Source organism: Micromonospora sp. LOL_024 (genome assembly GCF_048060415.1).
In the GTDB taxonomy this organism is placed as follows: Bacteria; Actinomycetota; Actinomycetes; order Mycobacteriales; family Micromonosporaceae; genus Micromonospora.
Window position 1 is genome coordinate 167,121 of the sequence record NZ_JBHMIS010000004.1, and the last position, 106,254, is coordinate 273,374.

90 protein-coding genes, 7 pseudogenes and 2 riboswitches are annotated in these 106,254 nt (G+C 70.9%); of the genes and pseudogenes, 35 read left to right on the forward strand and 62 right to left on the reverse strand.

Annotation, left to right across the window (positions count from 1 at the left end):
- Positions 1 to 55 precede the first annotated feature (55 nt).
- From ACFHWY_RS07930 to ACFHWY_RS07965, 8 genes and pseudogenes are all read right to left on the reverse strand, one after another.
- A complete protein-coding gene (locus tag ACFHWY_RS07930) occupies positions 56 to 1,579 on the reverse strand; it encodes an MFS transporter (RefSeq protein WP_416579453.1) in 1,524 nt (507 codons plus the stop codon).
- Between the two features lie 49 nt (positions 1,580 to 1,628).
- Complete coding sequence (locus ACFHWY_RS07935) at positions 1,629 to 2,276, reverse strand: TetR/AcrR family transcriptional regulator (RefSeq protein ID WP_416579454.1); 648 nt, start codon at positions 2,274 to 2,276, stop codon at positions 1,629 to 1,631.
- 205 nt (positions 2,277 to 2,481) lie between these two features.
- Positions 2,482 to 3,756 (reverse strand): ABC transporter substrate-binding protein, encoded by a 1,275-nt coding sequence (locus tag ACFHWY_RS07940; RefSeq protein ID WP_416579455.1) that lies wholly within the window; start codon positions 3,754 to 3,756, stop codon positions 2,482 to 2,484.
- A 65-nt stretch (positions 3,757 to 3,821) separates the two neighbouring features.
- Complete coding sequence (locus ACFHWY_RS07945) at positions 3,822 to 4,928, reverse strand: branched-chain amino acid ABC transporter permease (protein WP_416579456.1); 1,107 nt, start codon at positions 4,926 to 4,928, stop codon at positions 3,822 to 3,824.
- A complete protein-coding gene (locus ACFHWY_RS07950; RefSeq protein WP_416579457.1) occupies positions 4,925 to 5,803 on the reverse strand; it encodes a branched-chain amino acid ABC transporter permease in 879 nt (292 codons plus the stop codon). The genes ACFHWY_RS07945 and ACFHWY_RS07950 overlap by 4 nt, the downstream gene beginning before the upstream one ends.
- A gap of 15 nt (positions 5,804 to 5,818) precedes the next feature.
- The gene (locus ACFHWY_RS07955; RefSeq protein WP_416579458.1) at positions 5,819 to 6,538 is read right to left on the reverse strand and encodes an ABC transporter ATP-binding protein; all 720 of its coding nucleotides are present in this window, start codon (positions 6,536 to 6,538) and stop codon (positions 5,819 to 5,821) included.
- Positions 6,528 to 7,322 (reverse strand): ABC transporter ATP-binding protein, encoded by a 795-nt coding sequence (locus ACFHWY_RS07960; protein ID WP_416579459.1) that lies wholly within the window; start codon positions 7,320 to 7,322, stop codon positions 6,528 to 6,530. Before ACFHWY_RS07960 ends, ACFHWY_RS07955 begins: the two co-directional genes overlap by 11 nt.
- 229 nt (positions 7,323 to 7,551) lie before the next feature.
- A pseudogene (locus ACFHWY_RS07965) lies at positions 7,552 to 9,325 on the reverse strand (cellulose binding domain-containing protein).
- A 480-nt stretch (positions 9,326 to 9,805) separates the two neighbouring features.
- On the opposite strand from ACFHWY_RS07965, the pseudogene ACFHWY_RS07970 reads away from it, so the two are divergent.
- Together ACFHWY_RS07970 and ACFHWY_RS07975 are read left to right on the forward strand one after the other, a co-directional pair.
- Positions 9,806 to 10,534 (forward strand): annotated as a pseudogene (locus ACFHWY_RS07970) (glycoside hydrolase family 19 protein); the annotation flags it as partial.
- Positions 10,535 to 10,665: 131 nt separating this feature from the next.
- The gene (locus ACFHWY_RS07975; protein WP_416579549.1) at positions 10,666 to 10,743 is read left to right on the forward strand and encodes a hypothetical protein; all 78 of its coding nucleotides are present in this window, start codon (positions 10,666 to 10,668) and stop codon (positions 10,741 to 10,743) included.
- Positions 10,744 to 10,785: 42 nt separating this feature from the next.
- Here the strand turns inward: ACFHWY_RS07975 and ACFHWY_RS07980 are convergent, their stop codons facing one another.
- From ACFHWY_RS07980 to chvE, 17 genes are all read right to left on the reverse strand, one after another.
- The gene (locus tag ACFHWY_RS07980; protein WP_416579460.1) at positions 10,786 to 12,414 is read right to left on the reverse strand and encodes an acyl-CoA dehydrogenase family protein; all 1,629 of its coding nucleotides are present in this window, start codon (positions 12,412 to 12,414) and stop codon (positions 10,786 to 10,788) included.
- Positions 12,411 to 12,875, reverse strand: a complete 465-nt coding sequence (locus tag ACFHWY_RS07985) for a TetR family transcriptional regulator (RefSeq protein ID WP_416579461.1) — start codon at positions 12,873 to 12,875, stop codon at positions 12,411 to 12,413. Before ACFHWY_RS07985 ends, ACFHWY_RS07980 begins: the two co-directional genes overlap by 4 nt.
- A gap of 100 nt (positions 12,876 to 12,975) precedes the next feature.
- Positions 12,976 to 13,224: a hypothetical protein gene (locus ACFHWY_RS07990; RefSeq protein ID WP_416579462.1), complete on the reverse strand. Its 249-nt coding sequence runs from the start codon at positions 13,222 to 13,224 to the stop codon at positions 12,976 to 12,978.
- Between the two features lie 59 nt (positions 13,225 to 13,283).
- Positions 13,284 to 14,165, reverse strand: coding sequence for a bifunctional helix-turn-helix transcriptional regulator/GNAT family N-acetyltransferase (locus tag ACFHWY_RS07995; protein WP_416579463.1), 882 nt, complete (start codon positions 14,163 to 14,165; stop codon positions 13,284 to 13,286).
- Positions 14,166 to 14,180: 15 nt separating this feature from the next.
- On the reverse strand, positions 14,181 to 15,449 hold the full coding sequence (locus ACFHWY_RS08000) for an MFS transporter (RefSeq protein WP_416579464.1): 1,269 nt from the start codon (positions 15,447 to 15,449) through the stop codon (positions 14,181 to 14,183).
- Between the two features lie 179 nt (positions 15,450 to 15,628).
- Entirely contained in the window at positions 15,629 to 16,618 is a 990-nt protein-coding gene (locus ACFHWY_RS08005) for a LacI family DNA-binding transcriptional regulator (protein WP_416579550.1), read from the reverse strand.
- 396 nt (positions 16,619 to 17,014) lie between these two features.
- Positions 17,015 to 18,517 (reverse strand): L-arabinose isomerase, encoded by a 1,503-nt coding sequence (gene araA / locus ACFHWY_RS08010; RefSeq protein ID WP_416579465.1) that lies wholly within the window; start codon positions 18,515 to 18,517, stop codon positions 17,015 to 17,017.
- Positions 18,518 to 18,544: 27 nt separating this feature from the next.
- On the reverse strand, positions 18,545 to 19,534 hold the full coding sequence (gene yjfF / locus ACFHWY_RS08015) for a galactofuranose ABC transporter, permease protein YjfF (RefSeq protein WP_416579466.1): 990 nt from the start codon (positions 19,532 to 19,534) through the stop codon (positions 18,545 to 18,547).
- Complete coding sequence (locus ACFHWY_RS08020; RefSeq protein ID WP_416579467.1) at positions 19,531 to 20,607, reverse strand: ABC transporter permease; 1,077 nt, start codon at positions 20,605 to 20,607, stop codon at positions 19,531 to 19,533. Before ACFHWY_RS08020 ends, yjfF begins: the two co-directional genes overlap by 4 nt.
- A gap of 55 nt (positions 20,608 to 20,662) precedes the next feature.
- Positions 20,663 to 22,204 (reverse strand): sugar ABC transporter ATP-binding protein, encoded by a 1,542-nt coding sequence (locus tag ACFHWY_RS08025; protein ID WP_416579468.1) that lies wholly within the window; start codon positions 22,202 to 22,204, stop codon positions 20,663 to 20,665.
- 177 nt (positions 22,205 to 22,381) lie between these two features.
- The gene (locus ACFHWY_RS08030) at positions 22,382 to 23,383 is read right to left on the reverse strand and encodes an ABC transporter substrate-binding protein (RefSeq protein ID WP_416579469.1); all 1,002 of its coding nucleotides are present in this window, start codon (positions 23,381 to 23,383) and stop codon (positions 22,382 to 22,384) included.
- Positions 23,384 to 23,495: 112 nt separating this feature from the next.
- Complete coding sequence (locus tag ACFHWY_RS08035) at positions 23,496 to 24,188, reverse strand: L-ribulose-5-phosphate 4-epimerase (protein ID WP_416579470.1); 693 nt, start codon at positions 24,186 to 24,188, stop codon at positions 23,496 to 23,498.
- Positions 24,185 to 25,858, reverse strand: coding sequence for a ribulokinase (gene araB / locus ACFHWY_RS08040; protein WP_416579471.1), 1,674 nt, complete (start codon positions 25,856 to 25,858; stop codon positions 24,185 to 24,187). Before araB ends, ACFHWY_RS08035 begins: the two co-directional genes overlap by 4 nt.
- 240 nt (positions 25,859 to 26,098) lie before the next feature.
- Positions 26,099 to 27,334 (reverse strand): ROK family transcriptional regulator, encoded by a 1,236-nt coding sequence (locus tag ACFHWY_RS08045; protein WP_416579472.1) that lies wholly within the window; start codon positions 27,332 to 27,334, stop codon positions 26,099 to 26,101.
- A gap of 112 nt (positions 27,335 to 27,446) precedes the next feature.
- Positions 27,447 to 28,694 carry a multiple monosaccharide ABC transporter permease gene (gene mmsB, locus ACFHWY_RS08050; RefSeq protein WP_416579473.1) on the reverse strand — a complete coding sequence of 416 codons (1,248 nt, stop codon included), beginning with the start codon at positions 28,692 to 28,694 and terminating at the stop codon, positions 27,447 to 27,449.
- Positions 28,691 to 30,229, reverse strand: a complete 1,539-nt coding sequence (gene mmsA, locus ACFHWY_RS08055; protein WP_416579474.1) for a multiple monosaccharide ABC transporter ATP-binding protein — start codon at positions 30,227 to 30,229, stop codon at positions 28,691 to 28,693. Before mmsA ends, mmsB begins: the two co-directional genes overlap by 4 nt.
- Positions 30,230 to 30,317: 88 nt before the next feature.
- Positions 30,318 to 31,451: a multiple monosaccharide ABC transporter substrate-binding protein gene (gene chvE, locus ACFHWY_RS08060; RefSeq protein WP_416579475.1), complete on the reverse strand. Its 1,134-nt coding sequence runs from the start codon at positions 31,449 to 31,451 to the stop codon at positions 30,318 to 30,320.
- Between the two features lie 336 nt (positions 31,452 to 31,787).
- Between chvE and ACFHWY_RS08065 the strand changes: the two genes are divergently transcribed.
- Positions 31,788 to 32,270: a substrate-binding domain-containing protein gene (locus ACFHWY_RS08065; RefSeq protein ID WP_416579476.1), complete on the forward strand. Its 483-nt coding sequence runs from the start codon at positions 31,788 to 31,790 to the stop codon at positions 32,268 to 32,270.
- Between the two features lie 49 nt (positions 32,271 to 32,319).
- On the opposite strand, the gene ACFHWY_RS08070 is transcribed toward ACFHWY_RS08065, so the two are convergent.
- Genes ACFHWY_RS08070 through ACFHWY_RS08090 form a run of 5 tightly spaced genes read right to left on the reverse strand, consistent with a single transcriptional unit; the run spans position 32,320 to position 37,710 of the window.
- Entirely contained in the window at positions 32,320 to 33,321 is a 1,002-nt protein-coding gene (locus ACFHWY_RS08070) for an ABC transporter ATP-binding protein (protein ID WP_416579477.1), read from the reverse strand.
- A complete protein-coding gene (locus tag ACFHWY_RS08075) occupies positions 33,318 to 34,322 on the reverse strand; it encodes an ABC transporter ATP-binding protein (protein WP_416579478.1) in 1,005 nt (334 codons plus the stop codon). The genes ACFHWY_RS08070 and ACFHWY_RS08075 overlap by 4 nt, the downstream gene beginning before the upstream one ends.
- The gene (locus ACFHWY_RS08080; protein WP_416579479.1) at positions 34,319 to 35,212 is read right to left on the reverse strand and encodes an ABC transporter permease; all 894 of its coding nucleotides are present in this window, start codon (positions 35,210 to 35,212) and stop codon (positions 34,319 to 34,321) included. The genes ACFHWY_RS08075 and ACFHWY_RS08080 overlap by 4 nt, the downstream gene beginning before the upstream one ends.
- On the reverse strand, positions 35,209 to 36,153 hold the full coding sequence (locus ACFHWY_RS08085; protein WP_416579480.1) for an ABC transporter permease: 945 nt from the start codon (positions 36,151 to 36,153) through the stop codon (positions 35,209 to 35,211). The genes ACFHWY_RS08080 and ACFHWY_RS08085 overlap by 4 nt, the downstream gene beginning before the upstream one ends.
- Before the next feature lie 18 nt (positions 36,154 to 36,171).
- On the reverse strand, positions 36,172 to 37,710 hold the full coding sequence (locus tag ACFHWY_RS08090; RefSeq protein WP_416579481.1) for an ABC transporter substrate-binding protein: 1,539 nt from the start codon (positions 37,708 to 37,710) through the stop codon (positions 36,172 to 36,174).
- 351 nt (positions 37,711 to 38,061) lie between these two features.
- Here ACFHWY_RS08090 and ACFHWY_RS08095 point away from each other — a divergent pair.
- Positions 38,062 to 38,184: pseudogene (locus tag ACFHWY_RS08095) on the forward strand (DNA-binding response regulator); the annotation flags it as partial.
- Positions 38,185 to 38,196: 12 nt separating this feature from the next.
- On the opposite strand, the gene ACFHWY_RS08100 reads toward ACFHWY_RS08095, so the two are convergent.
- Together ACFHWY_RS08100 and ACFHWY_RS08105 are read right to left on the reverse strand one after the other, a co-directional pair.
- Positions 38,197 to 38,676: a M23 family metallopeptidase gene (locus tag ACFHWY_RS08100; protein ID WP_416579482.1), complete on the reverse strand. Its 480-nt coding sequence runs from the start codon at positions 38,674 to 38,676 to the stop codon at positions 38,197 to 38,199.
- Positions 38,677 to 39,081: 405 nt separating this feature from the next.
- Positions 39,082 to 39,588, reverse strand: a complete 507-nt coding sequence (locus ACFHWY_RS08105) for a hypothetical protein (protein ID WP_416579483.1) — start codon at positions 39,586 to 39,588, stop codon at positions 39,082 to 39,084.
- A 198-nt stretch (positions 39,589 to 39,786) separates the two neighbouring features.
- Here ACFHWY_RS08105 and ACFHWY_RS08110 point away from each other — a divergent pair, with 198 nt between their 5' ends.
- Positions 39,787 to 40,353, forward strand: coding sequence for a hypothetical protein (locus tag ACFHWY_RS08110; protein WP_416579484.1), 567 nt, complete (start codon positions 39,787 to 39,789; stop codon positions 40,351 to 40,353).
- Between the two features lie 116 nt (positions 40,354 to 40,469).
- On the opposite strand, the gene ACFHWY_RS08115 is transcribed toward ACFHWY_RS08110, so the two are convergent.
- The 9 genes from ACFHWY_RS08115 to ACFHWY_RS08155 all read right to left on the reverse strand — a co-directional run bounded on the left by ACFHWY_RS08115 (position 40,470) and on the right by ACFHWY_RS08155 (position 48,272).
- Entirely contained in the window at positions 40,470 to 41,456 is a 987-nt protein-coding gene (locus tag ACFHWY_RS08115) for a zinc-dependent alcohol dehydrogenase family protein (RefSeq protein WP_416579485.1), read from the reverse strand.
- Positions 41,453 to 42,295, reverse strand: a complete 843-nt coding sequence (locus ACFHWY_RS08120) for a carbohydrate ABC transporter permease (RefSeq protein WP_416579486.1) — start codon at positions 42,293 to 42,295, stop codon at positions 41,453 to 41,455. Before ACFHWY_RS08120 ends, ACFHWY_RS08115 begins: the two co-directional genes overlap by 4 nt.
- Complete coding sequence (locus tag ACFHWY_RS08125; RefSeq protein ID WP_416579487.1) at positions 42,292 to 43,224, reverse strand: carbohydrate ABC transporter permease; 933 nt, start codon at positions 43,222 to 43,224, stop codon at positions 42,292 to 42,294. Before ACFHWY_RS08125 ends, ACFHWY_RS08120 begins: the two co-directional genes overlap by 4 nt.
- A gap of 55 nt (positions 43,225 to 43,279) precedes the next feature.
- Entirely contained in the window at positions 43,280 to 44,641 is a 1,362-nt protein-coding gene (locus ACFHWY_RS08130; RefSeq protein ID WP_416579488.1) for an ABC transporter substrate-binding protein, read from the reverse strand.
- A 49-nt stretch (positions 44,642 to 44,690) separates the two neighbouring features.
- Positions 44,691 to 45,452, reverse strand: a complete 762-nt coding sequence (locus ACFHWY_RS08135) for a DeoR/GlpR family DNA-binding transcription regulator (protein ID WP_416579489.1) — start codon at positions 45,450 to 45,452, stop codon at positions 44,691 to 44,693.
- Positions 45,453 to 45,675: 223 nt separating this feature from the next.
- On the reverse strand, positions 45,676 to 46,407 hold the full coding sequence (locus ACFHWY_RS08140) for an RICIN domain-containing protein (RefSeq protein WP_416579490.1): 732 nt from the start codon (positions 46,405 to 46,407) through the stop codon (positions 45,676 to 45,678).
- The gene (locus ACFHWY_RS08145; RefSeq protein WP_416579491.1) at positions 46,397 to 46,915 is read right to left on the reverse strand and encodes an RNA polymerase sigma factor; all 519 of its coding nucleotides are present in this window, start codon (positions 46,913 to 46,915) and stop codon (positions 46,397 to 46,399) included. The genes ACFHWY_RS08140 and ACFHWY_RS08145 overlap by 11 nt, the downstream gene beginning before the upstream one ends.
- Positions 46,916 to 47,007: 92 nt before the next feature.
- On the reverse strand, positions 47,008 to 47,688 hold the full coding sequence (locus ACFHWY_RS08150; RefSeq protein ID WP_416579492.1) for a hypothetical protein: 681 nt from the start codon (positions 47,686 to 47,688) through the stop codon (positions 47,008 to 47,010).
- Positions 47,689 to 47,858: 170 nt separating this feature from the next.
- Positions 47,859 to 48,272: a hypothetical protein gene (locus ACFHWY_RS08155; protein ID WP_416579493.1), complete on the reverse strand. Its 414-nt coding sequence runs from the start codon at positions 48,270 to 48,272 to the stop codon at positions 47,859 to 47,861.
- A 390-nt stretch (positions 48,273 to 48,662) separates the two neighbouring features.
- On the opposite strand from ACFHWY_RS08155, the gene ACFHWY_RS08160 reads away from it, so the two are divergent.
- The 4 genes from ACFHWY_RS08160 to ACFHWY_RS08175 all read left to right on the forward strand — a co-directional run bounded on the left by ACFHWY_RS08160 (position 48,663) and on the right by ACFHWY_RS08175 (position 53,421).
- Positions 48,663 to 49,016 (forward strand): DUF4212 domain-containing protein, encoded by a 354-nt coding sequence (locus ACFHWY_RS08160; RefSeq protein WP_416579494.1) that lies wholly within the window; start codon positions 48,663 to 48,665, stop codon positions 49,014 to 49,016.
- A complete protein-coding gene (locus ACFHWY_RS08165) occupies positions 49,013 to 50,692 on the forward strand; it encodes a sodium:solute symporter family protein (protein ID WP_416579495.1) in 1,680 nt (559 codons plus the stop codon). Before ACFHWY_RS08160 ends, ACFHWY_RS08165 begins: the two co-directional genes overlap by 4 nt.
- A 316-nt stretch (positions 50,693 to 51,008) precedes the next feature.
- Positions 51,009 to 52,232: a multidrug effflux MFS transporter gene (locus tag ACFHWY_RS08170; protein ID WP_416579551.1), complete on the forward strand. Its 1,224-nt coding sequence runs from the start codon at positions 51,009 to 51,011 to the stop codon at positions 52,230 to 52,232.
- A 145-nt stretch (positions 52,233 to 52,377) separates the two neighbouring features.
- A complete protein-coding gene (locus ACFHWY_RS08175; protein WP_416579496.1) occupies positions 52,378 to 53,421 on the forward strand; it encodes a hypothetical protein in 1,044 nt (347 codons plus the stop codon).
- A 94-nt stretch (positions 53,422 to 53,515) separates the two neighbouring features.
- Here the strand turns inward: ACFHWY_RS08175 and ACFHWY_RS08180 are convergent, their stop codons facing one another.
- From ACFHWY_RS08180 to ACFHWY_RS08190, 3 genes are all read right to left on the reverse strand, one after another.
- Positions 53,516 to 55,777 (reverse strand): catalase, encoded by a 2,262-nt coding sequence (locus ACFHWY_RS08180; protein WP_416579497.1) that lies wholly within the window; start codon positions 55,775 to 55,777, stop codon positions 53,516 to 53,518.
- A 102-nt stretch (positions 55,778 to 55,879) separates the two neighbouring features.
- A complete protein-coding gene (locus ACFHWY_RS08185) occupies positions 55,880 to 56,377 on the reverse strand; it encodes an SRPBCC family protein (protein ID WP_416579498.1) in 498 nt (165 codons plus the stop codon).
- A complete protein-coding gene (locus ACFHWY_RS08190) occupies positions 56,374 to 56,736 on the reverse strand; it encodes a metalloregulator ArsR/SmtB family transcription factor (protein ID WP_416579499.1) in 363 nt (120 codons plus the stop codon). The genes ACFHWY_RS08185 and ACFHWY_RS08190 overlap by 4 nt, the downstream gene beginning before the upstream one ends.
- Positions 56,737 to 56,944: 208 nt before the next feature.
- Here ACFHWY_RS08190 and ACFHWY_RS08195 point away from each other — a divergent pair.
- Together ACFHWY_RS08195 and ACFHWY_RS08200 are read left to right on the forward strand one after the other, a co-directional pair.
- Positions 56,945 to 57,154, forward strand: a pseudogene (locus ACFHWY_RS08195) (SCO5389 family protein); the annotation flags it as partial.
- Complete coding sequence (locus ACFHWY_RS08200) at positions 57,153 to 58,271, forward strand: LLM class flavin-dependent oxidoreductase (protein WP_416579500.1); 1,119 nt, start codon at positions 57,153 to 57,155, stop codon at positions 58,269 to 58,271. The pseudogene ACFHWY_RS08195 and the gene ACFHWY_RS08200, both read left to right, overlap by 2 nt.
- Here the strand turns inward: ACFHWY_RS08200 and ACFHWY_RS08205 are convergent.
- Positions 58,243 to 58,389 (reverse strand): hypothetical protein, encoded by a 147-nt coding sequence (locus ACFHWY_RS08205; protein ID WP_416579501.1) that lies wholly within the window; start codon positions 58,387 to 58,389, stop codon positions 58,243 to 58,245. The genes ACFHWY_RS08200 and ACFHWY_RS08205 overlap by 29 nt on opposite strands.
- Positions 58,390 to 58,441: 52 nt before the next feature.
- Positions 58,442 to 59,008, reverse strand: a complete 567-nt coding sequence (locus ACFHWY_RS08210; protein ID WP_416579502.1) for a hypothetical protein — start codon at positions 59,006 to 59,008, stop codon at positions 58,442 to 58,444.
- A 121-nt stretch (positions 59,009 to 59,129) separates the two neighbouring features.
- Here ACFHWY_RS08210 and sthA point away from each other — a divergent pair, with 121 nt between their 5' ends.
- Positions 59,130 to 60,533, forward strand: a complete 1,404-nt coding sequence (sthA, locus tag ACFHWY_RS08215; protein ID WP_416579503.1) for a Si-specific NAD(P)(+) transhydrogenase — start codon at positions 59,130 to 59,132, stop codon at positions 60,531 to 60,533.
- Positions 60,534 to 60,615: 82 nt separating this feature from the next.
- Here sthA and aceB read toward each other — a convergent pair whose 3' ends face one another.
- Entirely contained in the window at positions 60,616 to 62,226 is a 1,611-nt protein-coding gene (gene aceB / locus ACFHWY_RS08220) for a malate synthase A (RefSeq protein WP_416579504.1), read from the reverse strand.
- Positions 62,223 to 63,494, reverse strand: a complete 1,272-nt coding sequence (gene aceA, locus ACFHWY_RS08225; RefSeq protein WP_416579505.1) for an isocitrate lyase — start codon at positions 63,492 to 63,494, stop codon at positions 62,223 to 62,225. Before aceA ends, aceB begins: the two co-directional genes overlap by 4 nt.
- A 224-nt stretch (positions 63,495 to 63,718) precedes the next feature.
- Between aceA and ACFHWY_RS08230 the strand changes: the two genes are divergently transcribed.
- Positions 63,719 to 65,113 carry a short-chain fatty acyl-CoA regulator family protein gene (locus tag ACFHWY_RS08230; RefSeq protein WP_416579506.1) on the forward strand — a complete coding sequence of 465 codons (1,395 nt, stop codon included), beginning with the start codon at positions 63,719 to 63,721 and terminating at the stop codon, positions 65,111 to 65,113.
- A gap of 63 nt (positions 65,114 to 65,176) precedes the next feature.
- Positions 65,177 to 66,028: an endonuclease/exonuclease/phosphatase family protein gene (locus ACFHWY_RS08235; RefSeq protein ID WP_416579507.1), complete on the forward strand. Its 852-nt coding sequence runs from the start codon at positions 65,177 to 65,179 to the stop codon at positions 66,026 to 66,028.
- 9 nt (positions 66,029 to 66,037) lie between these two features.
- Here ACFHWY_RS08235 and ACFHWY_RS08240 read toward each other — a convergent pair whose 3' ends face one another.
- From ACFHWY_RS08240 to ACFHWY_RS08250, 3 genes are all read right to left on the reverse strand, one after another.
- Entirely contained in the window at positions 66,038 to 66,895 is an 858-nt protein-coding gene (locus tag ACFHWY_RS08240; RefSeq protein ID WP_416579508.1) for a DUF4253 domain-containing protein, read from the reverse strand.
- Positions 66,896 to 67,015: 120 nt separating this feature from the next.
- Positions 67,016 to 67,513, reverse strand: a complete 498-nt coding sequence (locus tag ACFHWY_RS08245) for a DinB family protein (RefSeq protein WP_416579509.1) — start codon at positions 67,511 to 67,513, stop codon at positions 67,016 to 67,018.
- 82 nt (positions 67,514 to 67,595) lie between these two features.
- Complete coding sequence (locus tag ACFHWY_RS08250; protein WP_416579510.1) at positions 67,596 to 68,618, reverse strand: LacI family DNA-binding transcriptional regulator; 1,023 nt, start codon at positions 68,616 to 68,618, stop codon at positions 67,596 to 67,598.
- A gap of 222 nt (positions 68,619 to 68,840) precedes the next feature.
- Between ACFHWY_RS08250 and ACFHWY_RS08255 the strand changes: the two genes are divergently transcribed.
- The 5 genes from ACFHWY_RS08255 to ACFHWY_RS08275 are packed head-to-tail and all read left to right on the forward strand — an operon-like array spanning position 68,841 to position 76,155.
- The gene (locus tag ACFHWY_RS08255) at positions 68,841 to 70,862 is read left to right on the forward strand and encodes a beta-galactosidase (protein WP_416579511.1); all 2,022 of its coding nucleotides are present in this window, start codon (positions 68,841 to 68,843) and stop codon (positions 70,860 to 70,862) included.
- Entirely contained in the window at positions 70,859 to 71,788 is a 930-nt protein-coding gene (locus tag ACFHWY_RS08260) for a carbohydrate ABC transporter permease (RefSeq protein ID WP_416579512.1), read from the forward strand. The genes ACFHWY_RS08255 and ACFHWY_RS08260 overlap by 4 nt, the downstream gene beginning before the upstream one ends.
- On the forward strand, positions 71,785 to 72,678 hold the full coding sequence (locus tag ACFHWY_RS08265; protein ID WP_416579513.1) for a carbohydrate ABC transporter permease: 894 nt from the start codon (positions 71,785 to 71,787) through the stop codon (positions 72,676 to 72,678). The genes ACFHWY_RS08260 and ACFHWY_RS08265 overlap by 4 nt, the downstream gene beginning before the upstream one ends.
- A gap of 43 nt (positions 72,679 to 72,721) precedes the next feature.
- Positions 72,722 to 74,056 carry an ABC transporter substrate-binding protein gene (locus ACFHWY_RS08270; RefSeq protein ID WP_416579514.1) on the forward strand — a complete coding sequence of 445 codons (1,335 nt, stop codon included), beginning with the start codon at positions 72,722 to 72,724 and terminating at the stop codon, positions 74,054 to 74,056.
- Between the two features lie 5 nt (positions 74,057 to 74,061).
- Entirely contained in the window at positions 74,062 to 76,155 is a 2,094-nt protein-coding gene (locus ACFHWY_RS08275) for an alpha-galactosidase (RefSeq protein ID WP_416579515.1), read from the forward strand.
- A 25-nt stretch (positions 76,156 to 76,180) separates the two neighbouring features.
- On the opposite strand, the gene ACFHWY_RS08280 is transcribed toward ACFHWY_RS08275, so the two are convergent.
- A complete protein-coding gene (locus tag ACFHWY_RS08280) occupies positions 76,181 to 77,293 on the reverse strand; it encodes a sugar kinase (protein WP_416579516.1) in 1,113 nt (370 codons plus the stop codon).
- Entirely contained in the window at positions 77,290 to 77,928 is a 639-nt protein-coding gene (eda, locus tag ACFHWY_RS08285) for a bifunctional 4-hydroxy-2-oxoglutarate aldolase/2-dehydro-3-deoxy-phosphogluconate aldolase (protein WP_416579517.1), read from the reverse strand. Before eda ends, ACFHWY_RS08280 begins: the two co-directional genes overlap by 4 nt.
- 46 nt (positions 77,929 to 77,974) lie before the next feature.
- Between eda and ACFHWY_RS08290 the strand changes: the two genes are divergently transcribed.
- The 6 genes from ACFHWY_RS08290 (at position 77,975) to ACFHWY_RS08315 (ending at position 85,936) form a co-directional block, all read left to right on the forward strand.
- On the forward strand, positions 77,975 to 78,715 hold the full coding sequence (locus ACFHWY_RS08290) for an IclR family transcriptional regulator (RefSeq protein WP_416579518.1): 741 nt from the start codon (positions 77,975 to 77,977) through the stop codon (positions 78,713 to 78,715).
- Entirely contained in the window at positions 78,712 to 80,274 is a 1,563-nt protein-coding gene (locus tag ACFHWY_RS08295; protein ID WP_416579519.1) for a glycoside hydrolase family 43 protein, read from the forward strand. The genes ACFHWY_RS08290 and ACFHWY_RS08295 overlap by 4 nt, the downstream gene beginning before the upstream one ends.
- 708 nt (positions 80,275 to 80,982) lie before the next feature.
- Positions 80,983 to 81,186, forward strand: coding sequence for a cold-shock protein (locus ACFHWY_RS08300; protein ID WP_092376630.1), 204 nt, complete (start codon positions 80,983 to 80,985; stop codon positions 81,184 to 81,186).
- A 124-nt stretch (positions 81,187 to 81,310) separates the two neighbouring features.
- Positions 81,311 to 82,231, forward strand: coding sequence for an NAD(+) diphosphatase (nudC, locus tag ACFHWY_RS08305; RefSeq protein WP_416579520.1), 921 nt, complete (start codon positions 81,311 to 81,313; stop codon positions 82,229 to 82,231).
- A gap of 277 nt (positions 82,232 to 82,508) precedes the next feature.
- Positions 82,509 to 84,188, forward strand: a complete 1,680-nt coding sequence (locus ACFHWY_RS08310; protein ID WP_416579521.1) for an ABC transporter transmembrane domain-containing protein — start codon at positions 82,509 to 82,511, stop codon at positions 84,186 to 84,188.
- Positions 84,185 to 85,936, forward strand: a complete 1,752-nt coding sequence (locus tag ACFHWY_RS08315) for an ABC transporter ATP-binding protein (protein ID WP_416579522.1) — start codon at positions 84,185 to 84,187, stop codon at positions 85,934 to 85,936. The genes ACFHWY_RS08310 and ACFHWY_RS08315 overlap by 4 nt, the downstream gene beginning before the upstream one ends.
- Before the next feature lie 82 nt (positions 85,937 to 86,018).
- On the opposite strand, the gene ACFHWY_RS08320 is transcribed toward ACFHWY_RS08315, so the two are convergent.
- Entirely contained in the window at positions 86,019 to 86,519 is a 501-nt protein-coding gene (locus tag ACFHWY_RS08320; RefSeq protein ID WP_416579523.1) for a winged helix-turn-helix transcriptional regulator, read from the reverse strand.
- An 85-nt stretch (positions 86,520 to 86,604) separates the two neighbouring features.
- On the opposite strand from ACFHWY_RS08320, the gene ACFHWY_RS08325 reads away from it, so the two are divergent.
- Entirely contained in the window at positions 86,605 to 86,928 is a 324-nt protein-coding gene (locus tag ACFHWY_RS08325; protein ID WP_416579524.1) for a YciI family protein, read from the forward strand.
- Positions 86,929 to 87,046: 118 nt separating this feature from the next.
- Here ACFHWY_RS08325 and ACFHWY_RS08330 read toward each other — a convergent pair whose 3' ends face one another.
- On the reverse strand, positions 87,047 to 87,883 hold the full coding sequence (locus ACFHWY_RS08330) for an aldo/keto reductase (RefSeq protein WP_416579525.1): 837 nt from the start codon (positions 87,881 to 87,883) through the stop codon (positions 87,047 to 87,049).
- A 158-nt stretch (positions 87,884 to 88,041) separates the two neighbouring features.
- Here ACFHWY_RS08330 and ACFHWY_RS08335 point away from each other — a divergent pair, with 158 nt between their 5' ends.
- A complete protein-coding gene (locus tag ACFHWY_RS08335) occupies positions 88,042 to 89,922 on the forward strand; it encodes a Xaa-Pro dipeptidyl-peptidase (RefSeq protein WP_416579526.1) in 1,881 nt (626 codons plus the stop codon).
- Between the two features lie 337 nt (positions 89,923 to 90,259).
- On the opposite strand, the gene ACFHWY_RS08340 is transcribed toward ACFHWY_RS08335, so the two are convergent.
- The 3 genes from ACFHWY_RS08340 to ACFHWY_RS08350 all read right to left on the reverse strand — a co-directional run bounded on the left by ACFHWY_RS08340 (position 90,260) and on the right by ACFHWY_RS08350 (position 92,581).
- Positions 90,260 to 91,159 carry a hypothetical protein gene (locus tag ACFHWY_RS08340; protein WP_416579527.1) on the reverse strand — a complete coding sequence of 300 codons (900 nt, stop codon included), beginning with the start codon at positions 91,157 to 91,159 and terminating at the stop codon, positions 90,260 to 90,262.
- A gap of 166 nt (positions 91,160 to 91,325) precedes the next feature.
- Positions 91,326 to 91,532, reverse strand: a complete 207-nt coding sequence (locus ACFHWY_RS08345; RefSeq protein ID WP_416579528.1) for a hypothetical protein — start codon at positions 91,530 to 91,532, stop codon at positions 91,326 to 91,328.
- 401 nt (positions 91,533 to 91,933) lie between these two features.
- Complete coding sequence (locus tag ACFHWY_RS08350) at positions 91,934 to 92,581, reverse strand: L-threonylcarbamoyladenylate synthase (RefSeq protein WP_416579529.1); 648 nt, start codon at positions 92,579 to 92,581, stop codon at positions 91,934 to 91,936.
- A gap of 191 nt (positions 92,582 to 92,772) precedes the next feature.
- Here ACFHWY_RS08350 and ACFHWY_RS08355 point away from each other — a divergent pair, with 191 nt between their 5' ends.
- The 8 genes from ACFHWY_RS08355 (at position 92,773) to ACFHWY_RS08390 (ending at position 100,778) form a co-directional block, all read left to right on the forward strand.
- Entirely contained in the window at positions 92,773 to 93,171 is a 399-nt protein-coding gene (locus ACFHWY_RS08355) for a hypothetical protein (RefSeq protein WP_416579530.1), read from the forward strand.
- A gap of 86 nt (positions 93,172 to 93,257) precedes the next feature.
- Entirely contained in the window at positions 93,258 to 93,548 is a 291-nt protein-coding gene (locus ACFHWY_RS08360; protein WP_416579531.1) for an acyl-CoA dehydrogenase family protein, read from the forward strand.
- Positions 93,549 to 93,796: 248 nt separating this feature from the next.
- Positions 93,797 to 94,375 (forward strand): GNAT family N-acetyltransferase, encoded by a 579-nt coding sequence (locus tag ACFHWY_RS08365; RefSeq protein WP_416579532.1) that lies wholly within the window; start codon positions 93,797 to 93,799, stop codon positions 94,373 to 94,375.
- A gap of 105 nt (positions 94,376 to 94,480) precedes the next feature.
- Complete coding sequence (locus tag ACFHWY_RS08370) at positions 94,481 to 95,194, forward strand: siderophore-interacting protein (protein ID WP_416579533.1); 714 nt, start codon at positions 94,481 to 94,483, stop codon at positions 95,192 to 95,194.
- Positions 95,195 to 95,219: 25 nt separating this feature from the next.
- Entirely contained in the window at positions 95,220 to 96,389 is a 1,170-nt protein-coding gene (locus tag ACFHWY_RS08375; protein ID WP_416579534.1) for an ATP-grasp domain-containing protein, read from the forward strand.
- Positions 96,386 to 98,008, forward strand: a complete 1,623-nt coding sequence (locus ACFHWY_RS08380; protein WP_416579535.1) for an IucA/IucC family protein — start codon at positions 96,386 to 96,388, stop codon at positions 98,006 to 98,008. The genes ACFHWY_RS08375 and ACFHWY_RS08380 overlap by 4 nt, the downstream gene beginning before the upstream one ends.
- Positions 98,005 to 99,654: an IucA/IucC family protein gene (locus ACFHWY_RS08385; RefSeq protein ID WP_416579536.1), complete on the forward strand. Its 1,650-nt coding sequence runs from the start codon at positions 98,005 to 98,007 to the stop codon at positions 99,652 to 99,654. The genes ACFHWY_RS08380 and ACFHWY_RS08385 overlap by 4 nt, the downstream gene beginning before the upstream one ends.
- Positions 99,651 to 100,778: an alanine racemase gene (locus tag ACFHWY_RS08390; protein ID WP_416579537.1), complete on the forward strand. Its 1,128-nt coding sequence runs from the start codon at positions 99,651 to 99,653 to the stop codon at positions 100,776 to 100,778. Before ACFHWY_RS08385 ends, ACFHWY_RS08390 begins: the two co-directional genes overlap by 4 nt.
- Here ACFHWY_RS08390 and ACFHWY_RS08395 read toward each other — a convergent pair.
- The 4 genes and pseudogenes from ACFHWY_RS08395 to metE all read right to left on the reverse strand — a co-directional run.
- Positions 100,770 to 101,033, reverse strand: a pseudogene (locus tag ACFHWY_RS08395) (ECF transporter S component); the annotation flags it as partial. The gene ACFHWY_RS08390 and the pseudogene ACFHWY_RS08395 sit on opposite strands and share 9 nt — an antisense overlap.
- Positions 101,011 to 102,239 (reverse strand): annotated as a pseudogene (locus ACFHWY_RS08400) (ATP-binding cassette domain-containing protein); the annotation flags it as partial. The pseudogenes ACFHWY_RS08395 and ACFHWY_RS08400, both read right to left, overlap by 23 nt.
- A pseudogene (locus tag ACFHWY_RS08405) lies at positions 102,185 to 102,757 on the reverse strand (CbiQ family ECF transporter T component); the annotation flags it as partial. The pseudogenes ACFHWY_RS08405 and ACFHWY_RS08400, both read right to left, overlap by 55 nt.
- A 559-nt stretch (positions 102,758 to 103,316) precedes the next feature.
- A riboswitch (cobalamin riboswitch) is annotated at positions 103,317 to 103,450 on the reverse strand.
- 104 nt (positions 103,451 to 103,554) lie between these two features.
- Entirely contained in the window at positions 103,555 to 105,804 is a 2,250-nt protein-coding gene (gene metE / locus ACFHWY_RS08410; RefSeq protein ID WP_416579538.1) for a 5-methyltetrahydropteroyltriglutamate--homocysteine S-methyltransferase, read from the reverse strand.
- A gap of 116 nt (positions 105,805 to 105,920) precedes the next feature.
- Positions 105,921 to 106,124: riboswitch (cobalamin riboswitch) on the reverse strand.
- Positions 106,125 to 106,254: the final 130 nt, after the last annotated feature.

Consider the following 106,254-nt stretch of genomic DNA (forward strand, 5'->3'; position numbering starts at 1 on the left):
CGCACCGCCGCTGCACTTCCGCCGGTTGCCTGGTTGAACCGATGAAGCGGCGCGGTCAGTTGGCGGCGCCGCGTTCGGCGGCGTCGATGTTGGCGTCGGTGACCTGGAGCATGCCGAACAGCAGGGTGAACGCCAACAGACCCATGATCGCGAAGACCGCGCGGAGGCCGAACAACTCGGCCAGCAGACCGCCGGCGAGCGCGCCCACCGGCATGCTCCCCCAGGCCAGCAGGCGGTAGCTGCTGTTGACCCGGCCGAGCAGGCGGTCCGGGGTGATCCGCTGGCGCAGGGATATCGTGATCACGTTCCAGGCGGCGAGCAGGATCCCGCCGCCGAAGAAGACCGCGCCGATCACGAACGGGTTGGTGCTCAGCGCCGGTACGCCGACGACCGCCGCCATGGCGACCACGGACACGCCGAGCGCGCGGGCCCGGCCGAGCAGCTTCTCGATCCGCCCGGCGACGAGCGAGCCGAGCACGATGCCGGCGGCGACTGTGGTCAGCAGGAGGCCGTACCCGGGCCCGGTGAGCCCGATCGCCGAGTCCGGACCAACCGCGTAGAGCACCAGCACCGCGAAGATCGCGCTGGTGATGAGGTTGCTGCCGCCCACCATCGTCGCCAGCGTGCGCAGCAGCCGGTGGCGCCGCAGGAAGCGCAGCCCTTCGGTTATGTCGGCGCGCAGCGTTGTCGGTGCGTCCCGCTCGATCCGGAACCGGCCGCCGACCAGGAGCAACGCCGCGACCGCGAGCGCCCACAGCCCGGCCGGCCCGGTCAGTGCGAGTGCCGCGCTCCCGGCCACCAGGAAGCCGGCAAGCGGCGGGCCGACGAACTGGTTCGCGGCCAACTCGACGGCGTGCAGCTGCCCGTTGGCGCGGGGCAGCATCTCGCGCGGCACCACCTGCGGCAGGATCGACTGGGCCGAGGTGTCGTAGAGGGTCTCGGCGACGCCGGCACCGAACGCCACCAGGTAGAGCAGCCAGATCGAGCCGGCGTCGAGCGCCACGGCCACCGCCGTCGCACCGAACAGCCCTACCCGCAGGGTGTTCGCGGCGAGCATCACGCGACGTCGGTCGAGCCGGTCGACGAGCGCCCCGGCCGGCAGCGCGAACAGCAGCCACGGCAGGCTGAACGCCGCCGCCACCCCGGCGACCAGCACCGGGGAGGTGGTGAGCCCGACGGCCACCAGCGGCAGCGCGATCTTGACGATCCCGTCGGCGAGGTTCGACACCGCCGACGCCGACCAGAGCCGCCAGAACCTGCCACCCAGCCCGCCCGGCTCGGGGCGGGAGTCCGCCCCCGGATCCGTACGCAATGGTTCCTCGACCCCCGTCACCGGGTCAAGGATGGCAGAAAGCCCCTCGCGGGCCAAGAACGCGTCGGAGAGGCTCTCACTCAGAGCAATTGTGCGCCCGCCAACCTGGCGCTGGGCGTACGCCAGCAGGGCGCTGCGGCCCGTGCCGGGTTCGCCGTGCAGCAGCAGCGCTCCCCCGGCCAGCCCATCGAGCAGTTCCCGGATCTCGCGGCACTCGTGCTCCCGCCCGCGCAGCACGGCTATCTGCACTCTCCATGCATAAACCATGTATCGAGTCTCGCCCATGGGAGACCGCCTGAGAAGAACCGAGAGGCGTTCAGCGGTCGGTCGGGTCCGCGAGCAGGGCGCCGATCGTCCGGGCCATCACCGCGCGGGCGGCGTCGACGCCCAGCCCGAGGCCGTCACGCAGGGTCGACCAGGCCGGCCAGGTGCTCGCCACCACCACCGCGTCGACAACCTGCTGCCGGCCCGGGTCGGCTCGATCGATCTCGCCGGCGAAGAGCTGCTCGACCTCGGCACGCACCCGGGCGATGTGCTTGAGCCGGTTGCGTCGCAGTTGGGCGGAGGACGGCTCGCGCATCTGCGCGGCGCGCGCCGAGGGCGCGATCAGTTGCAGCAGCTTCGCCCGCTGCCGGCAGTACGCGTCGACCCGCTTGGCCAGCGGCAACGTGGGCGAGATCGGCCGCCAGGCGGCATCCTGCTGGCGGAGCAGCTCCGCACCGCTCGCCTCGAACAGGGTCTCCATGTCCTTGAAGTTGGTCCAGAGCGTACGCAGGGAGATGCCGGCCCGGTCGGCGATGCGCTCACCGGTCGGGCGCAGGTCACCCTCGGCGATGAGCGCGAGGTGCGCCTCGACGATGGCCGCCCGGGTGCGTTCGGCCCGGGCGGTCCGCCCGTCGACCCGTCCCGCCGGCTCGCCCCGGCCCGGTGCTTCGGTCCGGCCCGGCGCCTCGGCCCTGCCCATCCGCGCCCGCCCTCTCCGTGTTGGTTATCCATTCGTGCGAGCCGAGTCTAGAGCGCGCCGGCACGGGGGCTTCGGCGCGTCGCCGGTGCAGCTCTCGGCGTTTGGCGCCGCCGGGCCCGGTCGACGGCCGGGCGGACGGCGGGTTCCGTGACGGGGCCGGCGTGGCCCGCACCTGGACGCGGTGCGGGCCACGCGAACACGACGATCAGACGGTCGGTACGCCGTTGCCCGGCGGCGTCACCGGCGGCGCGGTGTACTCGTTGACCGGCCCGTCGGAATCGTCGGTCTCGTACGTCGGGCCGAAGTAGCTCTGCTCTGCGCCGCTGACCCTGCTCAGCCGGCCACCGCCGTACCCGGAATGGTCAGTGCCGGAGAAGCGCAGCGGGGCTACTCCCGGCCCCTGGTAGCCGCCCCTGCCGACGGCCTGCACCAGCGACTCGCGGGTGAGGTCCCGGCCGGCGGCCTGCAACACCTGCACGAACAGGTAGCCCACGGCCATGCCGTAGACGATGTTGCCGTCGAACTCCACGCCGCCGTTGTGTTCGTTGTTCACCTTGGTGAACAGCTGGATCCACGGGTCGGCGGAGTCGCCCTGCATCGGCAGGTAGTTGAGGCCGACGAGCCCCTCCAGCAGACCGGCGGAGTCGCCGAGTTGCCGGGCCAGCGTCGGGTGGTCGGCGCCCACGTTCGACACCAGCCACTGTGGGCTGAAGCCCAGCCGGGCGGCGGTGCCGACGGAAAGTGCGGTGAAGCCGGGCACGGTGGCGAGGATGACGATTTCGCAGCCGGCCGACTTGAACGCGCCGATCTGCGGCGCCACGTTGGTGTTGCTGGTGACGTACGTCTGGCGCGCCACGACGCCGTCGGCGCCGAGCACCTGCTCGACACCTGCCAGGGCGTCCCGGCCGAAGTCGTCGTCCTGCCCGAGGAAGCAGACCTTCCTGCCGGGCAGTTCGGTCTTCACGTGGTTGGCCAGAATCTTGCCCTCGACGGTGTAGTCGGGGTTGAAGCCGAAGGTGCCCGGATAGCGGTCGGGCTGGTCCCAGCTGCGGCTGCCGGAGGCGACGAAGAGGTCGGGCACCCGGTTGGTGTGCAGGAAGTCCAGCACGCCGGTGTGGGTGGGTGTGCCGAGCCCGTTGAGGATGGCGAAGACCTTGTCCTGTAGGACCAGTTGGCGGACGACCTGCTGGGTGGTGGCGGGGTTGTACCCGTCATCCATGATCTTGTAGGTGATCTTGCGGCCGTGCACGCCGCCGTTGGCGTTGACGTAGTCGAAGTACGCCTTCGTCGCCGGGGCGATCTTAGAGTAGCCGGCGGAGGCCGGACCGGTCAGCGGCATGTGGGTGCCGACGACGATCTCCGTGTCGGTGACACCGGGCACCGGCTGACCGGAATTATCATCTGCGCCGCAGGCGGTGGCGGTGAGTAGGAGAGAGAGGGCGCTGGCGAAGGCGAGACCGCGTCGTGCCGTGGATCGCATGGGACACCGACCTTTCATCGGTCCGGTAGCGCGAACTGGGTGAGGGGACGGTGGGGTGGTAGGGACTACGGATGGTGACGGCGCCACCGGACCCGCAGCGTCCCGGTCAGGCGGGACAGCAGACCCTGCACGCCACCGGGCGCGGCGATCATGACGACGATCAACGTGACACCGAAGATCGCCAGTGGCAGGTTGCCCTCCAGTCGTTGTGCCGCCGCTGGCGAGAGGGTGAACAGCTCGGTCAGGGAGTGCGTCAGGTCGGGCAACGCGACCAGCAGGAAGGCGCCCCACACCGCGCCGGCGAGCCGACCGAGGCCGCCGATGACCACCGCCATCAGCAGGAACAGCGACAGCGTCAGGCCGAACGCGCCGGGCGAGACGCTCTGCGCGAGCACCGCCAGCAGCGCGCCGCCCAGGCCGGCGCTGGCCGCGCTGACCACGAACGCGATGACCTGGGTGCGGGCGACGTGGATCCCGGCCAGCCGGGCGGCGACCTCATCGTCGCGTACCGCACGGAAGGCCCGGCCGTACCGGCTGCGAACCAGGTTGGCCAACAGCACCAGGCAGAGCAGCGTCGCCCCGGCGGCTGTCCAGAGCTGCCACCGCTCGTACGGGAAGTAGGGGCCCAACGCCTCAGGAGCGGGTGCCATCGGTACCGAGAGGCCCTGCTCGCCGTTGAAGACTCCGTCGAAGGTGACGGTCAGCGCCGGCACCACCACCGCCACCGCCAGGGTGAGCCCGGCCAGGTACGGGCCGCGCAACCGGGCGGCGGCCACCCCGACGACCGCGCCGACGACGACGGTGGCCAGCACCGCCACGGCCAGCGACAGGATCAGCGACCAGCCGGCGGTGACGTCCCGCTCGGCAAAGGCGTTCTGCACCAGCGCGAGGGTGTACGCGCCGGTGGCCATCAGCGCGCCGTGTCCCAGCGAGAGCTGACCGCAGAGCCCGGTGAGGACGGTCAGCCCGGCGGTCGCGCAAAGGTAGGCGGCCACGGTGGCCAGTTGGAAGTTGCGGAACGAGTCAAGCTGGTAGCTGACCACCAGCAGCGCCAGCGCGGCGCCGGCGGCGAGCGCGAGGTGGCGCAGCAGGGTCGGCACGGTCCGACGGGGGCGGGCCGGATCAGCGGCGGCGGCGCGGGCGGGCGGCGCGAACGCCGGGGTGGCGCTCACACCCGCCTCGCGGTGACCGGGGCGAACAGCCCACCGGGACGCAGCAGCAGCACCGCCAGCAGCAGCGCGAGCACCGCGAGGGGGATCAGGTCTCCGCCGGCGTAGCCGCTGACGTAGGAGAGCAGCAGGCCGACGCCGAGCCCGCCGACGACGGCGCCGGGCGGGCTGTCCAGCCCGCCGACCACCGCGGCGGTGAACGCGGAGACGAAGACCAGATCCATCGCGTGCGGGTGCAGTCCCAGTTCGGTGGGGATGACCAGCATCCCGGCCAGGGCACCGACGCTGGAGGCGAGCGCCCAGCCGAGGGTGAGCATGCCACCCACGTTGACCCCGAGCAGGCGGGATACCTCGGGCGCGAACGCCGCCGCGCGCATCCGCAGCCCGATCGCGGTCCGGGTGAAGATCCAGACCAGTGCCGCGCCGACCACGCCGACGGTGCCGAAGACGAACAGGTCGTACGGGGACAGCACGGCGGTGCCGCCGACCGTCAACGCGGTGCGGCTGAACGGGGTCCGCGCGGGCAGGTACTCGTTGCCGTAGACCATGCCCAGGACGGCCTGGATCAGCAGCACCAGCCCGAGCGCGACGATCACCGGGTTGAGCGGTGACCGGTGGTCCACCAGCCGCATCACCGCGACGTCGACCACCACGCCGAGCAGCAGGCCGGCGAGCAGCGCCGCGACGAAGCCCAGCCAGTACGAGCCGGTCGCGGCGGTGACGCTGTACGCGACGTACGCGGCGGCGACCGCCATCGCCCCCTGCGCGAAGTTGACGATCCGACCGGCGCGCCAGATGAGCACCAGCGCGAGCGCGAACGCGGCCAGGACCGCGCCTCTCGACAGGCCGTCGAGGGTGAGGAAGAGAAAGCGGTCCAATGGTCCTCCTTCCCGTCAGAATCCGAGGTAGGCGTGGCGTAGGTCGGTGTCCTCGCGCAGCCGGGCGGTCGGCGCGGCGAGCACCACCCGGCCGAGCGACATCACGATGCCCTGGTCGGCGACGGCGAACGCGCTACGCACGTTCTGCTCGACGAGCAGCACGGTCAGCCCGGTGTCGTCGCGCAGTTGCCGGAGCAGAGCCATGGTCTGGGCGACCACCTTGGGTGCCAGACCGAGCGACGGCTCGTCGAGCAGCAGCAGGCGCGGCCGGCCGACCAGTGCCCGGCCGAGGGCCAGCATCTGCCGCTCGCCACCGGAGAGCTGGTGGCCGAGGTGACGCCGACGCCGGGCCAGCGGCTCGAACAGCTGGTACGTCTCGCCGAGCGCTCGTGCGGCGTCGGCCCGGTCCCGCCGCCACAGCGCGCCGAGGCGCAGGTTCTCCTCGACGGTGAGTTCGCCGATGACGCCGCGTCCCTCCGGGACGTGTGCCACGCCGCGCCGGACGAGCTGCTCGACGGGGGTGCCGCGCAGGTCCTCCCCGTCGAGCAGGATCCGGCCGGCGCTCGGGCGCAGCATGCCGCAGAGGGTGCGCAGCAGGGTGGTCTTGCCGGCGCCGTTGGCGCCGATGACGGCGGTGATGGTGCCGGGAGGGACGCTCAGGTCCACGCCGTGCAGCACCGGCACCGGTCCGTAGCCGGCGGCGAGCGCGTCGGCGCGCAGCAGGTCATCGCTCATGACCGCGCTCCACTTCGATGCTCGCGCCGAGGTATGCCTCCACCACGGCCGGGTTCTCACGGACCGCCCCGGGCGGCCCGGCAGCGACGACGCGCCCGAAGTCGAGGACCACGATCCGGTCGCAGACCGCCATGACCAGGTCCATGTGGTGTTCGACCAGCAGTACGGCGCAGGGGTCGGCCGCACGGTGCGGCAGGCCCCGGATCAGATCGGCCAGCGCGTCGACGTCCTCGCCACCGAGGCCGCCGGCCGGCTCGTCGAGCAGCAGCAGCCGTGGACGGGCGGCCAGCGCCCGGGCCAGGCCGACCCGCTGGCGTACCGCGAACGGCAGTGTGTCGGGCGCGGCACCGGCGTGCGCCGCGATGCCCAGCTCGTCCAGGACGGTCAGCGCGTGCTCACGCAACCGGCGCTCGTCGCGGTCGCTGCGGGGCAGGCCGAGCAGGGCCGGCAGCAGTCCGGCACGTGCGGTGTGTGAGGCGCCGGCCATCACGTTCTCCAGCACGGTGAGCCCGGCGAACAGGCCGGTGCCCTGCAGCGTCCGGGCGACGCCCAGCCGGGTGAGCCGGTGCGGTCGGGGGCGCAGCGGCCGGCCGTCGAGGCTCAGTGTGCCGGCCAGCGGGGTGACGAAGCCGCAGACGACGTTGAACAGGGTGGTCTTGCCGGCCCCGTTGGGGCCGATCACGCCCACCACCTCGCCCGGGCGGACCCGCAGCGAGACGTCTTCGAGGGCGGTGAGGCCGCCGAAGCGGACACCGATGTGGTGCAGTGCGAGACCGTCCTCCATCGCCTCTCCCTCACCAGCAATCCAGGTTATTACACTGGGAGCGTACGTTTCTGAGTTGTTTCGTCAAGGCCCTCGATGCCCGGCGCGGGCAGGTCGACCAGCCTGCCCAGCGCGGCCCGGTGCCGGCCGGTGTGCTGTTGTGCCGCTCCATCGGCGGCGCATCGGCGAAATCACCAGTCACCGGTACCGCCGTGGAGCGGTTCGGCTCCACGGCGGTACCGGGCCTACCTCACAGCGTGGCGCAGAGCGTGCCGTTGAGCCGGAACGCGGTCGGCGGCACGTTCGGTCCGCTGTACGCTCCGACGAAACCCGCGCTCGTGCTCCCGCCGGCCGGGATCCGGGGGTTGCCCTCGGCGGCAGTGACCCGCACGGCGGTGCCGACCTGCTCCCAGTTCGCGCCCCATCCGCTGCTCACCTGCTGCCAGCCCGTCGGCCAGGTCCAGGTCAGCGTCCAGCCGTCGACCGGGCTGGCCGCGTTGTTGACGATGTCGACGCCGGCCACGTAGCCGTTGCCCCAGTCGGTGGTGCTAATGAAACGGACGGCGCAGGTGCTGGTGGCCGGGCTGCCGGTGGTGAAGGTGAGCGGCGGGGAGGCCCAGGAGACCCGCCCTGCGGTGTCCCGGGCCAGCACGTTGACCGTGTACCTGTTTCCGGGGTTGAGGTTGCCGACGGTGAACGAGGTGCCCGCGGTCTCGCCGAGCTGCTCGCTGACCGTGCCGTACTGCCGGTGCACCTCGTACTTGGCGATCGGGCTGACGCCCTGGGTGGCCGGCGGCCAGGAGATCGTCGCGGCCCGGTCGGTGACGTCGCTGGCGGCCGGTCGGCCGGGTGCGCCGGGTTGGTTGGCGGCGGACTCGGCCGGGGACACCACCAGCGTGGTCAGCGAGTACGGCGGCAGGGTCCGGCTGGTCGCGTTGCCGCTGCGGGCGGTGGTGATGGCGGTGGCGCCGTTGGTGTGGGTGTGCACCGTCGGTGCACCTCCCGACGGGGCGAAGCCGGCGTAGTCGATGGTGACCCGGTGCGCGTTGTCGGGGTCCTTGTTCACCAGCAGCACCGCGACCTCACCGCTGCCCCGGCGGACGGCGTGCGCGGTGACCGATCCGCGCGGCGCCCGGCCCGGCGTACCGGGCGATCTGCTGCCGCAGCAGGTGGACCGCGTCGGTGATGTGGCTGGTCCGGGGCAGCGCCTCGGCCGCACTGCCGCCCGGGTACCAGTGCACGTCGACGAAGTCGATCTTCGGGCCGGCGATCTCGAGCACAGTCTGGTTCCAGGGGCCGGGATCGTCACCGGCGGTCAGGCCGTCGGGCCAGTTCGCCGGCATGGTCAGTACCGCGCCGACCTTGATGGTGGGGTCGACCGCCTTCATCGCGTCGGCGTACTCGGCCACCAGGTTCGCGTAGTGGGTGGCGCTCTTGTCGGGGTGGTGGTCGGCCTCCCAGGCCGATCCGTAGTGGCCGTTGCCGTAGTTCTCGTTGCCGACGGTCCAGTACCGTGCACCGTAGCCCTTGGTCACGTTGGCGTACCGCACCCACTCGGCCGCCTCCTCCGGGGTGCCGGTGCCGTAGTTCGCGATGATCATCGGCTGGGCGCCGGCCCGGCGTACGCCGGCCATGAAGGTGTCGAAGTCGGTGTCCGGGGCTACGTAGCCGCCGGGCGCGGTGTGGTCGCGCCAGTGGTAGATGTCGGCGTAGGAGCCGCCCGGATACCGCATCATCTGGACGCCCGCCGCACGAAGCAGGTCCGACGTCTCGACGGTGCCCAACTGCGAGTCCCAGATGGCGTGGTTGACGCCGAGCGCGGTGTCCGGCACAGTGTCCAGCCCGGCCCGGGTGTTTACCGTCACGGCTACCGGCGCGGTCGCCGCGCCGGCACCTGGTTGGTCGATTCCGAGCAGCGTCGCCGTGGCGAGCAGCAGGCCGGCGGCAAGCGCCGCCCGACCGGGCCGGGAGAGCCGCGACAGCGGAGTGAGGCGTCGAACACCGCACCTGTTCGAGATTGTCATGGTCGTCCTTCGTTGGTCACGGTGAGATCCGCCGGTCCCCGAGCCTGGTCGAACGGGCTCGGGGACCGGCGGACACAGGAGACAGCTCCGGTCACCCACCGTCGTCCCCCGGAACCGTGACGGTCCCGGTTGCCCATCGGGCGACGGCTACTCACGCGCGACAACGCATCGACAATTGACACCATCGACGCATCAGAGTCCCACAGGATCCGGCGCCGCCTCAACGGTCCGTTCACCATTGTGCCGATCGTTAGTAAGGTTTGTGAACAGTAGGTGTTAGTATCGCCGCCATCGATGTGCGAACCGGCCGTCGACATCCGCTCCCCGGGAAGGAGTGATCACTTGTCGAGACTGCGCGCCCTGGCCGCGCTCGCGGCCCTGACGCTCGCCGGCGCGCTGCTGGCGGTCATCCCGTCGACCGCCGCCTCCGCCGCCACCTGCGCCACGCCGTGGCAGTCCGCGGCGGTCTACACCGCAGGCATGCAGGTCTCCCACAACGGCCGCAACTATCAGGCGCAGTGGTGGACCCAGAGCGAGGCCCCGCCCGGCGGTACCGGGGTCTGGCAGAACCTCGGCGCTTGCGGCGCAAGCACGCCCCCGGGCGGCTCCTGCGACCATCCCAACTGGAGCGCCGGCACGTGGTACCCGGCCGGCAGCATCGTGCGGTACACCAATGGCCAGTACTACATCGCCGAGCACGACAATCCCGGCTACGACCCGATCATCAGCACCTGGTATTGGGACCCGCACACCTGCTCGGGCACGCCGCCCTCCAGCAGCCCGCCACCAGCCAACCCGGGCACCTTCGTGGTCAGCGAGACCCAGTTCCACCAGATGTTCCCGAGCCGAAACTACTTCTACACCTACTCCGGGCTGGTCTCGGCGCTCGGCGCCTACCCTGCGTTCGCCCGTACCGGCAGCACCACCGTGCAGCGGCAGGAGGCCGCCGCCTTCCTGGCCAACGTCTATCACGAGACCGGCGGCCTGGTGCACATCGTGGAGCAGAACACGGCGAACCACCCCCACTACTGCGACAACGGCCAGCCGTACGGCTGCCCGGCCGGCCAGGCCGCCTACTACGGGCGCGGGCCGATGCAACTGAGCTGGAACTTCAACTACCACGCGGCCGGCAACGCCCTCGGGCTGCCACTGCTGACCAACCCCTGGTTGGTGCAGAGCGACGCCGCCGTGGCCTGGAAGACGGCGATCTGGTACTGGACGACGCAGAACGGCCCCGGCACGATGACCGCGCACAACGCGATGGTCACCAGCGCCGGATTCGGTCAGACATCCGCAGCATCAACGGCTCGATCGAATGCAACGGCGGCAACCCCGCACAGGTGCAGAGTCGGGTCACCCGGTACCAGCAGTTCGTGGGCATCCTCGGGGTGCCCGCCGGAGCCAACCTCCACTGCTGAGCCCCGGTCCGGCGCCGCCGCAGCCCCGACGGCGCCGGACCGTCAGCCCACCTTCGGGGTCGCCCGGTCGACGATCGCGGCAAAGTCGACCCCGGCCGGCAGCGTCCCGTAGGCGTGCCCCCGGTCGCCGGCCAGCCGGGACGCGCAGAAGGCGTCGGCGACGGCCGGATGGCCGTGGCGGACCAGCAGCGCGCCCTGTAGCACCAGAGCCAACTGCTCGACCACCCGCCGGGCCCGCACCTCCAGATCGCCGGGTTCGGCCAGCGTTGCCCGGACCTGGCGGACAGCGGCGTCGAGCCGGGCATCCGCGCCCGCGGCGGCGTCGACCTCGGCGTGGAACGCCGCCAGAGCCTCGGGCTGACCGGCCAGCGCGCGCAGCACATCCAGCGCCGCCACGTTGCCGGAGCCCTCCCAGATGGAGTTCAGCGGCGACTCACGGAACAGTCGTGGCATGCCGGACTCCTCGACGTAACCGTTGCCGCCCAGACACTCCAGGGCCTCGGCGGCGTGGCCCGGCCAACGCTTGCAGACCCAGTACTTGCCGACGGCGAGGGCGATCCGCTTGAACGCGGTCTCCGCCGCGTGGCCCCGGGCGGACCGGTCCGTCGCCCCGGCCAGGCGCATCATCAGTACGGTCGCGGCCTCGGACTCCACCGTCAGATCGGCCAACACGTTGCGCATCAACGGCTGGTCGGCCAGGTGCCGGCCGAAGGCCCGGCGGTGGACGGCGTGGTGGGCGGCGGTGATCGCGCCCTGACGCATGCCGGCCGCCGCACCGATCACGCAGTCCAGCCGGGTCAGGTTCACCATGTCGATGATGGTGCGGACGCCCCGACCCTCGCCGCCGACCCGCCAGGCGACCGCGTCGTCGTACTCGACCTCCGCGGAGGCGTTGGAGCGGTTGCCGAGCTTGTCCTTCAGTCGCATCAGCCGCATCGGGTTGCCGGTGCCGTCGGGCAGCACCCGAGGGACCAGGAAGCAGGTGAGCCCGCCCGACGACTGGGCGAGGGTCAGGAAGACGTCGCACATCGGCGCGGAGGTGAACCACTTGTGCCCGAGGAGCCGGTAGCTGCCGTCGGGCTGGGCACGCGCGACCGTGGTGTTGGCCCGCACGTCCGAGCCGCCCTGCTTCTCCGTCATCGACATGCCCGCCAGCAGCCCTCGCTTGGTCAGCGGCACCCGCAACCCGAAGTCGTACGTCCGGGCGGTGAGCAGCGGTTCGTAGCGTTCGGCCAACTCGGGAGCGTGCCGCAGCGCCGGTACCGCCGCGTACGTCATCGAGATCGGGCAGCCGTGCCCGGCGTCGGGCCGCCAGGTGTAGAACTTGGCGGCCCGGGCGACGTGTGCGCCGACCCGATCGTCGGCCCAGGGCGCGGCGTGCAGGCCATGACCCACGGCGGTACACATCAACTCGTGCCAGGAGGGGTGGAACTCCACCTCGTCCACCCGGTGGCCGTTGCGGTCGTGGGTACGCAGCACGGGCGGGTGCTCGTTGGCCAGCCGGCCGTGCTGCGCGGCCTGTTCGGTGCCGGCCAGCCGGCCGATCTCGTGCAGCTCCACCATGGCCCAGCCGGCCCCCTCGCGGGCCAGCCCGTCGAGCAGGGCTGCGTCGTCCGCAGTGTCGTGGCCGACCAGCGGTGGAACCTGGTTGAGCACCTGGTGCGTGGTCACGGAGAGACTCCCAGCGCGCGGTGGAGGAAGGTGGTCAGACCGCCGATGGTGTCCGGGCCGGCGACGCCGGCGGCCAGTGGGCCCACCAGCGCCTCGGCCATGGCACCGACCACGGCGGTGCAGGTCAGCTCGGGATCCTGCGGCGGCAGTTCACCGCTGGCCACGCCGTCGGCGATGTAGCCGGCGAGCAGCGCGGCGGCGGTGCCCTCCCGGGCGGCGGCCCGGGCGACCGCGTCCACCTCACGCTGGCTGGCGGTGCGGAACACCTCGGCGAACAGGTCGGACTTGGCGGGAAAGTGGCGGCACACGCTGCCGGTGGCCACCCCGGCACGTGCCGCGACGGCGGCGACCGAGCAGCCGGCGTAGCCGTGTTCGGCCAGGATGCCGATCGCTGCCACCACGATGCGTTCCCGTGAGGCGGTCAGCCGCACCTTCACCCGCTCCGTGCTCCGGTAGGGCACCCACGTATTGGACCATCATTGATTTCTTGCCGGCAAGCGCCGTCCGGCGACAGGCAATCCTCCGCACGGCCCGCGCCGGGCGAGCCTCAGACGGCTACGGTCACAGGTCGTACGCCTGCGCGAGCTGCTTGCGCAGGGCCTCGACGAATGACCGCAGCCCGGCATCGAGAGTGGCCGCTTCGTCCGGGGCCACCACGACCGAGGCGTCCTGGTGGGGCATTCCCGAGATGACCTGGTGCCGCCGTCCCGGCGCCGGATGGCTGGCGAGCAGTGCCGCGTGCGTGCCACCACCTTCCTGCGGCGTCAGGCCACAGCCGCACCAGGGTGGCTGCTCGACGACGGTCCACACCTCGGTGCCGGTGACGCAACCACCGCCGGGCTTCGGCGGGTACGCGCCGGCGACGCCGCTCAGGGCAGCGGCTTCGCGAACCAGTGATGGGCGTACGGATTGTCGTTGTAGCGCGGGATCTCCTGGTAGCCCTCGGCGCGGTAGAGCCGCATCGCCTCGGTCAGGGTGCGATTGGTGTCGAGGCGCACGCTGGCGGCACCGGACACCGCGGCATACCGCTCCAACTCGCCCAACAGGCGACGCCCGACACCGAGGCCGCGCACCGAGGCCGACACCCAGAGACGCTTGATCTCGGCTGGCTCGCCCGGGGGCAACCGCAGCCCACCGCAGCCCACCGTCTCGGTCGAGATGGTGGCGACCAGAAAGAGGCCGGCCGGAGGCACGAACTCCTGCTCGTCGGCGCCACCCAGACCCAACTCGAAGCCAACGTCGAAGCGCTCAGTGAGCTCCCGCGCGTACGCCCGCAGGCAGGCGCGGGCGCGCGGCTCACCGGGATGGCAGGGGCCGATGACGACCAGCGACGCCATCAACAGGCGCTCGACCTCGGCCATGGCACAGGTGAGCCGGGCGCGTTGGCCGTCGGTGAGCGGCGCGAGGACCGACCAGGCCAGCTCGTCGGACCTGCCGTCCAGCAGGTTCCACTCGGCGCGGCCGACGTCGGTGAGGCGCACGCTCCGCACCCGCCCGTCCAGCGCTGCGGGCCCCACCACGACGAGGCCCGCGCCCTCCAGCGCCCGCAGCAGTCGGCTGAGGTAGCCCGCGTCGAGATCCAGCCGGGTGCGCAGCGCCGCGACCTCGGCACCCGTCGGGCCGATCTCCCACAGCAGGCGCGACTGCGCCAACGGCCGGTCACGGGCGAGGTAGCTGTCGTCCAACGCGCCGACCCGCTGGGTCATGGTGCGATTGAAGCGCCGTACCGTCTCGACCAGTCCACGATCCATGATTGCTGACTTTAGTCAGTCAGTCTGGGTTCCGGTAGTCGGCCGGCGCACCAGGGCCGCCGTTCCGGTCACCGCCAGCGCCCCGGCGCATCCGCCGAGGACCGCCGCGGCACCGACGATCCCGGCGAGCCAGCCGAGCGCGTTGACCGTCAGCAGCAGCGCCAGACTCTGCACGAGGACGAGCACGGACTGCACCCGGGCCAGGTGCGTGACCGGCGCGGCGGCCAGGATCAGCGGACCGACGTGGGTGGCGAAGAGTCCGGAGCCAGCACCGACGACCACCCCGGCACCGACCGCCGCCAGCGGCCAGCCGCCGACGACCAGCGCCGTCGAGCCGGACGCAACCAGCAGGGCCACGCCCGCGGCGGCGACCAGCAGACCGGCGGGCGCCGCCCGACCAGGGTGGGACGACGCGCCGCGCACCAGCACGGTCACCGCGACGGTGGCGGTGCCCAACGCCACCGCCGCGACGACGGAGCCGGCGCCCTGCGACGACCACGCACGATCCCGGCCCAGCAGTGGTACGAGCAGCGAGGAGACCGGCAACAGGAAGCCCGCCGCGACCCCGGTGACGACCAGCGCCGGCCGCAGCGTGCGGTGCCGCCAGGCAAGGCGCAGTCCGTCCAGCGCCGCCCGCCAGACCGCTCCGTTCGACTCCGCCCGGTGATCCGCCGGCCGATCCGCCGCCGGTTCGGCGCCGCCCCCGCGCGGGCGCAGGGCCAGCAGGACGCACAGCATCACCAGGAAGGTCGCGGCGTTGGCCACGGCCACCCCGGCGAGCCCGGCGGCGACCAGGATCAGGCTGCCCACCGGCGGGCCGGCGAACAGGGCCAGTTGCCCGGCCAGGTGACGGGCCGACATCGCGCGGGCGAGGGCGACGGGCGACACCAGGAGCCGGGGCACCGAGCCCGTACTCGGCAGGTAGAAGGCATCGACGATCCCGATGGCCATGGCGGTGAGCAGCAGGGGCAGCCGCGGGTCGCTCGACGACCAGACGGCACCGGCCAGCGCCACCATCACCAGGATCATCGCGGCGTCCGAGCCGACCATTACCGGCCAGGCGCCGACCCGGTCGGCAACCGCCCCGCCCACCAGGAGCAGGAGCACCCGGGGCAGTGTTATCGCGGTCAGCACGAGTGCGGCGAAGCTGCCGCCCCGGCCCGCCGCGACCCAGCCCATCGCGAAGGCCATGGCCTGCACTCCGACCAGGCTCGACGCTGTGCCGCCGAGCCAGGCCCAGTATCTGCCCGGCACCGCCGTCGGGCCACCGGCCACCACCACCATGGCTCTCCCCGTCCACCGCGGGCCGGCGGGGGCGCCGGCCGGTGTCGCGTCCGGAGGACGTTGCGGCCTCGACCGGGTCGAGAGTCAAGTGCCGACGTTCCGTCCCGCATCGAACGCCACGACCGACAGTCAGGTCAGCGACGGTGGGGTCAGCGACAGTCAGGTCAGCGACGGTGGGGTCAGCGACGCGGCGGCGGGCCGACGCTCTGGCGGGTAACCAGGGACGGCGCGATGGTCGCGCGCAACGCGCCGCCGCTGGCAGAGCCGATCTGGGCCAGCAGCATCTCCAGGCTTGCCCGGGCCACCGCGCCGAAGTCCGGTCGCACGGTGGTCAGCGGCGGAATGAAATAGGCGGCCTCGGGGACGTCGTCGAAGCCGACCACGCTGATGTCGTCGGGCACCCGGCGGCCGTGCTCGTGCAGCGCCCGCAGCACCCCGAGGGCCAGGTGGTCGTTGGCGGTGAAGACCGCGGTGACGTCGGGCATCCGGGCCAGCATCTGACCACATCGGTAACCTGCCGCCGCGGACCAGTCCGCCGGCACCAGCGGCGGGATCTCCGCTCCGGCCGCGAGCAGCGCCGCCCGCCAGCCCTCGATGCGACCGGCGCTGTCGAACCAGTCGGACGGACCGGACACGTGCCAGACGGTGCGGTGGCCGGCGTCCAACAGGTGCCGGGTGGCGGCCCGGGCGCCAGCGGTCTGGTCGACGGTCACCAGCGGCATCGGCCGCCGGGGATCCCCGTCGACGGTCACCAGCGGGACGTCCTTCGGTAGCCGCTCCAACGCCTCACCGGCCGACTCCACCGGAGCGATCACGACGATGCCGGCCACCCGGTGCGCGAGGTGCCGCTCGACCGAGGCGGAGATCGACCGGTGATCGAGATCGCGCACACTGCCCACGCTGACCGCGAAACCCGACTCGGCGGCGGCCTGCTCCAGCGCGGCCAGCAGCGACGCCGGACCGTAGAGGGTGGTGTTCTGCGCGATCACGCCGATCACCTGCGACCTGCCGGTGACCAACGCGCGGGCCGCCCGGTTCGGCCGGTAGCCCAGCTCGGCGATGGCCGCCCGGACCCGCAACCGCGTCTGCTCACGCACGTTGGGATGACCGTTGAGCACTCGCGAAACCGTCTGGTGTGAGACACCAGCGAGGCGGGCCACGTCCGTCATCGCAGGATCACGTACCGCCATCTCACACTCCCCGGATGCCCGTCGGTCGCCGCTACCCGTCGACGCTGACTGGCACGGCCTACAAGACAACCCCTCGCGCGGCGCCCACACCGCCCCGTGCCGACCAGATGGGGGCGCTAGATCGCGAACAGTCTACGCCAGCGCCGTCTCCGCACGCCGTCAGGCCAAGGGCGGTCGACGGATGGCGTGGACGTCGGAACAAGTTCGTTGGTGCCGGCCGCGACCGGCAGCCGAGCCTGCCATCACCCCTACACCAGGCCACCCGACCCACGTTGATCTAGGGCATATCGTCGTCATTGGATCTTTATGGACGACGATATGCCCTAGATCAACGTGGGTCGGGGTGGGGAGGGGGGCGGGAGGGTGGGGTGGGGGTCAGAAACCGCGGGCTAGGCGGTAGTAGGCCTGGTTCCAGCGGAGCTCGTCGGCGAAGCGGCGGGGCTCGGTGTCGGCGTCGATGACGACGAGTTCGGTGCGGCTCATCTCGGCGAAGTCGTGCAGCTCCTCCACCCCCACCCCCTGTGACAGCACCGTGTGGTGCGGGGCACCGGCGGTGATCCACGCCTCAGCCGAGCCGGCCAGGTGCGGACGTGGCCGCCAGACGGCCCGGGCCACCGGCAACCGCCGCAGCGGGTGCGGCGGGGGCACGACGTCGACCTCGTTGGCCACCAGCCGGAACCGTTCACCCATGTCGGCCAGCCCGAGCACCACCGCCGGGCCCGGCTCCGCGTCGAATATCAGCCGGACCGGGTCCTCCCGACCGCCGATACCAAGTGGGTGAATCTCCACGTTGGGTACGCCGGCGGCGATCGTCGGGCACACCTCCAGCATGTGTGCGCCGAGAATCAGCTCCTCGCCGGGCGTCAGGTCGTAGGTGTAGTCCTCCATGAACGACGTTCCGCCGTCGGTGCCCACCGCCATCGCCTTCAGGGTGTGCACGAGTACCGAAGTCTTCCAGTCCCCTTCACCACCGAAGCCGTAGCCGTCGGCCATCAGCCTCTGCACCGCGATGCCGGGCAGCTGGCGCAGGCCACCGAGATCCTCGAAGTTCGTCGTGAACGCGCGGAAGCCGCCCGCATCCAGGAACGTGCGCAGACCCAACTCCTGCCGGGCGGCATAGCGCAGCGAGTCGTGGCGCTCACCGCCGGGTCGCAGCTCGGCGGCGACCCGGAAGGTGTCGTCGTACTCTTTGACCAGGTCGTCGATCTGGGCATCGGCGATCTCGTCGACCACCCGCACCAGGTCGTTGACGCCGTAGGTGTTCACCGAGACGCCGAAGCGCAGCTCCGCCTCGACCTTGTCGCCCTCGGTCACCGCCACGTCGCGCATGTTGTCGCCGAATCGGGCCAGACGCAACGAACGCATCGCCGACCAGCCGATCGCTGCCCTGGTCCACGCGCCGACCCGGGTCACCACCCGCGGGTCCGAGACGTGCCCGGCGACCGTCTTGCGGGCCACGCCCAGGCGGGTCTGGATGAACCCGAACTCCCGGTCGCCGTGGGCGGCCTGGTTGAGGTTCATGAAATCCATGTCGATCTCGTCCCACGGCAGCCGGACGTTGGCCTGGGTGTGCAGGTGCAGCAACGGCGTGCGCAGCGTGTCCAGGCCGGAGATCCACATTTTCGCCGGCGAGAAGGTGTGCATCCACGCGATGACCCCGACCGCGCCCTGCACCGCGGCATCCCGACAGATCTGCAGGATGTCGGCGCTGGTGGTCAGGACCGGCTTCCAGACCACCCGGGCAGGGATGTGCGGCGAGTCGTCGAGCAGGGCGGCGATCTGACGGGACTGGTCGGCCACCTGTCGGAGGGTGTCCTCGCCGTACATCGCCTGGCTTCCGGTGAGGAACCAGACCTCGGGTGCAGCGTGTGGTGCCATGGGAGTTGCCTTCCGCGAGAGGGGCGGTTACGTGTAGCGGATGCCGATTAGGCGCTGGAGCAGGATGAACGCGAAGAGTAGGCCGCCGATCACAATCTTGGTCCACCACGAGTTCAGGCTGCCATCGAAGGTGATCAGAGTCTGGATCACGCCGAGCACCAGGACTCCGAGCACGGTGCCGAAGACGTACCCCGAGCCACCGATGAGCACGGTGCCACCGATGACCACGGCCGCGATCACGTCGAGCTCCATCCCCACCGCGATCAGCGGCGCGCCGGAGAGCGTGTAGAACGACAGCAGAATCCCGCCGATCGCCGCGCAGAGGCCACTGATGGTGTAGACCGCGATCCGGGTACGCCCCAACGGCAGGCCCATCAGCAGCGCCGACTGCGGGTTGCCGCCGATCGCGTACACGTTGCGACCCAGCCGGGTGTACGCCAGCACGTATGCGGCGACCAGGACCACGACGAACGCGACGATCACGCTGACCGAGACGAAGTCGCCCTGTGGGTCACCGATCCGGTGTTGCGACATGGTGGTCCAGAAGCCGTCGGTGATGGGGATCGACGCGTCGCTGATGAACGTGCACATGCCACGGGCGAAAAACATCCCGGCCAAGGTGACGATGAACGGCTGGATGTCGAAGAAGTGGATCGCGCAGCCCATCAGGAACCCGAGCAGCGGGCCGATGAGCAGGGCGATGACCAGCACCAGCGGGGCCGGCAGGCCGGACTGGAGCAGTGACGCCGACACCATCGCGGTCATCGCGGCGACCGACCCCACCGACAGGTCGATACCACCGGTGAGGATGACGAAGGTCATCCCGACGGCGATGACGAGCAGGAACCCGTTGTCGATGAAGATGTTGAAGATGACCTGGATGTTGGAGAACGCCTGGTACTGGGACACCCCGATGCCGTACATGACCAGCAGCAGGGCGAGGGTGGCCAGCACCGGCATCTGCCGTCGGGGCAGTTTGGCCCAGCTCGGCCTGGTGGTCAGCGAGTTGACGCTCATGCCGGCGCCGCCTCCTCCTTCTGCCGCTGCGGCGACGGTGCCGGCGGGGGCGGGGTGCCCCGTCTCCGCCGGCCGAACTTGGCGCGGAAGGCCGGCGCCTGGATGAGGCAGACGGCGATGACGACGACCGCCTTGAACAGCAACGCGGTCTGTGGGGAGATGTTCATGGCGTACACACTCGTGGTGAGGGTCTGGATGATCAGAGCGCCGAGGATGGTGCCGCTGAGGTGGAACCGGCCACCGGCCAGCGAGGTGCCGCCGATGACGACCGCGAGGATCGCGTCGAGCTCCACCCAGAGGCCGGCGGCGTTGCCGTCGGCGCTGGAGACGTTCGCGGTGATCATGAAGCCGGCGATGGCGGCGCAGGCGGCGCTGACCACGTAGACGAGGAGGACGATCCGTCGCGACCGGATGCCGGCCAGCCGGCTCGCCTCGCGGTTGCCACCGACCGACTCCACGATCATGCCGAGCGCGGTCCGGCGGGTGAACGCGGCAATCAACAGGGCCGCACCCAGCGCGACGAAGATGGCCAGTGGCAAGGTCAGGACGTGCCCCAGGCCGATAGCCCGGTACGGGTCGGAGTTGATGGTGATGATCTGCCCCTCGGTGATCAACTGCGCCAGGCCCCGACCGGCCACCATCAGGATCAGGGTGGCGATGATCGGCTGGATGCCGATGATCGAGACAAGCACGCCGTTCCAGGCGCCGAGCACCAGCGCGACGCCGAGGGCCATCGCGAGTGCGGTGAACACCGTGCCGAGATTGTTCTGATCCGGCGCCTCGCTGATCACAAGGCAGGCGATGGCGCCGCTGATGGCGCAGGTCGAGCCCACCGAGAGGTCGATGCCGCCGGTGGAGATGACCAGGGTCATGCCCAGCGCGACCAGGATCAGTGGCGCACTCAACCGCAGGATGTCGACCGGGGTGCCGTACAGGTGCCCGTTGTTGACCTCGACGGCCAGGAAGCCGGGACGGTAGATCGTGTTGGCCGCCAGCATGGCCACAAGGACGGCGACCGGCCAGAACAGCCGATGACCGAGCAGGGTCCGGAGACGGAGGTTGGCGTCGCTCATGGCAGCACTCCGCTCCGGGTCGCGCTGTCCTGAGGAACCGACGCAGTGGGCGCGCTCATTGGTTCGCCTCCTCCGGGTGGATTCCACTGGCGATCGTCTGCATGACCCGGTCGGCGTCGACCGTGTCGTCGTTGACGAGATGCGCGACCATCTCCCGGTCACGCATCACCGCGATCTTGTGGCTGAGCCGTAGCACCTCCTCCAGCTCGGCGGAGATGAACAACACCGCCATGCCGCCGGCGGAGAGCTGCACCACCAGCTTCTGGATCTCGGCCTTGGCGCCGATGTCGATACCCCGGGTCGGCTCGTCCAGGAGGAGCAGCCGGGGCTCGGTGATCAACCACCGGGCCAACAGGACTTTCTGCTGGTTGCCGCCGGAGAGGTTGCGTACCGGCATGTCGGGGTTCGCGGGGCGGATGCTGAGCGCCTTGACGTACCTGTCGACCAGTTCGTCCTGGCGGCGACGCGGGATGGGGCGCAGCCAGCCACGGGCGGCCTGCATCGCGAGGATCATGTTCTCGCGGACCGTCAGGTCCGGGATGATCCCCTCCGCCCGCCGGTTCTCGGAGCAGAAGCCGATGCCCTGGTTGATGGCCTGCACGGGACTGCGGAGGCTCGCCGGCCTGCCGCCTACGGCGATCTCACCGTGGTCGGCGCGGTCGGCGCCGAAGAACAACCTCGCCACCTCGGTGCGACCGGAGCCCAACAGGCCGGCGAGGCCGACCACCTCACCGGCGTGGATGGTCAGGCTGAACGGAGCGACCGCGCCCCGGCGGCCGAGCTGTGACACCTCCACGAACGGCGTGCCGTCCTCCGGGGACGTCACCTCCGGCCGAGGTTGCTCCTCGATCCGGCCGAGGACGTCGAGCTCCTTGCCGATCATCTTCTCCACCAGCGCGAGCTGGGGAAGCTCGGCGATCGGGTACTCGCCGACCAGAGTTCCGTTGCGCAGCACGGTGATCCGGTCGGCGATGCCGTAGACCTGGTCGAGGAAGTGGGTCACGAAGAGGATGGCAATGCCCTCGTCCCGCAGTTGGCGCATGACGCGGAACAACTGCTCCACCTCACCGGCGTCCAGGCTGGAGGTCGGCTCGTCCAGGATCAGCACCTGGGCCCGCACGTCGATCGCCCGGGCGATCGCGACCATCTGCTGTACGGCCAGCGAGTAACTCGCCACCGGCGCGGTCACGTCGATGTCGAGATCCAGGCGGTTCAGCAACGCTCGGGCACGCCGCCGCACCTCTGCCCAGCGCACGGCACCGAAACGGAGAGGCTCACGACCGATGAAGATGTTCTCCGCCACCGAGAGGTTGGGGCAGAGGTTGACCTCCTGGTAGACGGTGCTGACCCCGGCGCCGACCGCCTGCATCGGCCCACTGAAGGTAACCTGATCACCGCCGAGGGTAACGACACCTCCGTCGATGCCGTAGACGCCGGTCAAAACCTTGATCAGAGTCGACTTGCCGGCGCCGTTCTCGCCCATCAGGGCGTGCACCTCGCCGGGAAAGAGCCGGAGGTCGACGTCGTGGAGTGCGCGCACCCCGGGAAAGGACTTGCTGATCCTGGTCATTGTCAGGACCGGACGGCTATCCGTCATCCCACCAGACCTCTTCTGGGCTCGATCGGCACGAAAGGGCATGGCGCGCCCGCACCGCCCCGGCCGGCCCCCAGGGTCGGCCGGCGGGCGTGACGCGGGTTGTGGGCCAGGCGCCCCGTCCGTCAGGAGTGGGCGACGCGGCGGGGCCGCCACGTCAGCGGCGACCCCTGGCGTCGATCAGTACTTGCGGTCGGGCAGGGCCTCCGTGGCCTGCTCCTGGGTGAAGGTGGTCTCCTCGGTCTCGATCCGAGCAGGCACCTCCTCGCCGGCGTGCACCTTCTTGGCCAGGTCCATCAGCTGCGGGCCGAGCAGCGGGCTGCACTCCGCGATGAAGTTGAACTTGCCGTCGGCCAGGGCCTGCATGCCGTCCTTGACCGCGTCGATGGTGATGATGGTGATGTCCTTGCCGGGTTCCTTGCCCGCAGCGGTGATTGCCTCCAACGCGCCGAGGCCCATGTCGTCGTTGTGCGCGAAGAGCACGTCGATCTTCGGGTGGGCCTTGAGGAACTGCTCCATGACCTGCTTGCCGCCGGCCCGGGTGAAGTCGCCCGACTGGGAGGCGACGACCTTCAGCTTGGGGTCGGCGGCGATCGCCTCGGCGAAGCCCTTCTTACGGTCGTTGGCCGGCGCCGAGCCGGTGGTGCCCTGCAATTCCACGATGTTCACATCGCCGGTCGCGGCCTTGGAGTTCTCCACCAGCCACTCGCCGGAGAGCCGGCCTTCCTTGACGAAGTCCGAGCCGAGGAAGGTCTTGTAGAGCGAGGTGTCCGCCGAGTCCACGGCGCGGTCGGTCAGGATGACCGGAATGCCGGCGTCCTTGGCCTCCTTGAGTACCGTGTCCCAGCCGGACTCCACCACCGGCGAGAAGCCGATCACGTCGACCTTCTGCTGGATGTAGTTGCGGATCGCCTTGATCTGGTTTTCCTGCTTCTGCTGGGCGTCGTCGAACCTCAGCTCGACGCCGGCCTCGGTCGCGGCCTCCTTGATGGAGTTGGTGTTGGCCGTACGCCAGCCACTCTCCGCGCCGACCTGGGAGAAGCCCAGGACGATCCTGCCGTCGTCGGCGGCGTCGCTGCCGGTGTCGCTGTTGCCGCACGCCGCCACCGTGCCGGCTAGCAGGACGGCGGCGATGACCGCGGCGGCGCGCCGAGGCGCCAGGGGTGTGCGCATCTTTCTCATCGGATCTCCTCGGGGTGGGTGCGGGTGTCCACGCCGTCCGTCGACGTACACGAGCGGCGTTCGCTGCGGGTACGGGTCTGGTTCCGGCCCATCCACGGACGGCCGGGACCGGCTAGGAGTTCGCCGGGGGCGCGGATCGTTGGCCGTAGACGTTCTGGTAGCGGTCGTACAGGGCGTCGATGTCGGCTTGCGCCATCGGCACCGGCTGGCCCAGCGCGCGCGCCAGGTGCGCGGTCCGGGCGACGTCCTCGCACATGACCGCGGCCTTGACCGCGGCCCGGGCGTCGCCGCCGATGGTGAAGACGCCGTGGTTGCGCATCAGCACCGCGGGCGAACGGTGACCGGTGAGGGTGCTGACGATCCCCTTGCCGATGTCGTCGCCGCCGATCAGCGCGAACGGGCCGGCCGGGATCTCCCCGCCGAACTCGTCGGCCTGGGCGGTCAGGTGGCAGGGGATCGACTCACCGCGCGCCGCCCAGGCGGTGGCGTACGTGCTGTGGGTGTGCACGACGCCACCGACCTCGGGCATGGCGCGGTAGACGTAGGCGTGCGCCGCGGTGTCACTCGACGGTGACAGCTCACCCGCCACGGGTATGCCGTTGAGGTCGCAGAGCACCATGTTCTGTGCCGAGAGGTCGTCGTAGTCGACGCCGCTGGGCTTGATCACCATGAGGTCCTGACCGGGCACCCGCGCGGAGACGTTGCCGGCCGTCCAGGCGACCAGGTGGTACCGGGTCAGCTCACCGTGCAGGCGGGCGACGGCCGCGCGCAGCTCGTTCACCTGACGGGTCAGTTCGGCGTTCATGCCGAGGCTTCCTTCCGTGCGGCGGCCTGCTCGACGGCCGTGTTCCGGATCGCCCGCAGGCGCAGCATCACGTCGTTGGTGCCCCGACCGAAGTGGTCGTGCAGCGTCCGGTACTCGGCGTAGAGCGCGTCGTACGCGCGAGCCCGGTCCGGGTCCGGCCGGTAGACCGCCTCCCGCACCCGGCCCATCGCCTGCGCGGCCTGCTGGATCGAGGGGTGGGCGCCGGCCGCGACGGCGGCGTGGATCGCCGAGCCGAGCGCCGGTCCCTGCGCGGAGCCGATGATGCCGAGCGGCCGGTTGGTGACGTCGGCGTAGATCTGCATCAGCAGCTCGTTCGAGGTGAGGCCGCCGGCGATCACCAGGTCGTGCACCTCGACCCCGGCCTCGACGAAGGCTTCGATGATCATCCGGGTGCCGTACGCCGTCGCCTCCAGCAGGGCCCGGTAGACGTCCTCCGGCCGGGTCGCCAGGGTCAGGCCGATGATCATTCCGCTGAGGTCGTGGTTAACCAGCAGCGACCGGTTGCCGTTCCACCAGTCCAGCGCGACCAGCCCGTGTGCGCCGACCGGCTGGGTCGCGGCCAGTTCGGTGAGCCGCTCGTGCGAAGCCGCGCCGGCCGGGGCGGCGTGCTTGACGAACCAGCCGAAGATGTCGCCGACACCGCTCTGCCCGGCCTCGTAGCCCCACGCGCCGGCACTGATACCGCCGTCGACCACGCCACACATGCCGGCCACCTCGGCCGGATGGTTGCCGTTGACCACGTGACAGGTGGAGGTGCCCATGATGGCAACCAGCCGTCCGGGTTCGAGCGCCTGCGCGGAGGCCGCGGTGACGTGGGCGTCGACGTTGCCCACGGCGACGGCGATCCCCCCCGGCAGGCCGGTCCAGGCGGCGGCGTGCGGGGCCAACCCGCCCGCCCTAGCGCCCAACGGCGTCAGCGGACCGTCCAGTTTTGCCACGAAGTCGCCGAACCCGGGGTTGAGCGCGGTCAGGTAGTCCGCGGTCGGGTACTCGCCGTCCTGCATGATGCCCTTGTAGCCGGCCGTGCAGACGTTGCGCGTCTCGACGCCACAGAGCTGCCACACGATCCAGTCCGCGGCCTCGATGAAGCGCTCGGCACGCCGGTATACCTCCGGGTCCTCCTCCAGGATCTGCAGGCCCTTCGCGAACTGCCACTCGGCGGAGATCTTGCCGCCGTAGCGGCCGATCCACGGCTCGCGCCGCTCGTGGGCGATCGCGTTGATCCGGTCGGCGTGCGGCTGGGCCGCGTGGTGCTTCCAGAGCTTCACCCAGGAGTGCGGGCGCTGGCGCAGTTCCGGCACCTCGCACAGCGGGGTCCCGTCGGCGAGCGTCGGCAGCACGGTACAGGCGGTGAAGTCGATACCGACACCCACGACGTCGCCCGGGTCGATCCCGGCGGCGGCGACGGCCGCCGGTACGGCGAACCGCAGCACGTCGCGGTAGTCCTGGGGATCCTGCAACGCCCAGTCGGGCGGCAGCGGGGTGCCACCGTCCGGTAGGGCGGAGCTGATGACCGCGTTGCGGTACTCGTGCACCGCCGTCCCCAACTCGGCTCCGTCGCGGACCCGGACAACCAGCGCCCGTCCCGACAGGGTGCCGTAGTCGACGCCGACGACGTACCGATCGTCCGCTTCGTCCACACTGCTCATCTTCACCTCCGGCCGATGACAGCCTCAGTGTTAACGCTCACAAAGTTGTCGTCAAGACACCTGCCGGCAACAGGTACGTAACGGAGCGGACCATGACGCCGACCATCCTTGCCGACCGCCGGGAACACCGCCACCGGCGTCCTCCACAGCGCAAATGTCAGCGATAACATCGCCTACGTCTACACGCCACCTGATCGGGACTGCCACCGCAACAGCACCCAGAGCTTCGCCGCGCCCGACCTATCGACCCGCCGGCGTCGACCTCGATCGGTCAGCGTCGGCGGGTGGGGTCGGGTCGGCAAGCATGCCCAACGGGTCGGCCAGCAGTGGGGCGAAGCCGAGTTCGGCGGCGCCGACCAGAGTGGCATCGTCGCCGAGGGCCGCGGTGCGCAGCCGTACGTGCTCCCGCGCGACCGGCAGCACGTTGCGGGCAATCCGCCCCCGTACCTGCGCGACCGCCCCCGGATACAGGTCGCACAGCATTCCGCCGAAGACCACCATGCCCGGATTGAAGAGATTCATCAGATTCGCCACCCCGATGCCGAGCCAGTCGCCGACACGACGCAGCGACTCCTGGGCCAGCGGATCACCACGGTCGGCGTCGTCGACCACGGACCGGATCGCGTCACGACCGTAGATCTCGGCGGGCCGACCGGCGGCGTCGAGCAGAGCCCGCTCGCCGGCTTCCGCCTCCAGGCAGCCGGACGAGCCGCAGCCGCAGGGCCGGCCGTCGTTGGGGTTCACCACCATGTGCCCCAGCTCGCAGCCGTAGCCGCCATGCCCGCCCAGCAGTCGACCGCCGACGATGATGCCACCGCCCACCCCTACATCGCCGTGCAGGTAGATGAGGTTGTCGAGGCCGACGCCCGCGCCGCGCTGCTGCTCGGCCTGCGCCCCGAGGTGCGCCTCGTTGCCCACCGCGACGGACAGGCCGAGCCCGAGCCGGCGGCCGAGTTCAACGCCGAACGCCTGATCGACCCAACCCAGATCGGGCCCGAAACGCACCATCCCGTCGCCGGGCCGGATCATGCCGCAGTACGAGGCGGCAACCCCCACACAGGTCGCGTCCGGCGGTGCCGCACCGTACAGCTGACGGCCGAAGCGCGCGAGGACCTCGACCACTCGATGTAGATCGGGCCCGGCCCTCGGGCGCACCGCCTCCCGGCGGTCCCGGATGCCTCCACCGAGCCCGACCCGAGCGGCGACCAGTCGGTCCACCGCAACGTCGAAGGCCAACACGTAGCACCGGTCGGATGCCGGCCGGACCAGCAGCGAGGGCCGCCCGGCACGGCCGGTGTCCGTGCGCGACTCCTCGTGAACCAGGCCGGCCCGGGTCAGTTCGGTGGTGAGCGCCATGATTGTGCTGCGGTTCAGGCCCATCCGTTCGGCCAGTTCGGCACGGGATACCGGACCACCGACGTGCACGTGCTGCAGCAACGTGCCGGCGTTGCGTCGGCGAATCGCCTCCTGGACCAACCCGACCTCCGGCGTCAGGCCCGACGGGATCGACGGTGACGTGAAGCAGTGTTCCCACCACCTGACACCGCCGTCAAGCCGGCCCGCACCGGTCGACCCGCATCCGGACCCGTCAGCGGCTCGCGCCGGCACGCCGCTTGTTGTAGACGTCGAAGGCCACGGCGATCAGCAGCACCAGGCCCTTCACCACCGACTGCAACGACTGGTCCACGCCCATCAACTGCATGCCGTTGCTCATCACCGCCATGATCAGGCCACCCACCATAGCGCCCACGACGGTGCCCACCCCACCGGTGACCGCCGCACCGCCGATGAAGGCCGCGGCGATCGCGTCGAGTTCGAACATGTTGCCGGCCGCGGGCTGTGCGCCGTTGGAGCGCGACGAGAAGATGATGCCCGCCACGGCGGACAGGAAGCCCATGTTGACGAAGATCCAGAAGTTGACGGTGCGGACCTTGACGCCCGACAACATCGCCGCGGAGAGATTGCCGCCGATCGCATAGACCTGCCGGCCGAAGACGGTGCGCCGGGTGAGCAGGCCGTAGACCAGCACCAGCGCCGCGAGGATCACCAGCACGATCGGCAGGCCACGCGCGTGCGCCAACTGCCAAGCGAAGTACATGACCACCGCGCCGACCAGCGTCATCCGCGCGACGAACAGCGCGAACGAGTCGACCGGCTGCTGGTAGCGGATGCGCGCCGCCCTGGTGCGGAAGGTGCTCACCACGTAGCCGGCCACCCCGATCGCGCCGACCAGCAGCGTGAAGGCGTCGTAACCGTCGCCGCCGATCAGACCGTTGAGGAAGCCGGCCGCGATCCGGTTGTACTCGGCCGGGAACGGCGAGAGCGAGATGTTGTCGAGCACCCGCAGGGTGAGACCACGGAACAGCAGCATGCCCGCCAGGGTCACGATGAACGCCGGGATGCCGACGTACGCGACCCAGAAGCCGTGCCAGGCGCCGACCGCGACTCCCACGGCCAGGGCGGCCAACACGCCGACCCACCACGGCTGGCCCTGCCTGATGACGACCACGGCGGAGACCGCACCGGTCAGCGCGACAACCGAGCCGACCGACAGGTCGATGTGACCGCCGATGATCACGATGACCATGCCGATCGCCAGCACGAGGATGTAGGAGTACTGCAGAACGATGTTGGTGATGTTGCCCGGGCTCAGCGAGAGACCGTCGGTCAGGAACGCGAAGAGCGCGACGATCACCACAAGGGCGACGAAGATTCCGCTCTGCCGCAGGTTGTTCATGATCAGCGTACGGGGGTCGCTGGTGCCCACGGGCAGCGCGGCGGCAGGTACGTTCCGGGCCGGCTTCTTGCCCGCCGCCGAGGGCTTGGTGCTGGTCATCCGACGGTTTCCTTGTCCTTCGCCATGAGTTCCATGAGCTTTTCCTGGGTCGCCTCAGCGACCGGCAGTGCGCCGGTGATCCGGCCCGCGGACATCGTGTAGATGCGGTCGCAAATGCCGAGCAGCTCGGGCAGTTCCGAGGAGATGATGACGACCGCCTTGCCCTCGGCCACCAACCGGTTGACGATCGTGTAGATCTCGAACTTCGCCCCGACGTCAATGCCCCGGGTCGGCTCGTCCAGGATCAGCACGTCCGGATCGGTGAACAGCCACTTCGACAGGACGACCTTCTGCTGGTTGCCACCGGAGAGCTTGCCCACGAACGACATCACGCTCGGCGCCCTGATGTTCATGTCGCGCCGGCTCGTCTCGGCGACCTTGATCTCCTCGTTGTCGTGCACCCAGCCGAGCCGGGCGAGCCGGCGCAGCCCGGCCGCCGAGATGTTGTGCCGGATGTCGTCGATGAGGTTGAGCCCGAAGCGCTTGCGGTCCTCCGTCGCGTACGCGATGCCGTTGCCGATCGCCTCCGCCACGGAGCGTGCCCGGATCTGTCTTCCGTGCATAAAGAGCCGGCCGGTGATGTCCCGACCGTACGACCGGCCGAACACGCTCATCGCCAGTTCGGTACGCCCCGCGCCCATCAGGCCGGCGATGCCGACCACTTCGCCGGCGCGTACGTCGAGGCCGGCGCCGTCGACGACCAGGCGGTCCTGGCTCGGGTGGCGCACCGACCAGTCCTCGATCCGCAGCACCTCCTCGCCCGGTGAGGAGACCCGCTCGGGGTAGAAGCTCTCCAGGTCCCGGCCGACCATGCCGCGGATGATCCGCTCCTGGGTCACCTCGCCCGAACGCATGTCGAGGCGCTCCACCGTCTGCCCGTCCCGTAGCACCGTGGTCGAGTCGGCGATCGTGGTGATCTCGTTCAGCTTGTGCGAGATCATGATGCAGGTGATGCCTCGGTCGCGGAGCCGGCGCATCAGCTCCAGCAGGTGCGCGGAGTCGACGTCGTTCAGCGCGGCGGTCGGCTCGTCGAGGATGAGCAGTCGGACCTTCTTGGAGATCGCCTTGGCGATCTCCACCAGCTGCTGCTTACCGACACCGAGCTGCACGACGGGCGTGACCGGGCTCTCGGGAAGCCCCACCGAGGCGAGCAATTTGGCCGCCTCGGCGTAGGTGCGGTTCCAGTCGATCAGCCCGGCGGGACCGCGCTGTTCGTTGCCGAGGAAGATGTTCTCGGCGATCGACAGGTACGGCACCAGGGCGAGCTCCTGGTGGATGATGACGACGCCCCGGTTCTCGCTGTCGCGGATGCCCCGGAAGTGCACCGGCTCGCCGTCGAACAGGATGTCGCCGTCGTAGCTGCCGGACGGGTAGACACCCGAGAGCACCTTCATCAGGGTGGACTTGCCGGCGCCGTTCTCGCCGCAGATGGCGTGGATCTCCCCACGACGTACGGCGAGTGAGACGTCCTGGAGCGCCGCCACCCCCGGGAAGGTCTTGGTGATCCGACGCATCTCGAGGATGTTGTCGTCCATGCTCACCGTCCTGGCGGTCTAGATAGTCCTGAGTGGCCGGGTGGTACCGGGTCCGGCGGCGGCGCGCCGCCGGACCCGGTGATTGCCGTCAGCCCTGTGACTGGCCGGCGGCGACCTCGTCCGCGGTGAAGTAGCCGGAGTCGATCAGGACCGGGTTGATGTCGTCGGCGAAGACGGTCTGCACCGGCAGCAGGTACGACGGAACGACCTTGACGCCGTTGTCGTACGTCTCGGTGTCGTTGGCCTGCGGCGTCTTCTCCTCAAGGAACGCCTCACCGGCGATCACGGCCTGCTCGGCCAGCAGGCGGGTGTCCTTGAAGATGGTGGAGCTCTGCACTCCGTCGCTGATCAGCTTGACCGAGGCGATCTCGGCGTCCTGCCCGGTGACGACCGGGAAGTCGGCACCACGGTAGCCGGCGTTCTGCAGCGCCGTGATGATGCCGCGCGAGAGGCCGTCGTAGGGCGACAGCACGCCGTCGACCTTGCTGTTGTCGTTGTAGCTGGAGGTCAGCAGGTCCTCCATCCGCTTCTGCGCGGCCTCCTGCTGCCATCGCAGGATCGCCACCTGCTCGATCTTGTTCTGTCCCGACTTCACCGTCAGCGTGCCGTCGTCGATGAACGGCTTGAGGGTGTCCATGGCGCCGTCGAAGAAGAAGTGGGCGTTGTTGTCGTCGAGCGACCCGGCGAACAGCTCGACGTTGAACGGGCCGGTGGCGGTGCCCTTCGCGCCGTCCTTGCTCTGCACGCCGAGGCCGACCAGCAGCGCGGTGGCCTGCGCGACGCCGACCTTGTAGTTGTCGAAGCTGACGTAGAAGTCGACGTTCGGGCTGTTCCGGATGAGCCGGTCGTAGGCGACCACCGGGATGTCCGCGTCGGCTGCCGCCTGCAGCTGCCCGCTCAGCGCCGTCCCGTCGATCGCCGCGATGATCAGCACGTCTGCGCCGCGCGTGATCATCTGGTCGACCTGCTGCGACTGGGTGGGGATGTCGTCACCGGCGTACTGGAGGTCGACCGTGTAGCCCTTGGCCTCCAGCTTCTCCTTGACCGAGTTGCCGTCGGCGATCCACCGCTCGGAGGTCTGGGTCGGCATCGAGACGCCGATGGTCAGGTCGGCGGGCTGGTCACCGTCGGTTCCGCCACTGCCGGCACCATCACCACTGCAGGCCGCCATACTCAGCGCCAGTACGGCGCTACCGAGAGCGGCCAGGATTTTTCTGTTCACTGGCTTCCCCAATCTGGAACTCGCGCCGTCGGACCGGCTGCGCGGGTCGCACTTGGGGCAAGTGTTAGCGCTCACAATGCCTGGGTCAACACCTCGTCGGGAATACCGCGGTCACGTTCTCGTAACGAACGCCCCACTCCCCCGGTCGGCCATTCGACGCAGGTCAGGCGGGTGACCACCGGGTTCACGGCAGGGTCCGGCGATCGACATCGACGTCAGGAAATACGGAAAGCCAGGACAGTGCACACCCCCGCTCACCGTCCATCCACCCGACCGCAGGTCCCCGAGGCCCTGACACGGCCACCGCCGACGACCGGAATCGTGGTTCGACGCAGAATGGTGGGGCAACCGCGACGTCTGACGTACCGCCGTGATCGGAAGACCCATGGGCCGCGACAGAGCGACACTGGCCGACGTGGCACGACGGGCGGGCCTTTCACCACGGCCGGCGTCTCGCCGCGCGCCGAGGTCTTCTGCCCGGAGTGGCTGGCGGAGCACGGCTACACCGCCATGCGCTCGCTCCTCGACCGGCCGGCCCGCCCCAGCGCGGTGATCTGCATGAACGACCGGCTCGCCTTCGACGCCTACCAGGCACTCGGCGAGGCCGGCCTGAGCATCCCCGGTGACATCTCCGTGCTCTCGTTCGACGACGACCCGATCGCCGCCTGGCTCCGGCCCGGGCTCTCCACCGCCGCGCTGCCGCACGAGCAGATGGGGCGCCGCGCGGTGGAGATCCTGCTCGACGGCGAGCATAGGAGCCGATGGCTGGTGCCGATGCCGCTGCGCCGTCGACGCTCCGTCGCCGCGCCCGTCGACTGAGCCGGGCAGCTCGGGCTCGATCGCCGGTCGCGGTTCCGGTTGACCCGGATCAGGGCGACCGCATCGCCCGGACGGCCTCCCCAGCGAACAGACAGGCCGCGCGGTGGTCGGGATCGACCTCGGCGAGGACCGGGTCGGTTTCCGCGCACTCCGGCCGGGCCTGGGGGCACCGGGTCCGGAACCGGCAGCCGGCGGGCGGGTCGACCGGGCTGGGAATGTCGCCGCTGAGAATGATCCGGCGGCGTTCCCGCTCGATCTGCGGATCGGCCACCGGCACCGCCGACAGCAGGGCAGCGGTGTACGGATGGGCCGGCTCCCGCCAGATCTGCGCCGGTGTGCCGCTCTCCACGATCCGCCCCAGGTACATGACGGCCATCCGGTCGCTCATGTGCTCGACGGCGGCCAGATCGTGGGCGATGAACAGGTAGGTCAGTCCCAGGTCCCGCTGTAGGCGCCGCAGCAGGTTCATGATCTGCGCCTGAACGCTCAGGTCGAGCGAGGCGATGGGTTCGTCGAGCACGATCAGGTCTGGCTCGCCGGCCAACGCGCGGGCGATGCCGACCCGCTGCCGCTGACCGCCGGAGAGTTCGTGCGGGTGCCGGTCGGTGAGGTCCCGGCGCAGCCCGACCATGTCGAGCAGCTCCTCGACCCGCCTGCGGCGGGCGGCCCGGCCGGCGGCGAGGCCGTGGACGACCAGCGGCTCGACGATGCTCGCCCCGATGGTGCGCCTCGGGTCGAGCGACGCCTGGGGGTCCTGGAACACCATGGCGACGCGGCGGCGCAGCGTGCGCAGCCGCCGCCGGGACCACCTGGTGACGTCCTGCCCCGCCACCCGGACGCTGCCGGAGGTGGGGTCGACCAGCCGCAGCAACGCCAGCCCGGCGGTGGACTTGCCGCTGCCCGACTCGCCGACCAGCCCCAGGGTCTCGCCGCGACGCACCTGTAACGACACCCCGTCCACGGCACGGACCACCCCGGCCGGGGTGGGGAACCACACCGTCAGGTCGTCCAGTTCGGCCACGACCTCGGCCGGCTCCCCCGGCGTACTCATCGGGCCTCCTCGTCCGCGGGCCGCGGGTAGAAGGTGCGGACCTGGTGCCCGGCCGAGACCGGGACCAGCGGCGGCAGCTCGTGCTCGCAGCGGTCGTCGCCACGCACCGGGCACCGGGGCCAGAAGGCGCAGCCGGGCGGCAGGTCCAACGGATTGGGCGGCGCGCCGGCGATGGTGACCAATTCGTCGCCGCCGGCCGCCGGGTCCGGGCGGGCCGCCAGCAGAGCCGAGGTGTACGGATGCGACGGCGCACCGAAGACCGCGTCGACCGGCCCCTGTTCGAGGATGCGGCCGGCGTACATGACCGCCACCGTGTCCGCGATACCGGCAACCACACCGAGGTCGTGCGTGATCCAGACGACCGCCGTGCCGAGCCGCCGCCGCAGGTCGGCGACCAGCTCGACGATCTGGGCCTGGGTGGTGACGTCGAGGGCGGTCGTGGGCTCGTCGGCGATCAGCAGATCGGGCTCGCAGATCAGGGCCATCGCGATCACCACGCGTTGACGCATGCCCCCGGAGAACTGGTGCGGGTACGCGTCCACCCGCTGCGCGGCGGACGGGATGCCGACGAGGTCGAGCAGTTCCACCGCGCGGGACCGGGCGGCCCGCCGGGTCAGGCCGAGGTGTTCCTCGCCCGCCTCGGCGACCTGCCGGCCCACGGTCAGCACCGGATTGAGCGAGGTCATCGGATCCTGGAAGACGAAGCCGACGTGCCGTCCGCGCAGCCGCCGCCGACGTGCCTCGGGCAGCTCGGTGAGTTCCGTACCGAGCAGCCGGACCCGCCCGGTCACCCGCGCGGATCGCGGCGCGAGACCGGTGGCGGCGAGCACGCTCATGCTCTTGCCACTGCCCGACTCGCCGACCAGCGCCAAGGTCTCCCCCGGGCGCACCGACCAACCGACCCCGGCTACCGCCCGAGCCGGCCCGCGCCGCGTACCGATGGTGACGGTGAGGTCCTCGATCGCCAGCACCGGCCCGTCGCCACGCTCACGATCGCTCATGCGGTGCTCCTCCTCGCTTCGCTGACGGTGAGCTGACGGGGATCGAGCACGTCCCGAAGCGCGTCACCGACCAGGTTGAACGCCAGCACGGTCAGGAAGATCGCCGCGCCGGGGAAGAAGCCCAGCCACCACGCCTCGGTGACGAACCCGCGCCCGTCGTACAGCATCCGGCCCCAGGCCGGGTCGGGTGGTTGCACGCCGAGACCGAGGAAGGACAGCGCCGCCTCGGAGAGGATGGCGAAGGCCAGCGACAACGACGTCTGCACGATCAGCGGCGCCGCGATGTTGGGCAACACGTGCCGCCGCATGATGCGAAGGTCGGACGCGCCGATGGAGACCGCCGCCCGGACGAAGACCTGTTCCCGGACGGAGAGCACACCGGCGCGGGTGACCCGGGCGAAGATCGGGGTGTAGACCACCCCGATCGCGACCATCGCGGTGACAAGTCCCGGCCCCAGCACCGCGACGATGGCCACCGCGAGCAGCAGGACCGGGAACGCGAAGAGGACGTCCATGCAGCGCATCAGGACGTTGTCGAGCCAGCCACGGTAGTAGCCGGCGAACAGTCCGAGGCTCACCCCCACCACCAGCGCGATGCCGACGCTGACCAGGCCGACCTGAAGGGAGACCCGGGCCGCGACCATGACCCGGCTGAGCACGTCCCGACCCAACTCGTCGGTACCGAACGGGTGCGACCAACTCGGTGGCTGGAGCATCCGGTCGACGTCCACCTCGTTGATCCCCGACGGCGCCAGCCAGGCCCCGGCCACGCCCACCACGACCAGCAGGGTGAGCACCACGCTGCCGGTCAACGCCAGCGGATCGTGCCGCAGCGCCGACAACGCCCGGCGCAGCTGCCCCTCGCTCGTACGCTCACTGTGTTCGCTCATCGGACGCTGATCCGGGGGTCGAGGCGGGCGTAGAGGATGTCGACCAGGAGGTTGATCAGGAGGAACAGCGCCGCCACCAGCAGCACGGCACCCTGTAGCACGGGGTAGTCACGGGCCTGGACCGCGTCGTAGGTGAGCCGTCCGATGCCGGGCCAGGCGAAGAGCACCTCGATCACGATCACCCCGCCGAGCAGGCTGGCCAGTTGCACCGCCACCACGGTGACCACGGGGATGAGCGCGTTGCGCAGCACGTGCCGCAGCACCACCACCCGGGTACGCAGCCCCTTCGCCTCTGCGGTGCGCACATAGTCCTCGGAGAGCACCTCCAGCATCGCCGACCGGATGAACCGGGTGAGGATGGAGGCGGTGACCAGGCCGACCGTGGCCGCCGGCAACGCCACGTGGGAGACCCATCCGGCCGGGTCCTCGGTGAGCGCGACGTAGCCCGACGGTGGCAGCCAGCCGAGCACCCCGGCGAAGAGCAGGATGCCCATGATGCCCATCCAGAAGTCGGGCACCGAGACGCCGATCTGGCTGAACACCCGGGCCGCGTGGTCGACCAGCGAGCCACTGCGGATGGCCGACACGATTCCCAGCGGGAAGGCGATCAACACTGCGAAGAGCACCGCGGTGACCGCCAGTGACAGCGTCGCCGGCAGTCGCTCCAGCACGATCGTGGTGACCGGACGTCCACTGCGGAAGCTGACACCGAGGTCGCCGGTCAGCGCCCGACCGAGGTAGTTGAAGTACTGCGCCACCAGGGGCTGGTCCAGCCCTGCCCGGGCCCGCAGCGCCTCGTACGTCTGCGGGTCGAAGCGGGTGCCCAGCGCCACCCGGACGGGGTCACCCGGCACCATCTGGAGCAGCAGGAACACGACGACGGTCACGCCGAGCAGCACGACGGCCGACTGCAACAGCCGACGGATGACGAAGCGGACCACCGGTGATTTCCCGCCGGCTCACTTGGCCAGTGCCACGTCGCGGAACCGGATCGCCCTGTCGGTGCGTACCTCGTAGCCGGAGACCTGCGTGGACCAGCCCTGGGCCACATCGGGGTTGTAGAGGTAGATGTAGCTGGCGTCGTCCACGATCTGCTTGGCCACCTGGTCGTACTGCTGCTTGCGGGCGGTCTGGTCGACCTCGGTCCGGGCCTGGTCGAGCAGCCGGTCAACCGCCGGGTTGTTGTACTTGTGGAAGTTGAACGTCCCGCCACTGTGGTGCTGGGCGTAGTAGAACTCGTCGGGGTCGATGTTGCCCAGCCAGCCGAGCATGAACGAGTCGAAGTTGCCGGCGCTCTGCTGGTCGAGCCACTGGGCGAAGTCCAGCGTTCGGATCTCGACGGTGATGCCGACGCCTTCCAGCTGCGACGCGATGACCTGCGCGGCGGTGACCGTCTCCGGGTACTCGTTGGTGACCATCAGGTCCATGGTCAGCCCGCTGACGCCGGCCTGGTCGAGCAGTTGCCGCGCCTGGTTCACGTCGTGCGAGTACGGCGCGTACTCGTAGTGGAAGGCGCTGTTCTGTGGGATGGCCGCCTGGTTGACCGTGGCCAGGCCGAACTTGGCGGCCTTGGTGATCGCCTCCCGGTCCAGCGCGAAGGCGACCGCCCGGCGCACGTTGACGTCGTCGTACGGCTTGCGGGCCTGGTTGAGCGCGAGGTACCAGTAGTCGGTCGACGGTACCGATCGGACCGTGGGGTCGTCGCCGTCCAGCAGTGCCGCGACCTGCTGCGGCGGCAGGTTGTCGGTCCACTGGACCTCACCGCCGCGCAGGTTCTGCAGGGCAACGGTGGGGTCGCTGACGAAGGTGAACGTGACCCCGTCGAGCTTGGGCTTCTCGCCCCAATAGTTGTCGTTGCGGACCAGTTTGATGCTGTCGCCGGAGGTGTAGCCGCCGATGGCGAAGGGGCCGCTGCCGACCGGCTTGGTCGTGACCTCGCCGGACTCCACGTTGGACTTCTGGACGATCGCCACGCCCTTGAATCCGCCAAGGTTGGCGAGCAGGTTCGGGGTGGGCGCGTCGAGGGTGACCACGACGGTGCTCGGGTCGGGCGCGGCCACCGACGCGACGGTGCCGAACTTGTATGCCGTGTTCAGCTTCTCGTCGATGATCCGGTTGTAGGAGTAGACGACGTCCTCGGCGGTGAGCGGTGAGCCGTCGGAGAACTTGACTCCCTCTCGGAGGGTGAACGTCCAGGTCAGCTGGTCGTCGCTGGTGGTCCATTCGGTGGCCAGGGCCGGCTTCATCTCCAGGTTCGCGTCCGGCTCCACGAGCGTGTCGTAGACGTTCTCCAGCACCTGGAAGCTGTAGTAGGCGGAGGTCTTGTGCGGGTCGAGCTGGTCGGGCTCGCCACCGATGGCGGCATTGAGGACGCCGCCGGCGGATGCCCCGTCGGCCCCGTCGACCTCGACGCCGTCGCCCGCGCCGCAGCCTGCCGCAGCGGCGGCGAGCATCAGTACGAAGGTGGCGCCGGCCATCCGGAATCTGGTGCTGGACATGGTCCTCCCCCTGGATTCTTCCCCGGCATCTGAAAGATTTTTGCGAGTCTGGCCGCCAGGTCGGCGAATGTCAACACAAACTGTGGCAAATTGCCCGTCCCACCGGGCTCTGGCCTGCCTCACCGCCCCACGCTAACCGCAAACACGCCGGCCGTCAGACCACGGACCTGGCGGGCAGCCACGATCGCCGCCGTTCTGTGACCTCCCGTCCGGCGATGCGGGCGCCGTGACGAACACCAATTGGCAGTACCCGGATCACGGTGCGGATCCTGCTGCCGATCTCGGTGCTCGGGGCGGTCGCGCTGATGCTCGGGGCGTGGCGCAGAACCTCTCCGCCGGCACGGAGATCACCAGCGGCAACTGCTGCACGACCTGTGGGGCCCCGGGTACCAGACCGAGACCAACCACCTGCGGCAGTACCGGCCAGGCCACCTGATCACCGAACCCGGCATGGGCTACCGCTACCAGCCGTGACCCACGCCGCGCCTACGGGCAGTTGTTGCTGGTCAGCCGCGCCGTGTACTCCACCTCGTCGGTGGTGATGCCCGACGGGGCACCGTCGAACCAGGTCTCGACCTTCTGCCAGCCCTGGCGCTGTTCGTAGTGCAGGTGCGGGGCGCCCGAGTTGCCGGTGCTGCCGATCCGCCCGATCTGTTCGCCCCGGGCGACCCGCTGGCCCTCCGCCACCAGGGGCGGTTCCAGCAGGTGCAGGTACTGGGTCTCCCACCGGCCGCCGTGGTCGATCTTCACCCAGTAGCCGCCGCCCCGGCCCCGGGGGCCGTCAGGGTTCTCCGGGGTGCGCCCACCCAGCGACCCGTTGATCCCGGCGACGGTGACCGTACCGTCGTAGGAGGCGAGCACCGGCTGCCCCCACGGCTCGCCGGAGAGCGGGAAGAAGTCCACGTCGAACTCGCCGTGACCAGGGTAGGTGCCGATCTGCCACGTCTCACCGCAGGCGACGGGCATCTGGAACAACGGTCGGGGACCGGGCGGGCGGAGCACTAACACGGCCGCCACCGCCAGGGCGATCACGACACCCAGGGACAGCAGTGCCCACCGGGCCCTTCGGCGGGCGCGGCGGTGGGGGCGGCGGTGGGAACGGGGGTGGCCGGACGTCACCGTCCAGAGCATGGCAGACGACCGCCACTCCCCGATCTCTGGGCACCAGTGAGGATCAGCCGGGCAGCACCGGCACAGCAGCCTCGGCCGGCACCGGGATCGTCGCGACCGGTCAGGTCGCCCGCGTACGCATACCTCGCTGTCGGAGCCGAGCGTGGTGTGCCGCAGTCGGCCGTGGCCCTGTCTGCCGAGCACAGCGGGTCGGCGCTGCGGGCGGTGGCGGAAAGCGCGGTGTCGGGCGGCGGGTGGGCGTCAGCGGATGATCGGGGTGGTCTTGACGAAAATGGGTGGTGGCTCCGGCGGCCAGGGCGGTAGCGCGATGCCGACCGGCAGCGTCTGACCGTCCCACAGCAGCAGGATCTCGTTGGTCCGCGAACCGGTGCTGATCCACTCGTTCAGGATCACCACGAAGGAAGCGCCCGGCAGTACCCCGCCCTCGTCGAGCCCCTCGATTCGGCTGATCTTGAAGCCTCGGGACATCACCGTGACACCGGTCGCCGGTTCGCTGCCGACGTTACGGATCACGTACGGCGTCCCGATCTCCACCCGGCGGGTGCGAGGAAGCTCGGCCTGCCAGGACACCGGCGGCGGGGCCGGCGGCACGGCCAACTCGGCGGCGACCGCCTGCCGCTCGGCGGCGTCGGCAGCGCGCCGGGCGTGCCGCAGCGACCGTACCGACACCGCCAGGGCGGTCGTGGAGAAGATGACCGAGGATACGACGCCGGCCCAGGCCGCCGCGTCGCCGTAGCTCACCGCCATGACCGGAAGCGTAGTCCCGCCCGGCATCTGGTCCGCCCACTGTCGAGGGAGCCGGCCCGGCCAATGTCCGCACTCGCCGCTACCGGCCGCGTGAGGGATCACTCTACGACGTCGTCGGTGTACCGTCCGAAGTGGCGGCTCTGAGGTGGAGTCTGCCGATCCTCGCGCTCGGGAGTATCGCCATGGCAGCCATCGCTGATGGCCGGGCGGGAGGCGGGCAGGGCGACGCTGGCCGCCGCGTACCGGATCGGGACGCCCGACCTCGACGTGGCGCGGATGTCGCTCTGCGGGACGTTGCTCGTGCAGGCGGCGCTCGCGGCGGCCCGGCACGGCGACGAGCGGGCCGCTGCCGCCCGCGTCGACGAGGCCGCCGATCTGGCCGCCGAGGTCGGCGACGGCAAAGATCATCATCACACCGGCTTCGGCCCGACCGCGGCGGCGCTCGCCCAGGTCGTGGTCGCGATCGAGTTGGGTACGACGGATGAGGCGATCGCCCGGCACGAGGCGGCTGTCGGGCGTGACGGCTGGCGGTGGCTGCCGCCCGAGCATCGCGCCGCGCACCTCATCGACGCCGGCCGTGCGTACCTTCGGGTTGCCGACCCGGTCAACGCGGCCCGGGTGCTGCTGGAGGCAGGCCGGACCGCGCCCGCCGAGGTACGCCACCGGCCCGCAGCCCGGAACGTGCTCGCCGCCACGGTCCGCCATCCCGGCGCCCCCGCCACGATCGTCGCGTTGGCCGCCACCCTCGGGGTGACCCGCGCATGACCGCCCCACTCCTCAGCCTCGCGCAGATCCTCGACCGGCTCACCCTGACCGCCCGCCGGACGCTCCTGACCACCAGCCCGGCCCCGACGGCCGCTGCCCAAAGGAAGAGTGGGCGGTCAGGTGATGAGGAGTTTGCGGCCTATGCCGGAGCGGAACTGGGACATGGCGTCGGGGTAGGCGGTCAGGGGGAAGCGGTGGCTGATGAAAACCGAGGGGTCCAGGACGCCGGCGGCGAAGAGTTCGGCGGCGCGGTCGAAGCTGTGCAGGACGGCCATCGAGCCGGTGACGGTGATCTCCTTGTTGTAGATGCGGTAGGGCTCGACCGGTACCCGGGTGGCGTACTCGGAGACGCCGAACTGGAGAAAGGTGCCGGCGGGCGCGACCCGGGTCAGGCCGTCGGCGATGGCGGCCTCGACACCGGTGCAGTCGATCACCACGTCCCAGCCGCGTGGGCGGTCCAGCTCGTCGGCGCTGGCGGCGCTCGCCGAGCAGCCGAGTCGGACAGCGGTGGCGAGGCGGTCGGGGTTCAGGTCAACCACGCTGACCGTGGCGGCGCCGCAGCGTTTGGCCAGTTCAAGCATCATCAGGCCCATGGTGCCGGCGCCGTAGATGAGGTAGTGGTCGGCCAGGCGGCGAGGCAGCACGTCGAAGCCACGCACGGCGCAGGAAAGCGGTTCGATCAGCGCGGCGTCGGCCGGGGCCACACCGGAAGGCAGGACCACGCAGTTGCGTACCGGGGCGAGGGCGAACTCGGCCGCCCCGCCGGGCACGGTGACCCCGATGGCGTTCCACCGCTCGCAGAGGTTTCCCCGGGCACGCCGGCACTGGTAGCACTCCCCGCAGTGCAGCGACGGATCCACGGCGACCGGGTCACCGACCCGCACCTCGGTGACGTCGCGCCCGGCGGCGACCACCGTGCCGGCAAACTCGTGGCCCGGCACGATTGGGTACGCGGGCGCGAACTCGCCGTCCATGATGTGCAGGTCGGTGCCGCAGATCCCACAGCCGGCGACCTCGACGACCACGTCCCGAGGTCCGGGCGTCGGGTCCGGCACGGACTCGACGCTGATCTGGCCCGGCGTGACGATGACTGCTGCCTTCACTTGACCGCCCCCATGGAGAGTCCTCGGACGAGTTGCTTCTGGGCGATCCAGCCGGCCAGCACAACCGGCAGCGACACGATCGTCGCCGCCGCGCAGAGCCGGGCCAGGAACAGCCCTTCGGAGGTGATGAAACCGACCAGGAAGATCGGCGAGGTGCCCGCCCGGGTGGCCGTCAGGTTGACCGCGAAGAAGAACTCGTTCCAGCTGAAGATGAAGCAGATCAGCGCCGTGGCGGCCAGGCCGGGCGCCACGATCGGCAGCAGGATCCGCCGGATGGTGACCAGCAGGCTCGCGCCGTCCATCGCCGCCGCCTCGATCAACGCGGCCGGCACCTCCAGCAGGAACGAACGCATCATCCACACCGCGAGCGGCAGGTTCATCGCCGTGTACAGCACCACCAGCGTCCAGACGTTGTCCAGCATGCCGAGGTCCTGCACCAGCAGGTAGATCGGCAGCAGCGCGGCGACCACCGGCAGCATCTTCGTGCTGATGAAGAAGAACAGCACGTCACGCCACCTGGCGACCGGGCGGATCGACAGCGCGTACGCCGCCGGGGTGGCCAGCAGCAGCACCAGCAGCGTCGACATCACGCTGGCCATCACCGAATTGAGCAGGTAGGGGGTGATCTCCCGGTCGAAGACCTGCCGGTAGCCGTCGAGCACCGGGGTGAACAACCAGGACGGCGGGTTGCTGGCGGCGTCGACCTCCCGCTTGAATCCGGTGAGCACCATCCACGCCACCGGCAGGAAGAACAACAGACCGGCCAGCCAGGCCAGCACGGTCCAGACCGCCCCGGTGCGGCCCGCGCTGCGCCGGGCCGGGTTCGCGGTACCCGTCATCTCGCGTCCTCCATCCGGAACAGGCTGGAGATGACCCGCAGTGCGAAGGTGGCGACGACGATGGTGCCGACCACCACCACGACCCCGGCCGCAGCGGCCTCCCCGTACTCGAACTTGCGGAAGGTGGTCAGGTAGATCTCGTACGGCAGGTTGGTGGTGGCCCGACCGGGGCCGCCCTGAGTGATGGTGAAGACCGCGTCGAAGGTCTGTACCAGGTAGATGCCGCCGAGCAGGGCGCCAAGCTCCAGGTAGGGCCGCAGGTAGGGCAGGGTGACCCGGGTGAACGTCTGCCAGGGTCCGGCACCGTCGACCCGGGCCGCCTCCAGTGTCTCCAGGGACTGGCCCTGAAGGCCGGCAAGGATGATCAGCATCATGAACGGGGTCCACTGCCAGACCAGCGCGGCGACCACGGAGACCATCGGGTACTGCGAGACCCAGTCGGTGCTGCCACCGAGAATGCCGTTGATCAGGCCGTACGACGGGTTGTAGATGGCGTGCTTCCACAGCAACGCCGCCGCCATGGGCATCACCAGGAACGGAGTGATGAGCATGGTACGCACGATGCCCCGGCCAGGGAACTTACGGTCGAGCAGCAGGGCCAGACCGAGCCCGAGCAGCACCGACACGATCACCGACGACGCGGTGAGCACCACCGTGTTGACCAGGGCGGAACGCAGCCGGTCGTCGGTGAGCACGGTGCCGTAGTTGGCCAGCCCGGCGAACTCCCGGCTGCCGGGCCGCAGCGCGTTCCAGCTCTGGGTGGACAGGTAGAGGGTGAACAGGAACGGCAGCTGGGTCACCACGATGGCGAAGACCAGGGCGGGCAGCAGCGGTGCGCGCCGGGCCCAGCGTTGTTTGCGGTCCGGGCGGACGGGACGGACGGTGGGACGCGGTGCCGCGCCCGCACCGGCGGTGATGGTCGTGGTCATCGATTCACCTCGGGGCAGGGCCGGGGCCGGCCGGTCGGCCGGCCCCGGCGCGCGGCTACCGGTGCTTGCTGGCGGCTTCCTCGGCCAGCCGCTGGCCGTCGGCGAGCGCCTTCTCGACAGTGGTCTGGCCGGCGATCGCGGCCGACACCTCCTGCGACACCTTCGTGCCGAGGTCGGCGAACTCGGGGATGCCGACGAACTGCACACCCAGGGCGGGTCGCGGCTGCACGCCCGGGCTGACCGGATCCGCCTCCTGGATGGACTTCAGCGTGATGTCCGCGAAGGCCGTCGCGGAGTCGCGGTACTCGGCGATCTCGTAGGTCGACTGGCGCTTGCCGGCCGGCACCCGGGGCCAGCCCAGCGACGAGCCGACCAGCTGCTCGTACTCCTTACCGGTCGCCCAGGAGATGAACTTCCAGGCCGCGTCGGCGTTCTGGGTGGTCTTCGGCATCGCCAGCGCCCAGGCCCAGAGCCAGCCCGACGATTCGGTCTTGTTCACCGGCGCGTACGCGTAGCCGACCTTGCCGGCGACCGTGCTGGAGTTGGGATCCTCCAAGGTGCCCGCGGCGGACGTGGCGTCGTACCACATGGCGGCCTTGCCCTGGCCGAAGGTGTTCAGGCACTCGGTGAAGCCGGACTGCGGCGCACCCGGTTGGCCGTGCTCCCGCAGCAGGTCGACGTAGAACTTCGTGGCCTCGGCGAACTCCGGAGCGTTGACCTTCGGCGTCCAGTCCTGCTCGAACCAGGTGCCGCCGAAGGTGTTGACCACCGTGGTCAGCGGCGCGAACAGCTCACCCCAGCCGGGCAGGCCGCGCAGGCAGATCCCGGAGACACCGGCGCTGTCGTCGTCGAGCTGCGCGGCGAACTGGGCCACCTGCTGCCAGGTCGGCCGCTCCGGCATGCTCAGGCCCTCGGCCGCGAAGAGCTCCTTGTTGTACATCAGGAACGACGACTCGCCGTAGAACGGTGCGGCGTAGAGCTTTCCGTCGGCGCCGGAGAGCGAGGCGACCATCGGTTCGAGCAGGTCACCCTTGTCGTACCCGGTGTCCCCGTCGGCGTACGAGCTGAGTTCGTGCAGCCAGTCGTTCTCCGCCCAGATCGGCGCCTCGTACGCGCCGATGGTCGCCACGTCGTACTGGCCGCCCTGGGTGGCGACGTCCTGGGTGACCCTGTCGCGCAGCTCGTTCTCCGGCAGGATGGTGAACCGCACCTCGATCCCGGTGTCCTTGGTGAAGTTGTCGGCGGTGACCTTGGCCAGGTCTTCCATCTGCGGGTTGCCGACCATCAGCACGGTGATGGCCGTGCCGTCGTCGGACGAGCCGCCGCCGGCTCCGGAGCAGGCGGTCGAGACCAGACCGACAGCGAGGGCGACGGCGAGCGTGCCGCGCCATCGGTGCGGAGTTCGTGTTCTGGGCACAGCGAACCTCCAGTGGTGGTGAGGGTGATGGGAAACCGGCCGGTGGCGCTCAGACGCGCAGCACCACCGGGCCGAGCAGTGAGTAGCGGTGCGCCTCGGATACCGGCAGCCCGGTGTCGGTGACGATGGTGTCGACATCCGCGACGTCGGCGAACCGGCAGAAGCTGTGCCCGCCGAACTTGGTGTGCACCCCGGCGAACACCACCCGCCGGGACACCGCGATCACCTGCGCCTTGACGGCCGCCACGGCGGGGTCGGGCGTGGTGAGCCCGTGCTTGCGGGAGATGCCGTTGGCGCCGACGTAGGCAAGGTCGATGACGAAGCCGGCGAGCATCCGGGTGGCCCAGTGGTCCACGGTGGCCAGCGTGCGTCCCCGCACGCGGCCACCGAGCAGCAGCACGGTGAGGCTGGGGTACGCGGCGAGGGCCGCCGCGGTGTGCAGTGAGGCGGTCACCACGGTCATGGGCCGGTGGGTGGGCAGCGCCTCGGCGATCAGTTGTGGGGTGTAGCCCTCGTCGACGAAGACCGACTCGGCGTCGCCGAGGTGCTGCACGGCGGCGGCGGCGATCCGTCGCTTCTCCACGACCAGCCGGGTCGCCCGGGTTTCCAGGGTCGTCTCGAAGCGGGCGGTCTCCACCGGGTAGGCACCGCCGTGGGTGCGGCGCACCAGGCCCTGCTGGGCCAGCAGGCTCAGGTCGCGCCGGACGGTCTCCGGCGCGACGCCCAGATCGGCGGCGAGCCTGCGCACGTCGACGTCACCCTGACGGCGAGCCAACGTCAGGATGTGGTGCCGCCGTCGCGTTGCGTCCACTGTGCACCTCCCGTCGGCTCGTGTGTCTTTTTGTAACACCGTTAACGGCGGGTGACCGCGGTCACCTGCCCGTCAATCGGGTGGGTTTGCTGCCCGAAGACGACCGCCGAACGGGCAGGGCAAACCGGGAACAAGCGAAGTACCTCCCCAGAATGCCTGCCCGATTGGCCACAGCACTCGCCCGAAACCCACCCGAGCCGCCCACTCGGGCAGCCCGGAACCGTCACCCCGGTGCGGCCCCGTTGTCGACGAGCCGGAAGTGGGTGGTCAGGTTCGCGTCGCCGAGCTCTTCGAGGATCAGGCCCCGGGTCGGGGAGTCCTGCAGGTACGCCGAGTAGTTGCTGATCGCGTAGGTCGGCTCGCCGTCCCGCTGCCCGTCGCGCACCACCGAGAACTGCTGCCTCGGCTCGTCCGGCAGGCAGGCCGCAGCGGCGACCCGCAGCGGATCGCTGCCCGCCGACCGCACCTCCCAACAGGCGTCGGTCAGGCCCTGCGCGACGGCACGGATCAGATAGGTGCCGGCCGCCTGCGGCACGAAGACGAACAACTGGCGGCCCTCGTCCCCATCCACCTCGGTGAGGCGGCCGTCGTCGAGCAGAGACAGCCCACCGGCCTGCTCGGCTGCCCGCACAACGGTGACCTGACGCTGCCCGGACAACACCGGATCACTGATCGGCGGGCCGGCAGTCGTCCCGCTCGGGCCGGGTGACGCGGCGGCCGGACCCGGTGTCAGGCCGACCGGCCCACCGTCCGACGCGCCGGACAGACGGACCAGAACGGCACCCGCGCCGAGCACTCCGACGAGCAGGGCGCCGAGCCCGGCGCAGACGGCTTGCCGACGGCGCCGACGGCTGTCGCCACGACGGCGGATGTCGGCGGCGGGCGGGACTCTGCCCTGCACACCGTGCCGGGCAACCGTCCGCAGCGACTCGTCGAGATGCGGCTCAGGCCACATCGCTGCTCCCCCTGCCCGTGGTCTGGTAGGCGTCGTCATCGGTCAGATGGGTGGCGAGCGCTCGGCGTCCCCGGGCCAGCCAGGTCTTGACGGTGTTCACGTTGGCGTCGACCTCCACCGCGATCTCGGGCACGCTGAGACCGACCAGGTGGTACAACACCACGACCCGGCGCTGGTCGGCGGAAATCCGGCGCAACGCCGCCACGACCGCCACGTGGTCGACCCCGCTGGCCTCGGCCTGCTGGCCGACGACGTCCCGGCGGTGGGCGCGGAGCCGGTTCACCGCCTTACGCCACGCGCTCACCGCGAGGCGGTACGCCACCCGGCGGACCCACGCCTCCGGGCTCTCACACTCCCGTACCGTCGCCCAGCGGTCCCAGGCCCGGGCGTACGCCTCCGCCACCACGTCCTCGGCCTCGGCCCGGCTGCCGGTCATCGCGGACAGATGTCCCAGGACACGCTGTGCCGACCCCGCGTAGAAGGCGTCGAACTCGTCAGCGTCGCGCATCGCTCACGTTCCCACTCGGTCCTGGTCGCTGCAGATCGGAGGCCCGGATGCGGCGGACGGCCCCACCCGGGCCGGATGCGGCCGTCGGCACCCTACCCTCGGGGCGCCGGCCCGGTGTCGTTGAACCGGAAGCTGCTCGCCGGCGGCACGTCACCCAACTCCTCCAGGATCAGACCCGATCGCGCGGAGTCCCGCAGGTACGCCCACCGGTTGCTGATCACGAATTCCCGGGGGCCGCCACCGGTCGCGGCGGCGATGACGAAACGCTGAGCTGCGTCCTTCGCGCGGCACGGCGCACCCCGCACGAACAGCGGCCGGGAGTTGTTCGGATTGTGCACCTGCCAGCAGACCGGCTTCCCGGTGCCGCCGCCGAGGTAGGACTTGATCAGGAATTCCGCACCGCCCAACGGAGTCGGCACGAACACCTGCCGACCTTGGTCGTCATCCACCTCGGCCAGCCGTCCGCGATCGAGCAGCGACAGCCCCGCCTCGAACGCGCCGACCCGGACGATCGTCACCCGCCGGGTACCGGAGAGCACCAGCGGCGTCGCGCTCGGCGTCGCCGCCGGTGCACCCGCCGGAGCCTCGGCGGCCGGTGCGGACGCCGCCGGGACCTCGGCGGCCGGTGCGGACGCCGCCGGCGCCTCGGCCGGGTCATCGGCCGCCGGGACCACCACCACCGGAGCCGACCCGGCGGACCTGCCGCCGGAAACCGTCGCGGGCGCCACCTGACACGCCCCCGACGCGAGTCCGGCCAACACCAGCAGGCTCACGCCGACGGACCTTCTGCCAACCAACACCGTTACCTCCCCAGCTGCCTGCGGCCGCCGTGTCCACGCCGGCCCCGTACCGGTCACTCGCGTCCGGTACAGCCTCATGACGTCTGGGCGTGGGGGATGGTTTCACCGGTTCGCCCAGGAGTTCCGGGCGAGCTGGCACGTTGCTACCGCAGCGACACCAGGCGCATGCCGGTGCGGATCAGCACCACCGCGCCGCCCGCGGCCATGACCAGGCCGACGCCGGGCATCAGTTGGCCCCAGCTACCGGTGCTGGCACTGAGACTGATCAGACGGGCCACCTGCCAACCGACGATGGCGGCGACGACCAGCCCGGGGATCAGGCTGTGCGCGATGGCGACCTTTCGGTACGGCAGGAGGGCGCCGGCGATGGCCAGGAACGCCACGCTCAGCGTCCACAGGCCGGGCCCGGCCACGCCGGACAGCGAACCGAACGGCGTGATGACCCAGGGCAGCAGCGAGCCGACCAGCGCCAGCAGGCCGCCGACAATCATGCCGACGCTGCCGGCATGCCGGATGCGCCGACGAGCCGGGGCGGCGGTGGATGCGATGTCTGCCATGTCCGGATGCTAGGCGCGCCAGACCGAAGGCCGGACCGGTGGATCGGTGAACGGTCGGGCGGCGTCGCTGGACGGACGGCCCGCCACCATGAACAGCCGCAAATCGGGCGGCACCGGCCCCGGGAACCGGACGGCCGACCGTTCACTGCGTCCAACGGACCGTTCACCGACCCGATCCTGCGCCTGGCGGATCGCCTCTTGCCTGGCCAGGCCACGTCACGTTCGCTTCGCAGAACGTGTGACCGAGCGCACAGCCACGTCGAGCAGAACGGCGGCGGGCAGGTGCGCATCGGGCATCGGCACCAGCACCGCGTCACCACCAACCGGGCGCCGTGTCGTAGGCCCCTCGCCGGATCAACCGGTTCCGTACCGACTAGGAGGCTCCCAGACATGACCGAGGTAACCCCCGATAAAGAAACCCGGGGCGGGGAACCGCCACCGTCATCACCACCGCCGGCGACCCCACCGGACAACGGCTGGCGTAAGGAGTACTGGAGCCGGAACCTGCGGCTCATGGTGATCCTGCTGACCGTCTGGTTCGTCGTCTCGTTCGGCTTCGGAATCCTCCTGGTCGAACCGCTCAACGAAATCGTCATCGCCGGCTTCCCGCTCGGCTTCTGGTTCGCCCAACAAGGATCGATCTACGTCTTCGTGATCCTCATTCTGGTGTACGCGAAGATGATGGACCGCCTGGACAGCCAGTTCGGTGTCGACGAGCAGGAGAACCAGGAGGCTGGCAAATGAGTCAGATCCAGACCTGGACGCTCGTCTTCATCGTCGCGTCCTTCGCCGTGTACCTCTACATAGCCTGGCGCAGCCGGGTCAAGGAGACCGCCGGCTTCTACGTCGCCGGCCAGGGAATCCCGACCATCGCCAACGGCGCCGCCGTCGCCGCCGACTGGATGTCCGCGGCGTCGTTCATCTCGATGGCCGGCCTGATCGCGTTCCTAGGCTCGGACGGCACCATCTACCTGATGGGCTGGACCGGCGGCTACGTGCTGCTGGCCCTGCTGATCGCGCCGTACCTGCGCAAGTGGGGCAAGTTCACGGTCCCGGAGTTCGTCGGTGACCGGTACTCGGAGACCGTCCGCACCATCGCCGCCGTCGCCGCGATCATCATCTCCTTCACCTACGTGGTCGGCCAGATGCGTGGTGGCGGAATCGTGTTCAGCCGGTTCCTCAAGCTGGACGTCACCGGCGGCGTCATCCTCGCAGCGGTCATCATCGGTCTGTACGCGGTGCTCGGCGGCATGAAGGGCATCACCTGGACCCAGGTCGCCCAGTACACCGTGCTGATCACCGCCTACCTGATCCCCGCTGTCGCGGTGGCCCAGCAGATGACCGGCATCCCGATTCCCCAGGTGTCATTCGGGCAGATCCTCAGCGAACTCGACGCGATCAGCGTGGAGATGGGGCTCAACCAGTACACCGAGGCGTTCGCGGCCCGACCACAGATCGACGTCTTCCTGGTGACCATGGCGTTGATGATCGGTACCGCCGGGCTACCCCACGTGATCGTCCGGTTCTACACCACGAAGAGCGTCCGGGGTGCCCGCTACTCGGCGTTCTGGGCGCTGTTCTTCATCGCGCTGCTCTACACCACCGCCCCGGCGGTCGGCGCGTTCACCAAGCTGAACCTGCTGCAGGATGTGAACGGGATCTCCGCGAACGCACTGCCCTCCTGGATCGGCAACTGGGCGGCGACCGGCCTGGTCACCGTCAACGACGGTGCGCAGACCATCAACACGGTCAGCAACAGCCCGACCTCCGGCGCCGATCTGATCGTCAACAACGACATCCTGGTGCTGGCCAGCCCCGAGATCGCCGGCCTGCCGGCACCGATCGTGGGTCTGGTGGCCGCCGGCGGTATGGCCGCGGCGATGTCCACCGCGGCCGGGCTGCTCCTGGTGATCTCGTCGTCCTTCTCGCACGACCTGTACTTCCGGCGGGTCAAGCGGGACTCGACCGACAAGCAGCGGCTGCTCGCTGGTCGGATCGCGATGGGCCTGGCGGTGCTGATCGCGATCTACGCCGGCATCAACCCGCCGGCGTTCGTGGCGCAGGTGGTCGCCTTCGCGTTCGGCCTTGCCGCGTCGACCTTCTTCCCGGCCATCGTGCTCGGCATCTTCTGGAAACGGTGTAACGCCACGGGAGCGGCGGCGGGCATGGTGTCCGGCCTGGTGTTCACCGCCACTTACATGATCTACACACTGCCGGTGTTCGGCACCGACGCCCACCCGCACATCTTCGACATCAGCCCGGAGGGCATCGGCACCATCGGCGCGATCGTCAACTTCGTCGTCACCATCGTGGTGTCGAAGATGACGGCGCCACCGCCGGACGAGATCGTCGAGATGGTGGAGAACATCCGGTACCCGTCCGCCCGGCGGGAGGTGGCCGCCGGCACCACCGCCGACTGACCTTTCGTCCTTCTGATCGAGTAGTGCAACCGGTCGCCGGCCTCGACATCGATGGCGAGGCCGGCGACCGGTTGCACTCTCTCTACAGCGTCCTAGGCGGATAGGTTGTTGGGATGGTGCGCCTCGACCTCACCACCGACAACCACCTCCGGCCCTGTGAGCTGCGTTACCTCCGTACCGGGAATCAGCTCATCGGCTGCGGGTTGGAGCCAGATATGACCGCCGCACCACACTCCCCACGTCCGGCCCGGCCGGGGAACCCCCGGTGACCGACACCGTCGCCGCGCCGCCGCCCGCCGCCATGCCGGGAGACCTGATGAGCCGCCGGCAACGCCTGCGGCTCATCCTGGTGCTCGGCTCACTGATCGCGGTGGGCCCGCTGACCATCGACATGTACCTTCCGGCGCTGCCCGCGATCGTCGACGACCTCGCCACCAGCTCGGCTGCGGTCCAGCTGACCCTCACCGGCACCCTGATCGGCCTCGCCCTGGGCCAGTTGCTGATCGGTCCGCTGTCGGACGCCGTCGGCCGACGCAAGCCACTGATCGCCGGCACCGTGCTGCACATCGTGGCCTCCGTGTGCTGCGCCCTCGCCCCGAACATCGCGGTGCTCGGTGCGCTGCGGGTCGTCCAGGGCCTGGGCGCGGCAGCCGCCGCCGTGATCGCCATGGCCGTGGTACGCGACCTGTTCAGCGGCTCGGCCTTCGCCCAACTGCTCTCCCGACTGCTGCTGGTGATGGGCGCCGCCCCGGTCCTCGCCCCGACGCTCGGCAGCGAACTGCTGCGGTGGACGCAGTGGCGCGGCGTGTTCGCGGCACTGGCCGTCTTCGGCATACTGCTGTTGCTGATCGCCGTCCGCGGCCTGCCGGAGACACTGCCGCCGCTACGCCGCCAACGCGGCGGAGCGGCGCCGACGGTCCGGCTCTACGGCTCCCTGCTGCGCGACCGCGCCTTCGTCGGTCTGGTGCTGGTCGCCGGGCTGGCCATGGCGGCGCTGTTCGCCTACGTCGGCGGCTCCTCATTCGTCCTGCAGGGGCAGTACGGGCTCGACGAGCAGCAGTTCGGGTTGGCCTTCGGGGCCGGGGCGATCGGCCTGATCGCGGCGACCCAGGCCAACGTACGACTACTGCGCCGCTACTCCCCGCGGCGGATCCTGGTGTCCGCCCTCCTCGTGGGCTCCGCCGCCAGCCTGGTGCTGCTCGGCTTCGCCGCGACCGGCATCGGTGGCCTGCCGGCCCTGCTCGCGGCGCTGTGGGTGGTACTCGCCACCGCCGGTCTGGCGCTGCCGAACGCCCCCGCGCTCGCCCTGACCCGGCACGGCGAGGCGGCCGGCACGGCCTCCGCCCTGCTCGGCGCGGCACAGTTCGGCATCGGCGCGGTCGCCGCCCCGCTGGTGGGCGCAGTCGGCACCGGAGCGATCGCGATGGCCCTGGTGATCGCCGGCGGCATGGTCTCGGCGCTGGTCGTGCTGCTGCTCGTCGTGCGCTCCGGCAGCCTCCCCGCCCTCAAGCCGGACCCCCTGGCCGCCCCGGCCCACTGACCCCGCCGCCGCACCGCCGCGTCGATCTAGGGATCATCGTCGCTGCCAGAGATCAACCAGCGACACTCATCCCTAGATCGACGCGGGGTGGGGTGGGTGGTGGGGATGTCGGGGTGTCTGGGGGGGTGCTCTAGCGTCCGGTGTCGTGAACGTGACCTACCGGCATCTCGGCTCCTCCGCGCTCGGCCAGGGATCGCTCGCCCTGCAGACCAGCGGCGGGCCCACGCCGAACCCGCGCTTCTTCTCCGGTTTCCTCATCACCCCGCAGGCGGCGGCGGTCGGCCTGCTGGCCGTGGCCGAGGTGGCCCGCACCCGGTACCACCGGCCGGTCAGCCCGGCCAGCCTCGATCCGGTGGTGACGGGCAGCCGCGACCGGTTGCGGTTCGAGTCCTTCTCCGGCTGCTGCGGGGTGTACGCGCGGCTCGACGCGATGCCCACCGGCCTCGACGGCGACGTGGTCGAGCACGGCACCACCAATGTCGACGTCAACACCCCGCTGCGTGCGGCGCTTACCCGGGTCGGTAGCCTGGATCCGCTACACTTGCCGGTCGGCCCCGACGACCTGACCGTCTCCACCATGGAGGGTGCGGTGGTGGAGAAGAAGGTCCCGCTACCGGTGCGCTGGCTGCGCGGCTTCGCCGAGGTGCAGGTGCTGGCCGCCCGCTTCGAGCCGCGGGCGGAGCTGCCGGCCGCCGAGGCCACCGCCTTCCTGCGCAGGCTACCCAAGGTCAACGACCGCTCGGCGCTCTGGGTGGTGCCGGCCGGTCGGTCGTTGCGACTGACCTCGCGGCCCGTCGCCGGGGCGGTCTGCCTGGCCGGGGCGGGCCGGCTGGCCGCGCAGCACCCGATGCTGCGCTTCGCGAGGACCATCCGGGTGTACGAGCCGACGGTAGCGGCCGGCTCCGCCGCGGTCCCGAGTGTCTGGGAGCTGGACACCGGTGCGCTGCGACTCTCGCTGGCCCTCTCCACCCGACCTGCTCACCCTGGCCGCGGAGACGGCCACGGCCACCGGTGTCCGGATCGAGGTGCCCGGCCTGGCCGACGTCGCCGGGCGGGGCGGATCCAGCCGCCTGGTCACCGAGGCCGGCCGCCTGCGCCGCGCGCTGGCCACCGGCGGATCGGGGCCCGGCAGGTAGGTCCGGCCGGGCCGGACCTACCTGCTGTGACACGGGACAAGACAGGCAACTGACCTGCCCGCGCCCGGCATCCGGCATCGGCTCGAACTACCGCAGGGCTGCCCGCCGACGACGCGGCGGGCAGCCCTGCGTGGCAGACGCAGCAGGTCAGGTGATCGGGACGGGGAACCTCTCCCAGACCCGGTGGTTGGCCATCAACTGCTGTACGGCGGTGAATGCCTCGCTGCCGTCCTCGCCGGTGACCACACCGGGCGAGCCGGCGACACCGGCCTGCTCCAACGCGGCGACGCCGCTCCCCCACGCGCCGATGGCCTTGGCGTGCCGCCAGCACTCCTCGACCATGAGCAGCACCCGGGGGTCGACCGTGGCGGAGCCGGCCGCGCCGGCCTTGGCGTCGCGGGCCGGCAACGCGTCGGGCGCCGGCGCGGGCGACGCGGCGAGCAGGACCGCGTCGAACTCGACCGAGCGGGCGGTGGCGAAGTTCCGCTGGGCGGGCAGGTCGCCGAGCATCCCGCCGTGTGGCGCGATCAGCAGCGGCACCATGTCGGCGGCGAACACGGCCCGGCGTACCGCGCTGACGGCGTCCAGGTCGCTGTCGTGGCCGACGACGATGCCGATCGTCCGGCCGTCGGCCGGCCATTGCCGGCCGATCTGGGACAGCGCGGGGCTGGGGGTGACGTCGGCCAGCGGCACGGTCGGCTCCGGAGCGGGCAGGCCCAGACCGGTGGCGACCTGGGCGCAGAGCACCGGGTCGATGTTGGCCAGGCACTGGAGCTGCCGCTCCTTGATTGCCTGGTGGTAGCACTTGCCCAGCTCGAAGGTGTACGCCCGGATGATGTGCTCCTGCTCGACCGGGGACATGCTCAACCAGAACAGGCGTACCTGACTGAAGTGGTCGTCGAACGAGGCGGGGCTGGCGCGTACCTTGGGGGCCTCGGCGACCCGCACCGGCACGTCGACGAAGGCGTTTTCGGCGTCGCCGGCCGGGAACGGGTTGCCGCCGTCGAGCGAGTTCGGCCGGTAGGGCGCCACTCCGGCGTGGATGGCCTGCTGGTGGAGGCCGTCGCGCAGCATGTCGTTGACCGGGGCGTGCGGACGGTTAATCGGGATCTGCGAGAAGTTGGGGCCGCCGAGGCGGGTCAGTTGGGTGTCCACGTACGAGAAGAGCCGGCCCTGCAACAGCGGGTCGTTGGTGACGTCGATGCCGGGCGGCAGGTGACCCAGGTGGAAGGCGACCTGCTCGGTCTCGGCGAAGAAGTTCGTCGGCGTCCGGTTGAGGGTCAGCCGGCCGACCGGCTGCACCTCGGCCAACTCCTCCGGCACAATCTTCGTGGGGTCGAGCAGGTCGATGCCGGCGAAGGTCTCCTCGGGGGTGTCGGGGAAGACCTGGATGCCGAGTTCCCACTCGGGGAACGCGCCGGCCTCGATGGCGTCGTACAGGTCCCGCCGGTGGAAGTCCGGGTCCGTGCCGCTGAGCAGCTGGGCCTCCTCCCAGACCAGGGAGTGCACGCCCAGCTTGGGCTTCCAGTGGAACTTCGCCAGCACCGTCTCGCCCGCCGAGTTGAGCAGGCGGAAGGTGTGCACGCCGAAGCCCTCCATGGTCCGGTAGGAGCGGGGGATGCCCCGGTCGGACATGTTCCACATGGTGTGGTGCTGCGCCTCGGTGTGCAGCGACACGAAGTCCCAGAAGGTGTCGTGGGCGCTCTGTGCCTGCGGGATCTCGCGGTCGGGGTGCGGCTTGCCGGCGTGGATGATGTCGGGAAACTTGATGGCGTCCTGGATGAAGAAGACCGGCATGTTGTTGCCGACGAGGTCGAAGGTGCCCTCATCGGTGTAGAACTTCGTGGCGAAGCCGCGGGTGTCGCGGACGGTGTCGGCCGAGCCACGCGAGCCGAGGACGGTGGAGAACCGGACGAAGACCTCGGTGCTGCGGCCCTTGGCGAGAAAGCCCGCCCGGGTGACCGCCTCGGCGGTGCCGTAGGCGGTGAACATGCCGTGCGCGCCGGCACCACGGGCGTGCACGACCCGCTCGGGGATGCGCTCGTGGTCGAAGTGGGTGATCTTTTCCCGCAGGTGGTGGTCCTGCAGCAGCACCGGACCGCGCCGGCCCGCCTTGAGCGAGTGGTCCGTGTCGCGCAGCCGCGCCCCCTGCGAGGTGGTGAGGAAGGCACCCTGCTGCCCGTTCGCGGTGGCCGGTGCGCCCGTCTTCGCGCCGGTCGGAGTGCGGGTCTGCGGTGCGCCCTGCTCGGGCTTCGGCGGCAGCGGTTCGTGCGGTGTGGTCGGCTCCTCGTAGGTCGGCGGGGCGCTGCCCGGAGCGCCGGGCAGGTCCGGGGTGAGCACGTCGGTGACTTTCTCCGCTGCGGACTCCACGACGTCCTTGACCGCCTTGGCGGGGTTGCGGGCATCCATCTTGACGAGTACCTCCCTGGGGCACGAAGGCCGGATCTCAGCGCGATACCCCGGGCAGAACCAGCAAAACGGAGCCGGTGGCGCGGATGTGGGTATCCCCGGTCACGCCAGTGGCAGCTGCTCGAAGTACGCCTTCGTCGCCGGGTAGTAGGCGTCGAAGGACGGCATCGGCGTCTCCTCGTGGGCCGCCACCAGCCGGTCGAGGTAGTACTCCCAGCCCGGCCCGACCTCGCCGATGCCGGCGGTGTCCGTCAGGTGGTGGACGAAACGCAGCTCGGTCCGGTCGCCCTGCGTGCTCAGCAACAGCTCCAGCCGCCAGTGGCCGTACTCGTCACGCGTGGACACGGCCAGCCGCCGGGGCGGCTCGCACACGTCGATCCGCAGCTCCGACCAGGGCGTTCCCTCCTCGTACGCCAGTTGGACCTGGATGCTGCGGCCCGGTCCGGCCTCGCCTTTCCAGGGGCCGTACCAGCGTGCGGTCCGGTCAGGTTCGGTCAGGCTGGCCCAGACGTCCTCGATCGGGGCCCGGAACTCGCGGGTGAGGACCAGGTCGGGCCCGTCGGCGGTGCCGAAAAGCCGACCGGATGGGATTGGTGTCATGCTGTCCGCTCCTCGTTGGGATTCGGCGAGCCGCCGGTGCGGCGCTCGCGACGGGTACGGTGAATCTCGGTCTCCAGCGCGTCGAGCCGGCGCTCCCAGCGCTCGGTCTGATCGAACTGGGCCAGCCAGCGGGTCAGGTCACCGAAGCGGGTCGGGTCCAGTTCGTAGCTGCGCTCGCGGCCGCTCACGGTGTCCCGCACCAGCCCACTTTCCCGCAGTACGCGCAGGTGGCGGCTGATCGCCGGCCGGCTGATCTCGAACTGCTCGGCGATCCGGCCGGCCGTGAGCCGACGCTCCCGCAGCACTTCGAGGATGCGTCGGCGAACCGGATCCGAGATCGCCCCGGCCACCTTGTCCACGAGCAGAAGCGTAACTGATCGGTTACATGTTCGCCAGCACTCGCGCACGCCACGGTGTCGAGCTGCCCGTCGACGATCGGCAGGTGACGCCTCCGGACGACGCGGCGGCGAACCCTCGCGCGCGGGGCGCGTTGACAGCGCCACACGTGGCGTGATGTGCTCACGCCGCAACGGTAATGACAACCGTGGTCGTTGGCCGAGGAGGAGCGTGTCGCTCACCGTGCCGCCGGACCTGCTGCGGGCCGCCGAGTCCGGGCCGGTCGACGACGGGTCGTTCGTGGCCCGCGTCCGGGAGTCGCTGCCGTACGCCGGGCAGACCGTCAGTCGGGTCGCGTCGGATCTGGCCGGGGCCGAGGCCGCCTTCGCCGACAACCAGATCCCGCCGCCGAGTGAGGCGGAACGAGGGCGGTTGCTGCGTGACTGCTGAGGCCATCGACGCCCGGCGGGTCGGACGGGGCGTACGCACGCACCTGTTCCTGCTCGCCGGGCAGCGCCCCGGCGACACCCACGCCGCCGCCCTGGCGAACGCCCACGACTACGGCCGAGCCGCCGAGGCCACCGGGTTCGACGGGGTGTGGATCGCCGAGCACCACTTCATCTCCTACGGGGTGTGCCCGTCGGCGGTCACGTTCGCCGCGCACCTGCTCGGCGCGACGCGGAGCATCGAGGTCGGTACCGCCGCGTGCATCCTGTCCAACCGCCACCCGGTCGCGCTCGGCGAGGAGGCGGCGCTGCTGCACGAGTTGTCCGGCGGCCGGTTCCGGCTGGGTGTCGGTCGCGGCGGACCCTGGGTCGACCTGGAGGTCTTCGGTACCGGGCTGGACCGGTTCCACGAGGGGTTCCACGACTCGCTGGAGTTGCTGGCCCGGTGGCTGTCCGGGCAGCCGACGGTCGGCGGCAGCGGCCGCTTCCCGTTCCGGCCGGTGCCGGTGGTGCCCCGCCCACCCGGCCGGCTGCCCGTCTGGGTCGCCGCGACCTCGACCGGCACGGTCGACCTCGCGGCCCGGCACGGCCTGCCGCTGCTGCTCGGCCTGCACGCCGACCTGTCCGAGAAGGTGGAACTGCTCGACCGTTACGCGCGCACGGCCACCTCGCACGGCCACGACCTCGCCGGCATCGGCCATGCCAGCGCCCATCTCGCCCAGGTGGCGGAGACCGACGAGGCCGCGGCAGAAGCGGTGCGGGTCGGGCTCGCGCCGCTGCTGGCCGGTGTCCGGGAGTACGTCCGCCTGGACGGCGCGCCGGCCGGGCAGCGGGATCCGGCCGACTACGCACGGCATCTGATCGACATTCACCCGGTGGGCTCGACACGCCGCTGCCGGCAGGCCGTCGCGCGGGCCGCGGCCCTGCCGGGCGTACGGCATCTGCTGTTCATGGTGGAGGCGGCCGGCGGCCGCGAACCCACCCTGGACAACATCGAACGGCTGGCCTCTGCGGTACTCGACCTCGCACCGCGCCGGGAGCCACCGACGTCGGGGATGAGGCCCGCCTCGTCGCCGAGCGCGGTCAGGCCGGTGGGGCCACGATCTGGATGAGGTTGCCGAAGGTGTCGTCGAAGACCGCGGTCGTCATGCCGCCGACGCTCAGCGGCTCCTGGGTGAAGGTCACTCCGAGAGTGGTAAGCCGCTCGTGCTCGACGGCCACGTCCGGCACGCCGAACATGCTGTACGGGATCCCGAACAGTAGGCAAGCGTACGCTTGCGAGTCAAGTGGTCGGGGCTGGCGGCGAGGTGCTTCCGCCCGACGGGGGCAGGGGCAGCTCGACGGCAGCCACCTGGCCGCCCCGCGCGGCGGAGTGCGCGGGTGGCGGCTTATCGGTACGCGGCAGGCGGCTGTACACCTGACTCCCGCCGGCCGGGTCGGGCCGCCGGGTCACCTCACAGGTCACCATCAGGATGGGTGGGGGTGGCGCGACGAACCGGCCGGCGCCCCACCGCACCCAGAGGGGAACCCGTCCAGCCTCAGCCTCGGCGCGCAGCTTCTCCCAGGTACGACGACGCGTACCGTGATCGACCTCGACCACCACCGGCGGCCCGTCCGGGCGGGCGCAGGCCACGTCGAGCACCGAGTGGCGCGCCGACATCGGCGGCGGCAACGGCAGCACACTGGACGCGCGTCGGTAGACCCGCCAGCCACGCTCCTGCGCCCAGCCGACCACGGTGTCGATCAGCCGGGCGGTGACCTGGTCCGTGGTCAGGTCGGTGAAGGCGACCGTGTCGATCCGGTCGGCCAACGACACCGCCAGCCGCTCCCCGTCCACGCCGACCTCCACCGCCGCAGGGTAGCCTGATCGGCGGCGCGGGATCGGCGCGATTGTTCCGGTGAGGTTAAGCTCGGTCCCGCTTGGACGGCAGGCCTGGCGCGGGCCGCGACATCTTGCGACGCTAGTGATCGTGTATGACTACGACCTGTTGGTACTGGGCTCCGGCCCCAGCGGCCAGAAAGCCGCGATCGCCGCCGCCAAGCTGGGCAGGCGGGTCGGCCTCGTGGAACGACGCGACATGATCGGCGGGGTGTGCATCAACACCGGCACCGTCCCGTCCAAGACCCTGCGGGAGGCCGTGCTCTACCTGACCGGCCTCAGCCAACGGGACCTCTACGGCAGCAGCTACCGGGTCAAGGACGAGATCACGGTCAGTGACCTGGCCGCCCGGACACAGCACGTGATCAACCGGCAGACCGACGTCATCCGCAACCAACTGGCGCGCAACCGGATCGCGATGATCACCGGTACCGGCCGATTCGCCGACCCGCACGCGGTCTGGGTCGACGGCGGCTCCGGGCGCGAATCCAAGGTCACCTTCGACAAGGCCGTCATCGCCGCGGGTACCCGCCCCGCCCGCCCGGACAGCGTCGACTTCGACGACCGCACGATCGTGGACTCCGATGGCGTCATCAACCTGCAGGCCGTACCCCGCAGCATGGTGGTGGTCGGCGCCGGCGTGATCGGCATGGAGTACGCCTCGATGTTCGCCGCGCTCGGCACCAAGGTCACCGTGGTCGAACGCCGGGAGAGGATGCTCGACTTCTGCGACGAGGAGATCGTCGAGTCGTTGAAGTACCACCTGCGCGACCTCTCCGTGACGTTCCGATTCGGCGAGGAGGTGGCTGCGGTGGAGAAGCACCACAGTGCCGCCCTGTGCGTCCTGAAGAGCGGCAAGAAGATCGTCGCGGACACTGTCATGTACTCGGCCGGCCGGCAGGGCCAGACCGACGGACTGGCCCTGGAGGCGGCCGGGCTGGCGGCGGACCGGCGTGGCCGGATCGAGGTGGACGCCAACTACCGCACCTCGGCGACGAACATCTACGCCGTGGGTGACGTGATCGGCTTCCCGGCGCTGGCCTCGACCTCCATGGAGCAGGGACGGTTGGCCGCGCAGCACGCCTGCGGCGAGCCGGACCGTCCGATGCACGAGTTGCAGCCGATCGGCATCTACACGATTCCGGAGATCAGCTTCGTCGGGAAGACCGAGGAGGAGTTGACCGACAGCACCACGCCGTTCGAGGTGGGCATCGCGCGCTACCGCGAACTGGCCCGCGGCCAGATCGTCGGTGACTCGTACGGGATGTTGAAGCTGCTCGTCTCACCGGGCGACGGTCGGCTGCTCGGGGTACACGTCTTCGGCACCGGAGCCACCGAGATCGTCCACATCGGGCAGGCGGTGATGGGCTGCGGCGGTACCGTCGACTACCTGGTCGACACGGTGTTCAACTACCCGACCCTGGCCGAGGCGTACAAGGTGGCCGCCCTGGACGCCGCCAACAAAATCCGCAACATCAGCCGGATCGACGGCTGACTGCATACGGAATGTAAGCCCGCGGGGCCGGCGGCGGCCAGGAAAGGCCGCCGCCGGCCCCGCGGGCCGCCGCCTTGCACCGTTACCTGGCCGCCACCGCTGGCGCTCTGGCGGGGCCGAGGTGCCGGGCGTACGCGCCCGTGGTGAAGAACGACGGCAGGTCCTCGCCGAGAGCAGTCTCCTCGACGATCCGCGCGGCCTGCTCGGCACGCACCCGCCCGGTGTCCGCACGCCCCTCGGTCAGGGCGGCCAACTCCTCGGCCAGCATCGAGGCGACCAGTTCGCCGGTGACGCAACCACCACCGGTCAGCGGCGTGCGGTGGTGCAGCCACTGCCAGACCTGGCAGCGGGCGATCTCGGCGGTCGCGGCGTCCTCCATCAGGTTCGACAGCGCCACCGCACCCGACCCGCCGAGCCAGGCGTCGATGTAGCGCAGCGCCACCGCGATGTTGGCGCGCACCCCCGCCTCGCTGACCTGGCCGGGGGTTTTGTCGACGGAGAGCAGCTCGCCGGCGGTGACCTCGACGTCGTCGCGGCGCCGGTCGATCTGGTTCGGGCGCTCGCCCAGCACCGCGTCGAAGACCTCGCGGCAGGTCTCCACCAGTCCCGGGTGGGCGACCCACGAACCGTCGAAACCGTCACCGGCCTCCCGTTGCTTGTCCGCCCGCACCCGAGTCAAGGCCAGCGCGTTGACCTCCGGATCGCGGGCCGGCACGAAGGCGGCCATCCCGCCGATCGCGTGAGCGCCGCGGCGGTGGCAGGTCCGCACCAACAGCTCGGTGTACGCGCGCATGAACGGCACGGTCATGTTCACCTCGGACCGGTCCGGCAGGACGAAGTCCGGCCACTGCCCGAAGTTCTTGATGACGCTGAAGATGTAGTCCCACCGGCCGGCGTTCAGCCCCGCCGAGTGCTCGCGCAGCTCGTAGAGGATCTCTTCCATCTCGAAGGCGGCGGTGATCGTCTCGATCAGCGTCGTCGCCCGGATGGTGCCCTGCGGCAGGTGCAGGTAGTGCTGGGCGAAGACGAAGATGTCGTTCCAGAGCCGCGCCTCGCGGTGGCCTTCCAGCTTCGGCAGGTAGAAGTACGGTCCGGCACCGGCGGCGAGTTGGCGGCGGGCGCAGTGGAAGAAGTACAACCCGAAGTCGACCAGGCTGGCCGAGACAGGTCGCCCGTCCACGACGATCCCCTTCTCCACCAGGTGCCAGCCGCGCGGCCGGACCACGATGGTGGCCAGTTCCTCACCGAGCGCGTACCGCTTGCCACGCGGGTCGGTGAAGTCGATCCGGCGCTCCAGAGCGTCGATCAGGTTGAGTTGACCGTCGATGATGTTGTGCCAGGTCGGGGCGGTGGCGTCCTCGAAGTCAGCGAGCCAGACCTTGGCACCGGAATTCAGCGCGTTGATGGTCATCTTGCGGTCGGGCGGGCCGGTGATCTCCGCCCGCCGGTCCAGCAGGCCCGGCGCGGGCGGCGCCACCTGCCAGTTCGGGTCGGCGCGCAGACCGGCTGTCTCGGGCAGGAAGTCGGGCAGCTGACCGGTGGCGAACCGGTCCCGACGCGCCCGGCGGGTGTCCAGCAGGGCCACCCGGCGGGCCGCGAACTCGCTGTCCAGCGCGACCAGGAAGGCGAGCGCGTCGGGCGTCAGGACCTCGTCGAACCGCTCCGCCATCGGGCCGATGATCTCGTGTCTCATGAGAACTGCTCCTCCTCGGTGGAGCCACGCAGTGCGGTGGTCTCGCCGGCCGGGTTGAGCACCGTGCTGATCAGGTCGAAGTAGCCGGTCCCCACCTCACGCTGGTGCTTGACCGCGGTGTAGCCGGCCGCCTCAGCCGTGAACTCCCGCTCCTGCAGGGAGACGTAGGCCGGCATCCCGTCGGCGGCGTAGCCCCTGGCCAGGTCGAACATCGAGTAGTTGAGCGCGTGGAAGCCGGCCAGCGTGATGAACTGGAACTTGTACCCCATGTGGCCGAGTTCGCGCTGGAACTTGGCGATGGTCGCGTCGTCGAGGTGCTTGCGCCAGTTGAACGACGGCGAGCAGTTGTAGGCGAGCAACTGGTCCGGGTACTGGTCCTTGACCGCCTCGGCGAAGCGGCGGGCCACCTCCAGGTCCGGCTTGCTGGTCTCCATCCACAGCAGGTCGGAGTGCGGGGCGTAGGCCAGGCCCCGGGCGATGCACGGCTCGATGCCGTCGCGGACCCGGTAGAAGCCCTCGGCAGTGCGTTCCCCCGTGACGAACGGCTGGTCCCGCTCGTCGACGTCGGTGGTGAGCAGCGTGGCGGCCTGGGCGTCGGTACGGGCGATGACCACGGTCGGCACGCCGGCCACGTCGGCGGCGAGCCGCGCCGACTCCAGGGTGCGGATGTGCTGACCGGTGGGGACGAGCACCTTCCCGCCCAGGTGGCCGCACTTTTTCTCGGAGGCCAGCTGGTCCTCCCAGTGCACACCTGCGGCGCCGGCCGCGATCATCGCGCTCATCAGCTCGTACGCGTTGAGCACGCCGCCGAAGCCGGCCTCGGCGTCAGCGACGATCGGTGCCAGCCAGTCGATCGCCGAGGTGTCCCCCTCGGCGGTGGTGATCTGGGCGGCGCGCAGCAGGGCGTTGTTGATCCGGCGCACCACCGCGGGCACCGAGTTGGCCGGGTAGAGGCTCTGGTCGGGGTAGGTGTGCCCGGCCAGGTTGGCGTCCGCGGCGACCTGCCAGCCGGAGAGGTAGATCGCCTTGAGGCCGGCCCGGACCATCTGCACCGCCTGGTTGCCGGTGAGCGCGCCGAGCGCGTGTATGTAGTCCTCGCTGTTCAGCAGCCGCCACAGCCGGTTGGCGCCGTGCCGGGCCAGGGTGTGCTCCTCCTGGATCGCGCCGCGCAACCGCACCACGTCCTCGGCGCGGTAGCTGCGCCGCACACCCCGCCAGCGGGGGTTGGTGTCCCATTCGTGCTGCAACTGCTCGACTGCGGTAGCCATCGTTTTCCCATTCCCTTCGGTTTTCCTCGGCACTCCGGTGACGCTGCGCCAACACCGAGCCTCCGGTGTGCAACCCACGGTCACATGGCCGCAGGGACGGGTCGAGAGACGGAAGAAGCCAATTATTGAAAAGTCAACGAGCGCTTTTGCCAAGTTGCGAAAGCCTCCATTCGCAGCAGTGCTAATGTGACCGGATCCGGTTCCGTGGAGCAGGGAGCAGGGAGGTGAGGGCGATCGCCAAGACCTTCGCCGGTGCCCGGCTGCGCCGGATGCGCGAGGAACGTGGCCTCAGCCAGACGGAGCTGGCCCGGCACCTCGCCATCTCCCCGAGCTACCTCAACCAGATCGAGCACGACAGCCGGCCGCTGACCGTGCCGGTGCTGCTGCGGATCACCGAGCTGTTCGGTGTCGACCCGACCGTGTTCGCCGCCCACGACACCCCGCGCCTGGTCACCGGGCTGCGCGAGGCGCTGCCCGGCCGGGCCGGCCTGGCCGAGTTGACCGAGTTCGCCACCCGGCTGCCCGAGGTCGCCGCGGCCGTCATCGAGCTGCACCGCCGCTACCAGCAGGCCGACGAGCAGCTCGCCGAGCTGGTCGGCGACCGCGAGCGGGTCGGCCGCAGTCCGCACGACCAGGTGACCGAGTTCTTCTACCGGCGGCAGAACTACGTGCCGGACCTGGACGAGGAGGCCGAACGGCTGGCCGTACGGATGGGACTGCGCCGTGGCGAGGTCCGCGCCCTGCTGCGCGACCGGCTGGCCCAGCGCCACGGGGTACGCGTCGCCCGCGAGGACGCCGCCGCGCTCGGCGGCGAGCTGCACCGCTACCGGCCGCAGACGCGCACCCTGCACCTGTCCACGTCGTTGCGCGCCGGGCAGGAGGCCATGCGGATGGCCGCGCAGATCGCGCTGCTGGAGTTCGCCGACGTCATCGACGAAATCGTGGAGTCGGAGAAGTTCGACGACGCGCAGACCCAGATCCTCACCCGGGTCGGCCTGGCCAACTACTTCGCGGCGGCGTTGATCCTGCCCTACGAGCACTTCCTCGCCGCCGCCGAGCAGCGCCGCTACGACATCGACCTGCTCACCCAGCACTACGCGATCGGCTGGGAGACGGTCTGCCACCGGCTCAGCACCCTGCAACGCCCCCGGGCGCGCGGGGTGCCGTTCTCGTTCGTCCGGGTCGACCGGGCCGGCAACATGTCGAAACGTCAGTCCGCCACCGGCTTCCCGTTCTCCCGCACCGGCGGCACCTGCCCCCTGTGGAACGTCTACGAGGCGTTCGGCTCGCCGGGCCGGGTGGTGACCCAGGTCGCGGCGATGCCGGACGGGCAGCGTTACCTGTGGATCGCCCGCACGATCACCCGCCACCACGGCGGCTACGGGCAACCCGGCAAGGTGTACGCGATCGGGCTGGGCTGCGAGACCCGGCACGCCGGCCGGCTGGTCTACTCCACCGGGATGGACCTGCACGCGGCCGAGGCGGCGACGCCGATCGGACCGGGCTGCAAGACCTGCGAGCGGTTGACCTGCCCGCAGCGCGCCGCACCGCCGATCAGCCGGCAGTTGGACGTGGACGAGAACCGTAGCACCTTCATCCCGTACCCGCTGCGGACCTGAACCCGGTGCTCCACTGCCGGTACGGATACACTTTCAGCCCCTCCACGAGTACCGGGCAGGTGCATGGCCTCTCGTCCCTCCCCCGTGCCGCGCCCGCTGGTCGTCGCCGTCGTCTGCCTCATCTCGGTCGCCGGGCTGCTGGCCGGCTGTTCGGTCTCCGACGCGACCGGGACCGCCCGGCTGCGGGTGCTCCAGCTGAACCTGTGCAACAGCGGAATGGCGAAGGGCTGCTACACGGGTCGGTCGGTGGCCCGTGCCGCCGAGGTGATCCGCAGCGAGAACCCCGACGTCGTCACCCTCAACGAGATCTGTTCCGGCGACGTGGACCTGCTGGAGCAGGCGATGCGACAGGCCCACGACGGCACCGTGGTGGGCGCCTTCCAGCCGGCGCGCAACGGCCGCACCGGCGAGCCCTACCGCTGCGTCAACGGTGAGCAGTACGGCGTCGGAGTACTGGCCTACATCGCGCGGCCGTACCGTGGCCACGAGGTGCACGCCGGGATCTACCCGGCGCAGGATCCGGCGGACCCCGAGCAGCGGGCCTGGCTCTGCGTCGACGCCACCGGCGTCTACTACGCGTGCACCACGCACCTGGCGTACACCAGCTCGACGCTGGCGCTGGCCCAGTGCGGGCACCTGCTCGACACCGCCATCCCGCAGCTGCACGCCCGCCACCGCTACCAGCCGACAGTGGTCAGCGGCGACCTCAACCTGCGCCACGGCGGCACACCCGACGTGCGGTCCTGCGTACCGGCGGACCACCTGCACCTGCACGACGGCGGGGTGCAGCAGCTCATGGCCACGGCCGACGTCACGATCCGCGACAGCAGGTCGATCAGCATGGACAGAACGACCGATCACGCGGCGTTCCTGGTCACCCTCACGATTCCCGGACCGGGCGACCCCGCCCACTGAGCCGCCCGGTCAGTCCCACCAGAACGCCCAGGTCGGGGCGTCGACCAGGCGGTCGGCGTATCCGGCGACCGTGCGCGGTCGCTGCCCCTGCCACACGTTGTCCGGGCAGAAGGCGAAGTGCTCGGCGGCCACCCGCAGCGCCTCTGCGGAGTGCGTCGGCGGCGCGGCGACGCTCAGGTACAGCTCGGCGAATCCGACGCCGATCACCCGCACCCCGAACCGCTCCTCCCAGCTGCGCAGCACGGCGCAGAGCTGGGCGGTGTCGTTGGTGTGGTTGATCGCGCCCTGCCAGCCCAGCACGGCCAACGCGTCACTGCCCCGCTCCGCGGCGACCAGCCCGAGCCGCATCGCAGGCTGAGCCTGCGACAGCTGCTCGGCCCAGTGGTCGGCGTGCCGCTCCGGCGTCACCCGGGGCTCGACCGCGGGCGCCAGCCCGGGCCAGTGCCGACCGTAGGGGGCGGTTACCGCGATCCGTCGTTCGCCGGACAGGTGGTCGTCACCGTCGTAGGGAGCCGTCTGGGCGGCCCACCAGCCGGCGAGCAGCCGGTCCGGATCATGCTCGGCCGGCGACGAGACGGCGTCCGGCCAGAACTCGCCGGCCGCCCAGGGACGCGATGGCTCACCGTCGTAGCCGTCCAGCAGCATCGGCCACAACCCGGACTGCCGGTGCGCCGCGCGCAACCGCGGCCACAGCGCGGCCGATGCAGGGTCGTCGGACAGCCACAGCGAGGGCCGCTCGGCGTCACCCTCGTCGCCCCGCACCGCACGGCCGGCCGGCAACGGCACGGACAGTGTGCGCGGGCCCGCGTCCGTCCCCGCGAACAGCTCCAGCAGGTCGGACGGCATCTCGATGCGCTGCGATGTCACGAGAAGTGAGGATATCGGGTGCCTCCGACAACCGACCAGAGACAAGCCGGTCCATTCCGGCAGGAAACGAGCTGGCGGCACCGGACGCGGCTGGATGCCGGCAGTCCAGGTGTCGTGGCGTCAATCGGCGAGGATCTGTTCGCGGAGGATGTCGGCGTGCCCGCCGTGCTGGGCGAGTTCGCGCAGCACATGCAGGTAGACCCAGCGCAGCGGGATCGGGCCACGCCGGTTGCCGGGCAGCACGTCGTCCAGGTCCAGGTCCGCCGTGGCGCGTCGGGACGCCGCACAGGCTTTCCGGTGCGCTCGCTGGACGCTGTCAACGGTGTCGGTGTCGTCGAGGACAAACGACTCGTCCGGCGTCGTGGGGATGCCGATCTCAGCGCGTGATCGGCCGGTGACCCCCTCGTCAAACCAGACCCTCTCCACGAAGGCTGCGTGTTTCACCAGCCCCAGCAAAGTGGTCCGCGACGGGACCAGAGACCGGCGGGCCTGCTCCTCGCTCAGCCCGTCGAGGCAGCCGTTGAGCACGGCGCGGTGCTCGTCGAGAAACGTCTCGAGCTGGGTCCGAATCGGCTGATGGAGGGCTCCTTCGGCGGAGCCGTGCGACAGGGAAGGCATGGCCGCAGCATCCCAGAAGCAGCTCCACCCAACAACTGTCGCGGCAGTGAGCTGACCCCTGCGCCGACCCGCAGGCCGGCGGTCAGGCGGACGCCCGCCACACCACGGGGGTGGGCAGCAGGATGCCGCCGGGTTCGAAAGGCGCACCTCGCAGTTGCCGCAACACCAGATCGGCGGCGCGGGCACCGAGTTCGTTCGCAGGCTGATGCACGGTCGACAGGGCGGGACTGGTGCGCTGCGCCCACGGACTGTCGTCGAAGCCAACGATTCCAACATCCTCGGGCACAACGCGGCCGGCCTCGCGAAGCACCTGCAACGCGCCGGCGGCAACGAAGTCGGACGCGGCGACGACGCCGTCGATCCGGGGCTCCCGGTCGAGCAGCACCCTCATGCCGTGCATACCGGAGACGTAGTCGTAGTATCTGACCTTGGCCACCAGCCTCGCGTCGAGGCGCTCTCCGAGCGCCAGCTGGAAACCGAGGAGCCGGTCTGCACCCGAGTCGCGGTCCAGCGCGGCGGCGATCATGCCGATGCGCCGTCGTCCGGTGGCCGCCAGCCGCTCGGTGATCGCCCGCGCGGAACCGACGTTGTCGATGCCCACGTAGGGCACGTCACGCCCCAGGTCGGGTGGATGGCCGACGAACGTGGCGGGCAGCGCCATCTCCGTCACGATGCGGGTGATCGGGTCGTGCGCCCGGGCCGAAACGATGATCACGCCGTCGACGAATCCACCCATCAGGTACTTGGCGATGCGGGCGAGGTCACGCGCGGAGTCGACCACGAGGTTGACCATCTGGTAGTCGGCGGCGGAGAACACGGCGTTGGCGCCGAGCATGATGGCACCGATGTTCGGGTCTTCCAGCAGTTGCCCCTGCGGTTCGAGGACGATGAAGCCCACCGCCTGGGAGCGCTGGGTGACCAGGTTGCGCGCGGCGGTGTTCGGCACGTAACCGGTCTCGGTGATGGCGGTCTCGATGGCGTCGCGGGCCGCCGTGGACACGTACCCGCCATGGAGGAATCGGCTGACCGTTCCGCGTGACACACCTGCGGCGGCGGCTACGTCGTGCACGGTGGCCCGCTTCGACGTTGCGTTCCGTCGCTGCACGCGGACACTGTAGCGCCAGCAGGTGGCGCGACCGCGAGAGCAACCGCCTTGTGTGGCCGGGCGGCACTGCCGCTACCAGCAATGATACCGAAACGTGATCATGCACGGACCTTGACCGGGACACAACGACATACCTAGTGTGTGCACGTTCACACATTTGTTAACCGTCAGCAATCACACGGCAATGTGTGCACGTGCACACATTCCGGTCCGGAGCAGCCGATGACCTCGCCACCGCAGCGGACCGCCGCCTCACCCACACCGGTCGTCGGCCTCACCCTCGGCTGCGACTACAACCCGGAGCAGTGGTCGCCCACCATCTGGGAGCAGGACGTACGCCTGATGCGGCAGGCCGGCGTGGACCTGGTCGCCATCAACATCTTCGGCTGGTCACACCTGGAGCCCCGGCCTGACGAATTCGACTTCGACAGTCTCGACCGCGTCGTGAACCTGCTGCACCGGCATGGCATCCGGATCAATCTTGGTACCGGGACCGCATCACCACCGCCCTGGCTAACCACCCGCCATCCGGAAATCCTGCCCATGGCCGCGGACGGCACCCGGCGCTACCCTGGTGGCCGTCAGGCGTGGTGTCCCAGTTCGCCGATCTTCCGCCGCCGCGCCCTGGCCCTGGTCGATGAGGTCGCACGCCAGTACGGGGCGCACCCCGCCGTTGCCCTCTGGCACGTCTCGAACGAGCTGGGCTGCCACAACGCCCACTGCTACTGCGACGAGAGCGCCGAGGCGTTCCGCCGCTGGCTACAGAAGCGCTACGGCACCATCGAGACGCTCAACGACCGGTGGGGGACGACGGTGTGGAGTCAGCGGTACGGCGACTGGTCCGAGGTGCAACCGCCCCGGCTGGCGCTGTCGGCCGGCAACCCGAGTCAGACGCTGGACTTCCACCGTTTCAGCTCCGACGAGTTGCTGGACTACTACCGCGACGAGGTGGCGGTGCTGCGCCGGCACAGCACCAAGCCGATCACCACTAATTTCATGGTCACCGCCCACATCCGCAACCTGGACTACTGGCGGTGGGCGCCGGAGGTCGACCTCGTCGCCAACGACCACTATCTCGACCACCGTCTCGGCGAGCCCACCGCCGAACTCGCCTTCGCCGCTGATCTCACCCGAGGGCTCGCCACCGGACGACCGTGGATGCTCATGGAGTCCTCGACGTCGGCGGTGAGTTGGCAACCGCACAACCTGGCCAAGGCGCCGGGCGAACTGCTGCGCAACTCGTTGACCCACGTCGCCCGGGGCGCCGACGCCGTGTGCTTCTTCCAGTGGCGTGCCTCGGCACAGGGGCCGGAAAAGTTCCACTCGGCGATGCTTCCGCACGCCGGCACCGACACCGCGACCTGGCGCGAGGTGCTGCGACTGTCGGCGGCCCTAAACCGGTTGGACGAAGTCGCCGGCAGTACGGTGGAGGCAGAGGTCGGGCTGCTGTTCAGCTGGCAGTCCTGGTGGGCGACCGAGGGCGAGAGCCGTCCATCCCAGTCAATCACCTACCTGGACCAGGTGCATCGCGCGTACCGGGCGTTGCGCGAACTCGGCGTGACCACCGACGTGGTGGCCCCGACCGCGCGCCTGGACCGGTACCGCCTGGTCGTCGTACCGTGCCTGCACCTGGTCACCGACGACGAGGCGGCGGCCATCGAGGCGTACGTCGCGGCGGGCGGCCACGTCCTCGTCACCTTCTTCAGCGGCATCGTCGATCACGACGACCGCATCCGGCTGGACGGCTATCCGGGCGCGTTCCGGGACCTGCTGGGCGTCACGGTCGAGGAGTTCGTGCCGCTGCTGCCGGAAGTCGAGGTGTCCCTCGACACCGGAGCCCGGGCCCGCCTGTGGGCCGAGCGGCTGCGGGTCACCACGGCAGATCCGGTGGCCCGGTACGTCGAAGGACCGGTGACCGGCGTTCCCGCCGTGACCCGCAACAGCTTCGGCGCGGGCACCGCGTGGTACCTGGCCACCGAGTTGCGTGCCGACGCGCTACGCGACGTGGTACGCGAGGCGATCCGGATGGCCGGCGTACGGCCGCTGGGTCCCGAGGGCGACGGTTCGGTCGAGGTGGTTCGCCGCCGCGCCGACCGGCGCAGCTACCTGTTCGTCATCAACCACGGCACAGCCGACATCCAGTACACCGCCGCCGGCATCGATCTGGTGACCGGTGACGTGGTGCGTGGACTGGTGCGGGTCCCGGCCGGCGACGTCCGGGTGATTCGCGAGGAGTCAGCATGACTGTCACCACCGGTACCGACGCGGCACGCGCCGCGGACGGGCGCCCCCCAGTGCGCAGGCGACGCACCGCACACCGAGGCGCCGTAACCTTCTTCCTCCTGCCCTTCGGGGTGTTGTTCGCGTTGTTCTTCGTCCTGCCCGTCGGCTACGCCATGGTGCAGTCGCTGTACGTGGTGGAACGCACCGGCCTGTTCGGACCGGCTCACGAGGTCTTCGGCGGGATGGCCCAGTACGAGCGGGTGTTCTCCGACGGGCCGTTCTGGCGGTCGATCGGGCGGGTGCTGCTGTTCGGCGTGGTGCAGGTGCCGGTCATGCTGGGCATTGCCCTGCTACTCGCCCTGCTACTCGACTCCGGGTTGGCCCGAGGCGGGCGCTTCTTCCGGCTGGCCTTCTTCCTGCCGTACGCGGTCCCCGGAATCGTCGCCGCGATCATGTGGGGCTTCCTGTACTCACCGAACCTCTCCCCCTTCACTGCGGTGACCAGCAACGTCGACCTGCTCTCCGCCGATTTCGTGCTGTGGGCGATGGCCAACGTGGTGACTTGGGTGTATGTCGGGTACAACATGATCATTATCTACTCGTATCTGATGTCCATCCCGACCGAGATCTACGAGGCCGCCCGGCTCGACGGCGCGGGACCGGCCCGGATCGCCTTGTCGATCAAGATTCCGCTGGTGTCGCCGGCCCTGGTGCTGACCACCGTGTTCTCAATCATCGGCACCCTGCAACTGCTGGCCGAACCCCAGGTCTTCCGCAGCTTCAGTTCGGCGGTGTCCAGCACGTACACCCCCAACATGACGGTCTACTCGACCTCGTCGATCCCGAACTTCAACCTGGCCGCCGCGTTCTCCGTCGTGCTGGCACTGGCGACCTTCGTGCTGTCCTTCACGTTCCTCAAACTCATGCAGCGGAGGGGATTGCGGTGAGCCTCACCAGAACCGTACGCCGACGTCATGACCGGGACGAGTCGACCGCGTCCCGCGACAGCATCTTCACCCGCTCGGCGGCCATGCTGATCCTGAGCGTGTGCGCGGTCTACGTCCTGGTGCCGGTCTGGTGGCTGGTCGTCGCCGCGACCAAGAACCGGTCGCAGTTCACCGGCACGAACCCACTGTGGTTCGCCGACGTCGCGCTGGCCGACAACATCCGTGCGCTGTTCGCCTACGACAACGGCGTCTTCGTCCGCTGGATGCTCAACAGCGTCGCGTACACCGGTGGCGCCGCACTGTTCGGCACCCTCCTGGCGGCCATGTGCGGGTACGCGCTGGCGAAGTACCGCTTTCCCGGCCGCGAGACGCTGTTCAACGTCGTGCTGGGCGGGGTGCTCGTGCCGGCCACCGCGCTCGCCCTGCCGCTGTTCCTCATCTTCAGCTACGTCGGCGCGACGAACACCTTCTGGTCGGTCTTCCTGCCGAGTCTGGTCAACCCGTTCGGCGTTTACCTCGCGCAGATCTACGCCAGAGCGAGCGTGCCCGACGATCTGTTGGAGGCCGCCCGCATTGACGGCTCCGGTGAGGTACGCACCTTCTTCACCGTCGCCGGCCGCCTCATGTTCCCCGGTCTGGTCACCATCTTCCTGTTCCACTTCGTCGCCGTCTGGAACAGCTTCCTGCTACCGCTGATCATGCTCGGCGACCAGCGGCTCTTCCCCGTGACCCTGGGCCTCTACACCTGGAACACCCAGATCAACCAGATACCCGAACTACGTGGCCTGGTACTCGTCGGCGCGCTGCTGTCGGTCGCCCCGCTGATCGTCGCCTTCCTGTCGCTGGAGCGCTTCTGGCGCAACGGCCTCGCCACCGGAGCCCTCAAGTGACCAATCACCGCTCGTGCGAACAACCCCCCGAAAGGATCCTCCGATGAATCGTCCTCTCCGCAGTGTCGGCATCCTGCTGACCTCCGCCCTGGCCCTCGCCGCCTGCGCCTCGGGCACCGACAACACCGACGCCGACGAGGCGCCCGCCGCGGGCGGCTGCGCGCCGTCGACCGGGAATGTCGACCTGACCTTCACCTCCTGGATCCCAGGGATCGAGGACGTGGTCAAGGTCTGGAACGATGCGAACCCCGACATCCAGGTCACAGTGCAGACCGGCCCGAACGGCAACGGCGGCACCTACCAGAACTTCTTCAACCAGCTCAAGGCCGGCGACGCCCCGGACCTCGGCCAGATCGAGTACGACACCCTGCCCAGCTTCCGGGTGCAGGACGGCCTAACCAACCTCGCCGGCTGCGACATCGTCACCGACGCCAGGGACACCTTCGTCGACTGGACGTGGGGGCAGGTGACCTTCGGCGAGCCGAACTCGGTGTACGCGATCCCGCAGGACGCCGGCCCGATGGCCTTGTTCTACCGCGCCGACCTCTTCAAGGCCAACGACATCGCCGTGCCGACCACCTGGGCGGAATACGCCGCAGCGGCGGAGAGGGTCAAGGCCGCCGGCGGGTACATCACCAACTTCTCCCAGAGCGACGTCAACCAGTTCGCCGGGCTGGCCTGGCAGGCCGGTGCAAGCTGGTTCAGCAACGACGGCTCCCAGTGGACGGTCAGCCTCACCGACGACAAGACCACCCAGGTCGCCACGTACTGGCAGGACCTGATCGACCGCGAGCTGGTCTCCGCCGTACCGCCGTGGACCGACGAGTGGAACAGCGCCTACGACAGGGGCCAGGCCTGGACGTGGATCTCCGCGGTGTGGGGCGCCAACTCGATCGCCAGCGGCGCACCGTCGACCGCCGGCAACTGGGCGGTCGCGCCGATGCCGCAGTGGACCACCGGCGACAAGGCCGCCGGCAACTGGGGCGGTTCCTCCACCGCCGTGTTCAAGAACTCCAAGCACCCGTACGAGGCGGCCAAGTTCGCGCTCTGGCTGAACACCTCCACCGAGGCGCTGATCCTGCTCAACGAGAAGGCGAACCTGTACCCGGCGAGCAAGGCCGGCGCCAACCTGCCCGCGCTCAGCCAGGGCGTCGAGTTCTACGGCGGCCAGAAGATCTACGAGGTGTTCGCCGACGCCTCCGTGCAGGTCTCCCCGAATTTCGTCTGGGGCCCGTTGATGACCAAGACGTACGCCGACGCTGCCGACGGGTTCAAGGCCGCCGTTTCAGGCCAGGGCACCCTCTCCGACGCGCTGAAGGCCACCCAATCGTCTACCGTCGACGCCTTGAAGTCGCAGGCGATCCCGGTGAAGGAGTAGCTTAGTTGCTCGTCTACCTGCGCGCCGCGGGTGCCAGCCTGGTGCTGGACGCCCGCGGCGCGTACCCCGTCGTGGTGCACTGGGGCCGTGACCTCGATGATCTCAATGAGCCGTCGCTGGCCGCGCTCGCCGACGCCGCCGTGCCGGCGGTGCCCTCGAGCGCCCTCGACGTGCCACTGCGGTTGTCGCTGCTACCCACCGTGGCGCAGGGCTGGAGCGGCCGGCCGGCGATTTCCGGACACCGGCGCGACGAGGGCGGTTCCGTGCCGGACCTGCGCCTGGTGCAGGTGCAACGCTCGGCGACGGCGGCGGTCCTCGATCTCAAGACGAAGGACGGCCGGCTGCGCCTCACCACAGATATCGAACTGACCCGGCAGGGTGTGCTGCGCGTCCGTCACCGGCTTCGGAACGAGGGCGCGGACGACTTCCAGCTCGCCTCGCTGGATGTGCTGCTACCGGTGCCCACCGAAGCCAGCGAGATCCTCGACTTCACCGGCGTGTGGGCCTATGAACGCCGGCCGCAGCGCACTCGGGTGCGCGACGGGCTCTGGAGCCGCGAGAGCCGGCACGGTCGCCCCGGCCACAACGACGCGTTTCTGATGATGGTCGGCACGCCCGGTTTCGGGTTTCGGTCCGGGCGGATCTGGGCGGCACACCTGGCGTGGAGCGGCGACAAGCGCAGCTGGGTGGAGCGCCACCCGCTGGGCCACACCGTGCTCGGCTGCGGCGAGCTGCTCACACCCGGCGAGATGCGACTCGCCCCCGGCGAGCAATACGCCACCCCGTGGGCGGTGACCGCCTGGTCCGACTCCGGCATCGACGGCCTCTCGTCTCGCCTGCACGCCTGGATCCGGGACATCGCGCCCGCCCGCCGGCCGGCTCCCGTCGTGCTCAACACCTGGGAGGCGGTCTACTTCGACCACGACGCCGACCGGCTCGACCGGCTCGTCGACCTGGCCGCCGAGGTCGGGGTGGAGCGCTTCGTGCTGGACGACGGCTGGTTCACCGGACGCCGCGACCCCCGCCGGGCGCTCGGTGACTGGTACGTCGACCAGGATCGGTGGCCCGCCGGGCTGGGCCCGCTCGTCGACCGGGTCCACCAGCGTGGCATGGACTTCGGGCTGTGGGTGGAACCGGAGATGGTCAGCCCGGACTCGCGGCTCGCCCGTGCCCACCCGGAGTGGGTGCTCGGTCCATCGGACTCGCCGACCTGGCGCTGGCAGCGGGTGCTCGACCTGACTCATCCCGATGCCTACGCCTACGTCCTGCAACGGCTCACCGCGCTGCTCACCGAATACCCGATCGGCTATCTCAAGTGGGACCACAACCGCGATCTGCTGCACGAGGGCGCAACCCACCGGCAGACCAAAGCCGTGTACCGACTGCTCGCGGCGCTGCGGGACGCCTTTGCCCACCTGCACATCGAGAGCTGCGCCTCCGGCGGCGCCCGAATCGACCTGGGCATCCTGCCGCTGGTCGACCGGGTCTGGGCCTCCGACAACAACGACCCGCTGGAACGCCAGCGGATCCAGCGGTGGACCAGCGTGCTCGTGCCACTGGAGTACCTCGGCGGGCACCTCGGCGACACCACCGCCCACATCACCGGCCGTGCGTCGGATCTCAGCTTCCGTCTCGCCACCGCGCTACTCGGCAACGCTGGCGTGGAGTGGGACCTGACCCGGACCACCCCCAACGAACGCGCCGACATCGCCCGGTGGATCGTGCGGTACAAGCAGCTGCGGCACCTGCTGCACACCGGTACGCTGGTCCGCGCCGACGACGACCGACTGGGCCGCTACCTGTACGGCGTCGTCGACGCCCACGGCGACTGCGGCGTGTACGTTCTGGCCACGCTCGCGCCGCCGGAGTCAGGCCTGCCCGCGCCACTGCGCTTCCCCGGGCTTGAACCGCAGCGCCGCTACACCGTACGCCCGCTCCCGCTCGGCCCGCCGGTGCGCACCGTCGGCGAGGCGGCCCCGGCGTGGCTGCGGTCCGGTGGGGTGACCCTGCCGGGCCGGGTCCTGGCCGAGGTGGGTTTGCCTGCACCACTGCTCGCCCCCGCCCAGGCGATGCTCTACAGCGCCGAGGCCGACGGGTGAGCCGGGCGGGCACGGCCGGCTCGGGTCAGCGTTGCACGCGGGCTCCGGCCCCCCGCATCAGCGCCTCCACCTCGGCCACGCTGGCCATCGACGTGTCGCCGGGGGTGGACATCGCCAGGGCTCCGTGCGCGGCACCGTACTCCACCGCCAGCGCCAGGTCACCGTCGCGTTCCAGCAGGCCGTAGATCAGCCCGGAGGCGAAACTGTCGCCGCCGCCAACCCGGTCCATGATTTCGAGCGCGGGTCGGTGGGTGGCCTCGGCGAACGCACCGCCCGCCCAGGCCACGGCACCCCAGTCGTTGACGGTCGCGCTGCGCACGCCACGCAGGGTGGTCGCCACGACCTTGAAGTTGGGGTACGCCTCGACGACCGCCTCGATCATCGCCTTGAAGTTGCGGGCGTCCAACGCGCCACTGTGGATGTCGGTGTCGGGCACCGGGAAGCCCAGGCAGGCGGTGAAGTCCTCCTCGTTGCCGATCATCACGTCGACCAGGCCGGCGAGCCGGCGGTTCACCTCCTGCGCGCGATCCTGGCCGCCGACGGCCTTCCAGAGGCTCGGCCGGTAGTTCAGGTCGTAGGAGACGACGGTGCCGTGCCTGTGGGCGGCGGTCATGGCGGCCTCGGCGGTAAGCGCGGCCGTCTCCGACAACGCCGCGTAGATGCCGCCGGTGTGCAGCCACCGCACTCCGAGCGCACCGAACAGGTGATCCCAGTCGACGTCGTCCGGCTTGAGTTGACTGGCGGCGGAGTTCCCGCGGTCGGAGGTGCCGACCGCCCCCCGTACGCCGAAGCCCCGTTCGGTGAAGTTGAGTCCGTTGCGCGCGGTGCGGCCGATGCCGTCGTAGGGCAGCCAGGTGACGAGGCTGGTGTCGACGCCGCCCTGGAGGATGAGATCCTCCAGCAACAGGCCGACCTCGTTGCGGGCGAACGCGGTGACGACCGCGGTCCGCAGGCCGAAGCAGCGGCGCAGGCCCCGGGCGACGTTGTACTCCCCGCCGCCCTCCCACGCGCGGAACTGGCGCGCGGTGCGGATCCGGCCCTCACCCGGATCGAGACGCAGCATGACCTCGCCGAGCGAGACCAGGTCGAAACGGCAGTCGGCCTTCGGTCGGGGAGTGACGATCGGCCGGTCGCTCATGCCGCACCTCCGGCCGCAGCCAGTGCCGCCCGCGTTCGGGAGCTGATCTCTTCCCACTGCTCGCCGGCGATGAGGTCCGCCGCCACCATCCAGCTGGCGCCGACCGCCAGGACGGCCGGTACGGCGAGGTACTCCGCGATCACGGCGGCGGTGATGCCGCCGGTGGGGATGAACCGGACCTGACGGAACGGCGCGGCCAGCGCCTTGATCATCGTGGCGCCGCCGAGTTGCTGGGCGGGGAAGAATTTGACGACGCCGAGGCCGGCGTCGAGGGCCATCTGGATCTCGGTCGCGGTGGCGACACCCGGCACCACCGGCACTGCGGCCTGCTGGCAGACGCGGAGCACGGCCGGCGCGAAACCGGGGGTCACCACGAATCGGGCACCGGCCGCGATGGCCTGCTCGGCCTGCTCGGCGGTGAGCACCGTGCCGGCACCAACCGCCAGGTCGCCGCGGGCCGCGAGCGTCCTGATGGCGTCCAGCCCGGCGGCGGTACGCAGGGTCACCTCGACCGCCGTCAGACCGCCATCGACCAGGGCGTCGCCGAGTGGGTCGGCGTGCCGTGCGTCGTCGAGAACGACGACAGGCAGCACCCGACCGAGGGTCATCTGTTCAAGTCCGTGAACGTTTGTCACGTACATGACCTTACCGCTGGCGCGCCTCCTTCGCTAGAGTGACCAGGTGTCCACCGCGCCCGAGGATTTCCAGCCGGTCAAGTCGGCCGGGCGCACTCTCGACCTACTCGAACTACTCGCGGACCAGCCCCACCCGTGGGCGCTGGGCGACCTGGCCCACGCCCTCGGCATCCCCAAGAGCAGCCTGCACGGCCTGCTGCGGACGCTGACCGGCCGCGGCTGGGTGCAGGCCGACGAGACGGGCACCCGGTTCCGGCTGGGCCTGCGGGCGCTGAGGGTCGGCGCCGCCTACCTCGACGGCGACGACCGAGTCGGCCTGCTCGCCGGGGTGCTCGACGAGTTGTCCCGCCGCTTCGGGGAGGCCGTGCATCTCGGCCGGCTCGACGGCGACCAGGTGGTCTACCTGGCCAAGCGCGAGTCGGTGCACCGGCTACGCCTCTACAGCGCCATCGGCCGCCGATTGCCGGCCCACGCCACCGCGCTCGGTAAGGCGCTGCTCGCCGCGCATTCCGACCAGGAGGTCGACGAGTTGCTGTCCTGGCCGCCGCCCCGCCTCACCCCGCACACCATCACCGATCGCGACGCCCTGCACGCCGCGTTGGCCACCGTGCGGGCGACCGGCTACGCCGTCGACCGTGAGGAGAACACCGAGGGCATTGTGTGCGTCGCGATGGCCGTGCCGCTGGCGACGCCGGCGGTCGACGCGGTGAGCGTCTCGGTGCCGGTGACCCGGCTACGACCGGAGCTCGAAGCGTCGATCGTCACGGCCCTGCGCGACTGCCTATGACTGCCCCCTCCGCCACCTTCCGCAACCCGGTGGTCCCCGGCTTCCATCCCGACCCGAGCGTCTGCCGTATCGGCGACGACTACTACCTGGTCTGTTCGAGTTTCGAGTACTTTCCCGGCGTACCGATCTTCCACAGCCGGGACCTGGTGAACTGGCAGCAAATCGGCAACGTGCTCGATCGTCCCGGCCAGTTGGAATTTGCCGCCGACACGCACGCCTCGCGCGGCATCTTCGCGCCGACCATCCGCCACCACGACGGCCGGGTCTGGATGGTCACCACGAATGTGAGCATCGGCCGACACCTGATCGTCACCGCCACCGACCCGGCCGGACCGTGGTCGGACCCGGTCTACTTCGACCTGCCGCACGTCGATCCCTCTCTCGCCTGGGACGGCGGTGACTGCTGGATGACGGTCTCCGGGGTGGAGTCGTACCGGATCGACCCGGAGGCCGGCACCGTCCTGGAAGGTCCGGTTCCGTTGTGGTCCGGCACCGGCGGGCAGTACCCGGAGGCTCCGCACCTGTACCGGATCGGCGACTGGTGGTACCTGCTCGTCTCCGAGGGCGGCACGCACACTGGCCATGCCGTCTCGATCGCCCGTTCCCGCAGCATCCGGGGGCCGTTCGAGCCCGGCCCGGCAAACCCGTTCCTGACCAACCGCAGCACCGACCGGAAGGTGCAGGCGACCGGCCATGCCGACCTGGTCCAGGCATCCGACGGCAGTTGGTGGATGGTGCTGCTCGGCATCCGGGCCAAGGGTCAGTGGCCGCCGTACCACGTGCTCGGACGGGAGACCTTCCTGGTGCCGGTGCGGTGGGTGGACAGCTGGCCGGTGGTCGACCCGGTCGAGGAGACCACGAAGGCGCCAGCCGGGAGCCCGCCGGCGCACGCTGCTGCGCCGGATCCCGGCGGACACCGGGACGACTTCGACGGAGCCGAGTTGGCGCCGGGCTGGGTATCGCTACGCGGCCGACCGGCAGCCGCCTGGTCGCTGGCCGAGCGGCCCGGTTGGCTCACCCTCCACGCCGACGGCACGACCCTCGACCGCGCCGGGGCGACCGTCCTCGCCCGCCGGCAGCTCCACCATGACTGCCGCGCCGCCGTGCACGTCGATCCCGGCTGCGGACGGGCCGGGTTGACCCTGCGGATCGACGAGGCCCATCACTACGACCTTGAGGTGTCCGGCGGCACCGTGCGGGTGGTCGGCCGGGTCGGGCCGTTCCGCCAGGTCTTCGGCGAGCGGCCGGTGCCCGCCGGTCCGGTTACTCTGACGATCGCCACCAGGACCCACGACCTGCTCCCACCGACGGCGACCGCCGCAGACCAGGTGACGGCGCCCGGGGCACCGTTCGGGGTACGTCCCACCGCCTGCGACATGGTCAGCTTCGAGGTACGGACCGAGACCGGCCCCGTCGTCCTGGCCGAACTCGACGGACGTTACCTGTCCACGGAGGTCGCTGCCGGTTTCACCGGCCGGGTCTTCGGCCTCTACGTCACCGAGGGTAGCGCCGCCTTCGACTGGTTCGACTACCGTCCGACACCGGCGGCAGCGAGCTAGGCACACGGTCCAACGTCGGTCCGGACCCACCCAGCGGCCTCCACGGTCGGGCGACGCCACCCTCCGGTCGACGGCTCGCCGCCGCAACGACCCGTCGCGGGATCGGGCAGACCCCTGGGTGGTTGACGCAAGTCGATAGGCGGTCCTACTGGCGGTCCTACTGTTCTCGAAATACGTCGACGCGGGACTCGGCCTCGGGCTGGCGCTGTTCGGCGTACCGTCCATCATCCGGCTTCGCTCCACGGAGCTCTGGCGTCGCCGAGCACCACCGACGGGCGACTACCCACCGCTCGGTCGGCGCTCTACACCGGATTTCCCCCGCGCCTGACCCGGTGCTGCCGCCAGGCCAGCCAGCTCGTGCCGGGACTCCCACGCCTCGTCACCGGTGCGCGCGTCCCGTCCACTTCAAAACCGCCTCCCCTCACGCGGGCTCTTCCTGCACCGAGGCGGTGTGGTCGCCAGGGACGACAGCACGATTCCGTACGCCGGCACGACACGATGGCGATGTCGACAAATCGCTGCGCCCACGGATTTCCGTGCTACGGTGACCACGTTGCAGTTTTGGTTTCCGTAGACGTTGCTGGCGCCTGATGGGTATCCGAATCCCCGGGCGCCTTTTTGTTTCGTCCTTTCCGGACGCGGGCGATCAACACAGCGACACGAGACTCCGCACGATGCGGCGTCTCAGGAGCCTGCAGAGGAGAAGACATGGCTTCGGGTACCGTCAAGTGGTTCAACGCGGACAAGGGTTTCGGCTTCATCGCCCAGGACGGGGGCGGTGACGACGTGTTCGCCCACTTCTCGGCCATCTCGGCGAGCGGCTTCCGCAGCCTGGAGGAAAACCAGCGGGTGGAATTCGAAGTCACCCAGGGGCAGCGTGGTCTGCAGGCGGAGAACATTCGCCCACTCTGACGTCATTTAGCGGGTACGGCGGTCCGACTGGTTCAGCGGACGGCCGTACCCGTGCTCCCATGTGAGTTCGTTTCATTTCGCGCCGACTGTTTCTCACGCCGGATTCATCGGGCACGATCAGGACATGATCTCCAACGGGCTGGCGTACTCCGCGACGCCGCACGACCGGGCCGCGAGTCTGCGCACCGACCCGGACTGGGTCGCCGATCGGCTCCGGCGCGACGACAGCCAGGTGCTCCCGATGTGGCGCGACCGACCGTTGCTGACCACCGCCGGCCGGCCCGCCACGCTCACCGGAGCCGCGGGCCGCATCGTGGTGGCGGCCGCCGGCCAGAGCACCCTTCTGGGCCTCGACGGCCCGACCGCGATCTTCGCCGCCGACCTCAGCGAGGCCGAGGAGGCCGAGGCGCTACGGCTCGGCGCCGCGCACGCCAGCGTCGACCTGCGAAGCCTGGCCGGCACACTGCCCGCGCCGCTGGCCGCCACCCTGGCGTACGCCCGAGGGTTGCTCTACTGGAACCGGCACACCCGGTACTGCGGCACCTGCGGCGCGGCGACCACGAGCGCCCACGCCGGGCACCTGCGGATATGCCGCGGTCCTACGTGCGGCAGGCAGCTGTTTCCCCGGATCGAGCCGGCCGTCCTCGTGCTGGTGGAGAGCCCTGACCCGCGACCACGCTGCCTGCTGGCCCGCCATCACGGCGCCGCCGTGGACGGCTTCTCCCTGCTGGCCGGCTTCGTCGAGATCGGCGAGAGCCTGGAGGGTGCCGTGCGCCGTGAGGTCGCCGAGGAGGCCGGGGTGACAATCGGTGAGGTGACCTACCGAGGCTCACAGGGGTGGCCCTTTCCGGCCGGGCTCATGGTCGGATTCGTCGCCCGCGCCGTCGACGAGTCGATCGCCGTCGACGGGGCGGAGCTGGTGGAGGCGCGGTGGTTCACCCGCACCGAGATCGTCGAACGCATAGTCAACGGTCCCGGCTCAGGTCCCGTCGACTCCATCGGCGGGCGGCTGCTGCGCTCCTGGGCCGGCCTGGCACCGGCCTGACCGGCCACCCACCTCAGGCCACGCCCCGGGTTGCTGGCCTCGGCCTCCACTCAGGCGCCGCCGGGCAGCGCCTTACGCTCGGCGAGCCGGTGTCCGTCGACGGCCAGCCGGTCGGCGACCGGCGGCGGTGTGAGGTTGCTCGCCCGACAGTTCTGCCGACGCCGTTCCGGCCTTACGGTCTTGCTGCCGGCCGTCAGACCGGCCCCAGGCGTCCAATGGCGCCAACCGGTGACTTCAGGTTAGCCTGCCCTAACTCATTGATCGGTAAGGCGGGGATATGCCAGAGACCACGGCGCGGCTGATCCGCCAAATGTTCTGGCGCCAGCGCCAGGACACCTCGTTGTGCGCCGCCTTCTGGTCGCTGCACCAGGTGTGCGAAGCGCTCGTCCCGGTGGCGATCGGCCTGGTCATCGACCAGGCCGTCGGGACGGGATCCACCTCCGCGATGGTCTGGTCCGTGCTGGGCATCTTCACGCTGTTCACCGCCCTCACCATGGGATGGCGGTCGGGTTTCTGGTTCCTGTCCAGAGCGGTGGTCGAGGAATCGCACGAGCTACGGATGCGGGTGGTGCGGCGCGTCGTCAGGGGTCGGGGTATCCGGACCAACCGCCAGAGCGGCGAGCTGCTCTCGATCGCGACCTCCGACACCCAGTCCGCCGCCGAACTGCTCGAACTGGGTTCCCGGGCGGTGAGCGCATTCGTCGGTCTGACGGTGTCGACGGCCGTGCTGCTGCGGATCGACTGGTCACTCGGGCTCGGACTGGTGGTGGGCGTGCCGATCCTGGTGCTCGGGCTCAACGCCCTCGGGCCGATCGTGGGACGCCACACGTCAGCGCAGCAACAGGCCATCGGCCGGGCCGCCGCGGCCGCGTCGGACCTGCTGCGCGGGCTCCGACCGCTACGCGGCTTCGGTGGCGTCGACGAGGCCGTTCGCCGTTACCGTACGGCGAGCCGCACGTCGCTGCGGGCCAGCATCGGCACCGTCAAGGCCGGCGCCACGTTCGTCGGCGCGTCGACGTTCACCACCGGCCTGCTGATCACGATCGTGGCCGCGCTGGCCGGCTGGTTCGCCCTCCAGGGGCGGATCACGGTCGGGCAGCTGATCACGATCGTCGGGCTGGCGACGTTCATCACCGATCCGGTGCTCAACCTCGCCGACTGCGTCTTCCGGCTGGCGACCGCCCGGGCCAGCGCGGCCCGGGTGGCCGAGGTGCTCGCCGCACCCGAACGGGCCCCGTCCGGCGCACGGACCGCGGCGGCGGGCGTGTTGGCCCTCGACGAGGTACACGCCCCCGGGCTGGACGGCGTCGGCTTCGCCGTGCGGCCCGGCGAGATGCTCGGCGTCGTCACCGGGGAGAGCGGTGCCGCCGACGACGTCACCGACCTGCTCTCGGGTGCGCGGTCACCCGAGCGCGGTGAGGTGACGTTGGCCGGCACACCGTTGCCGGAGCTGGACGTCGCCTCGTTGCGTCGGGCCGTACTCGTCGAGCCGCACACGGTCGACCTGCTCGGTGCCACGGTGCGCGAGGTGTTGCAGACCGGAGACGAACGGGACGACGCCGCACTGGACGCCAGCATGGCGGCGGCATCCCTCGGCGATCTGCTCGCCGACGGCGACGCCGGGCTGGACCGCGAACTGACCGACCACGGCCTGAACCTCTCCGGTGGCCAGCGGCAGCGGCTCGCCCTGGCGCGGGCGTTGCTGGCCGACCGGCCGGTCACCGTCTTCCGCGACCCGACGACGGCCGTCGACGCCGTCACCGAGCACGCCATCGCCGACGGGATCCGCGCCCACCGGGCCGGCGAGGCACGAGCGACGGTGCTGGTCACCACCAGCGCGCCGCTGCTCGACCGGTGCGACCGCGTCGTCTTCGTCCGGGCCGGCCGGGTAGCTGCCGTCGGGCGGCACCGTGACCTGCTCGCGCAGTGCGCGTACGCCGAGGTGGTGCGGCGGTGAGCCCGACGTCCGCGATCCTTCCCGTCGCCACCGGCCGGGCGACCGGCGCGGCCTTCTCGCGGGCCCTGCGGCGCTATCCGCGCCTCGGCTGGACATCGGTCGCCGCGTCGACGTCGGCGAGCGTCGCGGCGGTCGCGGTGCCGATCCTGCTCGGCCGGCTTGTCGACCTGGTGGTCGCCGACGGCGCCGTCGGGTCGCTGCTGCTGACCTCGGCGTGGATCCTCGCCGCGGCCCTCGGCGCCGCGGTGCTGACCGGCACCGCCAACTGGTTGGTCAGCGAGTGGGGCATGCGCGCCTGCGCCGACCTGCGGGAAGAGGTACTCGACCGCGCGCTGCGGATGGACTCGGCGCGGCTGGAGAGCGCCGGGTCCGGCGACATCGCCTCCCGGGTCACCGAAGACGTGGAGAAGGTGACCGACTCGGTCCGGCTGGCCGCGGGAGTCTTCACCGCGCTGGTCACCGTCGTCATCACCTTCGCCGGCTTCGCGACGCTCGACTGGCGGATCGCCGCCGCGTTCCTGATCGTCTTCCCGGTGCACGTGATGAGCCTGCGCCGCTTCGTGCCCCGGGCGAAGCGGCTCTACGCCGCCGAGCGGGAGGCCTCGGCGGTCCGCACCCAGAGCCTGCTGAACACCTTCGCCGGCGCCCGCACGGTTCACGCGTACGGCATGGAGGACCGGCAGGGCCGGCGGGTCGAGCAGACGTCGCGCGCCGCGGTAGTGGCGCGACTGCGCGCCGTCCGCGGGTTCCTCTGGTTCGCGAACATGATGAACTACGCGGAGGCGATCGGGCTCACCGCCGTGCTCCTCACCGGGTTCCTGCTGGTACGCGCGGGCGACAGCACGGTCGGCGACGTCACCGCCGCCGCACTGCTCTTTCACCGGCTCTTCGGCCCGCTCGGGATGCTGTTGATCTCGTTCAACGACGTCCAGTCGGCCGGCGCGGCACTCGCCCGGCTCGTCGGCATCACCGGCCTCGACGTGCCGGCGACGAGTGCCGGCGCTCCCGCGGCCGCGCGGCGACCCGCCGGCATCACCGTCAAGTCGGTGTCGCACCGCTACGCCGGGGGCCCGACTGTCGTCCATGACGCGTCGCTTGAGATCGCCGCGGGCGAGTCAATCGCGATCGTCGGTGAGAGCGGAGCCGGCAAGACGACGCTCGCAGCCATTCTCGGCGGCGTCCTGCCCGCCGCCGAGGGCGAGGTGTGGCTGGGTGACCGACCGATCGGCGAGCTGCCGCCGGACGAGCTGCGCCGCACCGTCGGCGTCGTCACCCAGGAGGTGCACGTCTTCGCCGGCACACTCGCCGACGACCTGCGGCTGGCCGCCCCGCACGCCGCCGACGAGGAGTTGCAGGCCGCGCTGACCCTGGTGGGTGCCCGCGAGTGGGTCACCGCGCTACCCGACGGGCTGGCCACCAGGGTCGGTGACGGCGAGCACCCGGTCAGTGCCGGCCAGGCGCAGCAGCTGGCGCTGGCCCGGATCGCCCTGCTCGACCCGCCGATCGTCGTCCTCGACGAGGCCAGCGCCGAGGCCGGCAGCGCGGGCGCGCGGCAACTGGAGCAGGCGAGCAGCGCCCTGATCCGCGGCCGCACCGCCGTTGTCGTCGCCCACCGGCTCACCCAGGCGCACACCTGTGACCAGGTCGCCGTGATGTCGCACGGCCGGATCGTCGAGATCGGCAGCCCGGAGGATCTCGTCGCGGCCGGCGGCAGGTACGCCGAACTCTGGTCGGCCTGGCGGCGCTGACCGCGCCGGCCGGCCTGGAGCCGCCAGCAGGGCCTCGCTCACGACGAAGGTGGCGAGCTGGAGGCGACGGGCCTCGCCAGAGCTAGCCGTCGCTCAGGACAGCCGGGTAGGCCGCCTGTAGGCGTTCACGGACCGGCTGGCCGCCGGGCGACGGATCGGCGGGAACGCCGAGGTGCTCCGCACGGAGCTCGGCCATGAACCGCTGCCACAGTGCGGGGCCGCCATCGGCGAGGAGTCGGGAACGGATCGACAACTCCGCACTGACCGGTAACCATCGGGTTCCCCAGGCACCGAGGTGCGCCAGCACGGGCACCAGGTCGATGGCCTGCGCAGTGAGGCTGTAGATCACCTTCTGCCGGTGCGTCGGGTCCGGCTGCCTGGTCAACAGGCCGGTCTCGACCAGGTTCCTCAGCCGGCTGGCGAGGATGTTGGAGGCGATACCCTCCTCCGACCCGTTGAGGAGCTCACGGAAGTGCCGGCGGCCACCGAAGATCATATCGCGGAGCACGAGCAGGCTCCAGCTGTCGCCCAGGACCTCCAGCGACAGGTTAATGGGACATCCGGATCGAGACCTTTCCGTCATTACCCCTCCCACAACTGGTTGCAGTCGGAGAGCAGTCTACCTACGCTGACACTGATTGAATTTCGCAAGCAGCAGGGAGGCGCGCGTGACGAGGTTCGTGACGATCGGATACGGAGATCAGGCCGGGTATGACCGCACCAAGCCGGTCGTACGCGAGGAGGCCCACGCCCACGACGCACGCCTGCGGGAGGCGGGCTCCGTTATGGGGATCGCCGGCCCGCCCTACCAGGTGCGCAACCACGACGGCGCCGCCACCCACGTCGACACCGGCCCATTCATGTCCGCCACGCTGCCGGTCGCCGGTTTCGCGATCATCGAAGCCTCGACGATCGAGGAGGCCGTCGAGATCGCGTCGAGGACACCGTGCGCCGTCGCGCATGGGGTCGTCGAGATCTGGCCGCTCCTGTGAATGCCCCTACCTCGAACCGTCTCGGGTCGGCGCGTCATGCCCGCGTGCCCGCGGCGGAGCCGAGCGGCCAGGCCGCCGGCCAGCAACGCCAAGGCGACGACGTACAACAGCGCCGCGCTCAGAACTCCTCGTAGACCGCCGGGTCCTGGCCGCCGGTACGCCCGTCCGGACGCCCCAGGGCGGTGATCGCCTCGATCTCCGCGTCATCGAGGTCGATGCTGAAGATGTTCGCGTTCTCCCGCTGCCGCTCGGCGCTGCTGGCCTTCGGCAGTGGGATCACCTGGCGGGCGACGTGCCAGGCGAGGACGGCCTGTACCGGGCTGATCCCGTGTACGCGGGCGATCTCGGCGATCGTCGGGTCCTGCAGCAGTTCGCTGCGCCGACCGAGAGGGCTCCACGCCTGGACAAGGAGGCCGTGTGCGCGGTGATGGTCGAGCACCTCGGGCTGCGGGAAGTACGGATGGATCTCGATCTGGTTGACGACCGGGGCGACACCGGTCTCGGCGACCAGCCGGTCGACGTGCTCCGGCAGGAAGTTGGAGACGCCGATGTGCCGGACGAGGCCGCGTTTACGCGCCTCGATCAGCGCGCTCCACGCCTCCACGTAGAGATCGACCTTGGGGTTGGGCCAGTGGATCAGATAGAGCCCGATCCGGTCCAGGCCACTGCGGTACACGCTCTCCTGGATCGTGGCCAGCGCCTCGGCGTACCGGTGGCGACGCCCCGGCAGCTTGGAGGTGACGACCAGCTCGTCCGGTGAGACGTCGGCGGATCTCGCGGCCCGGCCGACGGCACCCTCGTTCTCGTAGTTCACCGCCGAGTCGATCAAACGGTAGCCGGCGCGGATCGCGTGACCGACCGCCTCGACGCCGGCCTCGCCGTTCAGCTTGTAGGTGCCCAGGCCGATCGCCGGCAACACCGTGCCGTCACCCGCTGTCAGGCTGGGAAAACCCATCGTCGAACCTCCACCGCTTGCTCCGGATCAGTAACGCCCCGACCGTACCCGCCGAGCACCGGACCCGCGCAGCGACACCAGCGGCATAGCATGTGGTCAATGAATTTCCGTCCACCCTGGCGGAATCCGGCCACCAGCCTGACCGAAGGGAGACGCGCGTGCGTCGATCCCCCCATCTGGCACTACTCGGCGTCGGTCTGTCCGGCGCGCTGGCGCTGGGCGCGACACCGGCACCCGCGGCGGCCGAGCCCTCGGCGACCGCCCCACCGGGCATCGTGGTCGTCGACGGCATGACCCAGCCGGTGTTCTCGCTCACCGACGCGATCGAGGAGCGGGTGTACGTGGAAACCACCGTGGACACCGACCGGGACGGCCTACGCGACCGGGTGGCGATCGACATCTCCCGGCCCCGGGAGACCGCCACCGAGGGGTTCAAGGTGCCGGTCGTCTTCGAGCACAGCCCGTACCGCAAGGACGTCTGGTACGACGTGCCGTACCCGAGCGTGCTGGTGGACGAGCTGCCGCAGAACGGCCTCACCCGCCACTCCGGGCTGCGCTCGACCGGCGGGCAGGTCCAGCGGGCCGGGGCCAAGGCGAACCTGCCGGGCTCGCTGGACGACTACTACGTGCCACGGGGGTACGCGGTGGTGCTCGGTCAGAGTGTCGGCACCGGCGATTCGGACGGCTGCCCGACCAGCGGCGACCACGCGGAGACGCTCGGCACCAGGGCCGTCGTCGACTGGCTGAACGGGCGGGCCAAGGCATACGACACGAACGGCGCGGCGGTCGCCGCCGACTGGACCACCGGCGCCGTCGGCATGACCGGTGTCTCCTACAACGGGACGCTACCCAACCAGGTGGCCGCCACCGGCGTCCCGGGACTTCGGACCATCGTGCCGGTCGCCGCGATCAGCAGTTGGTACGACTACTACCGGGCCAACGGCCTGGTCGTCGCACCCGGGACGTACCAGGGTGAGGACGTCGACGTGCTGGCCCGGTTCACCGCCGGCCGGGCCCGCGCGCAGGGCCGCTGCGCCAACGAGATCGCCGAGTTGACCGCGCGGCAGGACCGGGTCACCGGCGACTACTCGAAATTCTGGGCGGATCGCGACCACCTCGACGCCCGGAAGGTCCGGGCGAGCGTGCTCGTCGTACACGGCCTCAACGACTGGAACGTGAAGACCGAGCACTTCGCCGGCTGGTGGGACGAGCTCACGCGGCACCGCGTCCCGCGCAGGATCTGGCTGCACCAGGGCGGGCACGGTGGGCCGGGCAACACCGCGTCGGTGACCCTGCCCGACGGCCGCACCTGGACCTGGAAACAGACCGAGAACCGCTGGTTCGACTACTGGCTCTGGGACGTACGCAACGGCGTCATGGACGAACCCACCGCAGTGGTGCAGCGGGAGGACCGGGTCTACACGACGTACCCCAACTGGCCGGATCCCGGTGCCCGCGCGGTGCCGCTGCGCCTGGCCGCGACCGACGCCACCACCGGCACACTCACCTCGGGCAAGCCGCCGAAGGCAAAGGTCGAGCAGAGCTTCGTCGACGAGGGTCGCACCCTGCACCCGGACGCCCTGGTCGCCGAGCCGGACGTGGCCAGCCCGAACCGGCTCGCCTACCGCTCCCCCACGCTGACCCGCGACGTCCGCATCTCCGGACGGCCCGAGATGCGGCTGCGGATGGCGGTCGACAACAAGCCGGACGCCAACCTGACCGCGTACCTGGTGGACTACGGTCCGGCCGGCTCGGCCGTCGCGCCGACGGTGGTCACCCGTGGCTGGCTGGACCCGCAGAACCGTCGGGATCCGTCGCGCACCGAGCCGTTGAGGCAGGGCAAGCTGTACGACCTGCGGTGGACCCTGGAACCGAAGGACCACATCTTCCCGGCCGGCCACCGGATCGGCCTGGTGGCCTTCTCCAGCGACCAGGAGTACACCCTGCTGCCGCCGGGCGGCACCCGGCTGCGGGTCGCGCCGCACCACAGCGAGCTGCGTCTACCGGTCGTCGGAGGGAGAACCGCACTCGCCTTCTGAACACCGGCCGGGGCGGATGGGCCGCCCCGGCCGATGCCCCGCGATTCGCAGGTGGCGCTGGTGCCAGTCCACAGGTCGTGGAGCATCAGCAGCCCACCGCCCCGTCGATCTAGGGGGATTCGTCGTTGCTGGAGATCGACCAACGACGCTTGTCCCTAGATCGACGGCTGCGCCGCAGCGCGACCAACCTTTAGCGGCCAGGATGCGGGACGGTGTTTTCATCGTGCGGCGGCTGATCAGCGACCACAACAGCCCGCCCAGGTGGCGCTAACGGCCTGCCGGGCGGCACGGGCAGCGATCGGGCGGCCCGTCACAGCCAGGCCGCCCGATTAAGGGATCAACGGTTGGTCGCCAGGTCACCGCAGTCGGTCTCGTCGGGCAGCAGCGGCCGCAGGTGCACCGTCCACCGTCTGCCGTCCGAAGCCCAGGGCGTCGCCGAGTTCGCGCTCGCCGCGGCGGTGAGCAGCTTCTGCGCCTCGGCACCGGTCACCGTGACACAGCCCAGTCCCAGGTCCTTGCTGAGCTCGGCGCCGGGCAGTGCCGGGCCGGGCCAGGCCACCTCGGCCTGCTCGCCGGCCTCGGCGACGGCCACCCAGGGCTCGGCGACGGCCGCGACGGCGGTCGGAGCGTACGACCGCGAATCAGCCTGCGCGGCGGCGAGCGGACCGGACTCGGCGGTCAGCGACTCGGCGAACTCCCGCAGCTTGTCCCGCGCGGCCCGCTGCGCTTCGGTGAGGCCCTGGTCGGCGTCCGGGCCCGGTGCCCCGCCGGTCCCCTCGGCGAACGCGTACACCTCCGACTCTTCGACGCCGGTGTCGCCGAGCACGGTGAACCGGGTCGAGGTCGCGTCGGCGACCGGCGGCGTGCCGAGGTCGGTCGTGCCGCCCACACCCGCGGCGCGGGCCGCCTTGATCAGCTCCTGCACCTCGGCGGCGCTGATCGTGCCCAGTTGGAGGTTGGGCAACGCCGGCCCGGGATACATCAGGGTGACCGGCCCGTCGGTGATCACCCGACCGTCGCCGTACACGCTGATCACGGGAAGGCGGGTGGCCAGCATGGCCGGCGTGACGAACCCGCCGAGGTGGTCCATCCGGAACACCACGGCATCGGCGGAGTAGGACCTCTCAGGAGAGTCGGAACCTCCCAAGCCGGTGTCATCGGCCTGCTGACCGCAGGCTGCAGAAGTAAGCAACAGCAGAGGGACGACCGCCAGTCGCCCGCTTCGACGAATCCTCATGCCGATCGGACGTCAACGGGCCCAGATCGGTTGCATCCAGCAACCGCCAAGGCCCCGGTCATCCGCCCGGGCAGGTGCTCGTCCCGCCGCGAGGGCGACCAGCGAGACCAGCAGGCTCGCCGTGAGCAGCGGCAGGCCATAGAAGATAACCGCCAGCGACGCACCCTCACGAAGGCTCGCTGTGCAGCCGAAGCCGCTGCCCTCGCACCACCCTGTCGGCCACCTCCGTCAGCAGGGTGGTGATCCAGAACGCCCCACAGAACACGACGGCGACGTACCACCCGACCAGCACGGCGGCGGCCACCCCGGCCGTCGCCGCCAGGAAGATCGACGCAGCGGGGACGGACGTGGCGGGCCGGGTGTCGCCAGGCATGTGCGGAGGCTACCGCCGGCCGTCCGGCACGGCCTGAGTCGGCGTGCTCAGGTCATCTGACCGCGCACCCGCCGGGCGGGTGAGACGCAGTCCCCGGGTGAGCAGCAGCGTCGTGAGCAGCGACAGCCCGGCGAGCACGGCGACCGCCCGGTGCGTCGGCAGCAGGTCGGCGACCGCTCCGGCCAGGGCCGCGAAGACCGCCTGCCCGGCCAGGTGCTGGTCGGCAAGGTGGCCGGCAGCGGGTCGATCCGCGAGCTGCTGGTCGGCCGGATCACCGAGATCCTGCCCTACCCGCCGCAGATGGTGCTCTCCCGGTTCGCCGACGACACCGCGCTGCTCGGCGCGGTCATCCTGGCCCGGGAGGCAGTGCCAGTCACCGACTCACCGAGCCGGGCGGGCACCTACCGACCGATCGGCGGGGCGGCATCCTGGTCGAACCGGGCCGGGTCGCCGGCGCCGACCCGGACGATCTCCGGCTCGCCGTCGGAGAAGTCGACCACCGTTGTCGGCTCGGTGCCGCAGTCACCCGCGTCGACCACCGCGTCGAGGGCATGGTCGAGGCGCTCCTTGATCTCCCAGCCCTGGGTCATCGGCTCGTCGTCGCCGGGCAGCAGCAGGGTACTTGACAGCAGCGGTTCACCCAGCGCGTCGAGCAGGGCCCGGGTGACCGGGTGCGCGGGCATCCGGACGCCCACGGTCCTCCTGCGCGGGTGCAGCAGCCGGCGTGGCACCTCCCTCGTCGCCGGCAGGATGAAGGTGTACTGGCCCGGGGTGGCCGCCTTCACCGCGCGGAACACCGCATTGTCCAGCTGCACGAACTGACCGAGCTGGGCGAAGTCGCGGCACACCAGCGTGAAGTGGTGACCGCTGTCCAGGTGACGGATCTCCCGGATCCGGTCCAGGCCGTCCCTGTTGCCCAGCTGGGCACCGAGCGCGAAGCAGGAGTCCGTCGGGTAGGCGATCAGTCCGTCCGCCCGGACGATGTCGGCCACCTGACCGATGGTGCGCGGTTGCGGATTGTCCGGGTGCACGTCGAAATACCTCGCCATGCTCGGAAGCCTAGGCCGTCAGCCGTCACTCGCGGGATGCGGCGTCTCACGGTATCCCTGATGCGGGAAGGCCCGACTTGCCGTATGTCGCAAGCCGTGCCCGGCCACGCAAGGCTCAGGCCGCCTGCCTGCACTGTCAATTTGCCGACAGTGGCACGCCACGCAGGAGTTCGACATACATCGTTGTCTGTATGGTCGTGCGCGCCTCCGGCGGCGGCTACCGGGAACGGCTCCGGCAGCCCGCGACGCCCACCCCCGTACGCATCACCGTGCTGGTCTTCGCGGTGCTGTCGCTGCTGTTCACCCTGGCCACGACGCACCGGCTGGTGGCCGGGACCGGCTCCCTCGGCGCCGTCGTCTACTTCGCCGTGATGGCCGTGGCGTGCGCGCTGGTGGCGCTCAGCCTCGCCACCCGCCGCCCGTGGGCACCCTACCCGGCGTACGCGCTGGCAACGCTGCTGGCCGCCGCCTCGCTCGGTCTCTTCGGCGCGATCACGATCGTCGGCCTGGGCCTGCTGGCCTGGGTGGTCTGGGCCCTCAACGTCCGCGCCTGCCGGGACTGGTTCGGCAGGCGCGGCCGGCTGCGGTGACGACCCGAAGGCCGCCGCGCCGATCTAGGGACAACCGTCGTCAATCGATCTCCAGCAACGGCGATGGTCCCTAGATCGACGGTGGGGTGGGCGCCGCCACCGACGCGCAGCGGGAGCGCTACCTCGCGCCACTGGCCCGGGGCGAGCAGCGGTCGGCCTTCGCGATGACCGAGCCGCCACCCGGCGCGGGGCCGGGCCCGGGCGCGCTGCGGACGGTCGCCCGCACCGACGGCGACGGATGGCTGGTCAACGGTCGGAGGAAGTTCACCACCGGCGCTGACGGTGCCGGCCTCTTCATCGTGATGGCCCGCGCCAGCGCAGAGCCGGACTTCACCGGCGGCGCCACGATGTTCCTCGTACCGGGGTTCCAACGATGAGGTGTCGGTGCAGCGCGCCTAGGGGCGGCATCGCCGGAACCGTCCCGGCGAGCCTGATGTTCGACCTTGCCGCGTCAGCTTCGCCCGCAGCAGGGCCGCACCTGCGGGCACCTGCGGCTCGGTGAGGTCGTCGCCACTGCCGGCCTGGTCCTGCTGATCCTCGCGCTGGCCCGGTCCGGCCGGTGCGGACTTGCCCGACCGCCGCCTCCCTGGTTAGGTATGCCTAACCAAACTTTCGAGGAGGTGTCATGTCGTCGTCTGTCGCTGTGGACGCGACGATCGGCGGTCTGCACAGCACAGTCACCGTCGCCGGCCAGGTCGATGTGGAGCAGCTCGTCGCGGTCTACCAGCAGGTGCACGCGGCGGATCTGCACCTGACCGACCACCGCGTACCGAGCGTGCGGGAGCGCCTCGGGTGGACCGTCGCGGCCCCCGGCTTCCAGGCCGCGCTCGGCTACGTCGACGGTCGCCTGGCGGGCACCGTGATGGGCTGTCCGCTGCCGCCCGAGACCCTGTGGTGGCGCGACCTGACCGCGACCGACGATCCCGACATGGCCGTCGAGTGGGAGGGACGCACATTCGCCGTGTGCGAGGCGTTCGTGCTGCCCGAACACCGCCGGCACCGCCTCGGCCTCCGGATGACCACACAGCTGCTGGCCGGGCGCCGCGAGGAGCGGGTCGCTCTGGCCGTCGCCGAGACGAACACCCGGGTCTGGCACGCGCTGCAACGAATTCGGTTCGACCACGTCGGCGACCTCGTCCCGTTCCCCGGCTGGCGCCCGCACCGGATGTTGGTGCGGGCGCTGCCACTGAGCCCCGCGCCGTGAGCACCGAGATCGACACCGGCCGTAGGCCACCGGACGGCGACCGGCGCGCGGCGTCACCGACCTACCGACTCGTCGTCACCCGCACGCAGGACAGTGGAGGCACAAGTGAAACGGACCTGGGAAGCGCTCGTCCTCAAGGCGTTCGGGGGCAGGAACTTCCAGCTAACCGTCCTGGACAGCGAGCCCGTCGGCGAGCACTACCAGCGACTGCTCGTCGACGGTGGCGGACTCCTGCGTGACTGCGGCACCCACCCCACCATGTGGATCCGGCTGTGGTTCGACAACGAGGGCCGACCCCACCAGCGGGCCTACACACTTGTCGACCCGGACACCGACAGCGGGCGCTTCCACCTGGTGTTCGCCCTGCACGACGGCTGCGCCGCGCGCTGGGCCACGACAGCCCGCCCCGGAGACACCATCGAGGCGACCGTACAGGGCAGTTCCTTCGCCCTGCACGAACCGGCGCCCGGCCGGCTCTACCTGGTCGGCGACGCGGCGTCCCTGCCGGCGGTCAACAGCCTGCTCGACGCCGCCGGTCCCGTCTCGGCGACGATGTGGATCGAGTACGCCCACGACGGCGAGCGAACCCTGCCGGTGCGTACCCGCCCGCACGACAACCTGGTGTGGGTGCCGCGTCGCGACGAGGGCCAGCACCTGGTGGACACCGTCACCGCCGCCCTGACCGCCGGGCAGGAGGACGCGCTGTACTGGGTGGCCTGCGAGGCGGCCAGTACCCGCAGCATCGTCAAGCACCTGCGGCGGGGCCTCGGCGTCGGCAAGGAGCAGGTGGCGGCGCTGGCCTACTGGCGCGCCCGGTGACCGGTCGCCACCCGAACGGTTCGAGATGCTGTACCTGACCGCGCTCAATCCCACCGACGCCGTGCTCGACGGTCTGCTGCCGGCGGCCGACTCGCTCGGCGTACCGGTCACCGTGCTCACCGACCGACCCGACGACTGGCCGGGTAGGGTGCCGACCCGGCACTGTCCGGTACGGCGGCCGGCCGCCGTCACCGAGACCGTCCGGGCCGGGCCCACGGCGGCGGGTCTGCTGTCCAACAGCGATCACCTCCAGGCCGCGACCGCGCAGGCGGCCCGGCGGCTCGGCCTGCCCGGCAAGGATCCCGAGTCGGGCCGGCGCTGCAAGGACAAGGCCGCCACCCGGCAGGCGGTCGCCGCGGCCGGCCTGGACCTTGTCCGCGCCCGCCTGCTCGAACCGGATGTGCCCGCGACGTTCGACGCCTTTCCCGCCGTGGTCAAGCCGCGCGACGGTGTCGCCAGCGAGGACGCCTACCTGGTGACCGACGACGGCGACCTCGCCCGCCGGGTCGCCGAGATCCGCCGCCGCCGACCCGCCGATCCGTTGGTGGTGGAGGAGTACCTGACCGGCGACGTCCAGACACACGACACCCTCGGTGACACGGAGGCGCTGCGCGTGCTCGGCGGCTGGCGGACCACGCTCGGCGCGCCGCCCACCTTCACCGAGCAGTGTCTGGAGTGGGAGCCGTCGACCCCAGAGGTGACCGCCGCACTGCACGCCCAGCTTGACGCGCTGGGCGTACGGTTCGGCGCCTGCCACACCGAGTTCGTCGTGCAGGGCGGGCGGCCCCGGCTGATCGAGGTCAACGACCGGCTGATCGGCGACCGGATGGATCTCGTCCTCGCCGAACTGCTCGGCGTTGCGCTGTTCGAGTACGTCATCCGGCTGCACCTCGGCGAGTCCGTGGCCGACCTGAGCCTGCCCGACCCGGCCACGGTCGGCCGGACGGCCCGCGTCGAGTACGTCTGCGCCGAGCGCGGCGGCACCCTGGTCGCCGCCCCCGGCCCCGTTGACGCGCTGCACGACGGGGTGCGGCTCGGCTGCCGCCCGCTGCGTGCGGTGGGAACCACCGCCGGGTGGACCGGCACCAACCGGGACTACCTGGCGGTCCTGCACGGCATCGGGCCGGAACCGGCCGGGGTCCGCCGCGCGCTGGCCGCCTTCCGGGCAGACCTCGACTGGGTGATCGCCACGTGACCGACCCGGTCGAGCGGGAGGTGTTCCGCCGGGTGTTGGACGCGCTGCTACGCGAGGACCATCTCGGCCTGGACAGCACCGGCCGCCCCGACGGCCCCGGCTGGTGGCAGGTGCCGCACCACGCCGGTCGGCTGCGCCTTCCGGTACGCCCCGACGGCTTCCAGCACACCATCCGCCTCGCCCGCGCGGAACTGCACGTCGAGTCGCCCGACGGCCGGTCGCGCCGGGTCGCCACGGTGGCGGAGCTGCTGGATCTCCTCACCCCCCGGGACGACGTCGACGCCGAGCAGGGCTGGCGTGCCTTCCGGAGCGAATGCCAGGCGGACCTTCTCGCCCGCCGGCTGGCCGCGGTGACCCGCTCCCGTACCCACGCCCGGGTCGCCGCCGCCCGGACCGGCGCGTCGACCGGTCTCGACGGCGCGCTCCTCGATGACGTGCTCGCCGCCCGTGCCGGCCACCCCGTCTACCCCACCGACCGGTGTCGCCACGGGCTCGACGGCGGCGAACTGCTGCGGTACGCACCCGAGCACGCACCCAGCTTCGCGCTACGGTGGCTGCCCGTGCCGGCCGGGACACTACGACTGAACGGTCGACTGCCCGCCTGGTGGCCGGCGGCCCGGCAGGAAGGGGAGGTGCTGCTGCCGGTGCATCCGCTCACCGCCGACCGGGCCGGACTGCCCGTCCTCGACCGCCCGGCCGTCACCGTACGGCCCACGCTGTCGATGCGCACCGTAGCTGTCGACAACGATCCCGCGACGCATCTGAAGCTGCCGCTGCCCACCGCGTCGCTGGGCGCCCGCAACCGGCGTACCCTCGCGCCCGACTCCCTGGCCGACGGGGCGGCGGTCGCCGGCCTGCTGGACCGCGTCGCCGCGACCGAGCCGCGCTTCGCCGGGCGGGTGACCCACGCCGACGAGAGCATCTTCGGCCACTGCGACGGCGACGAGCTGCGGTCCTTCCTGCTGCGCCGGCTCCCCGCCGGACTGGACCGGGCGACGGTGGTGCCGGTGGCCGCGCTCGCCGCGCCGGACCCCAGCGCCGCGACAGTGGCCCAACGGGTCGGCGGCGACGACCCGACCCGGCTGCTGCTGTCCTATCTGGATCTTTTACTCGACTGGCACGTGTTCCTCTGGTTACGGTACGGAGTGGCGTTGGAAGCACATCCGCAGAACATCCATCTTGTCCTGCCGCCCGACGGCCCGCTCGGGCTGCTCTACAAGGACAACGACGGCGCCCGCCTGGATCCGCGGCACGTGGGCCCGGTCCAGCTGCGCGACCAGCGGATGTGGGTCCGCCGTCCCGGGGAGTTGGCCGACATGTTCGTCACGATCACCGTCCATCTGGCCGCCGCGGCCCCCCTGCTCGCCCTCGCCGAGCAGGGCGTCGATGTGCCCTCCCCCACCGAGGTGATCCCGCCACGGCTACGCGCCGCCCGCGACAGGTGGGGTGCCGATCCCGCCACCCGGCGGCTCGTTGACGAGGTGCTCACCGCCGACCGGCTACCCGTCAAGGCGATGCTCACCGCGGGTACGCTGCTGCCCAAGCAACGACTCGGCTGCGCCGACGTCAACAAGTACTACCGGCGCACCGGCCCCAACTACCTGCGGAGCGGCTCGTGACGGGTCGGACGGCCGAGGCCGCCACCCGAACGGCGGGCCAGCCGGCGCAACGGGCGGCAGACCTGGCCGCCGCGCACACGCTGCTCTCCTGCTACCTCCGGGAGATCGCCGCGCCCGCCGGTGAGGCCACCACCTGCGGCGATGTCGTCCGGATCCGGCTGCGGCACCTCGGGCTGACCCTCACCTGCCGGCTGACGCGCGTCTCCCCCATCCTGGCCCACCGCTACGACGGCCCGATCAGGTGCCGACCCACGGCCGACACGGCTCCGCGAGGTTCCGCCGCAGGCCCGGCAACCGCGCCGGCGGACACCCCGGTCGACAGCGCGCGGCTCGCGCGGCTGCTCGCCGCCGAGCTGACCGGCCGCACCGATCGGGCCAACGACGAGTTCGTCGAGCAGGTCCTCGGCAGCCGCGACGCGCTGGCCATGTTGCTGCGCCGGCGGCCGTCGAAGGACCCCGCACCGACCGGTGACCCGACAGTGGACAGCTACGTCGACTCCGAGCAGTCCCTGGTGTACGGGCATCCGCACCACCCCAGTCCGAAGTGGCGCAGCGGTGACCCGGCGAGCTGGCGTCGCTACGCCCCGGAGCTGCGCAGCACCTTCCGGCTGAGCTGGCTCGCCGTCCCGGCCGACCTGGTGGCCGGCGACGGGCCGTTCGACGAGCTGATCGCGCCGCTGGACCCGCCGGCCGCACCCGCCGGGCACCGCCCGCTGCCGGTGCACCCGTGGCAATTGTCCCTGGTGCCGCCGAACGATTCGCGGCTGCGCCAGCTCGGGACGGCCGGCGTGCCGGTGCGTCCCACGGCAAGCGTCCGGACCCTCTACGCGCCGGCCGCCGACCTGTTCCTCAAGACCAGCCTGCACGTACGCATCACCAACTGCCTGCGCAAGAACGCCCGCTACGAGTTGACCGGCGCGGTGGCGTTGACCCGGTTCCTGGCCACCGTGCCGTTGCCGGCGGGGATCGGCCTGCTCGCCGAGCCCGGCTACCGCAGCGTCGACCTGCCCGGGCCGGACGAGGCGTACGGCACGATCCTGCGCACCGGCGTACGCGAGCACCTGCGCCCGGGCGAGACGGTGGTGTTGGCCGCCGCGCTGGCCGCCACGCCACTGACCGTGCCGGACCCGTTCGACTGGTGGCGGACCTACGTCGACCTGCTGGTCCCGACGGTCCTGCGGCTGTGGCTGCGCCACGGCGTCGTCCACGAGGCGCACCTGCAGAATGTCCTGGTCGTGCTGGATCCGGGCGGCCGTCCGGTGCGGCTGCTCCTGCGCGACCTGGAGGGACTCAAGCTCGACACCGACCGACTGTCGGTGTGGCCCGACCGGGTACCCCGGCAGGTCGCCTACACCACCGCCCAGGCCGCTCGGCGGGTCACCTACTGCCTTTTCGTCAACAACCTCGCCGGGCTCGCCGGTGCGCTCGCCGACGGTAATCCCGGGACCGAGGCACGGCTGTGGATCGACGTCCGCCGAGCTGTCGAGGCGACGTACGCACACCTGGGTGAGCCGGCCGAGCTGGCGCCGCTGCTCGACGGCACGCCGCTGGCCGCCAAGGCCAACCTGCTGGTCCGCTGGCACCGGGCGGCCGACCAGCAGGCCCCCTACGTGGCGGTGCCCAACCCGATGGGCGGTGCCCGGTGACCCGGCCGACGTACGTCTACGACCTGGCCGCGCTGGCCGCGCACGCCGCCGCCGTCCGGGCGGCGCTGCCCACCCGGGTGGAGTTGCTCTACGCCGTCAAGGCCAATCCGGATCCGGGGATCCTGCGTACCCTCGCGGAGACGGTCGACGGTTTCGAGGCCGCCAGCCGCGGCGAGCTGAACCATCTCGCCACGGTGCTGCCCGGCCGGCGGCCGGCGGCCTTCGCCGGACCGGGCAAGACCGACGCGGACCTGCACGCGGCGTTGACCGCCGAGGTGGTCCGGGTACACGTCGAGTCCGCCGCGGAGCTGGGCCGCCTCGCGGCGCTGGCCCGCACCGCCGGGCGTACCGTCGATGTGTTGTTGCGGGTCAACCTGCCCGTCGCCACACCGGGCGCGAGCCTGGTGATGGGCGGCCGAGCAAGCCCGTTCGGGTTGGATCCGCAGGCGGCGGTCCGGCTCGCCGACGACCCGCCGGCCGGTATCCGGATCCGGGGTGTGCACGCCCACCTGGCCAGCGGGCTCGACGCCGTGGTCGCCGCCTCGGTGGCGCGCGGTGTGACGCGGTGGGCGGTGCGGCACCTGCGGGCCGAGGAGGTGAACGTCGGCGGCGGCATGTCCGTCGACTACGCCCAGCCCGGTCGCCGCTTCGGCTGGCGTCGCTACGGCCGGCTGCTCGGCGAGGTGCTGGCCGAGCATCCGACGGTCCGCCTGCGGATCGAACCCGGACGCGCGCTGACCGTCTACTGCGGCTCGTATCTCACCGAGGTCGTCGACGTGAAGCGGTCCCACGGCCAGTGGTTCGTGATCGTCGCCGGCGGCACACACCACCTGCGTACCCCCGCCGCCAAGGGGCACTCACAGCCGTTCGTGGTGGTGCCCCGGGATGCCGGCGGGCCGCGTACCGACGGCGGCCCGGTCACTGTCGTCGGTCAGCTCTGCACGCCCAAGGATGTCCTCGCGCACACCGCCGACAGCCCCGCGATCGCGGTCGGCGACGTGCTGGTGTTCACGATGGCCGGCGCCTACGCGTGGAACATCAGCCACCGCGACTTCCTGCTGCACGAGCCGCCCGACTTCAGGACCGGAGATCCGCTCGCCCTCGCCGGTCGCTGGGGCCGCTGATCCCACCCGCTTCCCGCTGCCCTGATCTAAGACCCGCCCGGCGAGCACGAGCAGGAAGAACACGGTCTCGATGCCGGCGGTGCCGGCACCGAGCGGGCGCAGCACGGCATTGACGGCGGCCAGCACGCCGAGCATCGCCAACGCCTTGCTGTCGATGCCACCGGATCCCAGTTCGGCCAGGACCAGGGCCAGCAGCACCGGCAGAACCAGGATGAAGATCAACGGCGCCTCGGTGGTGCGGGCCATTCCCTCCGGGGACCAGCTGGTCGGGCAGGGCCCGGCAGGTACCGGCCGGCGCCTCGGACTCCCGGTCGGCCTGGACGCACTCGGCGTCGACCGTCTCCAGGTAGAGCAGGTCTCCCGGACTCTGCGGGACCAACCCCACCAGGCGCCGGGCCCGGCCGGCAACGTCTGAGGATCGGTGCCGCCGTCCGGGCCGGTGACGGTGACCGTGCCGCCGTGCCGGGGGCCGCTGCCCTGTAGCGCCCACAGCAGGCTGGACTTTCCGGAGCCGTTGCGGCCAATCAGAGCCACGATCCGGCCGGGGTGCAGGTGCACATCGACGCCGGCCATCGCCACGGTGCCGGGATGATGACGCACCACGACCCGACGGGCGGTCAGCGCGGCGGCACCGTCGGCGGCGGCAGTACGTCGGCGAGCCGTCGCCGCAGATCCGCCGCCCGGCGGCGGGCGTCGCGTACCGACAGCGGCAGCGGGGTCCAGCCGGCGGCGCGCCCCAACTCGACAAGCGGTGGCGCGATGTCGATCCCGGCGAGTACGGCGGCCGGATCCCCGTCGACGACGGTGCCGTCGCCGGCCAGGTACACCAACCGGTCGGCGTACTGCACGAACCGCTCCAGGCGGTGTTCGGCCACCACCACGGTGACACCGAGGTCGTGCACCAGTCGGGTGACGGCGGCCAGCACGTCCTCGGCGGCGGTGGGGTCCAGCGCGGAGGTCGGCTCGTCCAGGACGAGCACCTTGGGGTGGCTGGTGAGTACGGCGCCGATAGCGACCCGCTGCCGCTGGCCACCGGAGAGGGTACGCAGCGGCCGGTCGCGTAGTTCGGCGATCTCGAGCAGGTCCAGGGTTTCCTCGACGCGCTTACGCATCACGGCTGCGGGCAGGTCGAGCTGCTCCATCCCGTAGGCCAGTTCCTCCTCGACGGTGTCGGTGACGAAGCCGGCGAGCGGGTCCTGACCGACGACACCGACGACGTCCGCGAGGTCGCGCGGCGGATGGGTGCGGGTGTCCCGGCCGTGCACGGTGACGGTGCCGTGCAGCGTGCCGCCGGTGAAGTGCGGCACCAATCCGTTGATCGCCCGCAGCAGGGGTCGACTTGCCGGCGCCGGTGCGGCCGGCGACCAGGCACAGCTCCCCCTCCGCGACCCGCAGGTTGACCTGCCTCAGCGACGGCTCCCGACTGTCGGCGTAGTGGACGGTGACCCGATCGAACTCGATCGTCGGTACGCCTCCGGCCGGGTGTTGCCGCGACTCGGTGGCGGCGCCAGCCAGGCCGGTGCGACCGCGACCACGACGGCGAGCATCATCAGCGGGGTCAGCTCGGGCCAGGTCAGCGGGCTCACCGGCGGGTACAGGCGGACCGGGTCCACCGAGCCGGCCAGCATCATCATCGCCGCGGTGGCCAACCCGCAGCCGGCGACGGTGAGCGAGGAGCCCGGCGAGCACCAGACCGCCGGTGAGGGCACGCTGCCCGGCCGGCACGGCTGCGGTGCGGCCGTACCCACGTGAGTCCATCGCCGCGGCCAGCGCCAGGGAGCGGTCCAGGGCATCGGCCAGCACCGGGAGAGCCACGCCGCGCAGCGCCCGCAGGCCGACACCGGCCGCACCGCGCAACCGTCGGGCCCGGCGTACCCGCAGGACGCTCTCCACCAGGTGCGGAGCGACCGACAGCGCGCCACGACCGCCGTACTGACCGCGTAGAGCGCGCCGGGGACCGCCTTGAGCAGCCACTTGGGGGGCCAACCACCGGGCGGCCCGCGCCGGTACGCCCTGCCCGGTCCGCTTCAGCGCGAGGATCGCGAAGGACTGGCTGAACGCGTTGCTGTAGTCGCCCCAGGAGGATCGGTCGGTGAACCGGCCGTCGGGCGACTGGAGGGAACGCAGCCGGCCAATCAGGTCGACGCCGCCGACGTCGGCGGGATCGCCGCCGCGCACCGCGACGGCGAGGGCAAGCTTGGCGGTCGCGCCCGGATACGCCTCGGTGGTGTCATCACCGACGTAACCGTCACGGATGTCCGGCCGGGTGACCCAGGCCAACGCCGACGCCCCGAAGTCGTCGACGGTCCCGGCGGCGGCGAACGCGAGCACCGCACCGGCGTGGGTGGGTGCGGCGATCGCCGGAGCGGCGTGGGTGAGTGCGGCGAGCACGCCGCAGAACAGAACGAGCAGGCGGTGCCGGCTCAGGCGAACGACCATCGATGGCGCTTTCCGGCCCGGCGGTCGTCATACCCTTCCGGGGCACCCAGCGCGGGCATCACCGGTCGGCCTCCGACCCGTGGGCCACGACGGGTGAGGAGCGGAAATCGCGGGTACGGCAGGTATTCGGGTTCGCCACCGGGTACTCCCCGGCGGCCCACCGTGGCGGGCCAGCGCCGGACTTCGACCGGACTTCCCCCGCACGCACGCGCGCCTGTTCAGTTGTCGCGCCAGTCTGTCCCCCCGCAGACGCCTGTCATCCGTTGGTGGACGCACACACACCGTGATCCGCGCACGTCCCGGGTGGGCCCTGTTCAGGGCCCACCCGGAACCTCGGTCAGCTGCCCCGGATCTGCGCGGCAGCGGCGAGGAGGTTGGTCAACGACGCCTCGACCTCGGGATAGCCGCGCGTTTTGAGGCCGCAGTCAGGGTTGACCCAGAGCCGCTCGGCGGGCACCACCGCCACCGCGCGACGCAGCGCGTCGACCACCTCGGGCTGCGGTGGCACCCGGGGCGAGTGGATGTCCCAGACGCCGGGCCCCACACCCCTGCGGTAGCCGATCTCGGCCAGGTCGCCGAGCACCTCCATCTTCGACCGGGACGCCTCGATGCTCGTCACGTCGGCGTCGAGGGCGTCGATCGCGGTGATCACCTCACCGAACTCCGAGTAGCACAGGTGGGTGTGGATCTGGGTGCCGTCGGCCACACCGCTGGTGGCCAGCCGGAACGCGCCGACGGACCAGTCCAGGTATGCCCTGCGGTCCGCCCGGCGCAACGGCAGCGTCTCCCGCAGGGCGGGCTCGTCCACCTGGATGACCCGGATCCCCGCCGCCTCCAGATCGTGGCACTCGTGGCGCAGGGCCAGGGCGACCTGGTCGGCGGTGTCGGCGAGCGGCTGGTCGACCCGTACGAACGACCACGCCAGGATCGTCACGGGACCGGTGAGCATGCCCTTGACCGGCCGGTCCGTCAGCGACTGGGCGAACGTGGACCACTCGACGGTCATCGGTGACGGGCGCGCCACATCCCCGAAGATGATCGGCGGGCGTACGCACCGGGAACCGTAGGACTGCACCCAGCCCTGCTCGGTGGCGGCGAACCCGTCGAGCCGCTCGCCGAAGTACTGGACCATGTCGTTGCGTTCCGGCTCGCCGTGCACGAGCACGTCCAGGCCCAGCCGCTCCTGTAGCCGGATCACGTGCTCGACCTCGGCACGCATCCGCTCGGTGTAGCCGGCGTCGTCGAGCCGGCCTCCGCGCCACTCGGCGCGGGCCCGGCGAAGCTCCGTGGTCTGCGGAAACGAGCCAATAGTCGTCGTCGGCAACGGCGGTAACTTCAGCCGGGCCTGCTGGGCCGCGGCCCGCTCCGGATAGGCCCCGCGCTGCCGGTCGGTCGGCCGCAGTGCGGCGAGCCGGCCGCGCACGGTGTCGTCCCGCCAGCCGACCGGTGCCGGCGGCAGCGGCTCCGGCAGTTGCGTGGTGCCGTTACGCAGGGCGTCGCTGAGCAACACCACCTCGTCGACCTTCTGCCGGGCGAAGGCGAGCCGGCGACGAAGATCCGGGTCGAGGGTGCGCTCGGCGGCCAGGTCGACCGGCACGTGCAGCAACGAACAGGACGTGGACACGGCGACGTGGTCGGCGAGCCCGGTCACGACGGCGCCCCGGGCGATCGCGGCGCGCAGGTCGGTACGCCACACGTTGCGCCCGTCGACCAGCCCGGCGACGATCGTCTTGCCCCGCAAGGGCCCTGCCCCGGCGAGGCGCGCGAGATTGCCGGGCCCGGCCACCAGGTCCAGCCCGAGAGCGTCGATCGGGGTGCCGAGCAGCGCGGGCAGCGCTTCGCCGAGTTCCCCGAAGTAGCTGGCGACGAAGATCCTGGGCCGCCGCGGCACGGCGCAGAGCCGGTCGTACGCCTCCCGCAACGCGGCGATCTCGGTGGGGCTGCGGTCGGCGACGTAGGCCGGCTCATCCAGCTGCACCCACGCCACGCCGGCATCGGCGAGTGCCCGCAGGATCTGGGCGTACACCTCGACCAGCTCGTCGAGCCGGCCGAACGGGTCGACACCCGACTGCGCGGACTTGGCCAGTAGCAGCAACGTCGCCGGACCGACCAGCACCGGCCGGGTCTCGACGCCCAGGTCGCGCGCCTCGGCGTACTCACGCAGCGCCTTCGCCGGGTTGGCCGCGAAGCGGGTGTCCGGGCCGATCTCCGGCACCAGGTAGTGGTAGTTCGTGTCGAACCACTTCGTCAGCTCCAGCGCCGGTTCGCTCGCCACACCACGCGCCATCGCGAAGTAGGTGTCCAGCTCACCGAGCCCGAGCCGGGCGAAGCGCGGCGGGATCGCACCGACCGCAACGGCGGTGTCGAGCACATGGTCGTAGTAGGAGAACGTGTTCGACGGCAGCGCGTCCAGGCGGGCGTCGCGCAGCGTCCGCCACACCTCGGCGCGTAGCGTGGCCGCGGTGTCCTCCAACCTTCCGGCGTCGATCTCGCCGGTCCAGTAGGCCTCCACGGCCCTCTTCAGTTCACGGTTGCCACCGATACGCGGATAACCGAGCACGGTGCTCTGACCGAATGCGGTACTCAACGGGTCCCCTCCCTCGAAGTCGCCGCGGACACGCGCGAGGACGGGTGGGAAGAAGGCATCCGCGAGGTGCCGGCTTCCGCCCTGGCCCTCCCGAGAGGCCGTCGGCGGCGCACACCGACCGGTGTACGCGGCGCGGCAGGTCTTCGGACTCGTGGGCGTGACCTGTCCGGTCGCCTACTGGCCGTCGCTTCCCGGGCCCAGCGGCCCAGTGCTCGTTGACGGCGGTCGTTCCCACTCACCGCTGCGGGGCAGTCCCGGACTCACACCGGGTTCCCTCTTACGACGTCCCATCCATGACGGCCGGGACGAACCAACACCACTCACCACCCTACCCGCCCACCCTCACTCCTCCCCTCCCCGTCCCCACCCGCCCTTCCCCGTCGATCTAGTACGGCAGCCGCCATTCGTGATCATGGTTGGCATTCGAGGTTGAGGCGGCGGGCGTAGTGG

Bases quoted from the DNA above. Each gene is read 5' to 3' on its own strand.
- ACFHWY_RS07930 (WP_416579453.1), bottom strand. From the start codon at position 1,579: ATGGTTTATGCATGGAGAGTGCAGATAGCCGTGCTGCGCGGGCGGGAG.
- ACFHWY_RS07935 (WP_416579454.1), bottom strand. From the start codon at position 2,276: ATGGGCAGGGCCGAGGCGCCGGGCCGGACCGAAGCACCGGGCCGGGGC.
- ACFHWY_RS07940 (WP_416579455.1), bottom strand. From the start codon at position 3,756: ATGCGATCCACGGCACGACGCGGTCTCGCCTTCGCCAGCGCCCTCTCT.
- ACFHWY_RS07955 (WP_416579458.1), bottom strand. From the start codon at position 6,538: ATGAGCGATGACCTGCTGCGCGCCGACGCGCTCGCCGCCGGCTACGGA.
- ACFHWY_RS07960 (WP_416579459.1), bottom strand. From the start codon at position 7,322: ATGGAGGACGGTCTCGCACTGCACCACATCGGTGTCCGCTTCGGCGGC.
- ACFHWY_RS07995 (WP_416579463.1), bottom strand. From the start codon at position 14,165: ATGGATCGTGGACTGGTCGAGACGGTACGGCGCTTCAATCGCACCATG.
- ACFHWY_RS08000 (WP_416579464.1), bottom strand. From the start codon at position 15,449: ATGGTGGTGGTGGCCGGTGGCCCGACGGCGGTGCCGGGCAGATACTGG.
- ACFHWY_RS08005 (WP_416579550.1), bottom strand. From the start codon at position 16,618: ATGACGGACGTGGCCCGCCTCGCTGGTGTCTCACACCAGACGGTTTCG.
- araA (WP_416579465.1), bottom strand. From the start codon at position 18,517: ATGGCACCACACGCTGCACCCGAGGTCTGGTTCCTCACCGGAAGCCAG.
- yjfF (WP_416579466.1), bottom strand. From the start codon at position 19,534: ATGAGCGTCAACTCGCTGACCACCAGGCCGAGCTGGGCCAAACTGCCC.
- ACFHWY_RS08020 (WP_416579467.1), bottom strand. From the start codon at position 20,607: ATGAGCGACGCCAACCTCCGTCTCCGGACCCTGCTCGGTCATCGGCTG.
- ACFHWY_RS08025 (WP_416579468.1), bottom strand. From the start codon at position 22,204: ATGACGGATAGCCGTCCGGTCCTGACAATGACCAGGATCAGCAAGTCC.
- ACFHWY_RS08030 (WP_416579469.1), bottom strand. From the start codon at position 23,383: ATGAGAAAGATGCGCACACCCCTGGCGCCTCGGCGCGCCGCCGCGGTC.
- ACFHWY_RS08035 (WP_416579470.1), bottom strand. From the start codon at position 24,188: ATGAACGCCGAACTGACCCGTCAGGTGAACGAGCTGCGCGCGGCCGTC.
- araB (WP_416579471.1), bottom strand. From the start codon at position 25,858: ATGAGCAGTGTGGACGAAGCGGACGATCGGTACGTCGTCGGCGTCGAC.
- mmsB (WP_416579473.1), bottom strand. From the start codon at position 28,694: ATGACCAGCACCAAGCCCTCGGCGGCGGGCAAGAAGCCGGCCCGGAAC.
- mmsA (WP_416579474.1), bottom strand. From the start codon at position 30,229: ATGGACGACAACATCCTCGAGATGCGTCGGATCACCAAGACCTTCCCG.
- ACFHWY_RS08065 (WP_416579476.1), top strand. From the start codon at position 31,788: ATGGTGGGGCAACCGCGACGTCTGACGTACCGCCGTGATCGGAAGACC.
- ACFHWY_RS08070 (WP_416579477.1), bottom strand. From the start codon at position 33,321: ATGAGTACGCCGGGGGAGCCGGCCGAGGTCGTGGCCGAACTGGACGAC.
- ACFHWY_RS08075 (WP_416579478.1), bottom strand. From the start codon at position 34,322: ATGAGCGATCGTGAGCGTGGCGACGGGCCGGTGCTGGCGATCGAGGAC.
- ACFHWY_RS08080 (WP_416579479.1), bottom strand. From the start codon at position 35,212: ATGAGCGAACACAGTGAGCGTACGAGCGAGGGGCAGCTGCGCCGGGCG.
- ACFHWY_RS08090 (WP_416579481.1), bottom strand. From the start codon at position 37,710: ATGTCCAGCACCAGATTCCGGATGGCCGGCGCCACCTTCGTACTGATG.
- ACFHWY_RS08100 (WP_416579482.1), bottom strand. From the start codon at position 38,676: ATGCCCGTCGCCTGCGGTGAGACGTGGCAGATCGGCACCTACCCTGGT.
- ACFHWY_RS08105 (WP_416579483.1), bottom strand. From the start codon at position 39,588: ATGGCGGTGAGCTACGGCGACGCGGCGGCCTGGGCCGGCGTCGTATCC.
- ACFHWY_RS08110 (WP_416579484.1), top strand. From the start codon at position 39,787: ATGGCCGGGCGGGAGGCGGGCAGGGCGACGCTGGCCGCCGCGTACCGG.
- ACFHWY_RS08120 (WP_416579486.1), bottom strand. From the start codon at position 42,295: ATGACGGGTACCGCGAACCCGGCCCGGCGCAGCGCGGGCCGCACCGGG.
- ACFHWY_RS08125 (WP_416579487.1), bottom strand. From the start codon at position 43,224: ATGACCACGACCATCACCGCCGGTGCGGGCGCGGCACCGCGTCCCACC.
- ACFHWY_RS08140 (WP_416579490.1), bottom strand. From the start codon at position 46,407: ATGTGGCCTGAGCCGCATCTCGACGAGTCGCTGCGGACGGTTGCCCGG.
- ACFHWY_RS08145 (WP_416579491.1), bottom strand. From the start codon at position 46,915: ATGCGCGACGCTGACGAGTTCGACGCCTTCTACGCGGGGTCGGCACAG.
- ACFHWY_RS08155 (WP_416579493.1), bottom strand. From the start codon at position 48,272: ATGGCAGACATCGCATCCACCGCCGCCCCGGCTCGTCGGCGCATCCGG.
- ACFHWY_RS08160 (WP_416579494.1), top strand. From the start codon at position 48,663: ATGACCGAGGTAACCCCCGATAAAGAAACCCGGGGCGGGGAACCGCCA.
- ACFHWY_RS08165 (WP_416579495.1), top strand. From the start codon at position 49,013: ATGAGTCAGATCCAGACCTGGACGCTCGTCTTCATCGTCGCGTCCTTC.
- ACFHWY_RS08170 (WP_416579551.1), top strand. From the start codon at position 51,009: ATGAGCCGCCGGCAACGCCTGCGGCTCATCCTGGTGCTCGGCTCACTG.
- ACFHWY_RS08180 (WP_416579497.1), bottom strand. From the start codon at position 55,777: ATGGATGCCCGCAACCCCGCCAAGGCGGTCAAGGACGTCGTGGAGTCC.
- ACFHWY_RS08185 (WP_416579498.1), bottom strand. From the start codon at position 56,377: ATGACACCAATCCCATCCGGTCGGCTTTTCGGCACCGCCGACGGGCCC.
- aceB (WP_416579504.1), bottom strand. From the start codon at position 62,226: ATGAGACACGAGATCATCGGCCCGATGGCGGAGCGGTTCGACGAGGTC.
- aceA (WP_416579505.1), bottom strand. From the start codon at position 63,494: ATGGCTACCGCAGTCGAGCAGTTGCAGCACGAATGGGACACCAACCCC.
- ACFHWY_RS08235 (WP_416579507.1), top strand. From the start codon at position 65,177: ATGGCCTCTCGTCCCTCCCCCGTGCCGCGCCCGCTGGTCGTCGCCGTC.
- ACFHWY_RS08245 (WP_416579509.1), bottom strand. From the start codon at position 67,513: ATGCCTTCCCTGTCGCACGGCTCCGCCGAAGGAGCCCTCCATCAGCCG.
- ACFHWY_RS08255 (WP_416579511.1), top strand. From the start codon at position 68,841: ATGACCTCGCCACCGCAGCGGACCGCCGCCTCACCCACACCGGTCGTC.
- ACFHWY_RS08260 (WP_416579512.1), top strand. From the start codon at position 70,859: ATGACTGTCACCACCGGTACCGACGCGGCACGCGCCGCGGACGGGCGC.
- ACFHWY_RS08270 (WP_416579514.1), top strand. From the start codon at position 72,722: ATGAATCGTCCTCTCCGCAGTGTCGGCATCCTGCTGACCTCCGCCCTG.
- ACFHWY_RS08280 (WP_416579516.1), bottom strand. From the start codon at position 77,293: ATGAGCGACCGGCCGATCGTCACTCCCCGACCGAAGGCCGACTGCCGT.
- ACFHWY_RS08295 (WP_416579519.1), top strand. From the start codon at position 78,712: ATGACTGCCCCCTCCGCCACCTTCCGCAACCCGGTGGTCCCCGGCTTC.
- ACFHWY_RS08300 (WP_092376630.1), top strand. From the start codon at position 80,983: ATGGCTTCGGGTACCGTCAAGTGGTTCAACGCGGACAAGGGTTTCGGC.
- nudC (WP_416579520.1), top strand. From the start codon at position 81,311: ATGATCTCCAACGGGCTGGCGTACTCCGCGACGCCGCACGACCGGGCC.
- ACFHWY_RS08310 (WP_416579521.1), top strand. From the start codon at position 82,509: ATGCCAGAGACCACGGCGCGGCTGATCCGCCAAATGTTCTGGCGCCAG.
- ACFHWY_RS08320 (WP_416579523.1), bottom strand. From the start codon at position 86,519: ATGACGGAAAGGTCTCGATCCGGATGTCCCATTAACCTGTCGCTGGAG.
- ACFHWY_RS08330 (WP_416579525.1), bottom strand. From the start codon at position 87,883: ATGGGTTTTCCCAGCCTGACAGCGGGTGACGGCACGGTGTTGCCGGCG.
- ACFHWY_RS08340 (WP_416579527.1), bottom strand. From the start codon at position 91,159: ATGAGGATTCGTCGAAGCGGGCGACTGGCGGTCGTCCCTCTGCTGTTG.
- ACFHWY_RS08345 (WP_416579528.1), bottom strand. From the start codon at position 91,532: ATGCCTGGCGACACCCGGCCCGCCACGTCCGTCCCCGCTGCGTCGATC.
- ACFHWY_RS08350 (WP_416579529.1), bottom strand. From the start codon at position 92,581: ATGGCGAGGTATTTCGACGTGCACCCGGACAATCCGCAACCGCGCACC.
- ACFHWY_RS08355 (WP_416579530.1), top strand. From the start codon at position 92,773: ATGGTCGTGCGCGCCTCCGGCGGCGGCTACCGGGAACGGCTCCGGCAG.
- ACFHWY_RS08365 (WP_416579532.1), top strand. From the start codon at position 93,797: ATGTCGTCGTCTGTCGCTGTGGACGCGACGATCGGCGGTCTGCACAGC.
- ACFHWY_RS08375 (WP_416579534.1), top strand. From the start codon at position 95,220: ATGCTGTACCTGACCGCGCTCAATCCCACCGACGCCGTGCTCGACGGT.